Here is a 115,343-nt window from a genome sequence, read left to right as displayed (position 1 = left end):
ATTGAAATTTTAGATTGCTTTACGTCTGCTGATGACGGCAAAACAATCTGAATTTTCATTTGTTTATTCGCTTTTACATCTTCAATCGTTACAAAAGAATTAATTCTGATAACTGAATTCAGATCGTTTTCTTTACTAATCACAGCGCGATCTAATTCCTGAGAGAGCAATCCGATTTCTTTTGCATTTGTTGAATTTTTGCTTTTTAAAATCAATTCTCTTAAAAACTGATAATCTGTTTTACAAAAAGTGGGGGTTGGTTTCATACTAAAATTATTATTTAAAGGTTGATAAAAGTTATTTGTGTTGAATTTCAATTTGTGTTGAATTTCGATTGAAATTTTTAGCCGAATAGAGGAAATATTTTATTCGAAAGAAAATCTCTTTCAAATAGAAACACGATAAAATTTTGAAAATCCTCCGCCTGAAAGAACAAATGAAAGAGACGGAGGCCTAATTAATAAAGGCCTTACTATGTGATATAACTACAGCAGCAAGCGGTTTTCTCTGGTAAGAAAACAGCAGCAGAAAAACTGTAAATAATGTTATAATATCCATAGCGGGTTAAATAATCGAATTGGCAAAGGATAGTTAAACTTTTCTGTTTAGGCAGGCTGCTTCCATTTTATATTGCAGCCTATGCTTGGCTTTTGAATTTCATTCAGTGAACGATTGTAGATTAAGGCATCAATAGCGCTTCGCAAATCACTTCCGCTCAATGGGATTCCATTGCCGGGTCTTGAATCGTCTAACTGACCACGATAAAATAAACGGTTCTGATTGTCGAACAAATAAAAATCGGGTGTACAGGCTGCATCATAAGCTTTGGCAGCTTCCTGAGTTTCATCAAATAAATAAGGAAAATCAATTTTGTTTTTCAAAGCAAACTCGGTCATCTTTTCAGGAGAATCTTCTGGATATTTTTCGATATCATTACTTGAAATGGCAACAATACCAAGTCCCTGAACCCGATAATCGTTTGCAATCATTACAATTTCATTAATCACATGAAGTACAAACGGGCAGTGGTTACACATAAAAATAACAAGAGTTCCTTTTGATCCTTTTAAATCTTCAAAAGAGTAAATATGGTTTGAATTAGTGTCTTTTAAAGAAAATTCGGGAGCAATGGTTCCAAGCGGAATCATATTTGAAGGAGTTCTTGCCATTTTTACTTGAATTAGTTATTCAAAAATAACTTTTAAATTCAGTAAAAGAAAGAGAACAGGAATAAAAATATCCAAAGAAATTATATGTAGTGAATAAAGTCTTTGGATATAGATTGAAATTTTATGCGCTTAGAAATTCAAGTAAATCTTCGTTCAAACGATCTCTTTCAGTGTAGAATAGTCCGTGTGGAGCTCCTTCATAGACCATAAAAGTATTGTTTACTATTGCAGCCGCCGTTTTTTGAGAGCTCGATTCCATAGGTATATTTTTATCGTCACTGCCATGAATGATTAAAGTAGGAACTTTGATAGCATTAAGTTCGTCTCTAAAATCTGTAGTCGATAAAGATTCAGCACATTTGAGTGTAGCTCTTGGTGAAGCGAGAGAACATAACATTCTGAAATGTTCTAACAAAGGTGTGCTCAGAGGTTTGTTGATTATATTTACTCCAAAAAAAGTTTTACCAAAATTCTCAAGAAAACCTATTCTGTCCTCTCTGATTGCTTCTGCGGTTGCTTCGCCTTTTTCTCTTGGACGTCCTTCCGGATTGTCATCTGTTTTTAATAAAAAAGGAATTATGGATGAAATTAAAGCTGCTTTTGTTACCCCTTTTCCGCCATGACGACTGAAATAACGAACCACTTCGCCGCCACCCATTGAAAAACCAACAAGTGTAGCATTTTCTAACTGAAGCTGTTCAATGATTTCATATAAATCATCTGTCAGAGTATCATAATCGTAACCATCCCACGGCTGAGAGGATTTTCCAAAACCGCGACGGTCGTAGGCGATAACTCTGAAGTTGTTCTGAACTAAAAACTCAATTTGATATTCCCACATTTCGTTTGAAAGTGGCCAGCCATGAATTAGAAAAACAGGTTTTCCTTTTCCGTAATCCCTAACATAAAGCATTACGTTTTTGGCTGTTTCTATGTATTTATCGGTGTTTTGAAGTTGTATGTCAAAATCAGAATCTCGTAGAGAAGGGCTGGCATTCAGTATACTATTTTCCATTTTATATTTTTTACAATTAAGTTCAAAGAATGATTAGTAAAATTAAACGCAGTCTAAAAAAAGTGGTTATAGAATTAGGAGCAATAGTTACAAAATTTATAGGTTTGTAAATAAACAGCATTATTATGGATTTAACCTGGAATGAATTTGAAAGAACCGATATGCGTGTTGGGACTATTATTGAGGCAAATGATTTTCCTGAGGCAAGAAAGCCGGCTTATCAGTTGACGATTGATTTTGGTGCTGAAATAGGCATCCGAAAATCATCGGCTCAAATTACCAAACGTTATCAAAAAGAGGATTTAATTAATAGGCAAATTGTTGCGGTTGTAAATTTTCCTAAAAAACAGATAGGTAAATTTATGAGCGAATGTCTTGTTCTTGGAGCTGTAGGCGAGGAGGGAGATGTAATTTTACTGGCTCCTGATTTTAAAATAGAAAATGGATTACGAATTGGATAGTTTTAATTAACACATAGAAGCATAGTTTTTATACCCTTTTTAGTTTTAAATCTATATTTCTATGTGCCAAATAAATTTGTTAAGTATTAATTTTTTCAATCAATTTCTGTAAAATCAACTGCCCTTCTTCCCAATACTTTAAGTCAGAATCAGAGTTGATATGCCCTTGTTGACCAACGTTTACAAAATCGCTTCCCCATTTTTCAGCAAAATATTTTTTTCTTTCAAATGTTGCATAAGGATCATTTTCACTTGCTACTACAATGGATGGAAAAGGCAAAGTATATAAAGGCATCGGCGAAAAATTTCGGATAACTTCGGGCGTGTGTTCAGGCGAGTCTACATCTGCGGGAGCGACCAGTAATGCTCCAATAATATTTTTGTTCGAATTGGTTTGTGCCCAGTGCAATACCAAAGAAACTGCCAGACTGTGTGCGACTAAAATGGTAGGGTGTTGAAGTTTAGAAACTGTTTCATCAAGACGTGCAATCCAGTCTTTGCGAAGCGGTTCATCCCAGTTGTCCTGAACTATACGAATTGAGTTTTTAAATTTTTCATGCCAAAAGGTCTGCCAGTGCTTTTCTCCTGAATTTCCAAGTCCGGGTAAAATTAAAAGTTGTGTGTCCATTGCCGTGGATTTTATTTTGGTGTAATTATTATGTCGATAAAAATAATAGAATTTAAATATATAAAAAAAGTCCAAAATGCTGAACATATTGGACTCGTACTTTTGGAAAAGTTATATTATATTAAATATCGTCAAAATCGATATCTGTAAAGCTTGATCTTTGACCTTCAGATTTGTCAGATCCGTATTCTTTTTTGAAATCTTTTTGGTGTCTTTCAGATATTACCTCTTCACCTTTGTGGTTTAATACATAAGAAGTCATTTCTTCCAGTATTTCGGCAAATGCACTAAAATCTTCTTTGTATAAGTAAATTTTGTGTTTTTTAAAATGAAAAGAACCATCTTCTTCAGTAAATTTTTTACTTTCTGTAATCGTGATATAATAATCGTCAGCTTTTGTAGCTCTCACATCAAAGAAATAAGTTCTTCTTCCGGCTCGTAATACTTTAGAAAAAATTTCTTCTTTTTCTAACATTTCATTTTCTCTCATAATACGTTCTATCATTTTTTGGAATTAATAGTACTCAAAAATCATAAAAAATTATCTATTACGCAACATTTAAAGTAATTCTTTTTCCGAAAGTTGTTTTAAATATAACGATGAATAATAACCTTCCTGATTTATTAATTGATTATGAGAACCTTGTTGTATTATTCGGCCATCTTCCAGAATAATAATTTTGTCTGCATTTTTTGCAGATGATACCCTATGGCTGACAATTATAGTGGTTTTGTTTTTGCAGATTTCAAATAAATTATTTAAAATAGTTTCTTCGGTTTCTGTGTCAACGGCCGATAGGCAGTCGTCAAAAAGTAAAATAGCAGGATCTTTGATAAGTGCACGGGCAATTGAAACGCGCTGTTTTTGTCCGCCCGAAAGTGTAATGCCTCGTTCTCCCAAAACGGTATCATATTGTTTGTTGAAAGCGATAATGTTATCATGAACTACTGCATTTTTTGCAGCCTCAATTACTTCTTCATCAGTTGCATTTTGATTTCCGAATTTGATATTATTTTTAATGGTATCCGAAAATAAAAAAGCATCCTGAGGCACGATTCCGATGTTGTTTCGTAAATCATTTAAATTTAAAGTGCTTATTTCATTTTGATCAATTGTGATTCTTCCTTCGGTAACATCATATAGACGTGAAATTAAAGATAAAATAGTTGATTTTCCAGAGCCTGTTTTGCCCAAAATAGCAAGCGTTTCTCCGTTTTTTACCGAGAATGTTATGTTTTTTAAAGCTTCGATATTAGTGTCTTCATAAGTAAAGCTTACATTTTCAAAAGCAATCGAACCTTCTATTTCTGATGGTTCCGGATTGTTATTTTTGATTTCAGGTTCAATTTTTAAAAATTCATTTAAACGTTTTTGGGAAGCTTCTGCCTCCTGAACCATTGATGAAACCCATCCTAAAGAAGCAACAGGCCATGTAAGCATATTTACATATAAAATAAATTCGGCAATAGTTCCGATATTAGGGATTGTTCCGTTAATGTACATGACACCTCCAAAATAGATTACAACCAAATTACTGATTCCGATAAGGGCAATCATCAAAGGGCCGAACAATGACTGAACTTTAGCCAGGTCTAAGCTTTTCTTTTTACTTTCATCGGAGAGATCAACCATGTTCTTTTGATGCTGATTTTCTAACGAATATGCTTTTATAACCCTGATTCCGGAGAATATTTCCTGTGTAAAACTCGAAACTTTTGATAAATATTGCTGAAAAGTGGTACTGCGTTTATTGATTTCAGAACTCAGTTTAAAAATACAATAAGATAAAAGCGGAAGCGGAAGAAGGGTGTATAAAGTCAATAACGGAGAAACATTATACATGTATATAATTACGATTGCAAAACGTATAAATGTGTTGATTGTGTACATTACCGCCGGACCAACGTACATACGAACTTTTGAAATGTCCTCACTAATACGGTTCATCAAATCTCCCGTTCTGTTTTGTTTGTAGAAATTTTGAGAAAGATTCTGGTATTGACTGAAAACCTCATTTTTTAAATCAAATTCAATATGACGCGACATTACAATTAAAGTCTGACGCATTAAAAAGGTTAAAAATCCCGCCACAATCGCACTTCCTATGATTAGTAATACGTTATGAATTAAATCCTGTCTGTAATAGCCAATAATTATCGAAGATTGTTGGTCGGCATCAGATAATTTTAAGAATTTTTCAATAGTGTCAAAAGACTGGCTGACCAGTTTCGGAGTGAATAAGAAAAATATTTGTGCGATTATAGTGATTAAAATTCCAAAAGAAAAACTGTATTTGTACTTAATGAAATATTTGTTTAAATAGCTTAATTCTTTCATTTTTTTAAGAAATGTGATGCTGAATTGATTTAAAATTTTGAATTATTATGAATTAAAATTATAATAATTTGCGCTTTAATCAAAACAATTACATTGTAAAATTATTAATTTAAAGTTTAAAAATTAGCACATGTGTATTTTTTGTGTATGTTTGAGTTGTCTTTTTGACGAATTCGTAATTTTAACTAAATAACACTAGCGCTATGGATGCAACTTTCGCAACTGGAAAGGAACTTCAAAAAATGGATCCCGTTTTTGGTCAGTTATCTTTTAACGATCACGAACAAATTGTATTTTGCAATGACAAAGATACAGGTTTAAAAGCAATTATTGGTATTCATAATTCGGTTATGGGACCAGCTTTGGGAGGTACAAGAATGTGGAATTATGGTACTGAATGGGAAGCTCTGAACGATGTTTTGCGTCTTTCAAGAGGTATGACATATAAATCTGCCATTACCGGTCTTAATATTGGTGGAGGTAAAGCAGTGATTATTGGTGATGCTAAAACGCAGAAAACACCTGAGCTAATGCGTAAGTTTGGTGAATTTGTTCATTCTCTTAGCGGAAGATATATAACAGCGGAAGATGTTGGAATGGAAACCAAAGACATGGACACTGTAAGAGATGTAACGCCTTATGTTACTGGAATCTCTGAAGAAAGAGGAGGAGCAGGAAATCCTTCGCCTGTTACAGCTTACGGAGTTTATTTAGGAATGAAAGCGGCTGCGAAAAGTCAGTTTGGTTCTGATGTTTTAGACGGCAAAAAAGTTTTGGTTCAGGGAATTGGACACGTAGGTGAAACTTTGGTTGAATATTTAACGAAAGAAGGGGCCCAGGTAACGATTTCTGACATCAATGAAGAAAAATTATATCAGGTTGCTCAAAAATATAATGCTACTATTTATACTGGTGAAGATTTGTATACTGCAGATGTTGATATTTATGCGCCATGTGCAATGGGAGCTACAATTAATGATGCTACGATAGAAAAAATTAAGGCAAAAGTGATTGCGGGTGCTGCAAACAATCAATTAGCAGATGAAAATGTTCACGGTGCAAGATTACAGGAAAGAGGAATTTTATATGCTCCTGATTTCTTAATCAACGCTGGTGGAATTATCAATGTTTATGCTGAATTGGCAAACTACGGCAAAGCTGAAATCATGAGTAAAACCGAAAATATCTATAATACTACTTTAGAAATTATTGATTTTGCTGCTAAAAACGGAATCACAACTCATAAAGCAGCGCTTACAATTGCTCAAAACCGTATCGATCAAAGAAAAATCGAAAACAGTAAAAAATAATTTTAAACAATAGTTTAATTCTCTAATCTCAGTTTTTAGTTTCAGTCTGTTGTTGTTGCAGCTGTTACTGGAAACTGAGATTTTTTTTAGACTGAAACTGAATTGATTTTTCAGGACTTTTTTTATCAGATTAAATTTTAATATAATTGCTTTAATTCTTATTTTTGCAGACTAATTTTTAAAAGTTCTTACAAGGTGGTAAATAGAAGACACTTACGCGTTAAAGTTATGCAATCCATTTATGCAATGCATCAAAGCGGTTCTGATAATCTGGAAAAAGAAGAAAAATTCCTTTTCTACAGCATAGATAATATTCAGGATTTATATTTAATAATGCTCTCTTCATTGATTGAAATTTGCAAAAAAGAATCAGTTTTTTTACATCTTTCAAGCAAAAAGCACCTTGCTACTGCAGCAGAACGTAATCCGAATGAAAAATTTATAAAAAACAAAATTTTTCAGCTTTTGGCAGAAAGTAATTCTCTTAGTATCGCTTTAGAAAATCGTAAAATCAATAACTGGTCTTTAAATGATGATTATATCATTTTGCTTTTGAATGATATTAAAGCAAGTGATTTGTATAAAAATTACATGAACAATTCTGTAAATACGTTTGAAGAAGACAGACAGTTTGTAATTGATTTGTTTGAAAATGTTGTTGTTCCGAATGAAAAATTATATGAGTACCTGGAAGATGATAAATTGACATGGGTTGATGATATTCCGGTTGTAAATACACATATAGTTAAACAATTAAAAGCAATTAAAACGGAAGATCCGGATGCTTTTAGAGTTCCGAAATTGTATAAAGATGTTGAAGACAAGGATTTTGCAAAAGATTTGTTTAGAAGAACAGTTTTAAATGAAAAGGCTTTTGCAAAAGAATACGAAGATAAAACACCAAATTGGGATAGTGACCGTATTGCGGAAATCGATACCATTATTCTTAAAATGGCGATATGCGAGTTTATCAAATTCCCTTCAATTCCAGTAAAGGTAACTCTTAACGAATATTTAGAAATTGCAAAAGAGTATTCTACACCAAAAAGCAGTATTTTTATCAACGGAATTTTAGATAATCTTGTAAAAGAGCTTACCGCTAATAAAAAGATGGTTAAGGTTGGAAGAGGTCTAATGTAATTTGAAATAAATTCCAAAAATCAAATAACAAATTCCAATGTCTCTCTGAGGGGAGTCGAAGAGCAAAAAAAGAATATTTTAAATATAAATCAAAAACAGAATATAATTATGGGACAATTAGGTCAGTTTGCGCCATTCCTTTTAATGTTTGTGGTAATCTATTTCTTTATGATCAGACCACAGCAAAAAAGAGCAAAAAACGAAAAAGAATTTGAAAGCAGCCTAAAAGTAGGTGATAAAATAGTGACAAAAAGTGGTTTCCATGGTAAAATTGCTGAGTTAGCTGAAACTACTGTTGTAATCGAAACAATGTCTGGAAAATTAAAATTAGAGCGTTCTGCTATCTCAATGGAAATGAGCGCTGCTTTAAATGCTAAAAAGGCTTAAGTTTTTTTAAATTCCAAAAAAATATAAATCCCAAATTCCAAAGGAGTTTGGGATTTTTTTTGGATTCTTTTTCACAATCCTGTCATGACAAAAAAGCCTTTATCAGTTTAAAACTTTGATAAAGGCTTCGTATAAGTTTGGAATTAGGAATTTAAAAATTGAAATTTCTAAACGTTATCTGTATTTATCATTCAGTCCCACATTCGCCAAAATCATCGGAATCACTTTTTCGATTCTGGATAGTTTGGTTTTTTCCTGTTTAGCTGTTTCAATATATTCTAAAAACTCATATTGTTTGTAAGGGGAAAACTTCTGAAACGCTTCTTTTAAAGCTGGATTTTGTGTCATTTCTTTTTCTAAAAGTTCAGAAATAATTGCTTCTTTTTTGGAAGGTTTGATAACTTTTCCCTGCTTTTCGTTTTCAATTGCTTCGTGAATGTATTCTAAAACTTCCTTTTCATTGACTTCATCTTTCGAAGTAAAACGCCATTGACGCAGAGATTTTGTTAGATTCTCCTGAGCGTTTATCAGTTTCTTTTTTTCGTCTTTCAGGAAAACCCCGTTGAAAAACCAAATGGCGAAATAATCTTTAAATCCGCCAAGACCGATTACGTTTTTCTTTTCATAAACATAAACCGGACCACCCCATTTTGTAGTTTCGGTCAGTTCGGTTTTGTCAATAATCGATTTTAGGAAAAGTAATTCTTCTTCCCATTTGTCGCCGTATTTCCAAATGCCTTTATTTTCGGATTTTGATTCCAATTATTTTCTTGTTTTTGATTTTTCAGGTTTGTCAAAAATACCCGGAATTGCAGTCAATTCAGCAATTTTTACAATAACATCTGTAGCTTTCTGTATGCTTTCTGCAGGAACGTATTCGTATTTACCATGGAAATTATGCCCGCCCGCAAAAATGTTCGGACAAGGTAATCCCATAAATGACAATTGAGAGCCGTCTGTACCGCCACGAATTGGTTTGATGATTGGTTTTATATTCAGTTCCCGCATTGCTTTTTCTGCAATATCCACAATGTGTTTTACAGGAAGCACTTTTTCTTTCATATTATAATACTGATCTTTAACTTCAGTAATTACAATATCTTCTCCATATTGTTTAGCGAATTTTTTATTGAATTTTTTGGCAATCTTTTCGATTAATTCTTTTCTTTTTTCGAATTTTTTCCTGTTATGGTCGCGGATAATCAATTCTAAAACAGTTTCTTCAATGTTTCCTTTTATGTGATGTACGTGAAAGAAACCTTCATAACCTCTCGTTTCCTGTGGTGTTTCTCCTTTTGGAAGTTCGTTGATAAAATCATTTGCAATTAGCATAGAATTGATCATTTTTCCTTTAGCATAACCAGGGTGAACGCTTTTTCCTTTAAAAGTAATTTTAGCTCCGGCAGCATTAAAGTTTTCATATTCCAATTCGCCAATCTGGCTTCCGTCCATGGTGTAAGCCCATTGTGCGCCAAATTTTTCAACATCAAAATGATGTGCACCACGGCCGATTTCTTCATCTGGGGTAAATCCAATTCTGATTTTTCCGTGTTTAATTTCAGGATGCTGAATCAGATATTCCATTGCGGAAACAATTTCTGTAATTCCGGCTTTATCGTCAGCCCCTAAAAGAGTCGTTCCGTCGGTTGTAATGATTGTCTGCCCTTTATATTGTAATAAATCCTTGAAGTAATTCGGAGATAAAATGATGTTTTTCTCAGCATTTAGAACAATATCTTTTCCATCGTAATTCTCTACGATCTGAGGTTTTACATTAGCGCCGCTAAAATCCGGAGAAGTATCAAAATGTGAGACAAATCCAATAGTTGGAACTTCATGCTCAACATTGCTTGGCAGGGTTGCCATGATATATGCTTTGTCGTCTATAGTGACATCTTGGAGACCAATTGTTTTTAGTTCTTCAACTAATTTATTGGCAAGATTCCATTGTTTTTCTGTACTAGGTGTTGTTTTTGAATTTGGGTCTGATTCAGTATCAATTGTTACATAACTGATAAAACGATCGATGATATGCTGCATTTTTTCGAATTTTTAGCAAATATAGAAAAAAAATCTGCCGTAAAATTTAGTTTTCAATATCTGAATTAATAAAAAAAGGGACTCTGTAAAGAATCCCTCCTGGCGTTTTTAAGTTTATTATTTACTTTTTACGCATCTAAAACCTACGTGATTAGCAGCTGATCTGATTTCGCCTTTTCCTCTGGTTCCAACCATGTATCGGGTGCAATATTGATCGGTACATAAAAATGAACCGCCACGGTGTACACGTTTTACTTCAGAAGGATCGTTTGGGTCATAATAAGCATCTGGTCCTTGCGGATTTTTGGTTACTTTGCCACTTTCGGCTAATGATTTGTAATATTCTACACTGTACCAGTCGTGTACCCACTCCCATACATTTCCGGCGATATCATACAAACCGTATGCGTTTGGAGCATATTGTTTTGTTGGTGCAATCCCTTTAAATCCATCTTCACCGGTATCACCATCTTTGATAGGAAAATGCCCCTGATAAATATTGGCCTGAAATTTCCCGTTAGGTTTTAAATTATTTCCCCATGCATAAAGATTACCGGTTTTACCGCCTCTTGCAGCAAATTCCCATTCTGCTTCCGTTGGAAGTCTCTTTCCTGCCCATTTTGCGTAGGCTTCAGCATCTTCGTACACTACATGAACTACCGGATATTTTTCTTTTCCTTTAATAGAACTTTGAGGTCCTTCCGGATGTTTCCAGTCTGCACCCGGTTCATAACGCCACCATTGCAGGAAATTATTCAGATTGACTGCGGATGAGGTCGGAGTGAATACAACAGAACCCGTAACTAAATCTTCTTCGCTTGCCGTTGGAAATTCCTCTTTCGTGGGTTTTTGTTCAGCCACTGTTACATAACCTGTTGCTTTTACAAATTTTTCAAATTCTTCATTGGTTACTTCGGTTTCATCCATATAATAACCATCAACATACACACGATGAATTGGGGCTGCGTCTTTTGTAACCCCTTTTATACTGCATAAGCTTTCGTCTTCAACATTTGATCCCATCGAAAATTCGCCACCCGGAATCCAGACCATGCCTTTTGGAGCCTTTCCTGCAGGTTTGTTTTTGTTCTCAATAGTTGGTTTAAATGCATTTGCCTCGGTTGTGTCAGGTGTTTCATGGCATTCTTGTACCACGACTTCTTTTTTAGGTGTATGAACTAATTTTGTATATCCAAATGCGATTGAAATAATGGAGATTGTAAGTATGCCGAAAATCCAAAATGTTTTGTTTTTCATTGTAATAATTTTTAAGCGAATTGTGGTTGTCAATAGGGTGATAAAATTATAAAAATAAGATTAAATTACTCTATTTATTTTATAGAATTTATAGAGTAATTTTTTTTAACTCTCTTTTTCAACCGAAACAACTTCATATTTATCCTTTCCATCAACTTGTACTGGCTGGTAATAGGTTTCGCCAAACTTTACATATTTTGCATCACCAATTGTTACTTCTTCACCGCCTTCGGGTAAATTATCAACGATTGTTCCGGCTGTTGGAGCGACTACGGTATACTTGCCTCCATCTTTTTCATAATATGTTCCTCCGTAATAATAATTATTAACAGTTCCTGTGTTGACGGTCTCTGCACCACTTGGAATGTTATTTACTGTGCCGCCAACAGGTGCAGGAACAGCAGTGTAACCTCCGCTTGTAGAGGTATACCAAACTCCCTGATCATAATGATATTTGTTATTTTCAACACTAACAATAATAGCTGTAGTTGCCAGAGTTGCTACAAAAAAGCCCCATGGATGCCAAACCGGTCCCCAATAAAATGGTCTGTAAGGACGCGGATAATAAGGGTGATAGCAATTATATCTGTAGCCACCATGTATATAAGGAGGGCGAACATAAGGTCTGGGACCTGGTCTCACAATTGTATTGCGATTGTTACGGACATGGACACTGTTGTTAACGTTAATATTGACATTGTTTCTGTTTCTATTAACTGTATTACCGCTTATTTTGGTGTTTTTGTTACCCGAATTATTGATTCTGTTCCCTGAATTTTTATTTCTGTTATTAGCGGTGTTTTTATTATTGATTTTTGTGTTAGAAGTACTAGAGGGCCTGTTTATTTTGGTCGCACTATTGTTAGTTTTCGGTCGGGATGCAGACTGATTTACTGTCGGTCTGGTCTGTGTGGCTGGTCTTACAGGTCTTGCTTCTCGAGTTTGTCTTGCCGGAGATGCGCCACTGGTTTTGTGTACGCCTCCACCGCCTCCTGCTCCGTGAAAACCTCCACGGCCACGCTGTGCAAAGCTGTCAATCGAAATCAAAGAAAATGATACGGCTAAACACATCAATGCAGTTTTTTGTATTGTAGTTGTTATGTTTTTCATTTTTAGTGTTTTAGTTTTATAAAGTTATTAAAAAAAGATCTTTCTTGTAAAATTTAACTATATTTCGAGTTAATGTATTTATAGGTTATAACGAAATGTCCCATTGTATTCTAAAGCGCCATCCTTGTTCTAAAGGCAGGGTTTTGTCCTGAAAACTAAAATAGGATACCTCTGAGGTAAGTTTGTTTTTATGTCCTTTGAAAAACCAGTTAAATGCTATTGTTGTTTCTTCCTGAAGGTTCTCTCTTACCGAATTATCAGGACGATAGGCTGCATGTCTTCCTGCCATTTCTAAATCTTTTGGCCACCATTCAAAAGCATTGTGAAAGAAATATCCAGCCTGAACATAGTATCCTTTCATAATAGTGGTGTCATTATTGTTTATTTTGTCGATGATTTCTTTGTTATGCCATTCGCTCTGCCATGAAAAACCGCGATACATAAAAGCGGTTTCCAAATTCCATTGATTTACTCTGTACTGACCAGGCAAACCATCTTCAAATCCGTCAAGTGAACCTCCGCCCGCTTGTGAAAAACGAGTATAAGGGCTTCGATTTGTAATCGCAGAAAAGGCAATAATAGGAGTTGGTTTTTCATGAAATTCCAGATCACAACCTTCAAAATCCAGGAACCTTCCTAAGAAATTCCATTGTGCTCTTCCAAAATACATTAAATGATTATCGTCATTAGACGTGCTTCCACGTCCTGTTCCTGTCAGGGCTGCAAACCAATAATTAAAATCGGCAATTCCTTTTCCTTTTAAATGACCGTAAACTTCAGCACCTAACTCTCTGTCTACTGTAAATGGCCGGTTAATAAGAGATCGTTCAACCATTTGCTGTTCACCGCTGCTAATAAAACGTTCCCGGGTGAATTCTGTTTTCCATTGTCCAACTTTAAAACTCAGCCATTCCCATTTTTCAATCATGATTCTAAAATCAAGTAAATTGGACTGACTTAATTCATATTCCCAATAATATTTTAACCAGGGTTCAAAAGCATGACCACCAACTTTTAGCCTGGCCCGATTTATTTTAAAAGTAGTTTTAGCATCCTGACCATAATCGTCATAAGTTAACGGATCTGTATCATAAGGTGTTGAAAATCGAAACTGAAGTCTGCTTTGCAATTGAAACAGGAATTTCTTGTCTCGGGTTTCCAGTTCAATTCCTTTGCTCCCGTATCGGACATTCATTAGTTTGGTCGTATCTTTTTCTTGCTGGGCAATACTTTTTAAACCAAAAGACAAAAGGAAGATCAAGAGTAGATTTTTAAAAGCGCAATAAATTTTATTTTTGATGTACATAATGTTATCCGTTTATAAAATGTATTTTCTTGATCCAATTATTTTCCTCCAAAGTTTTTGGCAATTCCTAAACCAATTCCCCAGCTGTCATAAGCATTCCATTTAAAATCATAACTTGCAGTGCCGAAAATTTCCCAGCCTTTTGGAAGTTCGTAACCATATTCTACTCCAGCACGGGTTAGGAAAAAATCTTCTTCTTTAGCAAATTCACCACCAAAACCCAAAAGAAAGCTCCATGATTCATTTGGTTTGTAAATACCCATTAGTGCAGGAGCGATTGGATAGCTTCTTTCTACGGTTTCTTTGTCATCTCCGCCTTCCAGATTTTTTTCGACTTTAAATTTTTCAATTATAAAATCGGTATGGAGACCAATAGCCCAATTTTCATGAAACTGAAAAGTATAATCTAATCCCCAGGCTGGAAGCGTTAAAGTTTTGCGATTTCCTTCCTCATCACGACCCTCAAAAACATGAACATGATTTATAGAAATACCGATTTGATGATGTGGACTAAAAGCAGCCTCTTCTTTTTCCTGAGCGGTAATTTTGTTTTGAATGATTAGATAAAAAATGGCTATCAGAAAAAATGTTTTTTTAAGATGATGGGTACTAGACATTTTGATTTAGTTTTTTTATACAATCTTTAATAAAAAAGAGGTATTTTATTCACCTTTTCAGTTATAAATACCTCTTTAGTTTGTTTTTTTATTAAACTATTCACGTTTTAATGCTCTGGCAGCCTCTTTATTAAGGTCTTCGTAGCTTTGTTCGCTTACATCAATTCCTACGCCTAATATTTCGCCTCCTTTAAAGGTTCCCGGTGTTTTGTATTGACTACTCACAGCATCACCGCTATCAAAACCTACACAAAGTCCGTCTCCTGAAAGTGTAAATTTACCAGGCTGAGTTTTCATAGGGCCTTGAGCTACTTCTTTGCCGTCTATATATAAATGTCCTTTGCCTATTTGCTCTCCATTTTTACCGGTACTTTCTCTAACAAATTCAAAGCCTAGTGCATGTTTTCCGGGAGTTAAAGTTGAAGAAGAAACAAAAGATTGTTCGGGTTGAATACCTAAGAAATTATAAACGTAGTGTAATTTGTTGTCTTTAATGAATAAGGAGTGTCCGCCAAAGCGAGAACCGTGTGCAAAGATTACTCCTGAAGCTCCGGATTTAATATCAACATCACCCACAATTTTATAAGAACGGCCTCGAACATTTACTGCTACACCTTCAGGAACAGCAGATGTGCCAGGATAATATACATAACGCGTTTTTGGTTTTTCCTGAGATGGACGCTCGGTACTTAACAATTCCATTGCAGAACGGTCATCTAACGGTAAAACTAAATTTTTATCAGCTTCATCAAACCAGACTTGTATTAATTCTTTTAATTTTTCCGGATTTTTTTTAGCGAGGTTATTAGATTCTGAACGGTCAACATCTGTATTGTATAATTCCCATTCATCTTTATCAAAATTACCTTTTCCTGTTAATGGGGCATGTACAGCAACTGCTTTCCACCCATCTTTCCAAATAGCACGGGTTCCCAGCATAGTATAATATTGGGTGTGTTTTTGTGTTGGTGCGTTGGCCTGTGCATCAAAAGAGTAGCGCATAGATACACCTGAAAGCGGGTATTGTCCTACACCATTAAATTCTTTAGGCATCTGAACACCGCAAATATCCAAGATAGTAGGAGCAATATCGGTAGAATGGTGGTATTGATTACGAACTTCACCTCTGGCTTTTATTCCTTTCTTCCATGAAATTACCAATGGATCACAAGTTCCGCCTGAATAATTACTGTAGCGTTTGAATGTTTTATAAGGTCCGGTAAAACCTGCAGCCCAACCGGTTGGATAATGTTCGTAGGTGTCAGGTCCTCCTAATTTATCCAAGTATTTTAAATTTTCAGCAAGGTCATCAGGATATCCGTTAAAAAATTTATTTTCGTTTACAGAACCCGATGTTGAACCTTCTCCAGAAGCACCATTGTCAGCAGCATAGATGACAACAGTATTTTCTAATTGACCTGTTTTTTCTAAATATTCAATTACACGGCCTACTTGTGCATCGGTATATTCTGAGAAACCGGCATAAACTTCAGCTAGTTTAGAAAATAATTTTTTTTCGTCAGCACTTAATTTATTCCAGGGTTTTACATAATCTGCCGGATTTGAAATATTTGGAGGTAAAAAGTTTAAAGGCGTGTTTTTAGTGTCTTTCGGCAAAATTCCTTTAGCGATCATTCGGGGTAAAACCCATTCGCGATACGCATCATAACCAGTATCAAATTTCCCTTTATATTTAGCAATATATTCTTCAGGGGCATGATGCGGAGCGTGATTTGCACCAGGACAATACCACATGTACCAAGGTTTGGAAGGGTTGGTTGCTTTTTGGTCTTTAATGTATTCAATAGCTTTATCTGCTAAATCTTTAGATAAATGATAGCCTTCTTCCGGACTATAAGGTTGTTCAATAAAATGATTGTCCTCAGTTAAATCAGGATACCATTGGTTAGTTTCGCCTCCGAGAAATCCATAGAAACGGTCAAATCCCATTTGTGTCGGCCATTGTGATCTGGATCCTCCGGAAGATACGTCTTGTTCCGGTACATTATGATTTTTACCTATCCAGAAAGTACTCCACCCAGCTTCCTGCAATACTTGCCCAATGGTTGCACATTGTTTTGGTATTCTTGCATTTGCACCTGGGTATCCATCAGCAGTTTCGGTGATTGACGACATACCATTTAAGTGATGATTACGTCCTGTTAATAAAGTAGAACGGGTTGGCGAACACAAAGCGGTTGTATGCCATTGGGTATAGATAAGTCCGTTATCGGCTAATTTTTGCAATGTAGGCATATTTATTCCTCCTCCATAAGGTGACCATGCAGCCTGTCCTGTGTCATCGTACAGAATGAATAATACGTTGGGAGCGCCTTCTGGAGCAGATTTTAGAGTGTATGGCTTCCAATCGGCTTTGGATTTTCTTATATCAAGTTCTATGACTCCATGAAAGTTTTCTTTTCTGACCTCTCGTGGATCTGCCTGTGCGGCTACTTTTGAAACTGATCCAATAGACAGTAATAAAAATAAAATCAAGAAAAATTTCTTAAAATTTAATTTAGTGTTGTTTTTCATAATTATCAGGATTTGATTAAGTGCTTGAATGGGATAACTATATTGAATAAAACTCAAGTGTCTCAAAATTAGATAATAAAAAAAGTAAAAGAAGTTAAAACCAGACTCTAAGATGTTTCATTTTATAATTTGCAACCTGAAAAAACTGTTTTTTTGAAACAAATTTGTTGCATTATACTATTTGAATCATTTTTTTTGAAGCTGAAGTGTATTATTGAACAAAATTCAAATTATTTGTTTTTTATAAAAAAGATTCAATTTCAAGTTTAATATTTAAATTTGCATCCAAAAAAATAACAACACACTCTTATGTATAAATTGATAATTCGTCCGATACTTTTTTGTTTTGATCCTGAAGAAGTGCATTACTTTACTTTTTCATTTGTAAAATTCATTTCAAAAATTCCGGGAGTTACATCAATTATCAAATCAATTTACGAAGTAAAAGACACTCGATTAGAAAGAGAAGTTTTTGGAATTAAATTCAAAAACCCGGTAGGACTTGCAGCGGGATTCGATAAGGATGCCAAACTATATAAAGAACTTGGAGATTTTGGTTTTGGCTTTATCGAAATCGGAACTGTAACGCCGGTCGGGCAGGAAGGAAACCCTAAAAAACGTTTATTCAGGTTAAAAGAAGATCAGGCTATTATTAACCGAATGGGATTTAATAATGGCGGAGTTTTGGAAGCTGTCGAACGTTTGAAGAAGAATTCAGGTGTTTTGATTGGCGGAAATATCGGAAAAAATAAAGTGACAGATAATGAAGATGCAGTTAAGGATTACATCATTTGTTTTGATGCGCTATTTGATCACGTAGATTATTTCGTCGTGAATGTAAGCTCACCAAATACTCCAAATTTAAGAGCTTTACAGGATAAAGAACCTTTGACCGCTTTGCTTCAGACATTACAAAACAGAAATGTGGAAAAGCAAAAAACAAGTACTCAAAAAGTAAAACCAATTCTTTTAAAAATAGCTCCTGACTTGACAGATGAACAATTGTTGGATATTATTGATATTGTAAAAACTACCCAAATTGCAGGTGTAATTGCTACAAATACAACAATTTCAAGAGATGGTTTGTTATCTGCCAATAAAACAGAAACAGGAGGTTTGTCCGGAAAACCATTAACTAGACGTTCAACTGAAGTAATCCGTTTTCTTTCTGAAAAAAGCAACAAAGCATTCCCGATTATTGGGGTAGGAGGAATTCATTCTGCAGACGATGCTATAGAAAAATTGAATGCAGGAGCAAGTTTGGTTCAATTGTATACCGGATTTATTTATGAAGGTCCGGCATTGATAAAAGCAATTAATAAAAAAGTTTTACAACAGCTGTAAAAGAAGTGTTTGTACAATTGAGGAAAGACTTATTTTTATTTCTTTAAAAAACAAACTAACTTAGCATTTGCTAAAGAAGTAAGCTTTGAACAAAGAGATCAAAATTATAGAATGTCCACGCGATGCCATGCAGGGTATCAAAACTTTTATTCCGACTAAAAATAAAATTTCGTATCTGCAGGCTTTACTTAGAGTGGGTTTTGATACGATTGATTTTGGAAGTTTTGTGTCTCCGAGGGTTATTCCGCAAATGCAGGATACCGCTGAGGTTTTGTCACAGCTTGATTTATCTCAGACAACAAGCAAACTTTTGGCAATCATAGCCAATACACAAGGTGCAGAGGCTGCGGCAGAACAAGAAGTTATTCAGTATTTAGGATTTCCTTTTTCGATTTCTGAGAATTTTCAGATGCGAAATACTCATAAAACTATTGCTCAGTCTTTAATTACTCTTCAGGAAATTTTTGAAATTGCAGACAAAAAAAACAAAGAGGTAGTAACTTATCTTTCCATGGGATTCGGAAATCCATACGGGGATCCGTGGAATGTTGAAATCGTGAGCGAATGGACAGAAAGATTATCTGAAATGGGTGTCAGAATCTTATCGCTTTCTGATACAGTTGGGAGTTCAACGCCGGAAGTAATAACCTATCTTTTTTCTAATTTAATTCCAAAATATCCTCAAATAGAGTTTGGGGCACATCTTCATACAACACCCAACAGCTGGTTCGAAAAAATTGATGCTGCACACAAAGCAGGCTGTACACGTTTTGACGGTGCAATTCAGGGATTTGGAGGTTGTCCGATGGCAACAGATAAACTAACCGGAAATATGCCTACAGAAAAACTTCTGTCTTATTTCACATCTCAAAAAAGAACTACCGGTTTAAACTCTTTAAGCTTTGAAAGTGCTTACAACGAAGCTTCAAAATTATTCGGTCAATTTCATTAAGATTTTTTGTATATTTACTATAACTGTCACAATAAGTGGTTTTTAGGTGTTGTTGTTTTTTTGATAACTTAAAGTTTTTTAGTTATGAAACCAGCCATAAATATATATGCAAAATTCCTTGTTTTGATATTCCTGATTTTTTCCTGTTCAAGTGATTTAGATTTTGATCAGGTTAATGATTTAAAACTTGAGCCGGTTGTAGTAGCTAATCTAACCTATTTTGATATTGCGGCACATGCTTTTGTGGATGACGGAAATGAGCATAGTATTGCATTTGACAGTCAGGATTTTAATCCGTTCCGAAACTCGCTAATGCGAGAGGATCTTATAAAGACCGAGTTTAATTTTGAGATAACAAACACAATTAAAAGGGCTTATAAAATTGATTTATTGCTTATCGATGGACAAAACAACACTATAGAAACATTAAATTTTGATATTCCTGCTTATTCAGGCGGGAATAGTGTTTTTAATTTTACCGAAGTTTTCGAAAACCAGCGTTTGGCAAACCTGAAAAGATTACAAAAAATAGGTTTTGTGGTAACTATGGAAGCTGGCCCTCCATTAACAGAAAACAGTCCGGGAAATTTAAAACTCCGATCAGCAGCTACACTAAATTTTGACATAGAAATAGAGGAGTAATATGAAAAAGATATATGTATTTCTATTAGCCCTTGCCCACAATATTTGTTTTTCTCAAAACAAACAAATCCTGTATAATTTTACTTCGATTCCACAGTCACTGCTTGTAAATCCTGGCGCAGATGTTTCGTATAAATATTTTTTCGGGATTCCGGTTCTCTCAGGGATTTCAGCAAATGTAGGATCCAGCAGTTTTTCAGCCTATGATCTTTTTGCAGATAACGGAGTCGATTTTAATGATAAAGTAAGAAACGTAGTCAATAAATCATCCGGCAAAGACAAGATATATACCAATCAGCAGTTAGAATTGTTTTCCGGTGGGTTCAGGATTGGAGGAGAAGGGAGCAGGTCGTATCTTTCTTTCGGAGGATATCAGGAATTTGATTTTTTAATGTATGTTCCGAAAGATATGGCGATTTTAGCTCTTGATGGTAATCGGGATTATATCGGAAAATCTTTTGATTTGGGAGATATAAATTTACGTGCCGAAATACTTTCAGTTTTTCATATTGGATTTCATAAAAAGATGAATGAAAAATTTGTACTAGGCGGACGAATTAAATTGTATTCCAGTGGAGCCAATGCCAATTCGACTAAAAATTCCGGATTTATTTATACAACCAACGGAACAGCTGATGAAAATATCTATTATCAGTACATTTCTTCCAACTTAGAATTGCAGACATCCGGACTTGCTTCTTTTACTAAAGATGAATATGATGGAAACATAACTGATGACCTTATTCATAATACATTTTTTAATGGAAGCCTTGGACTGGGATTTGATGCCGGATTTACATATTATTACAAAAAAAATCTCCAGTTTACGGCAAGCATTATAGATGTTGGTTTTATCAGACACACAAAAGATATTGAAACACTTACTTACAAAGGTAGTTATGAATACAATGGTGTAAATCCGAGTTTTGAGTTTACAGATGAACCCGAAAATGTCTTGGATGACTTTGATAAAGCAATTCCTCGCGATACGCTTTATAGTAAATACACAACCTGGCGGCCTGTAAAATTTAATACTTCTGTTGAATATTCGTTTGGGGAATCCCGATTTGAGGATGATGAATGCAGCTGTAAAACGCCTAGCGAGAGATTATATGTAAATGCAATCGGTGCGCAGTTTTTCGCCATGACCATGCCAAAAGGTCCTTTTGTTGCCTTTACGGCTTTTTATAAACGACGACTTTTTCGAAAATTAGAACTCAAAACAACTTATACAGCCGATTCGTTTTCCTATACAAATATAGGTTTGGGAGTGGCAGGAACATTAGGAAAGGTAAACATGTACCTGCTTGTCGACAATGTATTAGAGTATAGTGACATCACCAAAGCCAATAGTATGGCATTTCAGTTAGGAGTTAATTTCGTTCTTCAGGATTCCGATTAACTTTTGGAATTTGAATTTAAAATTTTGGAATTTAATATTAACATTGATATTGCTTTTTGCTATTGTCATTGAAATTGAATTACTGAAATTGATGGAGTCAAAAAAAATCTGAATAAGTTAATGAACAAGTTTCCAATTTATTCACTATATTTGCACGCAATTCAACTACAAATTGCAACATGATAGCACACAACTCCAAGATCATCGGCGAAGGTTTAACTTACGATGATGTATTATTAGTACCTAACTACTCGAATGTGCTTCCACGTGAAGTGAGTATCAAATCAAAATTCTCAAAAAATATAACATTAAACGTTCCAATCGTATCTGCTGCTATGGATACAGTAACCGAAAGTGCAATGGCAATTGCTATGGCTCAGGAAGGTGGAATTGGAGTTTTACATAAAAATATGACCATCGAGCAGCAAGCGGCGAAGGTTAGAAAAGTGAAGCGTGCCGAAGCCGGAATGATTTTAGATCCGGTAACATTACCAATGACTTCTACAATTGCAGATGCAAAAGCAGCGATGAAAGAATTCGGAATTGGAGGTATTCCAATCGTTGACGAAAACAGAATCTTAAAAGGAATTGTTACTAACCGCGACTTGCGTTTCGAAAAAAATAGTTCAAGACCAATTGCTGAGGTTATGACAAGTACTAATCTTGTTACTGTTGCCGAAGGAACTTCATTGGAACAAGCCGAAGTAGTTTTACAAGGACATAAAATTGAAAAATTACCGGTTGTAAATGCTAAAAACGAATTAGTTGGTTTGATTACTTTTAGAGATATTACAAAACTTACTCAAAAACCAATTGCTAATAAAGATTCATTTGGACGTTTAAGAGTTGCCGCCGCTATTGGAGTTACAGGAGATGCTGTAGAAAGAGCAGGTGCATTAGTTGCTGCAGGCGTAGATGCTATTATTATCGATACAGCACACGGACATACAGAAGGTGTGGTAAATGTTTTAAAAGAAGTAAAATCAAAATTCCCTCAAATAGACGTAATTGTTGGAAACATCGCAACTCCTGAAGCTGCAAAATATTTAGTAGAAAGCGGGGCAGATGGTGTAAAAGTAGGAATAGGACCTGGTTCTATCTGTACGACACGTATCGTTGCCGGTGTTGGTTTTCCTCAATTTTCAGCAGTTTTAGAAGTTGCTGCTGCAATTAAAGGAACAGGAGTTCCGGTTATTGCTGATGGCGGAATTCGTTATACAGGAGATATTCCTAAGGCAATCGCTGCTGGTGCTGACTGTGTAATGCTTGGATCATTATTAGCAGGAACAAAAGAGTCTCCTGGAGAAACTATTATTTTTGAAGGAAGAAAATTCAAATCATACCGCGGAATGGGATCTGTTGAAGCAATGCAGACGGGTTCTAAAGACCGTTATTTTCAGGATGTTGAAGACGATGTTAAAAAATTAGTTCCGGAAGGAATTGTAGGTCGCGTACCTTACAAAGGTGAATTAAACGAAAGCATGCTTCAGTTCATCGGAGGTCTTCGTGCGGGAATGGGATACTGTGGTTCAAAAGATATTCCAACTTTACAGGAAACAGGACGTTTTGTTAGAATCACATCAAGCGGAATCACTGAAAGTCATCCACACAACGTAACAATTACAAAAGAAGCTCCAAATTATTCTAGATAATTTTAATTTTTTAGTATAACAAAAGGCGTAAGAGTTTAAATCTTACGCCTTTTTTAGTTTTGAATTAGAGTATTCTAATTTTTAAAGCGAGGTTGTCATTTTCTCTGTTTCTCTTAAAGTTTGATTTTCTAAAATCTGCGGAATATAAAGCTTTGTCTGTTTTTCAATTTCAGCTTCAGAAATATTCAAAGTCGTAGGGTTAGTTGGTAATTGAAGCCACGGTTTAGGACCATCAAAATCATAACTTCCGAAAACAATTACCGGAGTTCCTTTTACTTTTACATTTTCTTTGTCTTTCAATATCCATTCGTCAGCGAATTTATAGAGATATTTGGCGTCTTTTTCTAATAAACGTAAGCAGGAATGTGAAGCGGGATAACCAGGTAATTCATATTGGTGGAAACCAACTCCTTTTTTGTTTTCAATATTGAAATTCCATTTAAGTTCCCATTCATCATTAAAAGTACTGGTTGTTTTTTCTGCTTTCCAGTTGGTGAAAAATAATCCGGTTGGTGTTGGATCTGCCTTTCTTCCCATATTTGTTGGGCCTGTACGAACCAATTCTCCATTTTCATAAGCAGCAAAAGTCTGAGTAGGATAGGAGAAAATAATAATTTTAGATACTTCTTCTAAAGCTTTTACATGTAATGGGAATGGAAGGTAATAAACCAAATCACCGCTGAAATCTTTAGGAATCACTATCGAATCCAGTTTTTTGAAATTGGTTTTATCAGTTCGGTTTAAAGCGTAAACAATGTCAAGTTTACTACTGTCAGTTTCATTTGTTTTAAGCCAGTCTTTGGTATTCTCAATCTGATAAGAAATTGATTTTGGTTTCTTGTATTCAATTGTTTTTTTAGGTTTAGTATTTTCAGTTAGTTTTATCGTATCGTTTTTTTTGCAGGAAACTAATAAAACCAGTATCAATATAAGTAGGGCATTTGCTGAATAATATAACTTTTTCATAGCTGATAAATTTTATGAAAATAAAGTTATAAATCATCAAGCGAAAAGAGCTTACATAATTTTTTGAATAGGTTTCGGGATTTTCATTTGTTTTTTTAGGTTTAAAATGAAGATAGAAATCTTTTTATATCTTCTATCCATTGATCTTTATTTTTAATTAGATAGTTTTCATGACCAGTACTTTTGTAAATACTTATTTTTTTTAATCCTTTTAAGTTTTTATAAATCGTATCTATTTCTTTTCTACTTACACTTTTATCATTTTCTCCGTAAAGTAATAAAACCGGACAGTTGATTTTTTTTGCGTACTCTGAAGGATTATGACTAAATCCCCAGAACCCATTTTGAATCCCACCCCAAAAAAGTAAAATTCCGGCCATAGGAAATGTTGGGGCATTCATCTTTTTAAATCTGGCACAGACTGTTTGATACATTGAACCAAACGGGCATTCAATTATGATTCCTCTTGGTTCGATTTTAGAATCATTAATACATTTCATAATAGCAACAGCTCCCATTGAAGTTCCAAAGAGATAAATGTTTTCTTCACCTGATTTTTGTAAATAATCAAATGTTGTTTTTACTTCTTCAGCTTCTTTATAACCAATTGTAGTCTGATTTCCTTCTGAATTTCCACTTCCCATAAAATCAACAAGCATTGTGCTGTAACCTAATTTTATAAACTCATCTGATTTTTGAATCATAGAAGATTTCTCTGAGTTATAGCCATGAAATAGTATGACTGTGCCTTTAGAATTAGGTGTTTTGATTAACCAGCATTCAATTTCTTTATTGCTCTTTAATTTTAAAGTTATGTATTGCTGAGAAGGAAATTGGCTACCCTGTGGCTTAGGATTGTTTACTCCAAAGCATAATGTTTTTATTTTTTCAAGCGATGATAATTTCTCAGGACTTTTAGTTTTTTCAGATTTGTCTTCTGTAAAATGAGTAAACTTGTAAGCATGAAAAAAAGCAATCATATTCATCAGTATAAAAATGAATAGAATTGCTTTTATGTAATTTCTCCAGTTTTTGAATAATTTCATTTAGTTTTTAATTTCGGGTTTGGTTATAGTTACTCCAAATCTAAAATAATAAAAACAATCTTAAATCAACCCTTTTATTTTAGCATGCTGCAACAGCATAATAGTTTTTGCATCTGTAATTTCGCCTGATTCAATCATGGCGTAAGCTTCGTTAAAAGTAAATTCTAAAACTTCTATGTTTTCCTGTTCGGCATCCAGTCCACCGCCTTCACTTACTTTCATGCTTTCGTCATATTCACCGATAAAAAGATATAAAATCTCGGTTACTGATCCGGGAGACATATAGGTTTCTATAACTTTTTGCACTTTACTTAAACGATACCCCGTTTCTTCTTCGGTTTCTCGAATTATGGCCTGTTCAGCATTGTCTTTGTCTAAAAGCCCGGCACAAACTTCGATCATCATTCCATCTTTATTTCCGTTAAGGAAAGTTGGTAAACGAAACTGACGTGTTAGAATGACTGTTTTTTGGGTTGAATTGTATAATAAGATTCCGGCGCCATTACCACGGTCATAAACTTCACGTTTGTGTATTTCGGCTTCTCCACTTTCTTTTTTATAACTAAAAGAAACTCGGTTTAAAATATACCAATTGTCTGATAATAACTTAGTTTCTTTAATTTCGATTTCTGGATTTTTTCTCATGATTGTAGTATTCAAAAAAAACGCTCTGATTATCAGAGCGTTTAAGTGTATTATTTTGTTATTGTTTGTTTTCTGTCTGGTCCAACCGATACAATTTTGATTGGCACTTCGATTTCTTTTTCAATAAACTCGATATATTCTTTTAGCTCAACTGGCAATTGATCGTAAGTTGTTAATCCAGTTAAATCTTGCTTCCATCCTTTAAACTCTTTGTAAACCGGAGTAACATTTTCCGGTTCAATATTATAAGGGAAGTGAGAAATGTTTTGTCCTTTGTAGTTGTACTCTGTACATACTTTTAAAGTTTCAAAACCAGAAAGTACATCCCCTTTCATCATCATTAACTGAGTAACCCCGTTAACCTGAACAGCATATTTCAGAGCTACTAAGTCTAACCATCCGCAACGTCTTTGTCTTCCTGTTACAGAACCAAATTCGTTACCCACTCTTGCCATTGTCGCACCCACTTCGTCAAAAAGTTCAGTTGGGAAAGGACCGCTTCCTACACGTGTAACGTAAGCTTTAAAAATTCCGTAAACCTCTTTGATTTTGTTTGGAGCAATTCCTAAACCTGTACAAGCTCCGGCAGCAGTAGTGTTTGATGAAGTTACGAAAGGATAAGTTCCGAAATCAACATCTAACAAAGATCCCTGAGCTCCTTCGCAAAGAATTGATTTACCTGCTTTTTGAGCCTGGTGCATGTATTCCTCACTGTCAATGAAATCTAATTTTTTTAATTCTTCGATAGCTTCAAAGAATTCTTTTTCTAGCTCTGCTAAGTTGTATTGAATGTTAACGTCATAAAAAGCAATCATCGCTTCGTGTTTGTCTGCCAATGATCTGTAACGCTCTTTAAAATCTTCTAATTCAATATCTCCAACACGTAAACCATTTCTACCCGTTTTGTCCATATAAGTTGGTCCAATTCCTTTAAGAGTAGAACCAATTTTAGCTTTTCCTTTAGATGCTTCAGAAGCAGCGTCAAGTAAACGGTGCGTAGGTAAAATTAAGTGAGCTTTTCGGGAAATGATTAATTTACTTTTGATATCTAGGTTGAATTTTTCTAAACCTTCGATTTCTTTTTGAAAAACTACCGGGTCAATTACAACTCCATTTCCGATGATATTTACTGAGTTTTTGTGGAAAATTCCGGAAGGAATAGTTCTAAGTACGTGTTTAATTCCATCAAATTCTAATGTATGTCCTGCATTTGGTCCTCCCTGAAAACGTGCAATAATATCATAATTTGAGGTAAGAACGTCAACAATTTTTCCTTTACCTTCGTCTCCCCATTGTAATCCTAGTAATAAATCTACGGTCATTCTGTTTTAATTTGCGTTGAGGCAATCCTTGTTGCCCTACTGATTAATGTAGTTAATTTTCTTTTTTTTATTTTCTGAATATTCCTTTCCGGATTATTGTTTTTGCTTTTTATTACCGTAGAAATAAAGAGAGTGATTGGTAATCTCAATATCAAATATTTCCTCGATTGTTTTTTTGATGGTCTGAATCCTTGGGTCACAAAACTCAATAACCTCACCAGAATCTGTCATAATGATGTGATCGTGCTGTTTGTCAAAATATGATTTTTCGTAGTAGGCCTGATTTTGCCCAAATTGATGTTTTCTCACCAATGCGCAGTCTAACAATAACTCAATCGTGTTGTATAATGTAGCTCTGCTCACACGATAGTTTTTGTTTTTCATTTTGATATATAGGTTTTCTATGTCAAAATGTTCCTCGCTGTCGTAAATTTCCTGAAGTATAGCATAACGCTCAGGAGTTTTGCGATGCCCTTTTTGTTCAAGATACATTGTAAAAACATTTTTTACAATTTCTTGATTTCTAGTGTTGTCAGTTGAAATGAGTGTCATATCCGGCAAAGATAATTTTTTATTTTTAATCAATAAAAGTTTCGGGTTTAAAGTTTAGTTATAAAACCCCTATAGACTCGTTAAAAAGTTAGGTTCTGTATTCTCTTGTTACTTTATCAACTCCATCAATTTTTTTAATGGCATTGATCATTTTTTTCAAAATCGCATTATTTTTTACAATTACGGCAACCTGACCGTGAAAAATCCCGGCATCGGTACTAAGTGAAATACTTTGGATATTTACACTCATGTTGTTTGAAATTACTTTTGTAAGCTGATTGGTAAGTCCTAAAACGTCCATTCCTGTAATATTGATAATAGCTTTAAACTCTTCCTGTGAAGAATCAATCCATTTGGCACTCATGATGCGATATGCGTAGTTTGATTGCATTCCAATGGCATTTGGACAATCTTTTTTATGTACTTTTATTCCTTCGTTTATCGTTACAAAACCAAAAACATCATCCCCGGGGATTGGATTACAGCATTGCGAAAGTTTGTAATCCAGTTTGTCATGTTCAGTTCCAAAAACCAACATGTCGTAATTACTGCTAATTACAGGTTTATGAATATCTTCGGCAGCAGTGTCTTTACTTCTTTTAATTTTGTTTTTAAAGAAATTGATAAAAGTATTGCTCTTTTGTGCTGCGTAATCTTTTAATTGCTGATTTTCGATAGCACCGATTCCAACACGATAAAATAAATCTAAACTTGTTTTTAATTTAAAGAAGTTAACTAATTCGTTTGTAACTTGTTCGTTAAGATTAACTTTTAAATGTCTTAATTTTCTGGTAAGTAATTCTTTCCCTTCTTCGGCTATTTTTTTTGTATTCTCGTTAAGAACATTTTTGATTTTATTTTTAGCTCTCGAAGTCGTTACATAATCCAGCCAGTTTACTGTTGGTTTTTGACTTGCTGATGTAATTACTTCAACCTGGTCACCGCTTTTTAATTCATGATTCAAAGGAACCAGACGACCATTCACACGGGTTCCGCGAGTTTTAATTCCGATTTCAGAGTGAATACTGAAAGCAAAATCAAGAGAGGTTGCCCCTTTTGGCAGCGATTTGATTTCTCCTTTTGGGGTAAAAACGAAGATTTCTTTCGAATACAAATTCATTTTGAAATCTTCTACAAAATCAACCGCATTGGTTTCCGGATTTTCTAAAGCTTCACGAAGCAGGTTCAGCCAGGTGTCAAGACCACTTTCTTCAGATGCTCCGTTTTTGTATTTGTAATGTGCAGCATATCCTTTTTCGGCAATTTCATCCATTCGCTCACTTCGAACCTGTACTTCGACCCAACGACCTTTTGGTCCCATAACAGTTATGTGTAAGGCTTCATATCCTGTTGACTTAGGTGACGAAATCCAGTCGCGCAGACGGCTAGGGCTGGGTCTGTAATGGTCTGTAACGATGGAATAGATTTTCCATGCAATAAATTTTTCATCATGAGAATCACATTTATAGACAATTCTAAGCGCAAATTTGTCGTAAACTTCATCAAAGCTTACGTTTTGGGCACGCATTTTTCGACGAATTGAATAAATAGATTTTGGACGGCCTTTTATGATGTAATCAATATTTTCAGCATCTAAAGATTTTTTTAAAACATCCGAAATGTCTTTGATATAAGCATCCTGTTCTTCTTTTGTCTCCCTTATTTTGCTTACAATATCATCATAAATAGCCGGTTCAGTATATTTTAGCCCTAAATCTTCTAATTTGGTTTTGATGTTGTAAAGCCCCAGACGATGTGCAAGAGGAGCGTAAATATATAAAGTTTCAGAAGCGATTTTGGTTTGTTTATACTCGACCATCGATTCCATTGTCTGCATATTGTGCAAACGATCGGCTAATTTGATCAGAATAACACGAACATCGTCGTTCAAAGTCAGGATCATTTTACGGAAATTCTCTGCCTGCATGGAGGCATTCAAATCTTTTTGAACCATCGATATTTTTGTTAGTCCTTCGACTAATTGCGCTACTTTTGGGTTAAATAAGCGCTCAATATCTTCAACAGTTATCGGTGTATCTTCGACAACATCGTGCAATAAGGCCGCAGCAATAGAGGTGGCTCCCAAACCAATTTCGGAAGCTACAATTTTCGCAACTGCAATAGGATGAAAGATATAAGCTTCACCAGATTTACGTCTTTGTTCTTTATGGGCATCGACAGCCACGTCAAAGGCTTTTCGAATTAGTTTTTTATCGGCTGGTGTTAAAGTTTGGTAACTGATTCGAAGTAATTCTTTGTACTCTTGTGCAATTGCTTTGTTTTCTTTTTCAATATCTATTTCTGTCATAACGGCATGGTTCAATCCTTAAAAATATGAATTTGTTTAAATATACGCAAGGGAATGGATTGCTGATTTTGGATTTTAAAATTTAAGTTTTAGAAGGTAAATTTAGATGTAAATCGAGTGGGACAAAGAATTTCAATTTCGCTTAGTTTTATTCTGAAAGTTTATAAAAATCTTATAAAAATTGTTTGGAAACAGAAAAGCAAAGTTGCAGGCGTTTAATTTCAACTAACAACTAACAACTAACAACTAACAACTAACAACTAACAACTAACAACTAACAACTAACAACTAACAACTAACAACTAACAACTAACAACTAACAACTAACAACTAACAACTAACAACTAACAACTAACAACTAACAACTAACAACTAAAACCCTCTTTGTCTTTTAGCTTCAAAAATTAAAATAGCAGCAGCTACAGATACATTCATGCTGTCAATTTCGCCCTGCATCGGAATAATGATGTTTTGTGTTGCAGCATCACGCCATTCCTGAGTTAGCCCTGTAGCTTCAGTTCCTACAACCAACGCAGTGGGAGTAGTGAAATTTTGTGTATGATAAGAAGTTGAATTTTGTAAAGTTGCACAGTAAAAATCAATTTTTTTCTCTTTCAGAAAGGCAATGATTTCCGATGTGCTTCCGGTTGCAATCTGATTGGTAAACAAACATCCAACACTTGAGCGTACTATATTTGGGTTGTATAAATCGCTTTTTGGGTTTGCAATTAAAACAGCATCCAGATTAGCGGCATCGGCAGTACGTAAAAGCGCTCCAATATTTCCTGGTTTTTCAGGAGCTTCGGCTACCAGAATCAATGGGTTTTCGGATAACTTTAAATCTGATAATTGCAGTGATTTGGTTTTGGCTACAGCCAAAATTCCTTCTGTCGTATCGCGATAAGCCAGTTTTTGATAGACTTCTTTGTTGATTTCGATTCGCTGAATCGATGATGAAACGAGTTTGTTAATTTGATTTTCGGTAACCAGTTCAGGTAAAAATAAAACGGTTTCTATTTCGTATCCGCCTTTTTGAGCTAATGAAATTTCACGTAATCCTTCAATCAAAAATGTGCTGGTTTGTTTGCGGGCTTTTGCTTTTTCCTGTAATAAAACAAGCGATTTTATAAGCGGATTTTGCACTGAAGTGATTTGTTTCATTTTTTGAGCGACTAAGATTCTGAGGCGCTAAGGTACTGAGATTTTTTGAAAAAGGAATAGCTCAGAATTATAGAGATTTTTCTGTTGAGATTAAATTTTAGATGCTTTTGTCTTTTTAATATTTATTGCAGTTTTTACTGCTACCAGAATTAGAGTTATAACTAAGAAGATTTGTATACCTATGGCGATGCGAAAAATATTTTTCATACTGTTATCTTCATGTATTTGTATATTAGCGGAAGGAGGTGGATAAATTGTCCATCCTGCTTCTACGATAAGTAGTCTTGTTATCTTAATTATATATGCCACCACTATAATCATTAATATATTTGAAAATAGGAACATTCCGTTGATAATGTTATTCTTTAATCGTGAAGCTATTGTACGAACTAAGTAAACGATAAAAAATAGAACGGCTATAATCAAAAAAAGAATATTAAGCGATTCTATCACAAAATAGGTATCGTGAATATTTATATCTATTGTAGATTTATTATTTGAATTGAAAGACAGATCAGGATTATAAATTAAGTAGCTGATGATTAGTAAAGCTACTGGCCAAATAATTTCTTTTTTTAATATTTTCATATCAATTTACATGTCACATTTTATAACTCTCATCTTACAATCTGGCTACAAAATCCCTCTCGACTTAATCTCTAAATATTTATTAATAGCATCCAGAGTCAGATTCTCAGGCTGAGTCAGAACCGAATGTATTCCGTATTTTTTTAGTTCATTCGCAATAAGACGTTTTTCAAACATGAATTTTTCGGCGATTACTTTGTCGTAGACTTCCTGAACTGATTCGGTTTTTTTGTTGATGATTTCGTTTAGTTCAGTATTGGTGAAGAAAACGACAACCAATAAATGACTTTTCGCAATTCCTTTTAAATATGGTAACTGGCGATTCAATCCGTCCATGGTTTCAAAATTCGTATACAAAATAATCAGGCTTCGCTGGTTGATGTTTTTCTTGATATCTACATACAAACGGCTGTAATCACTTTCAAAAAAATCGGTTTTGATGTTGTATAAGGTTTCAAGGATTTTTTGCATCTGTGAGCCTCTTTTTTCGGCAAAAACTCTGTTTTCTACTTTTTTAGAGAAGGCAAAAATCCCGGCTTTGTCCTGCTTTTTCAGAATCACATTAGCCAAGACCAAAGTCGAATTTATAGCATAATCCAATAGGCTCAAACCATTAAAAGGCATTTGCATAACACGTCCTTTGTCAATGGCTAAATAAACCGACTGTGATTTTTCGTCCTGAAACTGATTGACCATCAAGGCGTTTTTCTTGGCTGTAGCTTTCCAGTTTAAAGTTCGAAGATCGTCGCCCTGAACATATTCTTTAATTTGCTCAAACTCCATCGTATGCCCAATACGTCGGATTTTTTTGATTCCATATTGGAACAAATTATTTGAAAAGGCCAGTAAATCATACTTTCTTAATTGAATATAAGACGGATACGTAGGGACCATCTTGTCTTTATCGAAAGTAAATCTTCTTGAAATCAGTTTCAAAGGAGAAGAAACGTAAATATTTAAGTTTCCAAAATAGTATTCTCCACGTTTTGTCGGGCGTAAATCGTATGTGATTTTATCCTCGCCAGAAGCTTTAACGGTTCTCACTATTTTAAAATCACGTACCTGAAACTGAAACGGAATTTCATCAATAATTTTAATTGAAATTGGGAAAGTATAATGATTTTTGACCGAAATATTTATCGGGTTTAAATCACCATTGGAGAGTTTTTCAGGCATGTCCCTCGAAGCTTCAATTCCGGTTCTGGCAATATACAAAATCAGGAGGTCAAGCGCCAGAAAAGTGATTAAAATCAGGACAAGAAACCATACTCCGTTGTATAAAACAGGAAAAATAAAAGCGCAAACAAACAGTGCTATGATACCTAAAAGCACATAGAAAAAGAAGTTGTTGAGATATAGACTTTTTATGAATTTCATTGTTTATTTGTTTAAAGTTTAAAGTTATCGGTTATCTCTTAGCCTCAAACTTATAACCCATAACTTTTTATTACCTCGGAATTTCGACAGTTTCAATAATCTGTTTGATGATTTCAGAGCTTGTAATTCCTTCCATTTCACGTTCAGGAGCTACAATTACGCGATGTTGTAAAACCGGAACAGCAGCTTCTTTAATATCTTCAGGAGTTACGAAATCACGACCTCGAATAGCTGCAAAACCTTTAGCTGCATTCAGAATAGCGATTGAGGCACGAGGTGAAGCTCCTAAATATAAAAAGGCATTCTCTCTTGTATTTACTACAATTCGGGCAATGTATTCCAGTAAATTTTGCTCAACTCTAATTTGTTTTATTAAAGTTTGATAACCTTTGATGTCTTCGGCAGAAAGAATCGTTTTGATAGCTTCTAATTTTCCGTGATCCTGTAGTAAATGCTCTCTCTGAATAATTAGGATTTCTTCATCTAATTTTGGATAATCAATCGAAATTTTGAATAAAAAACGGTCCAATTGGGCTTCTGGCAAACGATAAGTACCTTCCTGTTCTATTGGATTTTGTGTAGCGATAACCAAAAACGGAGTTTCAAGCTGATAGGCTGAACCATCAATAGTAATCTGACGTTCTTCCATTACCTCAAAAAGAGCTGCCTGAGTTTTGGCAGGAGCACGATTGATCTCATCAATTAGAATCAGATTAGAAAAAATAGGTCCTTGCTTAAATTCAAATTCTGAACTTTTTAAATTAAAAATAGAAGTTCCTAAAATATCTGATGGCATTAAATCCGGTGTAAACTGAATTCGGCTAAAGCCTATATTTAGCGTTTTTGCTAATAACTTGGCAGTAATCGTTTTAGCAACTCCGGGAACACCTTCCAGTAAAACGTGTCCGTTTGATAAAATTGCTACCAAAAGCTGATCGATCATTTTGTGCTGACCTACAATTACTGTTTCAATTTCGTTTTTGATAGTATTAACATGATCTAAAAGCGGCGCTAAATTTAGCCTTGTTTCAAAATTCACATTTTCGTTCGTGATTTCAGTTTCTGTTGTATTGATATCGTCCATGTTTGGTATGTTTTCTTTGATGTATTTCAGTTAAAAATATTAATGTAAAACTTTCTCTATTGCATTATTGATTTTGATTAAATCTTCTTCAAGGCTTCCGTGATAACTTTTTCGATATTCATTGATTAAAAATACAAGTTCCCTGATGTCATTTTCATCTTTTCCGGATTTATGATGCAGTTTTTTAATGAAATCGTCATCCAGTTTTGAAGTATCCATCAAATATTCATTTCGGATTCTTTCCAGGAAATAAATGATTTTTTTGTCAATAATATTATCATGATCACCTTCCTGGTAGTATAAATTTCCAATGGTTTTGGTAAAATCAACCGTTAGGTTCGGTAAAGGTTTTAGTATTGGTACAATCCTTTGTTTTCGTTTCGCATTAAAAAGAATAAAAATCAGTATCCCGATTAAAGATAAATACAATGCCGATTCCAACGGAGGCTGGCTTAAAATGTAGCGTAATGGAGAATCAGAAATCGATTCGCTGTTTTGTCCTTTTGTGTACCAGTAAACATCGCCTTTCGGAATATAAGAAAGAACACTTTGTGCATATTGATAGTGATCGTCTTTTAATAAGTGAAAATTAGAAAAAGCAGCAGGCTGTGTATGTAAATAAAAGTATCCGTTTGCATATGGAACTTTTATGAAATTGATGTGTTTTTGATTTTCCTTATTGGCCTGATATCCTAAAACAGTAGTGTTTAAAGTATCAATTTTTGAAAAATAATAATTACCCATCCCTTCAATAAGATGGAATTTTTTGTGGCTTACATTTTTATTAGCCAGCCATATTTTAGTACTGTCAGAATACTGGAAATCGGTTCTGAAATCAACTTTTAAGCTGTCTAACAACAATTGAGGAAAGGTTTTCATGCTCAGGAAGGCACTATTTCCATGCGAAACAAAATAAAAAAGCTCTTTCATGGACTGCTCGTCAATGGAAGCAAATTCTGTGATGTTAAGGAAAGTTCCTTTTATTTTGTAAGTTCCAACTACAGTGTCAGGGACATATTTAGAATCTAAAAATTCATAAGGTGTCAGGGCAGAAACTCTTTCAAGTTTTTGCTTTTTTAAAAGACCGTTAATTTCTTTATCGAAAACATATAACCCAAGCGGAATTTTATCGTTTACCGAATAAGTTGGAGTCCAGTCAATTCTTTTTGGAGAATTGCTGCCTGCTATTAAAATTAAGGCAAAAACCAAAACCAGTATAGCGATATAAACTTTGATCGATTTACCCATGGTTAAAGGTTTTTAGGGATTTTTTAAATTGGTTTTCGACTTTTAAGAAAGAAGTTTCATCAATTTCAAATTCGCCATACCAAATATAATTGTATAAGTAGGACAGGTAGGTGAATTCTTCTTTATGAACAGGACTTTTAATTTCGTACAAATAATCTGTATTCGTTTTTTCAATATCCCATTCGATATAATGATTTTTTGCCATAATCTTCAACAACCAAAGATAATAGTATCGTATTGCAACTCTTTTCTCTCCGGCCTCTATACTTTCTTTTATCAGTTTTTCGAAATCCAGAAGGTGGATGTTTTTTTCAGCATCAGTATAATGAACTATTTTCTGTTTTGCCTCTTTACTGAAAATCCATTGTCCTTCTTTTGCAATCAAAGCTTTTACGATTAAATAAATTACGAAAACGACAATCAGGATAGCTAATACTTTTAATAAAACTGCTACAAAATTGAGTGAAGCCTGTGGATCTTTAAAAGTGAACATTTCATCAAAAATGCCAGCCAGCCATTCTTTAAAATGATCCCACCAATTTTTTTCTGCTTTTTTTTGCTCATACACAAAATCACTGTCGGTATATTCTTTTTTGAAATTTTTCTGAAATGATTTGGCTTCAATAGTGTCCGAATCGACAGAAATATCGGCTTCTGTATATTTTATCGGGGCAACTTTAGTAGGTTCGGATTTAACCAAAGTATCCTGTGCATTCAGGATATTGCAGCACAGAATAAAAGATAAAATAAGTAATAATCTATTCATTATTGGTTATGGTTAATTCGATTTGGTTTAAGGCTGTTGTATTTTTTTGTGAACAATAAAAGGATAAACCAGATAATAAAAAGAGATAACACTCAATGTAAAAAGGATGATAAAACTGCTCAGCCAGTTAGGCATATCGATAGAGTAGCGGGTAATAAAACCTTCAAGAAATCCGGCACTAATTGTAAACGGAAAGGTGCTCAGGAATATTTTAAAACTGTTTTTAAAACCTATTTTTAAAGAATTTACCCTTGAAAAAGTTTTAGGGAACAAAATAGAAGCTCCTAAAATAAATCCGGCAGCCGTTTCGATTACAATGGCAAAAATTTCCATAGAGCCGTGAATCCAGATTCCGCGGACACTTTTCCAAAAAACATTCTGTTCGTAAAAGAAGTATTGAAAGGCTCCCAGCATGATACCGTTTTGGAGGGAAATGTACAAGGTACCTATACCTGCGAAAAGTCCCCAAATGTAGCATCTTGCGCCTACATACAGGTTATTCATAGTAATGCCAACAAAACTGCCCCAGTTGCTTCCGGAACCATAAACAGCCATTGGGTTTCCTTTTTTGATGTTTTCCAAAGTCATATTGACATAGCCATCGCCTAAAATTAAACGAACAAAGTCCTGATCAAATCTGGCAGAAATTACACCCATTGCAACAGTTACAAAAAACAAGACAAAGGCATACAATAAATATCTTTTGTATTCGTAAACCAACAGAGGTACTTCGGTTTTGAAGAATTCCAGAAACCTGTTTTTTTCTGCCCGTTTTGTTTTGTAAATCTTTTGATAAATCTGTGATGCAAGGTGATTTAAGTAAATCACGGTTTTACTTTTGGGGTAATATGTTTGCGCATACGACAGGTCATTCATCATTTGAATGTATAAATTAGCTAACTCATCAGGATTTTTTTTAGCTTTACCCAAAATAGCCAGTTCAAATTCCAGCCATTTTTCTTTATTTTGTTTTATGAATGCAACTTCTCTCATTGAGGGCTAAAATATAAAATATGTCAGAATTATCTATAAACACAACACAAAATGTTAAAATAAATTTTATAGCCGCTTCTGCAGGTGAGCGAATAGGAGCATACTTTCTGGATTTGATCATCAAAATAGCCTATGGAATAGTGATTTACCTGATTTTTTTCTATTGGCTCAATCTGGATCTTTTGTTTCAAAATTTAGATCAATGGTCAGTAATGACAATTATTCTTGTATTTTATTTTCCGGTTTTAATTTATTCCTTAACATTAGAAAGTATTTTTGAAGGACAGACAATAGGGAAAAAATTAGTGAAAATAAAAGTCGTAAAAATAGATGGTTACCAGGCAGGTTTTGGAGATTATCTCATGCGATGGTTTTTTCGGTTAATTGATATTTCTATCCTTAACGGAATTATAGCCTTAATTACTGTTGTTTCAAGTAAAAAAGGGCAGCGGTTAGGTGATATGGTAGCAGGAACTTCAGTAATTACCCTAAAAAATAAGATTGATATCAGTCATACAATTTTAGAAGAAATAGAGGAAAGTTATGTGCCAACATATCCTTTAGTCATAAAATTATCAGATAATGATATGCGAATCATAAAGGAAACATTTTTAAAAGCCGAAGCCAAAAATGATTACGAAATCATTTATAAGCTGGTTTATAAAATTGAAAGCGTCACCGGAATCAAAAATCAGTCAATTGGAGATCCTGCCGGTTTTATCCGTACTGTTTTGAAAGATTATAATTTTTATACGCAGAATATGTAGATTGGAAATTACAATGTTAATAACAATTTCAAATTCAATATTTTTTTTAATCTCAGAATCTTACAATAATGTTCCATTTTTTAGATATTATCGGTACAATGGCGTTTGCTATGTCGGGTGCTTTAACAGCCATGCATAAAAGACTGGATCCGTTTGGTGTTTTTATCATTGCTTTTGTTACAGCAGTAGGTGGCGGAACACTGCGTGATGTCCTGATTGGAAGAACCCCGGTTGTATGGATGCAGGATTTACAATATGTGTATGTAATTATTTTAGGGTTTATATTGGCAATTCTTTTCAGGAAAAAATTTGATAAACTTCGTACTTCATTGTTTTTATTTGATACAATTGGACTAGGAGTCTTTACTTTAATCGGTTTGGAAAAAGGAATCATGACAGGGCTGCATCCTGTAATTTGTGTTGCTTTAGGAACCATGACAGCCTGTTTTGGAGGTGTAATTCGTGACATTTTGTGTACAGAAATCCCAACCATTTTCAGAAAAGAAATTTATGCTACTATTTGTATTTTTGGCGGAATTGTATTTTTTGTTTTACGCGAATTAGATTTAAATAAGGATGTTTTATATTTAACAACATCTGTTGTCATTATTACAGTGAGATTAATGGCTGTAAAATTCAAATGGTATTTGCCCGCTTTTGATTATAAATAATGGAATCGAATAAATACACCGTAAAAAAATACGACAAAACTGATTTTAAAATCTGGAATGACTTTATTACTCAGGCTAAAAATGCTACGTTTTTGTTTCATCGTGATTTTATGGAATATCATCAGGATCGTTTTGAAGATTATTCTTTAATGATTTTTGAAGATAAAAAATTAGTTGCGGTTTTACCGGCAAACAGAGTTGAAGACACTGTTTATTCTCATCAGGGACTGACTTATGGAGGGTTGGTTTTTTCTTCAAAATTAAAGGGAGAAAATGTTGCGTCTGTTTTAGATGAAGTACTTTTTTTTCTAAAAGAAAATTCAGTTAGTTTTTTTTATTATAAACCTATTCCAGGTTTTTATACTTTTAATGGAAATCAGGAAATAGATTTCTTTTTATTTAAAAAAGGAGCTGTCTTGGAAAGAAAAGAAATGAATCTGGCGGTAAATCTGATGATTCCTTTGGATATTTCCAGGAGTAAATTAAAACATTTCAGAAGAATTGAAAATCTTCCTTTGGAAATAGTTGAAGAACAAAGATTTGATGTGTTTTGGGAAGAAGTTTTGATACCAAGGCTTGCAGAAAAACATAAAGCAAAACCGGTTCATACAAAAGAAGAGATTACAAGATTGAAAAACAATTTTTCTGAAAATATTAAACAATTTTCAGTTTATTATGATCATGAAATTGTTGCAGGAATAACAATTTTTGAAACAGAAACAATTGTGAAATCGCAATATGGAGCGACAACGAAAAAAGGAGAAGAGATAAGAGCTTTGGATTTTCTATTTATTAATCTGATAAGAAAATACAAGCAGGAAGGAAAGCTTTTTTTTGACATGGGAATTGTTGGCGATGCTAATGAAAAAGGATATAACCCCGGACTTTTAAAACAAAAAGAGGAGTTAGGATGTTCTGTTTATAACCAGGATTTTTTAAAAATTACTATATAAAAAAAATGATAAAATTCCTTGATCTAAAAAAAATTAACGAGCCTTACGAAACCGCTTTTCAAAATAAATTGAAATTAGTTTTAGAAAATGGCTGGTATATTTTAGGAAAAGAAACTGAGGTGTTTGAAAAGGCTTTTGCAGCCTATTGTAATTCGGATTATTGTATTGGAGTCGGAAACGGTTTTGATGCTCTGGTTTTGATTTTTAAGGGATACATTAAATTAGGAAAACTTCAGAAAGGAGACGAAGTTATTGTTCCTGCAAATACATACATTGCCAGTGTCTTGGCTATTTTACAAGCAGGTTTAGTTCCGGTTTTAGCTGAGCCAAAATTGGAAACTTACAATATCAATCCCGATTTGATTTCAGAAAAAATAACTTCTAAAACGAAAGCTGTTTTGGTAGTTCATCTTTATGGTCAATTGGCAGAAATGAATCAAATTGATGAAATAGCTTATCAAAATAATTTATTGGTTATCGAAGATGCAGCGCAATCACATGGTGCGACTCAAGACTACCAACCACAAACCACCAGCCATCAACCTAAAGTTAAAGCTTTTAGTTTTTATCCCGGTAAAAATTTAGGTGCTTTGGGTGATGGAGGGGCGATTACCACAAATGACCCTGAGTTGGCAAAAATACTTTTTTCACTTAGAAATTATGGTTCTGAAAAAAAATACCATAACGAATTTGTTGGCGTAAATTCAAGATTAGACGAATTACAGGCAGCTTTTTTGAACGTCAAATTACCAAATTTAAATAACGATAACGAAAAACGCCGTGAAGTAGCCAGACGTTATTTGACTGAAATAAAAAATCATAAAATAACATTGCCTTTTTGGGACTTCTCTGAAAATCATGTATTCCATTTATTTGTCGTTCGAACTGAAAACAGAGATTATTTACAACACTATTTGTTAGAGAATGAAATTCAGACAATGATTCATTACCCCATTCCAATACATAAGCAAAAAGCATTTTCAGAATGGAATAATTTGTCTTTTCCAATTACCGAAAAAATACATAACGAGGTTTTAAGTCTTCCTATGAGTCCAATTTTGACCAACGATGAGGTTAGCTTTATTATTGATGTTTTAAATAAATATTAAATTGAGTTTCATTAAAAAAATCATTAATACGCAATTGTTTAAAATTTCTTCTTTAAACAGTTTAAGTGTTTTGTTGAAAGTTGGAATAGGGCTTGTAACCTCCAAAATTTTAGCTGTTTTTGTTGGTCCTGGCGGTATGGCTTTGGTTGGGAACTTAAGGAATTTTATGACATCACTGGAAAGTATTTCTACCTTGGGTTTTTTGAATGGTATTGTGAAATATGTGGCAGAGACAGGCAATAATAAGACCCAGCTTCAGAAAATAATTGCGACTGTTTTTATTGGTCTTTTTTTGTTGGCTCTTGTCTTGAGCGGGATTTTATTTTTCTTTGCAGCCTACTGGAATACTAAAATTTTTGGAATTCATTTTCAATATTCTTTTGTTTTTAAAGTATTGGCAATGACATTGCCCTGGTATAGCGTTTCATTGTTTTTTGTATCTGTAATTAATGGTTTGGGACAATTCAAGAAAGTAATTTGGATTACTATTTGTGGCAATTTTATTGGATTATTGATGACCTTGGTTTTGGTAGTAAATTACAAAACCTTAGGTGCTTTAGTTACTATAGTGACTATGCCGGCTTTATTATTTTTTTTGAGTTTTTATTTCGTAAATAGAGAGATTTCTTTTTTTAAAATTATTCATTTGAGAAATTTTGATTTTAAAATTATAAAAAATCTTTCTTCTTATTCTTTAATGGCGTTAATTTCCTCAGTGTTTGGACCGCTGGTTTTATTGGCAATCCGGAAAAATGTTATTGCCGAGGTTGGGATTGAACAAGCTGGTTATTGGGAAACGATGACCCGAATTTCTTCTTATTATATGCTGTTTGTAAGTACTATTTTATCGGTGTATTTTTTGCCTAAGTTGTCTGGGGCCAAAAGCAGGGAAGAGACAAAAAAGGTTTTTTGGGATTATTACAAAAGTATTTTGCCTCTGTTTATTGTTGGTCTTTCTTTGATTTATGTACTGCGTTTTTTTATAGTGCAATTACTTTTTACTAAAGAATTTCTGCCGGTAGCATCAATGTTTTTTTGGCAGTTGACCGGGGATATTTTAAAAGTGGCCTTTTTAATTTTAGGGTATCAGTTTTTTGCGAAAAAAATGACTAAGGCCTTTATTGTCTCTGAAATAGCATCACTTGCGGTATTGTATTTTTTAAGTGTTTATTTAATTTCAATTATAGGAATTCAGGGTGTTTTAATTGCACAGGTACTGGATAATTTGATTTATTTACTGGTTTTGGTAGTTTATTTTAGGAAGAGTCTGTTTTGATTAAAGATTAAAAATCAAAAATCAATTTTTCGATTACTCATTTGAATTCGCTAAAAAAATGCCTAGTTTTGAGAAAATTAAAAAAAAATGATTTCATTATATTTTGATCCCGGAACGGGAGCCTTAATTGTTCAGTTTTTTGCGGCAGCTGTCGCAGGTATTCTACTTTTTTACAGAACGGTTCTGGCAAAAATTAGATCCATTTTTGGTATAAAAAATAAAGAAGAAGAAGATTTTATGGATGAGTCCAAGGATAGGGAAGAGCAGTAATAATATGGATTCAAACAGAAATACGTCCTCTTTTCGTGATCCTTCAGGCTATGTTTTCTTGGAGGACAATAAAATAAAAAGGGTTATTAATCCTGTTTACTTCAAGCAATATAGTGCTTTGATGTCTGGCGGTTTTTTTCAAAAGCTGTTTGATAAAAAGTATTTGGTACAACATCACGAAATTTCAAAATCAGATTCAGAAATCATTGTTGAAGCTTCAAAAATTCCTTTTGTCAATTATCCTTATGAATGGAGTTTTTTGCAATATAAGCATGCGGCTTTGCTGACTTTGAAAATCCAAAAGCTGTCTCTGGAAAATAATTTTACTTTAAAAGACGCATCTGCTTTTAATATTACTTTTCATGAAGGAAAACCTGTTTTTATAGATACGCTGTCTTTTGATTTTTATAAAGAAAATAATCCATGGCGAGCCTATAAACAGTTTATAATGCATTTTTTAGGGCCTTTAGTGTTGGCAAAATACTTTGGTCAGGAGCATTTAAAAATGTTGTCTCAGAATCTTGAAGGTCTTTCGTTACAAAAACTCTCTCAGTTATTGCCTTTAAAAAGTTATTTTAGTCCAATGTTATTAACCAATATTCATTTATTGGCGAAATATGACAAGAAATACGAATCAGATAAAAAAACAGTAAACAACAATTTATCGAAAGCTTCTCAGATAAAACTAATTGATGGATTGTATAATTATATTCTGAATTTGTCAGTTAATGAAAAAACAGAATGGGATCATTATTACAACCAAATCAATTATAATGATGTCGCTTACCAATTCAAGAAAGAATTTGTCAAAGATTGGTTTTTGTCCATAAAAGGGAAATCCTTGATTGATATAGGAGGTAATGATGGCACGTTTTCAAGAGAATTAAAAAACGAAGCCGATTTTTTAATTGTAGCAGATGTTGATCCCAATGCCGTACAGCAAAATTACAGGAAGGTATTAAAAAATAAAGAAAAAAACATATTGCCTCTTGTAGCAGATGTATTGAATCCGACAGCTAATTATGGTTTTAATAATGAAGAACGTTTCTCTTTTATCGACAGAGTAAAAGAGTTAAATCTTGATGGCTGTTTGGCTTTGGCTGTTATTCATCATATTACACTATCAGGCAATATCCCGTTTTCACTTTCGGCTCAGTTTTTCTCTAAAATGGCCTCTAACCTTTTGATTGAATTCCCGACAAGAGCTGATTCCTGGGTTCAGTTTTTACTGGACAGTAAAAGAGAATTCAAAAATCATTTTGATTTTTATAATGAAGAAAATTTTGAAAAAGAATTTGCTGTTTATTTTGAAATTGTAAAAAAGGAAAGAATTACATCTTCTGAACGAATTCTATATAGTCTGAAACGCCGTTAAAATGAAATTAGATATTAGACAAAAATTAAATGTTTTTTTGAACACCTCCAATCCTTACCCTGTTTTATCGGGGTTTAGTGTTGGTTTTTATGCTTTAGCATTTCATTTTTCTAATAATTTTGATTCAGTTAATTCCTGGGAACACTTATTTTTTTATACTTTTTATTATATTTTAATTTCCATTACCACAATTTTTGTTTTAAATAAAATACTTCAGAAGTTTAAATGGGATGGTTTTATACCGCAATTCATTACAATTTTGATGTTGCTGCTGCTGTCTTTTTATTTATTTGGAGTTTCAAATGTATTGGGCTCATATAAAAAAATAGGTTTGTTTTTATTTTTGAGTTTCATTGTTTTGGCATTTAAAATAAAAAAAAATAAACATCTGGCTTTTTTTCTTTTTTTGATGTCAGCAATTCCAGTCTATAAGTTGGTAAAAATTGTTGGATTAAATTTGACTAATTCAACAGAATGGCAAAATCAACCAGATAATATTTTAATGTGTAAATTCAGGAGAAATCCTAATATTTATTATATTCAGCCTGATGGATATGCGAATGATATAAATTTAAAGGGACCTCTTTATAGACACGATAATTCTATGTTTGATAATTGGCTTAAAGAGGAGAAATTTACTTTGTATAATGACTACAGAAGTAATTATGAATCAACATTGTTTTCGAATTCTTCCTGCTTTTATATGAAACATCATTTTTCAAATGAGTTTTCTAATTTTGAGTACGCAAGAGATTACATAGTTGGAGAAAATCCAGTTTTGAAAATTTTTAAGAGTAACAATTATAAGACATTCTTTATAACCGAAAGAGCTTATCTGTTGTCGAATAGACCAAATGTATTTTATGATTATTGTAATTTTAAATGCGATGAAATTCCCATTTATAAAGATGGATGGGAAATTTACAAACCGATTTATGAAGACATAAAAAATCAAATTGAAAGGAATAAAAAGACCAATAATTTTTTCTTTATTGAGAAGTTTAAACCGGGACACATAGGTGTTTATAAGAAAGGAAATTTAGGGGCTGAGAAAGAGCGTAAAGAATATATAAAAAAAATAAAAAAGGCCAATGATTGGTTGAAGATAATGGTTTCTTACATTAGAAAAAACGACCCAAATTCAATAATAATTATAGGAGCAGACCATGGAGGATTTGTTGGTTTTGATTATACATTGCAAGCTCAGGACCGGATTACAGACCCAAAACTTTTGTATTCTATTTTTGGAGCCAAATTGGCTATTAAATGGAATGATGGTAAACATGCTGAATTTGACAGGCAGTTAAAAACTCCGGTAAATCTCTTTAGAGTTCTATTTTCATATTTGAGTGAGAATAAACAATTGCTGAAAAATCTGCAGCCTAATACAAGTTATAACTGTTATGATTCATCGGATTTTTCTAAAGTTTATAAAGCAATTGACGAAAATGGAAGTTCGGCATTTTTGAATAGTATGAAGTGATATTTAATACTTTTTCCAAGTATTTAAATATCGTTCAGCAATTTTTATATAATTGTGTTCTTGTTCAATGAATATTCGCGCTCTTTTTCCAATAGCAATTATTTCGTCAGGATTTTCAATTAAAAAAGAAAGTTCTTTAACGATGGAATTGACGTCAGGAAGAGCATTGATGCAAACTCTTTCGTTTAAATTATAGTGTTCCATAAATTCTGTTTCGGCTCCGGTAAATACGACTTTTCCTTTTGACATGGCTTCCAGTGCATTGTAACCCTGGTCGTAGCCATAAACCTGATCTAATAGTATATGAGCTTTATTGTAGAGTTTAATGTATTGATTGTATGGGATACTTTTTGTTGTAATAACTTCAATTTTATCAGGGTATTTTTCCTGAATAATTTCCAGTGCTTTTTCAAAAAATAGAACTCCTTTTTTAATAGAACTGCTTTCATTTATTCCCAAAAAAATGATTATTTTGTTCGAAATTGTTAAAGGGGTGGATACAATTTTATCTATATTAATAGGATTAGGGATAAATTGTATGTTATATCCCATTTCTTCCATTGGTATTTTGTAATCCAGATCAGAAGTGATTATTGCAGTAGTTTTTGTTTTAATGAAATCAAAAGTTTTTTGATAGTTTTTTTGAATGTATTTTAAGGTATAGCCGTATTTTTCTTTGAGTTTTTGGTTAGTAAATAGAGGGCTGAGAATTGAATATCTCATTTCATTTTTTAAAAGATATTCGACTATTGGAGTTTCTTCACCACATACTAAAAGAAATGTTTTTTTGTTCTGCCGGAATAGTTTTTTTAATAAAAACCGAGAAAAAACAGGGTATGTTTCTATAGCATTGGAATTAATTAATTGTACAACATCGTAATCTTTTAATTTCGAAAGAAAAAAGTAAAAGCGAATCCCTTTTTCAAGGCTTTCTAAATCTGTTTTAGCGATTAAATAGATAAGATTTTTAATTTTTCTAATGAACCAAAAGTCGCAAAAAAAACTTGGGTACAATGAATAATCTACGTCATATTTTTTAAAATTATCTCCGGTAGCAATGATAACAACATCATGGCCTAATGTAATTAAGGCTTCTTTTAATGAATTATGTAACCTGCTGTATTCACCAACTAAAAGTATTTTCATTTACATAATCGTTTTATATATATTTGCGCAAATGTAGCAACAAATTGGAAGAAAAATATACAAATGAAGATTTAGAAATAATAGTTTCGACTATGAATAGAAACTCATTAGATTTTCTAATTCCAGTGTTTACTTTTGCCCATTTTTCTAATTTTTCGATTCTGATTATTAACCAAACACAAGAAAATAGAATTTTAGTGTCTGACTACCCATCTGTCCGGGTTATTAATTCATTTGAAAAAGGACTTTCAAAAAGCAGAAATTTAGGGATTAAAAATGCAAGAGGTAAGGTTGTATTGATTGCTGATGATGATGTGGTTTTTTTAGAAAATTTTCAGGAAAATATAATAAAAGCCCATAATCTGAATGAAAATGCAACCGCTATATGTTTTCAGACAATTACAAAAGGGGGATGTTTATATAGTAATTATCCAAAATATCAAAAGGAATTGAATAATACAAAAATCAGAAAGGTACTGTCTATTGAACTTAGCTGTAAAGTTGAGGATTTAAAAAAGAGGGAGTGTTTTTTTAATGAATTTTTTGGATTAGGGAGTAAATTTAAGGATTCGGAAACATTTTTTTTTCTAAAGAACATTCGGCATAAAAGATTAAGGGTGATTTTTTATCCTCTTTCGATTGTTATACATGAAGCCTTTTCTTCTAGTGATGATGCTGCTTCTGATCGTGTGATTTACGCAAGAATGGCTGGATATTATAAGAGTCATGGTGTTGTCGCATATTTATTTTTGCTTAAGTATATGTTTTTTTTGCTCAGAAAGTATAAACTGTCTATATCTGAAATAAAAAGAAAGTTTGGGGTTGGTCTATCAGGAATATATGATTATAAATTAATTTTAAATAAAAAATTAGATTCACGTTATGAATAAATTACCTTTTTTTGAACTCATAAATCTTCCAAAAATTGAAGATCCAAGGGGAAATCTTTCTGTAATAGAAAAAGATGTTGTTCCTTTTGAAATTAAAAGAGTATATTATTTATATGATGTTCCTAGTGGAGCAGAAAGAGGTGGACATGCCCATAAGAATCTTAAACAACTTTTGATTTCTTTAAGCGGTAGTTTTGATGTGATATTGAAAAAAGGCGATGAACAAGTTGTTATTACCTTAAATAGGCCTAATATAGGCCTTTTGATACCTACAGGTGTTTGGAGAGAACTGCATAATTTCTCTTCAGGTTCTGTTTGTTTAGTTCTGGCTTCAGCAGTTTTTGATGAAGATGATTATATTCGGGATTTTGATGAATTTATGTCATTTAAAGACTGAACTTCCTAATCCTGAATTGGCCAAAATTGTTTTTAAGCTAATTAGGTAGGTAAGCAAAAAAGCGGGTAGTCTGAGTAACAATCTTTTTTTTAGTGGTAATGTATTTAAGTCTATTTGATTATAAAGTTTATTAAAGTTTTCTTTATCACTAATTAATTTTGATTTTATTGCCAATGAAAAACGATTCAGATCAAGGAATTTTTTTAATTCAGGGTTTGTTTTTTCCAACAATTGATAATTAGAAAAATTAAAAGAATCAATTGTGATTTTGTGTTTTTTGGAAAGACTATTTTGATCATATACATAACGTGTAAGTATTTTCCAAGAGAAGTGAATCGGATAGGCTAATCCAATTCTAATCCATAAATCGGTATCTTCACCGCTTTTTATTTTTGTGTCAAATGAACCAGTATATTCAAAAACGGTTTTATGAAAAACGGCAGAGGAAGAACAAAGCACTGTTCTTTTTGAACTGGCTTTAAAATAGTTCACAACCTCAAAATTACCTGTTTTTTTTATGGAATAATTGGCGGGTATCACACTCTTAGAAGTTTCAATTTCGATTGCGGTCGAAAAAACTTTTAGTTCCGGACAGGCATTAATATTCTTAAACATTTCGTCTAAAAAGTCGGGATACCAATAATCATCAGCATCTATAAACGTAATATAGTCGGATTTAGCTTTTTCTATACCATAGTTTCTTGCCGAAGAAACACCACCATTTTTTTTGCGATGATATTTAATTCTTGAATCATTAAATTGGAGAACTTTTTCTTCACTTGAATCAGTTGAACCATCATTAATAATTATCACTTCAAAATCTGTAAAATTTTGATTGAGGACACTTTTTAAGGTGTTTTCAATAAAATTTTCTTTGTTATATAAAGGAATAATTATCGAAAAGTGTGACATAAAGATTATTTTAATGTGCAAATGTATCCCAATCGGTAAATATCAAAACAGAATAAGTTTGGATTTTTATTTAATATTCTTCTTTTTAAAAAAGGTTCGGAAATTTTAAAAAAAAATATTGCAATTGGTAATAAATGATATCTTTTTATTTTTTTGTAGTTTTTTATTAATGGATTAATTTTTTCGATTTGATCGCAATCAATCAAAAACTCTTTCCTCATTTCAACGGATTTGAGACTTTTTTCGAAGAATATCTGGTTCGTTTCCAATCCTAAATGATAAATAGGATTTTCAATATGAATTACTTTAATTTTGTTAAGGAAAAGCTGATATGCAAAGAAATTATCCATACCATAAAATGCATTTTCTGAGGCATAATTTGTTAGTTTAAAGGTTTCCTTCCAGATTAATATGTTGCCAGAAAAGATGTAATTGTATGGGGTTAAGTTTCTTTTTGAAGCTACTTTTTCTTCTCTGTCTTTTCCGTATTTATGCCTAAATATAATTTCTGGCTCAGATTTTATCTCCTGATAGGAATATCCTCCTACAACGACCTGAAATTTGTTATTTAGAAATGAAATGTAATTATTGATAAAATTTGAATTTACTGGAATTACATCTGCATCTAAAAATAAAAGCCATTTGTATAATGCTTTTTCGGCTAGTTTATTTCGTGTGAAAGTACGACCTGAATTTATATCATTAACCAAATAATGGCAATTTGCTAATTCTTTTATTTTTTGATTTTCAGCAGAATAATAAACAGAAGCATCATCAAGACATACAATTTCAAATTCAATTCCACTTTCCGTGCATTGCTTGTGCAATTCTAAAACAAGATTATAAACATTGTAATTATAGGTAGGAATAAGGATAGAAAGCATTAAAGGAAACTATTTAGTGATATATTTGTAAAGTAAAAAAACATTCAAAAATATGGAATTTATAAATAGGATTGAGCTTGCTGAAATTATTTATAAAAAGGTTAATGATGAAAAAGTTCATCTTTCAAAACAGTTCGCAGAATCAAAAGAAGCAATAGGTTATTTTTTTCTGGATGATTTGCTGCCTGAGGAAATAGCAACAGAGTTATATAGAATTTTTCCTAAACAGGATCAGATGGTTCTGAAAAAAAGCATTAAAGAAGATAAATTTGTTGCAGTTCAAATGAATTTATATAATCCTGTTTTAGAGGAGATTATTTATGCTTTTCAGGATCGCAGAATTGTAGACTTGATAGGTGAAATTTGTCAAATCAAAGATCCTATTCCGGATGAATTTCTTTATGCAGGAGGTCTTTCTATGATGGGAGACAAACAATTCCTGAATCCGCATCTGGATAATTCACACGATAAAGACCGTGAACGCTGGCGTGTATTGAATTTATTATATTATGTAACTCCCCGCTGGAAAGAAGAATACGGCGGTAATCTCGAATTATGGCCAAATGGATTACAAAAACAGCAGCTTACAATTCATAGTAAATTTAACAGACTGGCTGTAATGGTTACGCATAATAAATCGCTGCATTCGGTTTCACCTGTTGTATATGAAGGGTTTAGATGCTGTATTTCGAATTACTACTTTTCAAAAACACCGGTTTTAGCAACAGATACATTTCATGTGACTTCTTTTAGAGGAAGACCTGAACATAAATTTACCGATGTAATCCTTAAAATGGATACTTTTTTAAGGATGAGTATTAGAAAAATTTTCAAAAAAGGGATTAAAGAAAACCCACACGTTTACAAAAAATAAATCAGATTATACACTTCGTTGTACAACCTCAAAAATTCTTTGATCCTCGCATTTAAGTGTTTTAGAAGGGAATTTCATTAACAAAGCGTAATCGTGGGTAGCCATGATAACCGTTTTTCCGTTAGCGTTGATTTTTTTCAAAACTTCTAAAACTTCAGAACTTGTCTGAGGATCAAGGTTTCCGGTTGGTTCATCGGCCAGGATGAATTCAGGATCGTTTAATAGAGCTCTTGCAATTGCAACGCGCTGCTGCTCACCACCTGAAAGCTGATGCGGCATTTTGTTCAGGAAATCTTTCATCCCAACTTTATCCAGAACTTCATCAATTTTATGCTGCATAGCTTCTTTTTCAACCCATCCGGTTGCTTTAAGAACAAACAGCATATTGTCTTGTACAGTTCTGTCCGGAAGTAATTTAAAATCCTGAAATACAATTCCGATTTTACGTCTCAAATACGGAATCTGACTTTCTTTTAAAGCAACCAAATCAAATTCTACAATATGTCCTTCACCTTCCAAAAGAGGCAAATCACCATACAAAGTTTTCATGAAACTACTTTTTCCGGTACCGGTTTTTCCAATGATATAGATAAATTCGCCATGTTCAACGTCTAAATTGATATGTGATAAAATTTTTCTTCCTTCCTGAAATATAGTGACATCTTTAAGAGATAGTACGGTTTCTGACATAATAAAATTGATTTGAATGGTAAAAGTAATAAGTTAACGCTTGGATTCAAAATAAATTTTGATCATTTGAAGAGAAAAATTTTAGTCAGAAGTCATATTCGTAATTTGTTTATATCGTTAAACTATCTTCTTAGAAATTAATCTGTTTGGGAAAGTTAAAATCAGTATTTTGGGTTTTATAAAGCTTGAAATTTAGAAAAGTTGAAACTTTTGTTCATAATAAAAGCTTAAAACGTTTCGTTATAAACGGTATAAAATGATACATTTGAATACTAAATATAACTAAAATGCGTAAAATTTCCAGGTTCTTTTTTCTTCAGATTCTTCTTGTTTCGGCAAGCATGTCGGCACAAAAATCGGCAATTTATACTTACGATTTAAAAGATTTTGACAAAGCACTGGCTTTATATAACGACAAGCAATATGCATCGGCCAAACACATTTTCGAAGCTGTAAAAAATACCGAAACTACTGAGGAAGTTCAGTCGGATTGTGCTTATTACATTGCAAATTGTGCCATAAGGACCAATCAGTCGAATGCCGATGAATTAATGGAGAAATTTGTGTCTGATTATCCAACGAGTACGAAACAAAACCAGGCGTATATTGAGGTAGCCCATTTTTTCTTCGAACAGGCAAATTATCCAAAAGCATTGCAATGGTTTGATAAAGTCGACGAAAGTTATATGAGTAAATCTGATTTGGATAAATTTAATTTTCAAAAAGGGTACAGTTACTTTAATGCCAAAAAGAAAAAAGAAGCTACAGCGTATTTTAACAAAGTAGCAAACTCTCCTGAATATGGCTCTCAGGCTAAATATTACCTGGGTTTTATGGCTTATGAAGGAGATGATTATAAAGAAGCAACCAAGTATTTTGATGAGGTTTCTGGTGAAGAAAAATACAAAGAAAAGCTGTCGTACTTTCAGGCAGATATGAATTTTAAACTGGGGAATTTTCAAAAAGCGATTGATTTGGGACAGGCGGCCATGGCGCAGTCGAATGCAATTGAAAAGTCTGAGTTAAATAAAATTATCGGAGAAAGTTATTTCAATTTGAAACAATATGGTAAAGCGATTCCGTTTTTAGAAAAATATGAAGGCAAGAAAGGTAAATGGAATAATACCGATTTCTATCAGTTAGGCTATGCTTATTACGAGCAAAAAGACTACGAAAAAGCAATTTCTCAATTCAATAAAATTATCGAAGGAAAAGATTTCGTAGCGCAGAATGCTTATTATCATTTAGGTTTGGCCTACCTGAACACAGGTAAAAAACAAGAAGCTTTAAATGCTTTTAAAAATGCTTCCGAAATGGATTTTAATGCACAGATTCAGGAAGATGCAGCTTTGAATTATGCGAAACTGAGTTACGAAATAGGGAATGCTTACCAGACTGTTCCGGGGATTTTGCTTGATTTCTTGAAAAAATATCCAAATAATTCAAGCCGTTCAGAAGTGGAGAAATTATTAGTTGACTCTTATATTTCTTCTAAAAATTATAAAGAAGCTTTGGTTTTACTGGAGAAAAACAGAACTCCTGAAAATAAGTTAGCCTATCAAAAAGTACTTTTTTACAGAGGTTTAGAATTATATAATGAATCAAATTATTCTGAAGCGCTAAAAATGTTTAACGGAGCGATCAAAGAACAAAAAAATCCTGATTTTACAGCTCGTGCAACTTTCTGGAAAGCAGAATCTGAATATGTGACAGACGATTTCCAAAATGCATTATTGAGCTACAAACAATTTGCAGGCTTGTCATCAGCCAAAGCTACAGATGAATATAAAAACATTAATTACAATATTGGGTATACTTATTTTAAACTGAAAGAATACGATCAGGCAGGAAATTCATTTCAGGCTCAAATTGATAATGCTCCGGCTGATAAAGTACGATTAAACGATTCATATCTGCGTTTGGGGGATTGTCGTTTTGTAACTTCAAAGTATGCGCAGGCAATGGAAGCTTACGGAAAAGCAATCAGTGCCAAAGGAGTTGATGCTGATTATGCGCAATTTCAAAAAGCGATTTCATATGGGTTCATGTCCAGAAACGATAAGAAAATTGACGAGTTGAATAATTTTCTTCAGATGTATAAGAAATCAGAATATCGTGATGATGTTTTATTCGAATTGGCTAATACTTATGTCGCTGATAAAAAGAATGAACAGGCTATTAAAACATACGATCAGTTAATTTCAGAATATAAAAATGGTTCTTTTACATCAAAATCAATTCTGAGACAAGGTTTGATTTATTACAATTCAGATCGTGATGAACAGGCTTTGACGAAATTTAAAAAAGTAGCAGCCGAATTCCCAAAAACTCCCGAAGCTCTTGAAGCAGTTTCTACAGCCAGATTAATTTATGTTGACTCAGGAAAAGTGGACGAATATGCAACATGGGTAAGAACTCTGGATTTTGTTTCGGTTACAGATGCAGAATTAGACAATGATACTTATGATGCTGCTTTCAAACAATACAGCCAAAACAATAGTAAGCAGGCCATTACAGGTTTTACAGGTTATGTAAGTAAATTTTCATCGGGATTACATTCATTGGAAGCAAATTTTTATCTGGCACAATTGCTTTATGCAGAAGGTTCAGAAACTAAATCAGTATCAAATTATCAATATGTAATTGCTCAGCCAAGAAGCGAATTTACAGAGCAGGCTTTAAACAGACTGGCTCAGATTTACTTAAAAGCTAAAGATTGCGATAAAGCAATTCCGGTTTTAGTTCGCTTAGAAAACGAAGCTGATTATCCTCAAAATAAAAACTTTGCTCAGGCAAATTTGATGAAATGTTATTACGATAAAAAAGATCACACCAATTCTGTTGTATTTGCCGATAAGGTGTTACAAAATGCAAAAGCAGATGCTAATGTAAAATCTGATGCACAAATTATTGTAGCACGTGCAGCCATGCAAACCGGCGACGAAGAGAAAGCTAAAACGGCTTATGCTAAATTATCGGCAACATCAAAAGGAGAACTGGCAGCAGAAGCTTTGTATTATGATGCTTATTTTAAAACCAAAGAAGGAAAATTTGATGCTTCGAATGCTGCGGTTCAAAAACTTGCTAAAAATTATTCGGGTTATAAATATTACGGTGCGAAGGGATTGGTTCTAATGGCAAAAAATTTCTACGGCTTAAAAGACAGTTACCAGGCGACTTATATTTTGGATAACGTAATCAACAATTTTACAGATTATCCGGATGTGGTTGAAGAAGCTAAGAGAGAATTAAGCGCAATCAAATTGGAAGAGTCTAAAACCAATTCGTCAATTACAAAATAGTTTTATAAGTAAAAAGTAAGATGTTGTCTGTAAAAGGAACATAAAGAAAATTACATTTTACATCTCACAAATCACATTTTACAAGTTATGAGTTTACCTTTTTATATAGTTGATGTTTTTACAGATAAAAAATATGCCGGAAATCAGTTGGCTGTTTTTTTAGACGCCGGAAATCTGAGTTCAGAAGAAATGCAAATCATAGCAAGAGAGATAAATTTTGCAGAAAGCACTTTTATTACAAATTTCGATTTCAAAAGCAATAGTGCTGATGTCAGAATCTTTACACCGGCTCACGAAATGCAGTTTGCAGGACATCCGATAATTGGAACTTCATGGGTTTTAATGAATAAAATCTTTGACAATTCGCCCAATGAAATTAAGCTGAATGTTCCAATTGGACCAATTGCCATTCATAAGGAAGAAGATTTAATTTGGCTGAAAGCGGCGCAGCCGAGATTTTGGGATGTTTTTTCGAAAGAGGATTTTACTTCGTTCAGTAATTTAAAAGTCAGTGATTTTGAGAATCAATATCTGATTCAGGAAGTTTCTACGGGAAGTGCTTTTGTGATAGTGCCTTTAAATAGTAAAAGAGCTTTAGAAAATTTGGTTTTAGATAAAGATAAAACAGATGAATGGCTGAAAAGAAATTGTAAAACCAGTCACAGAGGTTTATATTTTTACTGTATAGAAGATTCAAAAATTATAAGCAGAATGCTGTACATTGAACACAATCAATTGTTAGAGGATGCTGCGACAGGAAGCGCAAGTACTTGTTTGCAGGCGTTTCTTTTAAAGTATCATTCGCCGGAAATTGAAATGATAAATCATCAGGGAGATTATATCGGCCGTCCTTCTCAAATTTATTTCAAAGGAAAATTAACAGAAAATGATTTTGATATAAAAATAGGAGGAAAGGCACAATTTATAGCTAAAGGGGAATGGGAAGCTTAGTTTAAGAAAATAGAATTAAGAGAATAGAATATAGATTTAAATAGAAAACAAAAGAGTTTGAAAGGGGGCGGGATTTAGGCAAAAGTCTATATTCTTTTCTCTATGCTCTCAAAAAAATAAAATATGAAGATTAATTTCCAGAATAAAACCATAATTCTAGCATTACTGTTTGTTTTTCAGCTTTCGTTTTCTCAAAAGAAAAATGAAAATATTGGAACTGAAACGGTAAACGTAGTAAAGCCATATTCGCCAACAATATCAGATGCGTTTAAAGTGAAAGAAACTCCTTCGCTTGATGATGAAGGGAATCAGCCAAAAGAAACCATTAAATACAGTATTTTATCAGTTCCCGTAGCTTCAACGTTTACACCTTCAAAAGGGAAAGCCCAGGGTGTAGAAAAATCAAAACAGGAACGTTTGTATAATAATTATGCTACTGTGGGAATTGGAAATTACAGTACCCTGAATGCTGAATTGTTTGTAAATCAGGATTTAGGAAATGATGATTTTGTATCTGCAATGTTACGCCATCATTCATCACAAGGCGGAATCAAAGATGTGCTTCTGAATGATGAATTTTATGATACGGCATTAAATGTAGGTTATGGACAAAATTTCAGAGATATGTCATGGAATGTAGAATTAGGATATCAAAATCAAATTTACAATTGGTATGGACTTCCTGAAAATTTTGGATCAGATTTACTTCCGCAGGATCGTATCGATTTAATAAATAAAATAAATCCCGGACATACTTATAATACTATTTCGTTGGGAGGAAATCTTGAATTTACTGAAAGTGTCTTTAGTAAAGTGGCAACAAAATTTACTCATTTTTCGGATAGTTTTTCTTCTTCAGAAAATCGTTTTTACCTGAAACCAACTTTCAAAGTTGATGTGATGGATCAGGCTATCAATACAAATATTATTGTAGACCATGTGAGCGGAAGTTTTGAAAATAATTATTTTCAGAATTTTGGAGAACCTTTAAAATACAGTCTTACTAATTTTGGAATCGAGCCAAGTTTTGTAATTCACGAAAATGAGTGGACGCTTGAATTAGGTGCCGGGTTATTTTATGGTTTAGATTCAGAAAATAGCGGAAATAAATTTTTTATCTATCCAAAAGTAAATGCTTCGTATAAATTAGTTGGTGATCTGATGATTTTTTACACAGGAGTTAACGGTGAATTAAAGCAAAATTCATACGCAGATTTTGTTAGCGAAAATCCATTTGTGTCGCCTACTTTGGCAATGACACCCACCAATAATCAATATACTGTTTTCGCTGGTTTAAAAGGGAAACTGGCTAACAACGTGAGTTATAATCTGACAGGTTCTTATTTAAATGAAAAAAATAAAGGACTGTTTAAGAGCAATGATTATACAGAAGATTTTTCAAACGAAAATTATGCTTACGGAAACTCATTCGGAGTTGTTTATGAAGATGTAAGAACATTTCGTTTTTATGGAGAATTAAAAGCTGATTTCTCTGAAAATGTAACTTTTGGAATCAACGGAACTTTCAATAGTTACAAAACCGACGTAGCAGTAGAGGCTTGGAATTTACCATCTATGAAATTAAGTTCTAATCTGGATGTAAATATTACCAAACAATGGTATGCAGGTTTAAATGTTTTTTATGTGGGAGAGCGTAAAGACATGCAGAATGATCTGTTAAGTTCGACTATTAATGGTCTCATTACCCTAAAAAGTTATTTCGATGCCAATGCACATTTGGGATATAAATTTAGTGAGCGTTTGACTTTCTTCCTGAAATTAAACAACATTGGAAACCAGAATTATGAAAAGTGGCTGAATTATCCGGTACAAGGATTTCAGGTGTTAGGCGGTGCGAATTACAAATTCGATTTTTAAAGAGAATTCAATTATAAAAAAATAGCTTCCAAAATCAGGAAGCTATTTTTTTTGATTTTAAAATGTCGTTATTCCGTAAAAGGAACCGCCACTCTTACTTTATCCCAGCCTAAGTTTAAAACAATTCCTTTGTCTGCTTTTGTGAAAACCATTGAAAAAGCTTCCAAAGAATCTGCTGCTTCAGTTACAGGTACTTTTAGTCTGGCAACATCGTTAGTTTCTTTATAAGTATAAGATCCCCAAACGTTCAAGTCTTTGCTAATGATAACAGTGTAAGAGTCTTTTTCAGGAATCGTGAAGAAGGTGTATGTTCCTGCTTTAATTTTGCTGTCACCTAACTTTACATCTTTGTAGAAAGTTATTTCTGCAGCTTCGTTTGCCCCGGTTCTCCATACTTTTCCAAAAGGTGCTAATTCACTTATACTGCGGCCTTTTAACTGAGGTCTGCTGTAAGTGATTTTAGCAATTTTAGCACTTACTTTATAGTCATTTGGATAAGATGCCGCATCCATTGGACTTTTGTCTAAATCTGGAAACTTTTGAGCATTCATATTCGATGATAAAAGCATTGTGAATGCAAAAGCAATCGTCGTGATAATTGTTGATTTTTTCATATTGATAGTTAAAATTAATGAGTGTTAAAATTATAGATTGTTTGTCGAAAAATAAAAAACATCGTGTTAATTTTTCTATACAGAAGAAGATTAGTATAGTCGACAGTCGAAAAATAAACGGGACATGTTTTGCGGCTGTAAAAAACCTTTGCATCTTTGTGACTTAGAACCTCAGTATCTTTAAAAAATGACTTTCAAACAAAAAATACATTCTCATTACTCACAAATGGTTCAGGACCGAATTGATGTTTTTAAAGACATGATTTCTGGATTAACAGAAGATTCTAAAAACGATGCAAAAGGTTCTGCCGGTGATAAACATGAAACAGCTTTATCAATGATGCATATTGAACAGGAAAAACTAACCAATAAACTGAAAGAAGCGATAGCTCAAAAAGCAATTTTAGATAAAATCGATGCTTCAAAAAATACTGAAAATATCATTGCAGGAAGTTTAGTAAAAGCCAACGGAATCTATTTGTATGTAAGTGTAGCACTTCCCAAAATTGCAATTGACGGAATAAATGTTATTGCGCTTTCCCCGCAATCTCCTTTGGGAAATCATTTAATGGGCAATAAGGTTGGTTTTCAGTTTGAAATTAATAAGACACATTATACAATTGAAGAAATTAATTAAGCAAAAATAATTTGTTAATAATATCTTGAATAATGAAGTAATTCCTTGGTCAAATTTTCGTTTTAATTGTTAAAATAGTCAGTAATTTAAAATGTTGAATATTTAACCAAAAACTAAAATTATGAGAAAACTTTTTGCTTTTTTGATTTTGATGAGCCTGAATTTATCTGCTCAGAATACTGAATTTAAGGTTTATGATAATGGTTTGATTTATTCTGAAAACTCAGTCAATAAACTTAAACATATTGTTGATTCATTGAATTTGAAGTTTAAAGTGTGCGAATTCAATAAAACATTTTTTGCCTTTAGTCAGGCCAAAGCGAATTATGTAGAATTAGAAAAATCAGATGCTGTAAAAGCTAAAAAAGATTTAGAAAAAGGTATTTCTTATTCTGAATTAAAAGCAAAATATCCCAAAGCCGATTTTAAGGAAGATCTGATTATTATAAAATCCACTTACACTAATCATAAAAACGATGAAAGAGTTGAATTTTCAAGTTTATCCTTAGGAAAAGGGAATAATGAAGAATCAATTACTGAAAACAAAAAGAATGTTGATGCTTATAAAAATAGTTTCAAAGGAAAGTGGCTTTTTGTGTTTCATGATAAAACCAGTTATTCAAAAGAAACAGTACAAGCATTTTATTTTACCGAAGAATTTCAATCAAAACCTATTTCAGATAAATATGCAAGATTAATTCAATATTCGGATTGTTTGGTCGATACAACTGCACAGGTATTTCATGATAACGCAAAAGATTCTGGAGTTCGTTATTTGGATACTTTGCCTACAAAAGCTAAAAAGTTTGAAGATTACATTAATAAAGCTTTAAAGAAACCAGGTTTTAGTGATGAGAAACTTTCTTTTATGTATGGTTTTGATGAAATGGCTTTTGATAAAAAGTCAAAGAAAAAAAATAAAGAGGATATTGTCAAAAAGGAACTCGCTGAAAAGGAATTTGATGATTTCCAGAAGAATTTAGACAAATGGGAATCTTTAAAGTTTAGACGATTAGACTCATTAAGAATTGCCGATAAAAACTTTGATATACTTCTTAAAAGAGGCATTAGATGAAGCAAAAGTGACAAAATCGTCTGATGATGAATTTGAAGATTATGTGGGTCGCTATATTAGCAAATCAGATGAGCTTGAATTAAAGAGAAACAGAAGGGTTATTGGAGGATGCAGTATGGATAGCAGTCCGCGAATTCATGCATTAAATATTGCAATGCTCTCTGCAGAAACTATAAAATGGGAAATTTTTCTTCGCTCTCACCTTAATATAATGAACGATCGTTTTGACAGAGTAAGTGACGGAAGTTATGCTCAAGGTGCCAGAAGTACTTATATTAAAGAAATAGAAGTTTTAGACATAAATGTCCTGGATTTGATTTTAGGAATATCATTACGTATCGACAATCCGTCAAAAAATCATTATTATTCAAGTATAAACAGAGTTGGACGCGCACTATCTGAAAGTGTAAATCCACAAGCTGTTGAGGCAAGTTTACTGGATATGATTAGCGACAATGAATTAGATGATTATAATAGAGTTTTAATGTATTATTTATTTGGAAATTATAATTATAATTTGAAAGATGAGAATGCAAAAAAACTAAATCAATCTAAATTGCAATTGGCGGTAGCAAAAATGCCTAATTATATTTCTTCTAAAATTACTTTTGAAGATTAATTTAAGATAATCAATGCTGCATGAAAATTTTTACAAAATTAAATATCAATAAGTATGTCATTTTTGTAAAGGTTATTTATTTCGGAACAGCTTTATTTTATTTTGTTTGTGAATCTTTTATAGAAACTTTAAATCCTTAAAATTTAATTCAAAAAACGGAATTAAACTTAGGATTTATAACTCATTTTCTGCGCCAAATTAAAATTTTCAAGTTTAAGGCTTTTTTTTATATTGAAATTTTACATTTAGTGTGTAAATTGATTGTTTTGATTTATTTTTGTAATTGATATTGTTGTTTGTGTTTTTAGATTGTAACTAATATTTCATCTTTGCCCTGTCAAAATAAAATTTAAAAGTAAAAATATAAAATTATGTGTGGAATTGTATGTGCCTTTGATTTAAAGCAAAAAGCCGAAGCGCTAAGACCTCAGGTTTTAGAAATGTCAAAAATTATCCGTCACCGCGGACCGGACTGGAGCGGAATTTTCAGTAATGATAAAGCGATTCTTTCTCATGAGCGTTTGGCAATTGTAGATCCGGCTTCAGGAAAACAGCCTTTATTTACAGAAGATAAAAAATTGGTTTTGGCTGCAAATGGTGAGATTTACAACCACAGAGAACTTCGTAAGCAATTTGCAGGAAAATATAATTTTCAGACTGAAAGTGACTGTGAAGTGATTTTAGCACTTTACAAAGAAAAAGGAGTAAACTTTGTTGATGAATTAAACGGAATCTTCGGATTTGCGATTTATGATGTTGATAAAGACGAATATTTCGTTGCTCGTGACCACATGGGAATTATTCCTTTATACATTGGATGGGATCAGCACGGAACTTTTTATGTAGCTTCTGAATTAAAAGCTTTAGAAGGATATTGTACAAAAATTGAATTATTTCCTCCAGGACATTATTTATCAAGCAAAGACGGAGAATTTGTACAATGGTATAAAAGAGACTGGACAGAATATGATGCTGTAAAAGACAACGAAACAAGCATTCCTGCAATTAGAGAAGCATTGGAAGCAGCAGTTCACAGACAATTAATGAGTGATGTTCCTTACGGAGTTTTACTTTCAGGAGGTTTAGATTCTTCTATTACTTCTGCAGTTGCTAAAAAATTTGCTCAAAAACGTATCGAGTCAGATGATACTACAGATGCCTGGTATCCGCAATTGCACTCTTTCTCGGTTGGTTTAGAAGGTTCTCCTGATTTAGCAGCAGCAAGAAAAGTAGCAGATCATATCGGGACTATTCACCACGAAATCAAATTTACAATCCAGGAAGGTTTAGATGCCGTTCGTGATGTAATTTACAACTTAGAAACTTATGATGTAACTACAGTTAGAGCATCAACTCCAATGTGGTTAATGGCTAGAGTTATCAAATCTATGGGTATCAAAATGGTGCTTTCAGGAGAAGGAGCGGACGAGTTGTTTGGAGGATATTTATACTTCCACAAAGCACCAAATGCAAGAGAATTCCACGAAGAAAACGTTCGTAAATTAGGTAAACTTCATATGTATGACTGTTTACGTGCTAACAAAAGTTTAGCTGCCTGGGGAATTGAAGGCCGTGTACCATTCTTAGATAAAGAATTTATGGATGTTGCGATGCGCATCAACCCGCAAGATAAAATGATCAACAAAGAACATCCGATGGAAAAATGGGTAGTTCGTAAAGCTTTTGAAGATATGCTTCCGGAAAGTGTGGCGTGGAGACAAAAAGAGCAATTCTCTGACGGAGTAGGATACAGCTGGATCGATACTTTGAAAGAAGTAGTGGCTAGAGAAGTTTCAGATGAACAATTGGCAAACGCAAGGTTTAAATTCCCATTGCAGACACCAACTTCAAAAGAAGAGTATTACTATCGTTCTATTTTTACAGAACATTTTCCAAGTGATGCTGCAGCATTATGTGTTCCTCAGGAAGCAAGTGTGGCTTGTAGTACAAAAATTGCTTTGGAGTGGGATGAGGCTTTCAAAAACATGAACGATCCATCAGGAAGAGCGGTTGCGAGTGTACACGATGATGCTTATCAAAAATAAAAGTTTAATTTTAGAACTTATATTGTAGAAAACGTTCTCTAATGAGGGCGTTTTCTCGTTTATAAAACGATTTAAAACATTTTATTTTGCGAGTTTAATTATTTGCAGGTTAAATGTTTATTTGAATTTTTTATATTTGGCTTTTGCCTGAAAAATAAATTTTGGCGAAATAAAGACAGGAAAAATAACAACAAAATAGAATAGTATGTGTGGAATATTAGCCGTTATCGGTAAGGGAAAAGACCCGCAACTCGTAAAGGAACTTTCCAAGAGAATGGCACATCGCGGGGGAGATGGAAGTGATTTGCATGTTATGGAAAATGGAAGTATTCTGGCCAATGAACGTTTGTCAATTATTGATTTAAATTTGGGTAGTCAACCGATTCAGGGTTCAAAAAATGCCTGGATGGTACATAATGGTGAAATTTATAACCATCAGGAATTAAGAGAAGGAGTTTTAAAGAATCATGCATTCAGAACAAAATCAGATTCGGAGGTAATAGTGCATTTATATGAAGAATATGGTTATGATTTTTGTAATCTGCTTGACGGTGATTTTGCCTTTGTGATTATTAATGGTGATGATTACATTGCCGGAAGAGACCCAATTGGTGTTAAACCGTTTTATTATGGATTAGACGAAAGAGGAAGGATTTATTTTTCTTCAGAAATGAAGTCTATTGCAGATCAGTGTAAATCATTTTCAACTTTTCCTCCAGGACATTATTATACGGCTAAAACGGGTTTTGTTAAATATTATGAACCTGAATATGAGGAGTACGAAAATGCAAACCAGCCTCTTGATTTAGACTTGATTAGACAGTCCTTAATTGAGGCTACCCGTAAACGTTTAATGAGCGATGTGCCGATTGGAGTGTTGTTATCAGGAGGTTTAGATTCTTCATTAACATCTGCAATTGCATCCAGATTATTAGCAGGAGGTAATGAAAAGCTCCATTCGTTTTCTATTGGATTAGATGCTGATTCTCCGGATAATATTGCGGCAAGAAAAGCAGCGGAATTTTTAGGTACTCAGCATCATGAAATTCATTTTACCGTTGAAGAGGGAGTTGAGATTTTAGAAAAACTAATTTACCACATCGAAACATATGATATTATTTCGGTGCGTTCAGGTGTTCCGATGTATTTATTGGCAAAAGCAATCCGGGAAAAAGGAATAAAAGTGATTCTTTCCGGAGAAGGAGCTGATGAGGTATTTGGTGGTCATTTGTATTTTAGAAATGCACCGTCTTCAGAAGAATTTCAAAAAGAAACTATTGAGAGGGTTCAAAAGCTTTTTACTGCTGATATATTACGTGCCGACAAATCGACAATGGCGCATGGTTTAGAGCTTAGAGTGCCATTTTTGGATAAAGATTTTCTGGATGTTGCAATCCGAATTAAAACAGAGGAAAAACAGCCTAAAACATATGAAGCAGTTGAAAAATATATTTTAAGAAAAGCTTTTGATATGTCCGAAAATCCATATTTACCTTCGGATATCTTGTGGAGACAAAAAGAACAGTTTTCAGATGGTGTAGGGTATGAATGGGTAAATGGATTAATTGAATATTGTGCAGCGCAGGTTTCAGATGAACAATTGGTAGGAGCTGCAGTAGAATTTCCGTATAATTCGCCTACTACAAAAGAGGCTTATTTGTACAGATCTATTTTTCATAAACACTTCCCTCAGGTGAGTTCAGCACAGACAGTTCGAAAATGGATTCCAAAATGGCAGGATAATCCTGACCCAAGCGGGAGAGCTAATGCAGCGCATTTAAACGCTGATGTCGAAATCGCAAAATCAGGAATTGAAGTTTAGGATTTGTTTTTTTGTGTAAATAAAAATCCATAATTTCAGTTTTAGACTAAAAAAATAATGACCGAAATGCATCCAAACTGCATTTCGGTTTTTTTGTGGAATTTAATTTTAGGAACTGTAAAATAAAGTCTGAAATTTAGAAAACACGGATTTTTATGCTATTCCTATTTTTGGATTTTGGAAATTAAGAAAATTGGAATTTAAAGTCGGCTTTTGGGATTATTTTTTGATTTTTCAGACAATTGTGTTAATAACTTAGGGCTTTAAATAGTATTTTTAAGAGGTATATAAATTGCGTTTTCATATATTTGCGTGTTAAGACAATAATTACATTTTTTAGAATAAATTATATGAGCGAAGAAATCAAGAAGAACAATTATTCAGCAGATAGTATTCAGGCATTAGAAGGAATGGAGCACGTAAGAATGCGTCCATCGATGTATATTGGAGATGTGGGAGTTCGAGGGCTGCACCATTTGGTTTATGAAGTTGTGGATAACTCTATTGATGAGGCGATGGGAGGGCATTGTGATGCAATTAGCGTTGCAATAAATGAAGATGGTTCGATAACTGTTGAAGATAACGGACGTGGTATCCCGGTTGATTTGCATAAGAAAGAAGGGGTTTCTGCACTTGAGGTTGTAATGACTAAAATTGGTGCCGGAGGTAAATTCGATAAAGATTCTTATAAAGTTTCGGGAGGTCTTCATGGTGTTGGGGTTTCTGTTGTAAATGCACTTTCTGTTCATATGAAATCTACTGTTTTCAGAGAAGGAAAAATCTACGAACAGGAATACGAAAGAGGAAAATCATTATATCCGGTAAAACAAATCGGAGAAACAGATAAAAGAGGTACGCGTCAGACTTTTTATCCGGACGATACAATCTTTACGCAGACTATAGAGTTTTCTTATGATACACTTTCAGCTCGTATGCGCGAGCTTTCTTTCTTGAATAAAGGAATCACAATTACTTTTACAGACAAAAGAGAAGTAGATGAAAAAGGTGAATTTAAAAGTGAAGTATTTCATTCTGATGAAGGATTAAAAGAATACATTCGTTATTTAGATGGTAACCGTGAGCCGATTATTTCTCATGTTATCAGTATGGATAATGATAAAGGCGAAATTCCGGTAGAAGTTGCCCTGATTTATAATACAAGTTATTCTGAAAATATTTTCTCTTACGTAAACAATATCAATACGCACGAAGGAGGGACACATTTACAAGGTTTTAGAAGTGGTTTGACAAGAACCCTTAAAAAATATGCAGATGCTTCCGGAATGTTGGATAAACTGAAATTTGAAATTTCAGGAGATGATTTCCGTGAAGGTTTGACGGCTATTATTTCTGTTAAAGTTTCAGAACCGCAATTTGAAGGTCAGACAAAAACGAAACTAGGAAACAGAGAAGTGGTTTCACCGGTTTCTCAGGCAGTTGGAGAAATGCTTGAAAATTATCTGGAAGAAAATCCAAATGATGCCCGTGTTATTATTCAAAAAGTGATTTTGGCTGCGCAGGCGCGTCACGCTGCAAAAAAAGCACGTGAAATGGTACAGCGTAAAACCGTTATGGGTGGAGGAGGATTGCCGGGAAAATTATCTGATTGTTCAGAACAGGATCCTGCAAGATGTGAGGTTTACCTTGTCGAGGGAGATTCGGCAGGTGGAACTGCAAAACAAGGTCGTGACCGTAATTTTCAGGCGATTTTGCCATTACGAGGTAAGATTTTGAATGTTGAAAAAGCAATGCATCATAAAGTTTTTGAAAACGAAGAGATTCGTAATATTTTTACAGCTTTAGGAGTTACTGTTGGAACAGAGGAGGATAGTAAAGCATTGAATCTTTCAAAATTACGTTATCATAAAGTAATTATAATGTGTGATGCCGATGTCGATGGTAGTCACATTTCTACCTTAATATTAACGTTCTTCTTCCGTTTTATGAAAGAATTGATCGAGGAAGGTCACGTTTACATTGCTGCTCCACCTTTGTATTTGGTTAAAAAAGGGAATAAAAAAGAATATGCATGGAATGATGTTCAGCGTGATCAGGCGAACGAAAGAATGGGAGGAAGTGCTGCTATTCAACGTTACAAAGGTCTTGGAGAGATGAATGCTGAGCAATTGTGGGAAACTACGATGGATCCAAATTTTAGAACTTTGCGTCAGGTAAATATTGAAAGTTTAGCAGAAGCTGATCAGGTTTTTTCAATGTTAATGGGGGATGAAGTACCGCCTCGTAGAGAATTTATCGAGAAAAATGCTGTTTACGCAAATATTGATGCATAATATTTAGTTGCTTATTTTTTGTGCACAGAATTTTGATTTAAAAGTAAAAAATAAGCAACCGTTTAGTCAATTGTCTAAACAATTTGTAAATTAAACCTAGAAATTAATTAATAACCAATAAAGTATAAAATATGAAAGTTACCATTGTAGGAGCAGGAAATGTTGGAGCCACTTGTGCGGATGTTATTTCTTATAGAGGAATAGCCAGCGAAGTAGTATTGTTGGATATTAAAGAGGGTTTTGCCGAAGGGAAAGCGTTGGATATCATGCAATGTGCTACAAACACTGGTTTTAATACTCATGTGTCAGGTGTTACAAATAATTATTCCAAAACCGCCGGAAGTGATGTTGTTGTAATCACGTCAGGAATCCCAAGAAAACCCGGAATGACTCGTGAAGAGTTGATAGGTATTAATGCAGGAATTGTAAAGACTGTTGCAGAGAATGTACTGAAATATTCGCCGAACACGATTATTGTTATGGTTTCTAATCCAATGGATACCATGACTTATCTGGCTTTAAAATCTACTGGATTACCAAAAAACAGAATTATTGGTATGGGGGGAGCATTAGACAGTTCACGATTCAGAACGTATCTTTCTTTGGCTTTGGATAAACCTGCAAATGATATTTCTGCGATGGTAATTGGAGGGCATGGTGATACTACTATGATTCCGTTAACCCGTCTGGCATCTTACAATGGAATACCGGTAACGGAATTTCTATCAGAAGAGGTGCTGCAAAAAGTAGCGGCCGATACAATGGTTGGAGGAGCCACGCTTACTAGTCTTTTAGGGACGTCAGCATGGTATGCTCCGGGAGCGTCAGTTGCTTTTTTGGTGGATAGCATTTTAAATGATCAGAAGAAAATGATTGCCTGCTCTGTTTTTATTGAAGGAGAGTATGGTCAAAATGATATATGTATAGGAGTACCATGTATAATTGGTAAAAACGGAGTTGAACAAATTTTGGAAATTCATCTGAATGAAAAGGAAAAAGATTTGTTTGCTAAAAGTGCAGATGCGGTTAGAAGCATGAATGATGCCCTAAAATCGATTCTGGCTTAAATATTTTAGATAAAAAAGAATCAAGACTGCAAAAGTGCAGTCTTTTTTTTGAGATTAATTAATAAATAAATTGTTTAATCATTTCGAGAATTATATATTTGCTCGGTTTAAAAAAAATGTTGTAATTCGTGATTACGGTTTTTTAGTTTTGAAAACTCATATCAGGGCTTATTTTATGGGAGTTTAAAACAAATAACAAACAAAAAACATAATTAATTTTTAGTAATAATGCAGAATAAAGGACTTATTAAATTTTTCGCAATTCTATTTGCATTGGTAAGTATTTACCAACTTTCTTTCACTTTTGTGGCAAATAATGTCAAAGAGGAAGCTAAAGCTTTTGCAGGAGATAATCCTGATAAGGAATTAAAATATTTAGATTCTATTGGTAAAGTAAAGGTTTTTGATCTTGGTTTTACAGATTTTACTTACAATGAAGTAAAAAACAAACAATTGAATAAAGGTCTTGACTTAGAAGGAGGAATCAATGTGATTCTTCAGATTTCTATTAAAGATGTTTTGAAAGGTTTGGCTAATAATTCTAAAAACCCGGTATTCAACAAGTCATTAGCCGATGCAAGTGCAAATTTAGAAGGAAATAAAACCTATTTAAATAAGTTTTTTGAAGCTTTTGAGGCTAACTCAAGAGGGCAAGTGAAATTAGCATCACCTGATATTTTTGCTAACAGAAGCTTGCAGGGAGACGGTGGTATCGATTTTCAAATGTCAGATGCTCAGGCTCAAAAAGTAATTAAAAGAAAAGTTGATGAGTCTGTTGAAAGTGCTTTTAAAGTACTAAGAGAGCGTATCGATAAATTTGGTGTAACTCAGCCAAACGTTCAAAAATTAGGAGAAACAGGAAGAATCTTAGTTGAGCTTCCAGGCGCTAAAGATGTTGACAGAATCAAAAAATTATTGGGAGGCAAAGCTCAATTAGAGTTTTGGGAAACTTTTAAAATTGAAGAAATCGGAAACTTCTTAGTGTCTGCTAATGAAGCTTTGAAAAAAACTGAAATCAAAAAAACAGAAACTAAAACTGTTGCTAAAGACTCATTAAATGCATTATTAACTGATGCAAAGGATTCAACTGATACTAAAAAAGGAAATAATCCTTTATTTGATAAAATGATTGGTCAGGGTGGCGGACCTGTTTTAGGTTATTTTGCCCCAAAAGATACTGCAGTAGTTAATGAGTATTTTAAAAGACCTGAAATCAGAATTTTATTAGCAGCGGATCAGCATAATGCAAAATTTGTATGGAGCAAGCCAACTGTTACAAAAGATGCTAAAGGAAAAGATATTGAAGCTGTAGAATTATATGCTTTAAAAGGAAACAGAGACAATGCTCCTGCAATGAGTGGTGGTGTTGTTACGGATGCAAAAGATACTTTTGACCAATTAGGGAAACCAGCAGTTTCTATGCAAATGAACAGCCAGGGGGCTAAAATTTGGGAAGAACTGACAGGGAGAGCTTTTTCTCAAAAAAGTTATATCGCTATTGTTCTGGATAATGTAGTTTATTCTGCACCAGGTGTAACAAGCGGACCAATTGCTGGAGGAAGATCTGAAATTACAGGTTCTTTTGATGTAGCGGAAACTAAAGATTTAGCTAACGTTTTAAATGCAGGTAAATTACCGGCTTCTGCAGATATTATCCAGTCAACTGTTGTTGGACCATCTTTAGGTCAGGCTGCAATTGATGCTGGTACTATTTCTTCTGTATTAGGGTTTTTATTAGTTTGTTTATGGATGGTATTCTATTATGGTAAAGCGGGTTGGTATGCTAACCTTGCGTTATTATTAAACTTACTTTTCTTATTCGGAATTATGGCAAGTTTTGGTTTCGTATTAACTTTACCAGGTATCGCAGGTATTGTATTAACATTAGGTACTGCGGTAGATGCAAACATTATTATATTTGAAAGGGCAAAAGAAGAATTACGTGAAGGTAAGTCGTTGTCTGAAGCGGTAGTAGCTTCTTACGGATGGCACGGTGCGATGCGTTCTATTATTGACGCAAACGTTACTCACGTATTGACTGGAGCAATCTTGTTTATTTTTGGAACAGGACCAATTAAAGGTTTTGCTTTAACATTACTTATTGGTATCGTAACTTCATTGTTTACATCAATCTTTATTGCAAGAATTTTTATTGACAGAAACATTGCAGGAAAAGCAGATTTGACTTTCTCTACAAATATTACTAAAAACTGGTTTACTAATTTTCACTTTGATTTTATCAAAATCAAAAAAGTTACTTATATTTTCTCTTCTATTGTTACGGTAGTAAGTTTAGTTTCTATTTTCTTCGTTAACGGATTAGATGAAGGTGTTGATTTTGTTGGAGGTAGAACATTCCAGGTTAAATTTGAAAAACCTGTAGATGCAACGGCTGTTTCAGATGAATTATCTGCTGCTTTTGGTACACCGGTTGAGGCTAAAATTTTAGGTGATGACGATCAGTTGAAAATCACTACAAAATATAAAATCAAAGAAGATGGAGTGGCTATCGATGAGGAAGTGAATCAAAAATTATATAATGCATTAGCGAAGTATTTCCCTAATGTTTCTTATGAGAAATTCACGAATACTTATGATGGTAAAACGATTGGAGTTTTACAGGCTTCTAAAGTTGGAGCTTCTATTTCTGAGGATATCAAAACTAACTCATACTGGGCAGTTCTTGGAGCAATGGCAGTTATTTTCTTATACTTAATGGTTTCTTTCCGTAAATGGCAGTATTCATTAGGTGCTATTGCAGCTGTTGCGCATGACGTAATCTTTGTATTAGGAATCTATTCTTTATGTTATAAATTTATGCCTTTCCACATGGAAATGGATCAGCACTTTATCGCCGCTATTCTTACGGTTATTGGTTATTCTATGAATGATACTGTAATTGTATTCGACAGGGTTAGAGAGTTTATTATTGGAAACCGTAAAGGTAGTTTTGAAGATATTGTAAATGCTTCTATTAATACAACTTTATCAAGAACATTGAATACTTCATTAATGATGATCATCGTATTATTGACCATGTTCATTTTTGGCGGAGAATCAATCAGAGGATTTATCTTTGCAATGTTAATCGGTATTATTGTAGGTACTTATTCTTCATTGTTTATTGCTACACCGGTGTTGGTTGATACAATTTCAAAAGATGAGAAGCACACAATTGAAGACAAACATAATAAGGCGTAATCAAATTTAAACCTTACATTTTGCATAATTGAAAGATCCGGTGAAAGCCGGATCTTTTTTTTGCTAAATACGGATGAAATTATATCGATTTTTGTTTCGCTTAAGATAAATTTCGTTTGGATATTTAGATAAAAAGACTTCGATTCCGCTCGGTATAACTTCTTTTTAATTTTATTAAAGGAGAGTTAATAGCTATGTGTTTTATCTGTTTTATGAAAATGAAATGTCATATTGTAGCCCTGATGGGAGCGGTATCCTTTTTACTGCTTCTTTAGCAGTGAAAAGATATAGCGGACAGCAGCACAGAGTGTGTTATGGAAATTAGAGTTTCTGCTTCTAATAAATTATAGAAGAAATATAAATTATGGTTTTGTTTAGGTTTGCGGAACTTTAGTTTCAATAAAAAAAAATGCCCAATAGCAGTTGTATTGGGCATTTTTAATTTAATTTATGTTTTTTTCTTAAGATGTAGCTAAAGGATTTCTTTGTGCTCTAATGATGAAGAAAAGACCGATTATTATAAAAGGAATACTTAACCATTGTCCGGTTGAGAAATAGCCTAATGCGTTTTCAAAACCGCCTTGACTTTCTTTTACAAATTCTACAATGAATCTTACTACAAATAAAAGAACTAAAAACAATCCAAATAAATAGCCTGATTTAAGTCTGGCATTTGTTTTCCAGTATAAGAAGTATAAAATAGCAAATACAAAAATGTAACAGAAAGCTTCGTATAATTGTGTAGGGTGTTTTGCAGGAACCTGAGCTAATAAATCTGAAAATTTTGGATCTGTTGCAATTGCAGTGTAGGCATCTGCAGGATTTGCGATTTGAGTAGCATTTACAGCCTCATTTTTACTAAACTGATCGTGTAAAAAACGAATCCCAAACGCAGAAGTAGTATCATTTCCGATAATTTCAGAATTCATGAAATTCCCAATGCGTACAAAGATAGCACCACTGGCAACCGGAATAACCACCCGGTCTAAAATCCATAATAAAGGACGTTTTAAAATCATTTTGCTGTAATAGTACATAGCAACAATAATTGCAATAGCTGCACCGTGACTTGCTAGTCCCTGGAATCCAGTAAATTCTAATTTTGGTTCAAATCTGAAAGGAAGAAAGATTTCGAGTAAATGATTTCTAAAGTATTCCCAGTCGTAAAATAAAACATGTCCCAAACGGGCGCCAATCAAAGTTGCTAAAACAGTCCAGACAAATAAAGAATCCAGTTTGTCAATTGATTCGTTTTCACGTTCGAACATCTTTTTCATCAGGAACCATCCTAATCCAAAAGCGATAACAAACATTAAACTGTAATAGCGAATCATAAAAAATCCTAAGTTGATTCCCTCAGAAGGATTCCAAACGATATTTAAGGCGTGTGTCATGTAATATTGTGTTTTTATTAGTTGTAAAAATAAATATTTAAAGCAAAGTTCCTCTTTATAAAAAGTTAATGTTTGTGTGAACATTTTTTTTCCGGAACAGGATCATAACCAGTTTTTCCCCACGGATGACAGCTTAAAATACGTTTTATTCCGAGATAGCCACCATAAAACAATCCATGTTTTTGCAAGGCTTCAATCATGTAGCTAGAACATGTTGGCTCAAATCGGCATGACGCTGGTGTAAAGGGCGAAATGGCAGTTTGATAAAAGCGCACTAATAAAACAAATGGAGTTATGACTTTCATGATTTATTAGAGAATAGATTTTTAAAGTGAAAAAGTGGTGCCTTCTTTTCCGTCTTTCAATTGAATCCCTAAAGTAATTAACTGATCCCGAATCTGGTCAGAAAGGGCGAAGTTTTTATCAGCTCTGGCCTGATTTCTCATTCCGATAAGCATGTTTACTACGCCTTCTAATTTGTCGTTGTTGCTGTCGGCAGCTTTTTCATCACTTAATCCTAAGACATCAAAAACGAAAGTGTTAATTGCAGTTGAAAACGTTTTTAAATCTTCAGCAGAAATGATCTCTTTGCCTTCTTTCAGCAAATTAATATAACGAACACCTTCAAATAGTTGAGCAATTAAAATAGGAGTGTTAAAGTCGTCATTCATGGCGTCGTAACATAATTGTTTCCACGCTTTGAAATCTATAGAACTTGAATTGCCTGCTGAAATTGTCGGTAGAGCATCGAGTGCTTCCATTAATCTTTTATACCCTTTTTCAGCAGCAGTTATAGCGTCATCAGAAAAATCCAAGATACTTCTGTAATGTGCCTGCAACATAAAAAACCTAGTTACAGATGCAGAAAATGGTTTGCTCAAAACAGTATTATCTCCGCTTAAAATTTCCCCCGGTAAGATGTTATTTCCTGTGGATTTTGCCATTTTTTTACCATTTAACGTAAGCATATTGGCATGCATCCAGTAATTTACAGGAGACTGACCAGTGCAGGCTTCGTTTTGGGCAATTTCGCATTCGTGGTGTGGAAATTTTAAATCCATTCCTCCTCCGTGAATATCAAAGTGATTTCCAAGGTATTTGGTACTCATCGCAGTACATTCAAGATGCCAGCCTGGAAATCCATCGCTCCATGGTGATGGCCATCTCATAATGTGTTCTGGTTCTGCTTTTTTCCAAAGTGCAAAATCCTGTGGATTTCTTTTGTCAGACTGACCATCAAGATCACGGGTGTTAGCAAGCATGTCTTCGATATTTCGGCCGCTTAAAATCCCATAATTATTGGTTTCGTTATATTTAACTACATCAAAATAAACAGATCCGTTGGCAACATAACCAATTCCGGTATCAATTATTTTTTTGATGATTTCGATTTGTTCAATAATATGCCCAGTTGCCGTTGGCTCAATACTTGGCGGTAAAAAATTAAAAGCTTTTAAAATGTCATGAAAGTCAACAGTGTATCGCTGAACAACTTCCATTGGTTCTAATTGCTCTAAACGCGCTTTTTTAGCAATTTTATCCTCACCTTCATCAACATCATCAACAATATGTCCCACATCTGTAATATTTCGGACATAACGTACTTTATAATCCAGATGTAAAAAATACCTGAAAATTACGTCAAACGACATAAAAGTCCTCACATTTCCTAAGTGTACATTGCTGTAAACAGTAGGTCCGCAAACATACATTCCAACATTTCCTTCATGGATTGGTTTGAAATTTTCTTTTTCACCCGAAAGCGAGTTGTATATTTTTAACGGTTGAGTGTTGTATAAAGGCATATTTTTTAAATTGTTTTTAGGGGAGCTATTTCCTGCTGTCCGCTGTATCTTTTATGGCGAACCCCGCCATAAAAGGATGTCGCTTCCATCAGGGCTAGAACATAAATATAATAGAAATATTGTAAAATTAGAACTGAGTGTCTAGTTTAATATAATCTAAAAATTCTCTTTTTGTTTGAGGCTCTTTGAATTTTCCACCAAATTCAGATGTTACCGTACTGCTTTCGATGTCTTTAATTCCTCTTGAGTTAACGCAAAGGTGTTTTGCATCAATAACGCAGGCAACATCTTCAGTTCCTAAGGCTTTTTGAAGTTCCTGAACAATCTGCATTGTTAAACGTTCCTGAACCTGAGGTCTTTTAGCATAATATTCAACAATACGGTTCATTTTTGACAAACCAATAACTCTTCCGCTTGAAATATAAGCAACATGAGCACGTCCGATAATTGGCAGTAAATGATGTTCGCAGGTAGAATAAACAGTGATGTTTTTTTCTACCAACATTTCACCATATTTGTAATTATTGTCAAAAGTAGAAGCTTTTGGTTGTTTTGCAGGGTTAAGACCTCCAAAAATTTCTTTTACGAACATTTTGGCAACTCTGTTTGGAGTCCCTTTTATACTATCATCTGTCAAATCCATTCCAAGAGTTTGCAGAATGTTTTCAACATCTTTTTTTATTTTTTCTATTTTTTCTTCATCAGTTATGTCAAAAGCATCCGCTCTAAGAGGGTTTTTTGCATTGCTGCTGAAATGACTGTCACCTATTTCGTCTAAAAAATCTTCGTTATTTATCATTAAAAACTGCTATTATAATGGGTATATCTTTTTAAGGCGGTAAAGATAATTAATAAATAGGAAACCTTTTCTATCGTTTTTACTATTTAATTGCTCCTTTTTGGATATAATTTAAATTGAAAGCATTAAAAACACAAAAGACAATAACTTAGGAAGTTATTGTCTTTTTGAAATTGTATGTAGCGTTTATTATTTTTTATTGTAAACAATAAGTGCTTCTTTTAATATGTTTACTGCGGTAATTAAATCCTTTTTGTTTAAAACATAAGCAATTCGAACCTGATTCAGCCCCATTCCGGGAGTGGAATAAAATCCTTTTGCAGGTGCAATCATAACAGTTTCACCATTTAGATCATAGCTTTCTAAAAGCCATCGTGCAAAATCATCAGAGTTATCAATTGGTAATTGTGCAATACAATAAAATGCACCTTTCGGTTTGGTTACAATTACACCTTCAATTTTGTTTAACTCTGCAATTAGAGTATCACGGCGCTCTTTGTATTCTGAAATTACTTCATCAAAATAGCTTTGTGGTGTATCAATAGCAGCTTCACAGGCAATTTGTTCAATTGTTGGCGGACTTAAACGTGCCTGGGCAAATTTCATAACAGTAGCCAGAACCTGTTTGTTTTTAGTCACTAAACAGCCAATTCTGGCACCACACATACTATAGCGTTTTGAAACCGAATCGACCATAATAACATTTTGCTGAACATCTTCTAAATTCATTACAGAAAAATGTACATCATCGCCATCGTACAAAAATTCACGATACACTTCATCAGCAATCAAATACAAATCATGCTTTTTTATTAAGCCTGCCAATTGTTTGATCTCAGTTTCAGAATATAAATATCCGGTCGGATTTCCAGGATTGCAAATCAGAATGGCTTTTGTTTTTGGTGTAATTAATTTTTCAACCTCTTCAATACTTGGTAAAGCAAAGGCAGTTTCAATTGTAGAAACAAGAGGTACTACAGTTGCACTTGTTGATGATGCAAATGCATGATAATTAGCATAAAAAGGCTCAGGGATAATGATTTCATCTCCTGGATCCGTAATTGTGGCCAGTGCAAAAAGTAAGGCTTCAGAGCCACCAGTAGTAACAATGATGTCTTCTGTGTTAACGTTTACATTTTGGCGCTGGTAAAAATGAGCTAATTTTTTTCTATAGCTTTCATATCCGGCAGACGGACTGTATTCTATAAGACTCAAATCAATATTTTTTACCGCCTCGATGGCCACTTCGGGTGTCTTGATATCCGGTTGACCAATGTTTAAGTGATACACCTTGTGTCCTTTTTTCTTTGCTAAATCTGCAAAAGGAGCCAGCTTGCGTATCGGTGATTCGGGCATGTTTTTGCCTTTGAGTGAAATTGTTGGCATGAGTATAAATTATTGAAGTGCAAATTTGCATTTTTTTTTCGAATTTAACGTAAACAATAAAGGGACTTGTGAAAATGTAACAATAATCAATATTTTTAGTAATTTTATCATAAAAAATTATCAATGAAAAGATATATCATATTGTTTTTTGGGCTTTTGGCATCTTTTAACCTAAAGGCACAGGATGATTTTTTAATTCAAAAGCAGAAAAAGAAAGTTGTAATTCCTTTTAAACTAATCAATAACTTAGTTTTTGTACCCATAAAAGTAAACGGAATTGAGCTGAATTTCTTATTGGATTCAGGTGTTGATGAAACCATTCTGTTTAGTATGGAAGAGAAAAAAGAGGTTAGTTTTAAAAACATCCAAAAAATTAAGCTCAGGGGACTGGGAAGCGAAGAGGAGATTGAAGGACTGAAGTCAACTAATAATATTCTGGAAACACATGGTATGAAATCTGTAAACCATATGGTTTATATTATTTTAGATCAGGGGTTTAATTTGTCTTCACATATAGGAATTCCGGTTAATGGAATCATTGGATATAAATTTTTTAAAAATAATATTGTAGAAGTTAATTATCAGAAGAGGAAAATTTTTGTTTACCAAAACAATGAGAAGGTTAGGAATGATTTAGATAAAAAATTTGAAACCTTGCCTATTACTATTGAAAGATCGAAGCCTTATGTTATGGCATCAGTATTGGTAAATAATGTGAACATGCCTGCCAAATTGCTTGTGGATATTGGAAACAGTGATGCATTTTGGGTTTTTGAAAATGATAAGATAAAATTACCCGAAAAGAATTTTCCTGATTTTTTAGGAAAAGGATTTAGTGGAGATATTGAAGGACACAGGGCAAAAATGATTAAATTTTCACTAGCTGATTTCGAATTTAAAAATCCCATTGTTTCTTTCCCGGATTCAAGTTCCATTAAAAACGTAAAAATGGTCGCCAATAGAATAGGTTCGGTTGGAGGTGAAGTTTTGAAACGATTTACAGTTGTCATGGATTATGCAGATAAAAAAATGTATCTGAAAAAAAACAGTAAATTCAATGAGCCTTTCACTTACAATAAAAGTGGAATTACTGTTCAGCATAATGGGTTACAGTGGGTGCAGGAAACAGTGCACTTAGAAACAGTCAAAATAAATACTACTTCTACGATTGATGAAAATAACTTAGACCAAAGAAGTAATGATTTTAGATACAAATTTCAATTAAAACCTATTTTTGAGATTGTAAATGTTCGAAAATATTCTGCTGCAGAAAAATCGGGTTTACAGAAAGGAGATATAATTATTAGTATAAATGGAAATAAACCTTATAAATATACTTTACAGCAAATTAATAATCTGCTAAAATCGGAAGAAGATGTCTGGATTAATTTAGAAATAGAACGCAATAGTGCGCTGCTAAAATTCCGTTTTCGACTGGAGGATGAATTGTAGTTAATTTCTTAGTTAAATAATTTTTGTGTTTGATAATTAGATAATTAGTCAGTTTGTTTTGACGATTTTTATTATTTTATTCAATAATTTAAGTATTTTTAGCAAAATATAATGAGAATATATGGTTAAAAAATACTTTTCTTTAATTGCTTTTAGCTTTTATTTTTTCCTTTTTTTATTATCTGCAAAAAGTTCGGCACAATGTGCAGGAACTGATTCTGTATTTGAAGTTTGTGACATTCCTGCTGCATCCAGCCAGGCTGTTTCTCTTTTTTCTTTATTGGGAGGGAGTCCGGTTGCTGGAGGTATATGGTCTGATGATGATAATTCAGGAGCTTTAAATGAAACTACGGGCATTTTAAATGCTCAGATAATTCCTTTTAAGGGAATATATCATTATACTTATACGGTCGCAGGAATAAATGGCTGTGCAGATAATTCTGCAACTATCGAAGTTATTATTGGTGGATATGCAGGTGTTGCAGAAAAAGCTTCAGCGTGTAGCGATGATACTGCATTTAATCTTTTTCAGATATTCAATGGGGATAGTCATTTAAGCCCCCAATCTGGAGGAAGTTGGTACAATGATACAAACCAGACTGCTTCACCAAGTGTTATTAATGCAACAACCTTCGTGCCTGGAACTTATAAATTTACATATTCTATTGCTGCTATTGGAAACTGTCCAGCTGTCTCTTCAACAGGATTTGTAACTGTCTTCAGGTCTCCGGAACCAGGAACCCCTGCGCCATTAATATTATGCGAAGACAGTGATTTTTCGGTGTATTCCAATCTTGACCTAAATGACAGGTTATCTGGACAAGACCCTGGAGGAACATGGACGGATAATAACGGTACAGGACAGATTACTTTTATAAAAGATCATAATATAAATGTTCAGCAAATATTTAATACTTACGGCATAGGGGAATATAACTTTACTTATACAGTTTTGCCAACAAGTCCGGTGTGCAGCATAGAAACTGCAGTTGTAAGAATCAAAATTGAAAAGAAATACGATTTTACCGGAGCAAAATTAGAAGTGAGAAATGATATTTGCGAGTCTGATATTCAAACCGCAACTTATTCAGCAATATTGACACAGGGAATTCAGAACATCCCGAATGGACAATTTTATGTGACCTACAATGTCTCAGGTCCAAACGGAGAAACAAAAAAGATATTAGCAACATTTAGTAATGGAGTTTTAACTTTTCCTTTAGATAGAAGTTATTTTCAACAGCCGGGGAGTTTTACAGTCAGAATTACAAAAATTGATGAGTTTAGCAGTGAAGGCGGTTGTGTAAATATTATTAATAATTTATCCGATGTTTTGCATGTTTATAAAACACCGGTTTTAAATGGTGCTACTTTAACACTGGCTGCAGCTTGTCAGAATAAAAGCTCTCAGGCATCAATTTCAAATGCTTCAGGATTAGAAGACGGAACTTATACTATTTTATATAATGTTTCTGGTTCAAATACAGCAACAGCCCAGGTTGCTACTATTAATGTTTTAGGAGGAAATGCAAATTTTACAATTCCATCAAACTTAAATGCAAACAGTGGAAATTCCATTATTATAATTACGAATATTACCAATGCGGCAACTCCCTACTGCACAAATACAGCTAACTTAATTGGAAATTTAATTATAAATAAATTGCCAGACACGGCAAATCTTAAAATAGAAGTTCAGGATAATTGTTTTAATAAGCCTTTTACAGCTTCGCTTTCAGGTTTAGGAACACTAACAAATATTACCATTTCTTATATATTGTCGGGAAGTAATTCAGCAACATTACAAACACTTACTTTAGTAGTCACTGATGGAAAAGCCAGTTTTATTATCCCGTCTGCTTTGTTGCCAAATACAGGTTCAACAGCTATTTCAATTACCAATCTGGTAAATAATGATACGACTTGCGATGTGAATCTCACAGCTGTTTCTGATGCGTTTGCAATAAATCCTATTCCTGTGGCTCCAGTTGCAGACAATCTGATTTTTTGTAAAGCAGATGGAGCGACTGTTGCGAATTTAATTCCAAACGGATCTCAGTATAAGTGGTATAATTCATCTGCACTTATTACACCTTTGTCGGCTTCATATGTTTTAAAATCAGAAAATTATTATGTAACACAGACTTCTGCTGCAGGTTGTATTTCTCCGGAAACAATGATCACAGTTACGATAAGTAATCTGCCGGCACCAATTTTAGATACTGCCGGGCAAAATTTTTGCGGTCTGGATAATCCGACTATTTTAGATTTGTCTAATAATACAAATGTGTCTTCGACAGTAGTTTGGTACGATGCGTTAAATAATGGTAATCTTTTAACTTCGACAATACCACTTCGGGATAATACTACTTATTATGGTTTCGATTATCTGGCATCAACAAATTGCTTTTCTGAAGATCATATAGAGGTAAAAGTTTCTTTGAGTCATTGTGATGATTCTGAATATGAAACATTTTTTGTACCTGATGGTTTTTCACCAAACGGGGATAATGTAAATGATACTTTTAAAATTCTTAAAATTGATTTCTTATATCCGGATTACAGGCTCGAAATTTACAACCGATACGGAAATATATTGTTTAAAGGGAATAAAAATAAGCCGGATTGGGATGGAAGAAATTCTGAAGGAGGCGGATTTGGAGATGGAATAGCGCCAAATGGAGTCTATTTTTATGTTATTCATTTTAATAAAGATAATAAACCGCCTCAGCAGGGTCGTCTTTATTTGAATAGATAAATCTTCATTTACATTAATATAATTTCAAATGAAAAAAATAATACTTTTTATAAGTTTCCTTTTTTGTTTCACAGCCGTATCTGCGCAACAGGATCCAGAATATACTCATTATATGTACAATATGAGTGTGGTAAATCCGGCTTATGCTACCGGTGTACCGGCAATGTTAAATCTGGGAGGACTATACAGAACACAATGGGTAGGAGCTATAGGAGCACCAAAAACATTTACTTTTTTTGGGCATACATCATTGAGTGAAAAGATTGAAGTTGGAGCCTCATTAATTTCAGACGATATTGGGGATGGTGCAAAAAAGGAAAATAATTTCTACGCAGATTTTGCTTATATTCTTCAATTAAACGGAAAAAATAAACTTTCTTTAGGATTAAAAGCCGGTTTTACTTCTTTACAGACTAATTTCAACGGATTTCGTTTTACCGATCCCGCTACAGATTTGGCTTTCGCCGAAAATATAAACGTTACTAAACCTAATATTGGAGCAGGAGCCTATTATTTTACAGATAAATATTACATAGGATTGTCTATTCCGAATTTATTAAGTTCAAAACACATTGAAGAAAGATCAGGGATAAACGCTTTCGGATCCGAAGAAATCCATACTTTTTTAACTGCAGGATATGTTTTTCAGATTAGTGATGCATTCAAATTAAAACCCGCATTTATGTCAAGGTTTGTTTCCGGAGCACCTATTTCAGTTGATATTACAGCCAATGTGTTGTATAATGAAAAATTTGAGTTGGGAGCCGCTTACAGGATAAATGACGCCGTAAGTGCTTTGATGAATATAAATGTTACACCATCTCTGAGAATTGGATATGCCTATGATTATACAGTTTCAAATTTAGGACAGTTTAATTCTGGAACTCACGAAATCATGCTGCTTTTTGATTTAGATTTATTAGGAAAAGGATATGATAAATCACCAAGATTCTTTTAAAATGAAAAATAGGAACAAACTACTCGTTATTATATTCGTATTTTCTATACAGTTTATAAGTGCTCAGAATCAGGATTTGGTTAGGGCTAAGCGTTTTTTTGACAGAACATTTTATATTGAAGCCATTGTTTTGTATGAAAAATTAGCAGAAGAAAAACCTTCGCAGGAAGTAATTAAAAATCTGGCAGATTCTTATTATTATACCAATGATTTGATAAAAGCCCAACGTTATTATCGCCTTTTGATTAAAAACTACGATAAGGATTTAGACAGAAATTATTATTTCAAATATTCCCAAACGCTGAAAGCTACAGAGAATTTGGAAGAAGCAACCGAAGCTTTAAAAGCATATTATTCAAAATCTGCCAATAATGAAGATTTGGTGAATTTTGAAAGAGACATCAAAACGTTGGAAAATGTTTCTGCAATTGGAAATCGTTTCGAAATTAAAAACTTAGCTGTAAATACACCAAATTCAGAGTTTGGAGCAGTAAAATATAATGACAGTCTGGTTTTTGCGGGAGTGAAACTAAAACCGGGATTATTTGATAAAAAATACAAATGGGATAATGCAACTTACCTAAATTTGGTTGCTGTTCCAATCAAAAGTATAAACTCTCAGGATCAGATCACGCATTATTTTTCGAATGAATTAAAAACCGGAATGCATGAGTCGAATGCTGTTTTTACCAAAGACGGCAAAACAATTTATTTTACCCGTAATAATTCTAAAAACGGTAATAAAAGAAAAAACGAGGAAAAAATTTCGAACCTTCAGATTTTTAAGGCCGAACTGGTTAGCGGAAAATGGACTAATATAGTTTCGCTTCCTTTTAACAGTGAAAATTATTCTGTAGAGCATCCGGCATTAAGTGCGGATGAAAAAGTATTATATTTTGCTTCAGATATGCCGGGAACATTGGGGTCTTTTGATATTTATTCAGTAAATATAAACCAAGGGGCATTTGATACTCCAAAAAATTTAGGCCCAATTATTAATACAGATAAAAGAGAACAGTTTCCTTTTGTTTCAAAAGACAATAAACTTTATTTCTCATCTGAAGGGCATTTAGGCTATGGATCACTGGATATTTTTGTTTCAGAAATTAAAGGGAAAGAATACGGAAAGCCTGTAAATGTTGGTTCGCCTGTTAATTCCAATTTAGATGATTTTTCTTTTTACTTTGATTCGGACACAAAAGAAGGCTTCTTTGCTTCAAATAGAAAAGGCGGAAAAGGGAGTGACGATATTTATCAGTTAAAAGAAATTAAAGATTTAATTGTTGAAGACTGCAAACAGTTTATTACCGGAATTATAACAGATGCTGATACAAAATTAACTTTAGAAAATGCCATTGTAGAACTTCAGGATGCGTATAAAAAACAGCTAAATTTAGTTAAAACAACAGCTGACGGAAAATTTAGTTTTACTGTGCCTTGTGAAGCTTCTTTTACTGTGCTGGCTTCTAAGGGAAATTATACCAACAACTCAAAATCGTTAACTTCAGGGAAGACCAGAAATATAAATAACGATGCGTCAATGACTTTAAAATCATTAGAAATCATTAAACAGGAAGAAAAATTGATTGCTGAAAATAAAAGAAAACAAGAACTTATTATAGAAGAAGAAAATAAGAAAAAAGAAGCCCTGGCAATAATCGCTTTAAAAGAAGCAGATAAAAAAGCGAAAGCTGATAAAATCGAAGCTGAAGAAGTCAGGAAAAAAGAAAAAGTTGATCAGATTTTGGCACAGGAAAAAGATGTTGTAAAAGATAAAGACAGACTTATCATTAAAACAGATCCAATTTATTTTGATTATAATATGTGGTATATCCGAAAAGAATCAAAAGTAGTCTTGGGAAGAGTGGTAGAGCTAATGAAGAAATATCCCGGAATGGTAATCGAAATTGGCTCACATACGGATTCGAGAGGAAATGCTAAATTTAATGAAGATTTATCCCAAAAAAGAGCGACTTCTACCAGAGAGTTTATCATACAATCAGGAATTGATGCTAAAAGGATAACTGCCAAAGGTTATGGTGAATCTGTTCCAATTATAAAATGCAAAACAGATGACGCCTGTTCTGAAGAAGAACACGAGCTGAACAGAAGATCTGAATTTGTTATTAAAAATTTATAGATTTTTGAATAATAAATTTAACCAAGAAGCCTTTTCATTGATTTCTTTTTTATTATTTTTATAAAGATAACCATGAAATTAAAAATACTCAATTATGAAAAAGTTAGTTTTATCCTTTCTGATATTGTCTTTAGCCGGACTGCAAAGCTGTAAAAATGAAGAAAAACAAAAAGAAATTGAAGCAGCTAAAGCCGAAGGTGAAAAAGTTGTAAGTACCCAATGTTATAAAGCAGTTTATGAGAATGATAATATTGATTTAAAATTAAATACTTTAAAAAGCGGAAAAATAAGCGGAAATATGTCAATGAAAGTTTCAGGTGCCGCAGAAAGAATTGGTGAAATAAAAGGAGAATTTCATGGAGATACCTTATTTGCAGATTACACTTTTACTGAAGGAGCAGATAAAAAAACGTTTAAAAATCCAATGGCATTTTTAAAAAAAGACAAACAGCTCATTTTAGGAAACGGAACAATGCAGACCACAATGGGTGTAACGTATCTTGTAAAAGACAAACCAATAGATTTTGAACGTGTAAAATATAAATTTGACACTATTGATTGCGCTGACAAATAAATTAAATCAGCTTTACATAAAAAAAGCCGTTTCATTAGTTGAAACGGCTTTTACTTTTTTTTAAATATTTTTTATAAAACCTCACCTTTAATTTTAAGGGCTACCCTTCCATCAGGATAATTTACGGCATTGGTTTCAACGGTAATTGTTTTACGAATAGGTCCTGCAGTCATGTTGTATTTAACATCAATTTTACCTTTTTTTCCAGGTAAAATAGGCGAGCCCGGTTTTGTAACCACTATAGAACTCAGGGTTGACTGAGCAGAAATTATCGTTAAAGGAGCATCTCCTGTATTTGTAAATTCAAAAGACCTGACAGCATTGTCACTTTTTGAAATTTTTCCGTAATCAATAGTATTGTCCGGAGCTGAAAACTCAATTTTAGGACCGTTTTGAGAATAACCCGCTACGCTAAACAGTACGATTACAATAAATTTAATAACATTTTTCATTTTGAAATTGTTTTTAAGATAGGAGTAAATATACTTTCTTTTAATTAATACACAAATTATTAATTCGTTTTTTATAGTGTACTTAATTATTTACTTTTGCTGTCAGTTATAAGTACAAAAATTAAACCAAACTTTCGTTTATTTGTTTAACTGTTAAATCGTTTAACCGATCTTCCAAGATAGATTTCAAAAACGATTAAACAAATTAACGATTAAACGAATCAACAAAAAAATAAACGATTAAACATATATAAATGACAATTCCAGCACAATTTGACGCTAAGACGATTGAGAGTAAATGGTATGATTACTGGATGAAAAACAACTATTTTCATTCAGAACCAGATCATAGAACACCGTACACCATTGTAATCCCGCCGCCAAACGTCACTGGAGTCCTTCACATGGGACATATGTTGAATAATACGATTCAGGATGTTTTAATTCGTCGTGCACGTCTTAAAGGATTCAACGCTTGTTGGGTTCCGGGAACAGATCACGCATCGATTGCTACTGAAGCTAAAGTTGTGGCAAAATTAAAAGCAGAAGGAATCAATAAAAATGATTTAACTCGCGAAGAATTCCTAAAACATGCTTGGGAATGGACAGATAAATACGGCGGAACAATTTTGGAGCAGCTTAAGAAACTAGGTGCTTCATGCGATTGGGAACGTACTAAATTTACAATGGATCCGGATATGTCTGCTTCTGTAATTAAATCGTTTGTTGATTTATACAACAAAGGATTAATTTACAGAGGATACCGAATGGTAAACTGGGATCCGGAAGCAAAAACTACTTTGTCTGACGAAGAAGTAATTTACGAAGAACAACAAGGAAAATTATTTTTCTTAAAATATAAAATCGAAGGTTCAGAAGATTTTTTAACCATTGCTACAACGCGTCCTGAAACTATTTTTGGAGATACTGCGATCTGTATCAATCCGAATGACGAGCGTTTTACACATTTAAAAGGTAAAAAAGCTATCGTTCCAATCTGTGGAAGAGTAATTCCAATTATCGAAGATGAATATGTAGACGTTGAATTTGGAACAGGATGTTTGAAAGTGACTCCTGCGCACGATATGAACGATAAAACTTTGGGTGAAAAACACAATCTTGAAATCGTTGATATTTTTAATGAAGATGCAACGTTAAATAGCTTCGGATTACACTATCAGGGAAAAGACCGTTTTGTGGTTCGTAAGGAAATTGAAAAAGAACTTCAGGAAATTGGAGCTTTAGCAAAAACAGAGATTCACTTAAATAAAGTAGGAACTTCTGAAAGAACCAAAGCCGTAATCGAGCCAAGATTATCAGACCAATGGTTCCTGAAAATGGACGATTTGGTAAAACCGGCTATAAAATCGGTTTTAGAAACGGGAGATATTAAATTACACCCAAAACGTTTCGAAAACACTTATGCGCACTGGTTAAACAATATTCGCGATTGGAATATTTCTCGCCAATTATGGTGGGGACAACAGATTCCGGCTTATTATTACGGAGACGGAAAAGAAGATTTCGTAGTTGCAGAAAACATCGAAGACGCTTTAGCTTTAGCAAAAGAAGAAACCAACAACCAACAACTAACAACTGACAACCTTAAACAAGATGTTGATGCGTTAGATACATGGTTTTCATCCTGGTTGTGGCCAATGTCAGTTTTTGGCGGAATTATGGATCCAGAAAGTCCAGATTTTAAATATTATTATCCAACAAACGACTTGGTAACAGGTCCGGATATTTTATTTTTCTGGGTTGCCAGAATGATTATTGCTGGTTACGAATATGCTGGTGAAAAACCATTTACAAATGTATATTTAACGGGATTAGTTCGTGATAAACAACGTCGTAAAATGTCTAAATCATTAGGGAATTCTCCTGATCCTTTAGACTTGATCGATAAATTTAGTGCAGACGGAGTTCGTGTAGGATTGCTTTTAAGCGCTTCTGCAGGAAACGATATTATGTTTGATGAAGAATTATGCAGCCAGGGAAAAGCGTTTTCAAACAAAATTTGGAATGCCTTTAAATTGATTAAAGGTTGGGAAGTTTCAGAAGCTATTCCACAACCAGAATCATCAAAAGTAGCAATCGAATGGTACGAAGCTAAATTACAGCAGACTTTAGTTGATATTGAAGATAATTTTGAGAAATACAGAATTTCAGATTCATTAATGGCCATTTATAAATTGGTTTGGGATGATTTCTGTTCCTGGTTCTTAGAAATGATCAAACCGGCTTATCAACAGCCAATTGACAGCGTAACTTTCGCGAAAGCGATCGAAATGCTAGAAAACAACTTGAAGTTATTGCATCCATTTATGCCTTTCCTGACAGAGGAAATTTGGCAATTAATAGCTGAAAGAACCCCAGAAGAAGCTTTAATCGTTTCAACCTGGCCGGAAGTAAAACCATTTGATGCTAAATTAATTGCTGATTTTGAAAATTCAATTGAAGTGATTTCTGGAATCAGAACGATCAGAAAAGATAAAAATATTCCGTTTAAAGATGCTATCGAATTAAAAGGAATCAACAGCGAAAATGTTTCTACTTATTTCGATTCAATTATCACGAAATTAGGAAACGTTTCGGCTTTCGAATATGTTTCTGAAAAAGTAGACGGCGCATTATCTTTCCGTGTAAAATCAAATGAATATTTCATTCCGATTACTGGAAATATCGACGTTGAGGCTGAAATCGCAAAATTAACAGAGGAATTGAATTACACGAAAGGATTCCTGAAATCTGTTGAAGCAAAACTTTCTAACGAGAAGTTTGTAAACGGAGCTCCGGAGAAAGTCCTTAATTTAGAAAAACAAAAACAAGCCGATGCTTTAGCAAAAATTACTACAATCGAGCAGAGTTTAGCTGGTTTGAAGTAAAATTCAAACTTAGTTTATAAAATTAAACCCGACAAGTTTTTAAAACCTGTCGGGTTTTATACATGTATTTAAATTCAAATTTTAAATAAGTATTATTTATTTAAATTATGTAATTTAGAAAAATCTTTAAGAGATAATCAAAAATGAAAATAAAAGGCATACATATACAAAATTTTCGTAGCGCTAAGGATTTAAAGATTGACTTTGATGATAATTTGAATGTTCTCGTTGGGGTTAATGGTGCTGGAAAAACCACAATACTTGAAGCATTGACTCTATGCATGTCTTGGTTGATTAAAAGAATTCAAAGACAAAATTCTTCTGGGTTAATGATTTCTGATTCTGATATTAGATATGATTCTGAATTTACAAGCATACGAATTGTCTGCAATGAAAATGATAAAGATTATTCTTGGGAATTAGTAAAGTTTGCAGAAGGAAAAATCATTGAAAAAAAATCAGATCTAGTTGAAGTTTCGGAATTAGCCTTATATTTTCAAAAGATATTAGATCAGGAAAATAGATTACCAATAATAGGCTATTATCCTGTTACCAGAGTCGTAGATAAAATCAGCCCCGAAGTTAAGTTTGACGATACTTTTTCTACATTAGACGCTTATGATAAAGCCTTAGATGGAAAGCAAAATTTTAGTTCTTTTTTCGAATGGTTTAGGCAACAAGATGATATTTTAAATGAGAAGGCCACAAATAGAAGTAAATGGATTCAGCAAAATAAAGTTTCGATAAAGAGAAGAGTTGATAAAATATTAAAACTATTAAAACCTTCGAATTCTGATGAAAAATTTATTGTGGAAGAATTTGATTATTTGAAACGAAGAATTAGCAAAGATGATTTTATTTATGAAGAACCTCGTTTCTTTTTTCATGAAATTTCTAGAGTAATAGATTTTAGGTATCCTAAATCCAGATCTTTGGATGGTCGCATTCTTCATGATTTGGAATATATGTTTCATAAAATAGAAGTCCAAAATAGGGAAAAATGGTATGATGCAAGATATTTTGAATTAGTTTATATAGATACTTTTCATCGAATATTAGAAAAATTTAATAAAAGCAATGAAAAAATAGAAACTAAGGATGATTTTTTCTCTGTTTTTATTGAATTGTTTTTATTTGCAAATGAATTAAGTTTATGGTGGCTCAGCGATATTTCTAGAAAAAAAATTGAAAATATATTACGTACATTTCTTTTAGAAATTTGTGGAAATAGAGCAGAAGATCAAAAAGATGATTTCTACTTAGAAATTAAACAATTAGAGAATTCAATTTTTAGAATTATTGAAGATGAAATTAAAAAGAAGAGAAATTTAAAAGGGAATGAAGGAAGGGAAATGTTGTTTGTTAAAAAGGCAATTGAACAATTTCTTCCAGATTTCACAAATTTAAGAGTTAGAAGAAGTCCTAGACCTCATATGCTTATTGATAAAGATCATATTGAATTTAACCTTAATCAATTATCTGATGGAGAAAAGAATCTAATTACTCTTATAGGAGATATTGCTCGAAGATTGGCAATTGCAAACCCTGAAAGTGATAATCCTCTGGAAGGGAATGGAGTCATAATGATTGATGAAGTTGATTTGCATTTGCACCCCAAATGGCAGCAGTTAATGATTCCTCAATTAGAAAACATATTTCCAAATTGCCAATTTATTGTATCAACACATTCACCTCAGGTTTTAAATAACATTCAACCTGAGAGTATTTTATTGCTTGATAATACAAATAATGAATTGTCTTATTCTTTGGCTAGGGTTTCATATGGAAAACAATCGGATGAAATATTAGAAAAATTATTAGGTGTTGATTCTCGACCTTCGGATGTTAAAAATAAAATTAAAAAGCTTTATAAATTTATAGAATTAGGAGAGATTATTAAAGCCAAAGAATTGTATAATGAATTGTCAGATATAATTATAGGTGGTGATCCTGAACTTGTAAAAGCAAATGTATTAATTAAAAGAAAAGAGATTATAGGTAAATGAAACATATAATCAAACAAGAAGAGCCACAAGCTTTTACTAATTGGAAAGTTGGCAGAGGCGGTAATGCAGAAAAAACTTATAAAGGATTAAATAGAAACCATAACATAAAAGATAATTTACGAGATTCTTTATTGCAAGAACAAGGATATATTTGTTGTTACTGTGAAAAAGAATTGAAAAGTAATGATCGTCATATTGAACATTTTAAGCCTAAACATAAATTTCCTCAATTGCAATTAGAATATGAAAATCTATTTTGTTCATGCCAGGTCAATTTAATAAATGGAGAACCTTTACATTGTGGTAATAGCAAAGGAAATTTTTTTGATGAAAGATTTTTGATTTCACCCTTAGAACCAAATTGTGAGAGTAGATTTAAGTATACATTTGATGGACAAATTTTTCCTGCTGATGAAAATGATATTGGAGCTAAAATCACTATAATTGAATTGAATCTTGATGAATTAGAAAATTTAAGAAAAGGTGCTATCGAGCCATTTTTAAATTTAGATGATGAGATGAGTGAAGAAGAATTGTCTTTGTTTATAAGTAGTTATTTAAAAGATAAGGCAGATAATGAAGGAAAATTTAATGAATTTTATACGACTATAAAATATTTGTTTTTAAAGTAAAAAGTAATTTATTACAAACCCCGACAGAATTTTTAAATTCTTGTCGGGGTTTTGTATTTTTTTAAAGTAATTATTTCTTATTAAGCTCTGCAGCTTTTTGCTCCCAATATGTTTCAAGCTTACCATAATCAACTGGATTTGCAGGTTTTTGATAGCCCAGCCTGCCTGATTCAAATGCCCTGACGAGAATGGTCTCTATCAGATAATCTTCGTTGACTTCAAAAGGTTTGTATTCTCGTTTTAAACTTATATCAAACATATTGGCGGTTGCATTCGATACAAAAGCCTTAAAACCGCTTTTTAAAGTTTTGACCAGTTCATAGGTTGTTATTCCGGTCTGTCGATGGATGAGTTTTACTAAAATCTGACCTTGTTTTCGAGAAAGTTTTTTTAACCTTGCTTCGAACTCATTATTGAGATAATCTTCAACGATTTTAAAATATTTTTTCTTTTCACGGCTGGTTTTCAAACGCGCCATTCCATTGTTTAAAGCAGTTAGTCGGTCTGCTGCCAGTCTTGCATACGGATAAACTTTATATACCCTGTTTTGAAGAATAAGAAACTGTTTTTTGGCTTCAAGATCCAAATTTCCTTTCGAAATAAGAATTTCAGGCAATTCAATAGTGTCACCCAAAATAGAGTCATTTTCGGTAAGTGTATAACCCATTTCACTCTCTTTTGGAGTAATCTGTGCCTTAGCAGCAAAAGAAATTAAAAGAAAACATAAAATACAAGTTGTAAATCTCATGGAATATATATTTAAGTGTAAAATTATACATTATATACACAACTGTAATACCAAATTTATAAATTAGCAAAAAAATATTTTATGAGTACACAATCTATCTTAAAAGATACCTCAATTGCTTTCCTGGAAAGCTACCTAAATAACGCTTCGCCGACAGGTTACGAAAGTGAAGGACAAAAAATCTGGATGAATTACCTGGAGCCTTATGTAGATACTTTTATTACGGATACTTACGGTACAGCTGTTGGGGTTATCAACCCAGACGCTCCTTTCAAAGTAGTAATTGAAGGGCATGCCGATGAGATTTCGTGGTATGTAAACTACATTACAGACGATGGTTTAATATATGTAATCAGAAATGGAGGATCTGATCACCAGATTGCACCTTCAAAAAGAGTAAATATCCATACCAAAAAAGGAATTGTAAAAGGAATTTTTGGGTGGCCAGCTATTCATACACGTCTGCGTGACAAAGAGGAAATTCCGAAACTGAGCAATATTTTTATTGATTTAGGATGCGAAACCAAAGAACAGGTTGAAGCGCTTGGAGTTCACGTCGGATGTGTAATTACCTATCCGGATGAATTTATGATTTTAAACGAAAACAAATTTGTATGTCGTGCCATTGACAACAGAATGGGCGGATTCATGATTGCTGAAGTTGCACGTTTGCTAAAAGAAAACAACAAAAAACTTCCGTTTGGTTTATACATTGTGAATTCTGTTCAGGAAGAAATTGGTCTTCGCGGAGCTGAAATGATTTCGCAGCGCATCAAACCTAATGTTGCTATTGTGACAGATGTTTGTCATGATACGACAACGCCAATGATAGATAAAAAAGTAGAAGGTGACCTTAAAATTGGTAAAGGACCGGTAATAGCCTATGCTCCAGCTGTACAAAATAACCTAAGAGAATTGATTGTCGATACTGCGGAAGAGAAAAACATTCCATTTCAGCGTCATGCGACTTCCAGAGCTACCGGAACAGATACGGATGCTTTCGCTTACAGTAACGGAGGAGTGGCTTCAGCATTGATTTCCCTGCCATTGCGCTACATGCATACTACTGTAGAAATGGTTCACAAAGAAGATGTAGAGAATGTGATTCAGCTGATTTATGAATCATTACTGAAAATCGAAAACAATGAGACTTTTTCTTATTTCAAATAATAGTTAAATTCAGTTGTTTTAATATTTTTAGTGGATGAAAAGAATTATAATGATTTTAATTGTGATGCTCTCAATTTTTGTTTATTCACAAGAATCAAAAGAAAGAAATTGGGGCATAAAAATTAATACAGCTCAATTAATTGATATCGCTTCATTTCCAACTTTACAACTGTCTGTTGAAAGAAAAATAAATTATTATTCAAGTTTGAATATTGAAATTGGTTATCAACTTTATGATCTTTCAAATACGGATACCATTTTTTTTAAGGAAAAAGGATTTAAAACAAATATCGAAGGACGAATTTATTTGCAAAAACTGTTTAATTCAAGGGTTAAATCTAAACGAAGTGAGTTGTACGCGGGTATCCAGATATTTTATAGAGAGAATCAGAGAAATAGTTTTATAGAATATGTTCCGATTGATCCAATAAATGAAGATGAGCACATTGAATATTTGGATGATTTTGGAGTTAAGAAAACAGCTAAAGGAATTAATTTAACTGTTGGTAATCAATTTTCATTTGCAAGATTTATTTTAGAGCCATTTGTAGTATTTGGCTATATGAATAGAAATACAATCAATACCGATCTTGATTATGATGAAAGTAAACATTCTCGGAGTATGAATCATGCTCTTTTCTTAGGTAGCGATTTAGAAAGTAATTCAGGAAGTATATTCAATTTTGGACTTGGTTGCAGGGTGGGGCTTAGATTTTAAATACATAAAATCTTAGTATGAAGATTGCTATATCAAGAGGGTTTGAGATTTGTTTTTAAGTTTTTTAAAACTTGAAATTATTGTGAAAACTGAAATATTGCTATCGCAGAGATTGACAGATTAACTAATAAAAAACAAGCATGAAAATTTTACTGCTCGAAGACGACTTTACTTTATCCAAAGAAATAGCAGTGTTCTTTGCTTCAAAAGAATTCGAGTGTGTTCCTTATTATGATGGCGCTTTTTTGCTTCGAAAATATTTTCCGTATGATTATGATTTAGTCATTCTTGATATCAATGTTCCTGGTATAAACGGAATTGAAGTTTGTAAAAAGATACGTGAAGTTGATAAGAAAACGCCAATAATTATGTTGACTGCTTTCAGCGAAATTGAAGACAAACTGGCTTCTTTTGATAGTGGTGCCGATGATTATTTGGTAAAACCTTTTCATTTTGAAGAGTTGTACGCCAGGATTTCTTCTCTTTTAAGACGAAAAGAAATTCCGCAGCAGGCAGAAGAAAAGATTGTGATTCAGGATCTGGAAATTTCAGAATCTGAAATGAAAGTGTTCCGCGCAGGCGAAGAAATCAAACTTACGCCAAAAGAATTTAAACTGATTCTGATTTTGGCTCAGGCCAAAGGAAAAGTGCTTTCTAAGCAATTTATAGCCGAAAAACTTTGGGATTATCATATCGAAACCAATCAAAACACAATTGAAGTTTACATTAATTTTCTTCGAAAAAAGATTGACAAAGACCACGAAACAAAATTAATCCGAACCAAAATCGGTTATGGATATTATTTAAGCGATCAGGAATGACATTAAAAAACAGGATATCACTTTTAGTAAGTCTGCTCTTTACAATCCTTTTTGGACTGGCTTCGACTGTGATTTTTGTTTTGTATTCTAATTTCAGAAAGGAAGAATTTCGTGACCGCTTAGAAATAAAAGCACTTTCGAATATCAAACTTCTGGTAAATGTAAAAGAAGTTGACGATCAGCTTTTAAAAATGATTGACCAGAATTCAATCAATAAATTGTATGATGAAAAAACACTGGTTTTCGATTCACATTTCAAACTCATCTACAGTAGTATCGATGATGCTAAAATTGACTGGTCTGTCAACGATTTAAAATACCTCAAAAAACATAAAACGTTTTTTAAACAGCAGGGCGATTATGAAGTGTACGGTGTTTTTTATGATACTAAAGACCGGGATTTTTATGCCTTAATATCAGCCACAGATGATTATGGCAAACGAAAACTACTTTTTTTACGATATACCTTAATTATATCTTACATCTTTTTTACCTGTATCTGCTGGGTTTTAACCTCTTTAATGGTAAAAAAAGCGATGAATCCGTTAAGTATTTTTCATCAGAAGATTAAAAATATAAACGAAAACAATTTGGATACCCGCGTAGAATCCAAAAGCAATAAAAACGAAATTGATCTGATTGCCAATGAGTTCAATTTTATGATGGACAGAATAGAGGTTTCATATCAAAAACAAAAAGAGTTTACGGCCCACGCCTCACATGAGCTCAGAACTCCCTTGTCTAGAATCACAGCTCAAATTGAAAATACAATTGCAGATCAGGAAACATCAATTAAAGGAAAAACTTTTTTAAAAACTATTTTATCTGATGTCAACCATTTATCGGAATTAATTAATTCCTTACTGGTATTATCAAAAATTGATACCAATACTTCTGGAAACAATGAAATTCACAGAATGGATGAAATTCTGTTTTCGTCCATTGAAAATTTAAATAAAACTTTTCCGGATTTTGTTATTCTTTTTGAAATAGAAGAAAGCGACAATCTGGATACGGCTTTAGAAATTAAAGGAAATAAAAACCTTTTGGAAATTGCATTGAGTAATGTCCTGAAAAATGCCTGTGTTTACTCTGATAACAAACAGGCAAAAGTAAAAATTAGTACTCAGGAAGATCATTTGGTAATTTCAGTTTTAAATACCGGAAAAACGCTGAGTGAAAAAGAACAGAAAAACCTTTTCCAGCCTTTCATGCGTGGCGAAAATTCAAAAGGCACTTCCGGTTTCGGACTGGGGTTACGCATTGTAAATCGTATTTTAGCGATTCATGATGCCAAAATCTTATATAGCATTCCTGCAGAAAACACCAATTTATTTCAGTTGATTTTTCATTAATCAATCCTCCTTAATATTTTTAAGCACTTTTTAAGGTCTTTCTTAAGGTGTCTTAAAGTCCTGCGATAGCATATTTGTATCAAATAAAAATGATACGATGAAAAAGTTATTTGCATTATTCCTGCTGATTGCCATGAATCAGATGGTTCTGGCTCAAAAAACAGTCACTTTAGAAGATTGTGAAAGTCAGTTTTTAAAAAACAACCTCTTCCTGCTGGCTTCGCATTACAATGTTGATGCCTCAAAAGCACTTACAATTCAGGCACGCATCTGGGACAATCCAACAATTACGGCAGAATTAAACGCCTACAATCCGGATAGGGATAAATTTTTTGACATTGGAAAACAAGGTCAAAAAGTATTTGGTATTGAACAGCTGATTTATTTAGGCGGAAAAAAACGTAACGAAGTAAAATTAGCGAAAACCAATGAACAGCTGGCAGAACTGCAGTTCAATGATTTGTTGAGAACCCTGAAGCTTCAACTGCGCAAAAGTTTTTACACGGTTTATTACAACACCAAAAGTCTGGAAACAACAGACAAACAATTGGCTCATATTGAAGATTTAATCAATTCGTATTCAGTTCAGGCGCAAAAAGGGAATATTCCTCTAAGGGATGTTGTGCGTCTGCAGTCGCTTTATCTGAATTTTAAAAATGAGCGAATGGAGGTAGTAAATAACAACATCGAAGAGCAGGCGAATCTGAAATTGCTTTTGAATTCAACTGAAGAAATTGTTCCGAATGTTTCAAAAGACGAATTCAGCAAATATTTAAAAACAATTGATTTCGACTTAAAATCTTTCGAAAACGAAGCTATTGCAAACAGACCGGATTATCTGGCAAAACAAAAGGAAATCGATGCCAACGAACTAAACGTAAAATGGCAAAAATCGCTTTCGGTTCCGGATATCACTTTAGGAGCAAAATATGATCAGCGAAGCGGGGCTTTTAATAATGAAGCGAATGTTACTGTTGGAATTCCGCTACCGCTTTGGAATCAAAACAAAGGAAATATCAAGTACGCCAAAACCATTCTGGAACAATCTAAAATTGAAAAGCAAAATTTTGAACTACAGCTTCAGACAGAAATTACATCCGCCTGGAATAAATGGGACGAATCCCGTAAAAACTATGTAGTAATAAAACCAACCGTAAACTCAGATTTTGAAGCTGTTTACAATGGAATCTTAACGAATTTCCAGAAAAGAAACATCAGTTTGTTAGAATTTACTGATTTTATGGAAAGTTACAATCAGGCAAATATTCAGGTAAACGAGTTAAAGAAAAAACTGGCGCTGTCTGCCGAAGAATTAAACAGTACAATCAACAAAGATTTATTTTAAAAACAAATGAAATGAAACATAAACTAATTATCGGAATTGCAATTGTGAGTTTATCCATCACAGGCTGTAAAAAAGAAGTAGAAAATCCGCAGATTAATACCTCCTTCGCTTTAAGCGATAACATGCTGAAATCGACAACAACGGCAGTTGCACAAATACAACCGGTAACCAACGAATTGAGCTTTTATGGTAAAATTACAGCCGACAACAATAAAATGATAGATGTTTATCCGCTAGTAGGAGGAAACGTAATCAAAGTAAATGTGGAGCTTGGCGATTATGTAAAGAAAGGTCAGGTGCTGGCTACTATAAAAAGTACTGATATCGCCGATTTTGAAAAACAATCCCTTGATGCAAAAAGTGATTTGCTGGTAGCCAAAAATAATCTGAAAGTAGCTCAGGAATTATTTGACGGAAAATTAAATTCTGAAAGTGATGTGCTTCAGGCAAAATCGGAAGTAAATAAGGCACAGTCACAATTAAGCAAAATTCAGGAAACGTATAAAATTTACAATATCAAAGCAGGTTCTATTTACGAAGTTACAGCGCCAATCAGTGGTTTTGTGATTCAAAAGAGCATCAATCAGGATATGCTTTTGAGAAGTGACCGCTCAGAAAATATTTTTGACATTGCCGAAATAAGCGAAGTCTGGGCAATGGCAAACATTAATGAAATTGATATTAATAAAGTAAAATTAGGAATCGATGCAGATGTTACCACTTTAAGTTATCCTGACAAAGTTTTTAAAGGAAAAGTAGATAAAATTTTCAACGTTATCGATCCTGAAACCAAAGCAATGCAGGCGAGAGTCAAACTACAAAACCCGGGATTTTTACTAAAACCGGATATGAATGCAAACATAAAACTATCTTTTAAAGAAGATAAATCGATGATTGCAATTCCGAGTGACGCTATTGTTTTCGATAAAAGTAAAAACTTCGTCATGATTTTTAAAGATCGTCACAACATCGAAACCAGACAAGTTGAGGTTTATCGAGTGGTTGGAAAAACTACCTATATCTCAAGCGGTTTAAAAGAGAACGAAAAAGTCATTACCAACAATCAGTTATTTATTTACCGTGCTTTAAACGAATAAGACATGAACAAATTCATACGAAATATTATTGCTTTTTCGCTTAAGAACAAAGCATTCACCTTTTTTTGGGTGGGATTACTGGCTGTTGCAGGATTTATTTCCTTCAAAAACATGCCCATTGACGCTTTTCCGGATGTAACGAATACCCAGATTATCATTATTACACAATGGAACGGAAAAAGTGCTGAAGAAGTAGAACGTTTTGTTACTTCTCCTATTGAAATTTCCATGAATTCGGTTCAGAAAAAGACAAGTGTACGTAGTATTACCATGTTTGGATTATCGGTTATCAAAATCATTTTTGATGATGGGGTAGATGATACATTCGCACGTTTTCAGGTCAATAATTTATTGAAAAACGTTACGCTTCCAGACGATGTTGAACCTGATGTACAGCCGCCTTACGGTCCAACAGGAGAAATATTCCGATATATTGTAAAAAGTGACAGCCGTGACAGCCGTGAATTATTAACCTATCAAAATTGGGTTATCGACAAACAGCTTCGTTCAGTTCCGGGTGTGGCAGATTTGAATGTTTTCGGAGGTCAGACAAAAACCTATGAAGTGGGAGTTGATCCCGTTAAATTAGCAAAATACAATATTACACCGCTTCAGGTTTACAATGCTGTGGATGCAGGAAACTTAAATGTTGGGGGTGATATTATCGAAAAAAACGGACAGGCATTTGTAGTTCGTGGAGTCGGACTTTTAAAATCCAGAAAAGATATTGAAAACATTATCGTGGATCAGGCGGGTGGAAATCCGATTTTAGTTAAAAACGTAGCTTCTGTCTACGAAAGTTCAATGCCAAGAGTTGGTCAGACAGGTATTGGTAAAAATGATGATGCTGTTGAAGGGATTGTCGTAATGCGAAAAGGCGAAAATGCTCAGGAAACTTTGGCTTTAATTAAAGATAAAATCAAAGATTTAAATGAAAATGTACTGCCGAAAGATATCAAAATTGAAACCTTTTACGATCGTGATAATCTGATGAATTTCACGACAGAAACTGTAATGCACAATTTATTTGAAGGAATTATTCTGGTTACCTGCGTTGTGTTTCTTTTCATGGCTGACTGGAGGACTACTTTTACAGTTTCGATTGTGATTCCGCTTTCTTTATTGTTTGCATTTTTATGTCTAAAAATGATGGGAATGAGCGCCAATCTGCTGAGTCTGGGGGCAGTCGATTTCGGAATTATTATTGACGGTGCGGTGGTAATGGTTGAAGGATTGTTTGTGGTTTTGGATCACCGTGCCCATCAATTAGGAATGACGGCTTACAACAAGATTGCCAAAGGAAGCCTGATTAAGAAAACCGGAACAGAAATGGGTAAAGCTATCTTCTTTTCTAAATTAATCATTATTACTGCTTTATTGCCGATATTTTCTTTTCAGAAAGTAGAAGGAAAAATGTTTTCGCCTTTGGCTTTTACATTAGGTTTTGCCTTAATGGGAGCTTTGCTTTTCACTTTGACACTTGTACCGGTTTTATCACATATTCTTTTAAATAAAAATGTAAAAGAAAAAAACAATCCTTTCGTGAATTTTTGGGACAGAATTGTAGGGAAAGGTTTTGCCTGGACATTCAAACACAAAGTAAAATCTTTGGTCATTTCGATTTCGATTATTGCAGCAACATTCTTTTCAGCTTCGTTTTTAGGAACCGAATTTTTACCTCAGTTGAACGAGGGCGCTTTATGGGTAACAGCCGAATTGCCTATGAGTACGTCACTTCCTGAGAGTGTGCAGACAGCCGCATTAATCAGAAAAGATCTGGAAACTTTTCCGGAAGTTAAAAAGGTGCTTTCGCAAACCGGCCGCAGCAATGACGGAACAGATCCAAACGGTTTTGGATTCATTCAGCTTCAGGTTGATTTAAAACCTAAATCAGAATGGACGCGAAAAATCAATATGGATGAACTGATTAACGAAATGGATCAGAAATTAAAAGTGCATCAGGGAATTACCTATAATTATTCACAGCCTGTTATTGACAACGTAGCCGAATCTGTAGCAGGTTTTAAAGCGTCTAATGCAGTGAAAATTTATGGTGATGATTTGGATAAACTGGATGAATTATCAAATGAGGTTTTAGCTAAAATCAAAAATATTCCGGGTATCAAAGACGTCGGAATTCTCAGAAACGTTGGCCAACCTGAAATCAGTGTGATTTTGGACAGAGAAAAAATGGCTGCTTATGGTGTTACATTAAGTGATGCCCAGGCTGTTTTAGAATTGGCTTTTGGAGGAAAAACAGCAACTCAAAAGTATGAAGATGAAAAGAAATTTGATGTTAGGGTTCGTTTCTCCAAAGAATACCGAAAAGACGAAGAAGATTTAGCAGAGTTAAAAGTGCCAACAATCAGCGGTGCCAAAATTCCGTTGAAAGAAATCTGCGATATTAAAACCGTTACAGGACCGGCTTTTATTTACAGAGACAATACCAAACGATTTATTGGGGTTAAATTCTCTGTTCGTGATCGTGATTTAGGAAGTACAATTGCCGAAGCACAGGAAAAAGTAGCCGAAGTAAAAATGCCGGCAGGTTACACTACGGGCTGGACAGGAGAATTTGAAAATCAGGTCCGTGCCAGTGCCCGTCTGGCTCAGGTAGTACCAATTAGTTTGATAGGGATTTTTGTGCTGCTGTTTATTTTATTCGGAAATATAAAAGATTCATTGCTTGTTTTGGCGAATGTTCCATTTGCAGTAATTGGTGGTATCATAGCATTGCACTTAACCGGAATGAATTTCGGAATCTCAGCTGGAGTTGGTTTTATCGCTTTACTCGGAATTTGTATTCAAAATGGAGTTATCCTGATATCCGAATTCCATCATAATCTGAAGGCTAAATTTTCTCTCGAAGAATCTATTTTGATGGGGGTAAAAGCCAGAACCAGAGCCGTAGTAATGACAGCTTTGATGGCTTCAATAGGTTTATTACCGGCAGCAATTTCAACCGGTATTGGTTCTGAGTCACAAAAACCATTAGCGATAGTAATCATTGGAGGATTAATCACAGCAACAGTTTTAACGTTATTGGTTTTTCCAATTTTGTTCTGGATATTCAATCGTAAAAAACATGCCCCAATAGAATAGAATAGAATAGAAGTTGATATCATTGTTGGTTATATTAATTTCAAATAAAAGCATCATTAATTTTTAATGGTGCTTTTTTGCATTATATCAAATAAAGGATATTAATTTTCAGGAGCTGATCCCGCTGTCCCTTATATCTTTTATGTCGAACACCGCCATAATAGGATGCCAGTCCCATCGGGGCTAAAAAGGCACCAAAAATAAAAACGACCTTCTGCTCAGGAAGGTCGTTTCAACTAACTTAAAAACTCTTAAAACTTTTAGCGATTTTTTATTTCAAATCTTTTAAAATGGAAACTGCTTCTGCTGCATTAGATAATTGTGCATATTTCAAAGCAGTAAATCCTTTTTCATTTTTAATACCCGGTTTTGCCCCCTGTGCCAATAAAATTTTAAGGATTTCAACTTTATTGTAGCGTGCAGCTGTCATTAAAGGAGTCATTTCCTCACTTTTTTCATTAACGTCAGCCCCGTATTCAATAAATTTTAAAACGCTTTGAATGTCACCTTTTAAAATTGCGACATTTAGTGGTGATGCATCATAAGGTGCAACTATAACTTTTTTGTCTTCATTTAAAGACTTGAAATTTGAAGCTAAAGAAACATTTGTAAAAGCTACTAAAGCTACTCCTAGGTAAACGATTGATTTTTTCATAACGATTGTTGTTTGTTGATTGATTAATGATGATGATTTTTTAATTCTGATGTAAAGGTAATCTAATTTTTGTATTATGTATTACAAGGTACTATGTTTTAACTAATTCTTAACATTCATTTAATAAATTCCCTCGCAAGCTTTTCAAAAATGTTAAATTACTTGTTTCTATATAGACGCCGAATAAGTCGATATGTTACAGATTAAATCAAAAAAATGTAAAAAATCTTATAAAAAAATGAAATCGTGTAAATCCTAATTGTTCTTTTTTTAACTTTAACTAACAAAAATCTTTACTAACTACTTAAATCACAGCTTATGTTATTCATCAAAAGAGTTTTAGTTATCCTGATTTTAATTATTTCTGTAGTATTAATTGCAGCTTATTTTATGCCAAGAGAATATGCTGTAACAAGAGAAATAACCATTAATAAACCAGCTGATTCGATTTTTAATTATGTCAGATATTTAAAAAATCAGAACGAATTTAGCGTTTGGGCTAATATTGACCCTAAAATGAAGACTACTTATAAAGGAACTGACGGAACTGTTGGATCCATCTCTGCATGGGAAAGCGATGTTCGAGATGTAGGCGAAGGAGAACAGGAAATAACAAAAATTACTGAAGGGAAACGTCTGGATTTTGCATTGCGTTTTAAGAAACCAATGGAAGATACTGCTGTTGGTTTTATGACTACAGAAACTGTTTCCGAAAATCAGACGAAGGTAAAATGGGGGATAAGTGGCGTTATGCCATACCCAATGAATATGATGCTGCCTGTCATGAAAATGGATCAGATTATTGGCAACGATTTACAAAAAGGACTGGAAAATTTGAAGGTAAAAATGGAAAACTAAATTTTTAGCCACAGATTAGATTCAAAAATTATTGTTTAATTGATTTAATCTGTGGCTAAAATTCATCTTAATTTGAAATTCTTCTGATAGACATTTTTTAAATCCTTCTCAAATAAAGTATAAGGATTTTCATAGAACTTTATAAAATCCGGGACACTTACTTGTCCGGGAAACGGAGCATAAAAATGTGTCGGACTTGTAGTGTCGTTTCGCCAGACCAAAACATAAGCCAGTTCTAATTTCTCTGATTGTAATGTTTTTAATAAAGTTTCGGTCCACCATGTTGCATTCGGAACCGATTCTAGGCCTGTTTCGGTAAAAGCGGCTAATTTATTCTTTTTGATTGCGATGTCTGAAATTATTTTTAATTTCCTTTTCGCTGCTTCCAGATCATATTTACCATCACGCCCAAAATCACCATAATCATCCATTCCAAACAAATCTACAAAATCGTCTCCCGGATATCGTTCCAAATATTCTTCTTCAGAATTAAATCGGTTATCCGGTGAAAAAGCATAAATAAAATTATGAACTCCCAAAGTATCTCTTAAATACGAAATTGTAAATTGCCAGACAGCTATAAAATCTTCACGGGAAGTATATTTTTTCCCCCACCAGAACCAATCTCCGTCAAATTCATGGTAAGGTCTAAAAATCATGGGAGCAAGTTTACCGTCTTTTGCTTTTACAGAATGGGCAAAATCAGCAATTGTTTTTAAAATTTCTTTATATTCTTCGTGATGAGAACCTCCCGGCTTAATTAAAGACATTGAAGCAGTCGAGATTCCGTCTTTCCAGTAAAAACCTCCTTCAGATGCTGGGTTATTAAAGTGCCAGGCAACAGTTGTAATTCCGCCACGTTCATAAGTGTCAATAACGTTTTTTCTTAAAACCTCTTTCGTTTTTTCAATTCTCTCTTTTGACTGTCCTGAAAAATCACTGAAATCAATTCCAACAACAGCAGGATGCGAACCTGTGACCGATTCAACATCAGATCTATTGGATTCATTACTCCAGCCATGCCCATATTCGAGCGCATGCTGATGACCAAAAAGGATATGTTCTTTTGAAATGGTTTTGAGATTTTGATATAGGTTTTTGGTTTCTTTTGTCGCCTTTTTGTCAATCTGCGCAAAAAGAAAATGCCCTGCTGTCATAAATAAGAACAATAGGGCACATTTTTTATTAGTTATAAAATTCATGGTTTAAATAGTTAGTTTAAACCCGAAAAGTACTATTTAGAAGAAAGGTATTCTAATACGTTTTTATCAATACGTTGATCAATATTGTCAATATCCGCTTTAACGAATTTTTCTCCTAAAATATTCTCGTATAATTCGATATATCTTTCAGAAACTGATTCGATATAAGCATCCGTCATTTCAGGAATCTGCTGTCCTTCCTGACCCTGAAAGCCGTTTTCGATTAACCAGCGACGTACAAACTCTTTTGATAATTGTTTTTGTTCTTCTCCTTTATCTTGTCTTTCCTGATATCCATCAGCATAAAAATAACGGGAAGAATCTGGAGTATGAATTTCGTCAATTAAAACAATAACACCGTCTTTCGTTTTACCGAATTCGTATTTTGTATCTACTAAAATCAATCCGCGTTTTGCAGCGATTTCAGTTCCTCTTTCAAATAAAGCTTTGGTATATTTTTCTAAAACTAAATAATCTTCTTCAGAAACGATTCCTTTCGCAAGAATGTCTTCACGAGAAATATCTTCATCATGAGAACCATTATCTGCTTTTGTAGTTGGGGTGATAATTGGTTCCGGAAATTTATCATTTTCTTTTAAACCCTCAGCCATAGTTACTCCGCAGATTTGTTTTCTTCCGGCAGCATATTCACGGGCAGCGTGTCCTGAAAGATAGCCACGGATTACCATTTCGACTTTAAAAGGTTCACATAAATGTCCAACAGCAACGTTAGGATCCGGAGTTGCAATCAGCCAGTTTGGAACGATATCTTCTGTCAGTTCCATAAATTTTGTTGCAATCTGGTTCAGGATTTGTCCTTTGTACGGAATTCCTTTTGGCAAAACCACATCAAAAGCCGAAAGTCTGTCGGTTGCTACCATTACTAAAAGCTCATCATTGATGTTGTAAACTTCTCTAACTTTTCCGCGGTAAACTGATTTCTGATTCGGGAAATTAAAATTTGTGGTTGTGATTGTATTGCTCATTGTCCTTTATAGTTGTGTTGTTTTTTTATGAATGCAAATTTAAAACTATTTAAAAGAGCAAACAAATGTTTATTTGTTGATAGTTTATAGTTAATGTTTTTGGTGTAAAAGCTAATACTCATCAACTAAAAAATTATTGTTTTAGAAGTGTCGAATTGAATAGATTTAAGATTCGGCTGTATTCATCAATCCAGGAATAGGTTTCTTTAAAGCCATGGGATTCAACAGGGAAAGAAGCCAGACTCCAATTCTTTTTCTCTAATTCAATAAAACGCTGAGACAAACGTACAATATCTTTATATTCTACATTGTCATCAACCATTCCGTGTAGTATTACCAAATTACCTTTTAAGTTATCTGCAAAATAAATTGGTGAGCTCTTTTTGTAAGCTTCCGGATCTGTTTCAGGAAAATTTAAAATATTCCCTGTATAGCCATGATTGTAATGTGCCCAGTCTGTAACAGATCGTAATGCAGCTCCCGAAGTAAATTCGCCCGGAGTAGTCAGCATTCCCATCAAAGTAATAAAACCGCCATAAGAACCTCCATAAATTCCAACTCTGTTGGTATCGATACCATATTTCTCAACTAATACTTTTTTTCCGTCTAAATGATCAGATAAATCTTTTCCGCCCATAAAACGGTAAATTCCGGTTCTGAAATCACGGCCGTAACCATCACTCCCTCTATAATCAATATCTAAAACAGTGTAACCCAAATCGGTTAACAGATTATGGAACATGTATTCTCTGTAATAATTGCTCCAGAAATTATGTGCATTTTGAAGATAACCTGCACCGTGAACAAAAATTATTGCGGCTTTGTTTTTAACTTCTGCAGCAGGTGTATATAATCTTGCGTTTACCGGAGTTCCGTCCTGTGCTTTAAATGTAATTACTTCAGGTTCTCTCCACTGGTATTTTTTAAAATCTTCTGAAACTGACGATGAGATTTGCTGTAAAGATGTGTTCTTTTTATTTTCGGCCACATAAAAATCCCAGGGAATATTTTTATATGAGTAGCGGACTAAAAGTGATTTTTCGTCTGGAGAAAGTACTACTTCATACGCACCGTCTTTGGTTAAAATAGGCTGTAAAACACCATCTGCAGCGACTAATTTATAGAAGTTTCTGTTTCCCGGATGCGTTGTATTTGTACTCAAATAAAATACTTTTTTATCCTTAGATAAAGTCAAATCACGAACTTCCCAGTTTCCTTTGGTTAACTGAGTTTTCTTTTTTGTCTTTATGTTATAGGTATACAAGTGCGAGTATCCGGTAGCCTCAGACTGAAAATAAATAGTTTCATTATCTGCTAAAAAGCCTAAATTACCGGAATCAAATGAATACGATGGAATTCCAGGACCTCCAATCCACGCTTCGTCATGCTGGTATTCAATTTCCTCAAAAGTCCCTTTGTCAAGATTTAAATTTACCAGCCATCTGTCTTTATTGTCCTGACTTCTGATTTCAACAATAGCCAATGAACCATTTACATTATAAACAGGTGCAAGCGCTACAATTAGTTTATCTTCTTTAGTTTTGTTTTTCAGATTATCATATTGCTCATAATATTTCGGAGTGTCCTGAATATGGCTTAACGTTGAAAAGTTTACATAATAAACCGAATCTTTTGCAACAGAATAAATTCCGAATTTCGTTTTTACAAAATTATTAACAGAGACTTTTTCCTTAGTGTCAGGACTTTGATTATAACCATCTGCCGTAATAAAAACCTCCATTTTTTCTTTTTTGGCTTCAGTATTTTCTACTAACATAAAAGTGGTAAAATTTCCGTTTGGATTCACTTTTAAATTATAAAAATCATCTTTTCCGTAAAAATATTCTTTGGCAAAATCAGACTTTAATGCCTTAGTTTTGGCAAGATTCCATTGTTTCTTAGCTTCTTTGTCTCTGATAAACTGGAATAACTCTTTTTGCTGTGTATTCAAAAAAGTTTCTTTTTCCGGTTTTGTTTCCTTTTTAGTTCCTTTAGTAAAATTGGTGATTTGTAAAACCGTTCCTTCTTTAGTGTTATACTTGAAAATATTATCGTTTTGTTCAAAAAACAAAATTCCGGATTGACTGCCTAGTTCTAAATTACTTAATGCAACAGATTGCTGAATCAGTTTTTTTACTGTTTTTGACTGAATCGAATACGAATACAAACTTCCTTTTTCTAAATAATAAACTATATCTGATCCTGGTTTTGTTTTAAAATCCAGTTGAGAAAATGCAGCTTCTTTTGGAGCAACAACTTCCGGTTTAGTCATCCCTTTTTGCCAAAAATAAGTACTGGTACCTAATTCATCTTTTGGATTCCATTCAAAATAAACTTTTTTTCCGTCCAAAGACCAGCGTCCGTTAGTCGGTTGATTTCCAATAAAAGACTCGCCTTTCATTATTTCTTCTAACTTCAGTTTTTGGCAATTTCCAATAAATGCAAAAAATGAAAAAGCAAGGATAAAAATGTTTTTTGTCATTGTCATATTTTTTGAGAAAACAAAAGTACATTATGAAAGTATTAAAAAATGATTTCTTTGTGAAATTCTTTGTAAAACATCTATTTAATAAAAAAATCCCTGAATAAATATTTCAGGGATTCTCTATTTTGATGAAAATATATTTTTAGGTTAGCCTTCTATAAATTCTTTATCTAAAATTTTAGAAGCAATATATTTTGCCACGCCATCTTCGGCATTGGTTTTTATAACTTCTAAATTAGGCAGAGTTTCTTTTAACAGAGCAGGAGCATTTCCCATAATTAAACCTTTTCCTGTAGAAGAAAGCATTTGTAAGTCATTAAAACCATCTCCAAACGAAACAGTTTCTGCCATAGTAAATCCTTCTTTTTCTAAAACTTTTGTAATAGCAACCGCTTTATCTACAGATTTATCCATGAATTCAAGACAGGTTGGTAAACTAAAAGCATGATGTAAATGCTCTGAAGAATTAGCTAAAACAGCATCTCTCACTTTTACTAATTTTTCGTGATTATCACATGAAAAAAAGATTTTTATAGCTTTGAAATCTTCTATCGTTTTATAATCGACCAATTCCGGACGGTATTTTAATTCAGCCTGAAAAGAATTCAGTCTTTCATTCCATTTGTTAGTCTGCCAGACTTTTTCTTTGAATAATACTACCGTAATATCAGGATCGATTTCAATATTTAAGGCTGATTTAACCACATCGCTGTCCAAATTGAAAGCAAAAAGTTCTTCCTGATTTGGCGAATGAATTCTTCCTCCGTTAGAACTTACCAGATAAACCGGAACTTCAAGTGTTTCGATAATGGCCATCGCATCGAGATGATGACGGCCTGTAGCAACAATAATTAAATATCCTTGATTGTGAAGTTCCTGAAAAATGGATTTGGTGTATTCTGAAATTCTGTGTTGTGGGTTGAGTAAAGTTCCGTCAAGGTCACTTACTACAACTTTTATATTTTTAAGCTTTGTCATATTAATATTCAAATATTTATGAAATGCAAAATTAAGCTTTTAAGCCCGGAAGACCAAAGTTTGAAACGTTTGAAAGCCCGAAATAAGACAAGTTTATTATTTATTTAACGATTTACTTAAAAATTTATGAAGATAGATAAAACTCTAATCTTTAATCTTATCTTTTAATTTTTTGAGTTCTTGCATAAGCTATTTTTAAAGTATCAGGACAATTAGAACTAGCTTTTAATTTATAAACTAAAGAATCATTTTTAATATAAAATATTTCTTTATTGAAAATCGCAAAAGAAGCATCGTCCTTAGGGGTACAGTTTGGAATAGTCAATAAATCTTTCCCTTTGTATTTTTCAAAAGAAATACATTCAACAAATGGGAACATTCTATAGCATGTATCACTAGTTGTACTGTTTAACTCTATTGAATCTCCAATTATTTTCCAATGACCTTTAGATTTTACTCTCCAATCACAGCCCGCACTTCTATAATAAAAAGAACTATCTTTCTTTATTATAATACTTGATTTTCCCGGAACAATATATTCTGTATCATACCAAGTTCTAATAAATTTGTTAACAGGAATTTCTGATTTTTTACATGAAATCAAACAGATAATTGATATGTAAGCTAATATTTTAATTTTCATTTTATTGCTGTTTTGAAATTTTTCCAAAAAAAATATTCGTTTTGCACCTTTCGTTGAAAAATGTACAAAACGAATATTAATAAATGTTAAAACACAAATTCACGATTTACATTTAACATTTCACTAAAAAAATAAAAATTAATCGTGATTTTCTATTTGCTTATAAGCATCAATAACCTTTTTAACTAATCTGTGACGTACGATATCTTTATCGTCTAGATAAATAATTCCGATGCCTTCAATATCTTTCAGTACCAAAAGAGCTTCTTTAAGTCCGGAAATTGTGCGACGAGGTAAATCAACCTGACCCGGATCGCCAGTAATCATAAATTTCGCATTTTTCCCCATACGCGTCAAAAACATCTTCATTTGTGAGTGTGTGGTGTTTTGTGCTTCATCAAGTATTACAAACGCATTGTCTAAAGTTCGTCCACGCATGAAGGCTAAAGGAGCAATCTGAATAATTCCTTTCAGGATATAGTCTTCCAGTTTTTCATTCGGAATCATATCACGCAACGCATCATAAAGCGGCTGCATATAAGGATCCAGTTTTTCTTTCATATCTCCGGGAAGGAATCCCAGATTTTCTCCTGCTTCAACTGCCGGACGGGTCAATATGATTCTTTTAACTTCCTTGTCTTTCAGCATTTTTACGGCCATTGCGACACCCGTGTACGTTTTTCCGGTTCCAGCAGGTCCAACAGCAAAAACCATATCGTTCTTTTTGATGGTATCAACCAACAGCTGCTGGTTAGGGGTCATTGCTTTTACAATTTTACCGCCAACTCCGTGAACCAATATTTTGTCGTGGTCATAAGCTTTTTTTTCGTCCTGACCATCACTCATTATTACACGTTCAATTACATTATCATCAATGTTGTTGTATCGGGTAAAATGAAGCATAAGCCTCTGAAATCTCTTTTCGAATTCATCTAAAACTTCTTTTTCGCCAAAAGCCTTTAAAGTGGTCCCTCGTGCTACGATTTTAAGCTTTGGGTAATACTTTTTGATTATTTCTAAATGGCTGTCCTGAGCGCCCCAAAATTCTTTAGGAGCGATGTCTATTAGCTCGATTATTCTTTCGTTCAAATGAGGTAGTTTTAAATTAAAAATAAATTTGTTTGTAAATCTATTGTTGTCGGGTATGTTTATATCTTTAAGGGCAAATTGTATTTCTTTCTTTCAATTTGCGTTAAGTATTATTAGATTTGCATTTCTCAAATTTAATGAAATTTAGGTTTAAATACTACCAATAGTTATAAACAAAATGATGTCAATAATTACCCTCACTACTGATTACGGCTTGAAAGACCACTTTGTTGGTTCGCTGAAGGGTAAAATACTTTCGGAAATTCCGGAAGCAAAAATTATTGATATTTCGCACGATATAGATCCATTTAACACTGCTGAAGCAAGTTATGTTATTGGTGCTTCGTATTTAAGTTTTCCAAAAGGAACTGTACATCTGATTGGGGTCGATATTGAGCGTAATAAAGAGAACCAGCACATCGCCATACAATGGAATGATCATTTTTTTATTTGTGCTGATAACGGAATTTTGAGTATGCTCACGCAGAAAATCGTTCCGCAAAAAATGGTAGAAATCAATATTCACGACCGTTTCCCTATTGAATTTACTGATCTGGATATTTTTATACAAGTAGCCTGCCATCTTGCAAAAGGCGGTTTATTGAATGTTATTGGAAAAGAAGTTTCTGAAATTAAAGAAGTAACCGAACTTCAGGCGGTTGTTGGAGCTGACGGAAATTCGCTAAAAGGATATGTAATTTATATTGACCATTTTGGCAACGTTGTAACCAATATTTCTAAAAAACAGTTTTTAGAAGTTTCAAAAGGGCGTCAGTATGAAATAGAGATGAAACCCAAAAGTATCAAAACTATTTTGCCTAATTATTCGGCTATCGCAACCTCTGATAAATATCCAATCAAAACTTATGAAGGAGAAAAACTGGCTATTTTTAACGAAGCCGGTTTTCTTGAAATTGCCATTTTTAGAAGTAATCCTTCAAAAGTGGGTTCTGCAAATAGTTTGTTAGGATTAAATTATCGTGATGTGATTATGATTAAGTTTTCTTAAAACTTAGATTTAAGGTTCAGTTTTAAATGAAATATAATTTGGCTCTTTACGTTGGAAAACAAGTAAAGTAATTCATTACTGAATTTTTATTTTTTTTCTAAAAAGACAATCAATTTTGGTACTTTTGCGCGCTTGTAATGCTTTTGGATGTTAATACTAAAGCAAGTAAGCAAATCAACGATTAAACGAATAAATGTTTTTACATGAAATCAATCATTTTACAGGAAATAAAATCCTTTTTTGGATCTCCTGTTGGCTATTTGGTCATTGCGATTTTCTTAATTTCCAATGGACTTTTTTTATGGGTTTTTGAAGGAGATTATAATATCCTGAACACAGGTTATGCCGATTTAACTCCGTTTTTCACATTAGCGCCATGGATTCTGATTTTTCTGATTCCGGCTGTTACCATGAGAAGTTTTTCTGATGAAAAAAAACAAGGAACACTGGAATTGCTTTTAACTAAGCCTTTGTCAATTTGGGAAATCGTAAACGGCAAGTTTTTCGGAGCTTTATTTTTGATTATTCTGGCGATTATACCAACCTTAATTTATATAAAAGTAATTTCGGATCTTGGATTACCGGAAGGGAATATAGATATGGGAAGCACAATCGGTTCTTATTTCGGATTGTTATTCCTGATTGCTTCTTATTCGGCTATTGGAATTTTTACTTCTACGCTTTCAGAAAATCAAATTGTAGCTTTTATTATTTCGGTCTTTTTATGCTTCTTCTTTTATTTCGGTTTTGAAAGCATTGCTTCTCTGATTCCGGGATTTTCAGGTTTTATTCCGGCATTGGGTATGCAGGATCATTTTAAAAGTATGAGCAGAGGAGTAATTGATACCCGTGATGTAATTTACTTTTTAAGTATTACCGTTTTGTTTTTATCGTTTACAGTTTATCAATTAAAATCTTTTAAAGCCTAATGAAAGCATCAGCTAAAATAAATATCAAAACTTTGTGGGCGACTATTTTGGTTTTGGTTGTCCTGAATGTATTGGGAACTTTCTTTTTTTACCGTTTCGATTTGACTAAAGATAAACGTTATACTTTATCCGAAACCTCTCTGCAAATCTTAAGACAAGTCAAAAATCCGTTGTCGATTAAGATTTATATGGAAGGGGATCTGCCTGCCGATTTCAGACGTTTGCAACAGGAGACAAAACAATTGCTGGAAGAATTTCAGGCTTATAATTCCAATATTGTTTTCGAATTTGTGAATCCTATGGAAAACGCAGACGAAAGCATGGATTTGATGAAATCATTGTATCAAAAAGGGCTTACGCCAATAAATATTACTGTTGATGACAAAGGGAAGCAATCACAGGAAATGGTTTTTCCATGGGCGATTGCAGTTTATAATAATAAAGAAGTTAATATTCCTTTGCTGAAAAACAGAATGGGAGCTTCGACTACCCAAAAAGTGATTGGTTCTATTCAACATTTGGAGTATTCTATTGCAGATGCTGTTAATAAAATTACTAAAGACAAACAGAAGAAGGTTGCAATTATCAAAGGGAACGGTGAAATAAAAGAGCAATATATAGCCAAAATGTTGTTGCAAATACGTGAAAATTATTTCATCGGGCCTTTTACATTAGATTCGGTAGCCAAAGATCCAAACGGAACTTTAAATGCACTTAAAAAATATGATTTAGCAATCATTTCAAAACCTACTGAAACTTTTACTGATGAAGAAAAGGAAGTTTTGGATCAGTTTATCATGAATGGAGGTAAAACCTTGTGGATGATTGATCAGGTTGCAGCAGATATGGATAGTTTGTACAATCAGGCAGGAGCGACTTTAGCTTATCCAAGAGATTTGAATCTTAATGATATGTTTTTTAAATATGGCGTCAGAATTAATCCGGATTTGGTAAAAGACGAGCAGGGAAGTCCATTAAAACTGGCTACAGGAGAACAGGGAAGTGCAACACAATACCAGGATTTTGTCTGGAAGTTTGCTCCGCTTGTTTCGCCTGAAAGTAAGCATCCAATTGTAAAAAACCTAGGTGGAGTAAAATTTGACTTCGCAAGTCCAATTGATACCTTGAAAAACGGAATTAAAAAAACGGTTTTATTGCAGTCATCGCCTTATTCAAAAAAAATAGGAACGCCAGCTGAGGTTAATTTAGAAATTGTCTCAGAGCAGACTTCTCCAAAAGATTATCTTAACAAAGGAAATTTGCCTCTTGCAGTTTTATTAGAAGGTTCTTTTCATTCAGCCTTTGAAAATAGGGTGTTGCCTTTTAAAGACAATTCTTTTGCATCACAAGGAAAACCAAACAAAATGATTGTTGTTGCTGATGGTGACATTGCTCGAAATCAATTAGATAAAAACATGATGCCGGTTGAATTGGGGTATGACCAGCGCTCAGGAAATTTATATGACAACAAAGATTTTATAATGAATTGTATCAATTATCTTCTGGATGATACGGGACTTATTAACATTAGAAGTAAAGATTTGGATTTACCTTTGTTGGATAAAGAGAAAGTTTATGAAAACTATACGACGTCACAATTCATAACTGTCGGACTTCCAATCTTAATTTTATTGATTTTCGGGCTTGTATTTACCTATATCCGAAAAAGAAAATATAGCAAGCAGATGTTAATAAAAAAATTGCAAAACTAAGATTGTTTACGATATATTTGTAATCGGTTTATTTAGGGTTAAATTGCTAAATAAGCACAAAAAATAAAAAAAGAGAGATGAAATTTATAGTATCGAGTTCGTACTTATTAAAACAATTACAGGTTTTAGGTAGTGTAATTAATAGCAACAATACGTTGCCTATTTTAGATAACTTCTTATTTGAACTAAATAATAATGAGTTAACTGTTTCGGCTTCGGATCTTGAAACAACAATGTCTGCTACATTATCAATCGATTCTACAAGTAAAGGAAGTGTGGCGGTACCTGCAAAATTATTACTTGAAATTTTAAAGACTTTCCCGGAACAGCCTTTAGCTTTTACTGTTGAAGATAATAATACTGTTGAAATTAGTTCTAATTCAGGAAAATATGCTGTAGCATACGCTGCGGGAGAAGAGTTTCCAAAAGCAGTTAATCTTGAAGATCCTTCTGTGACTTTGGTACCTGCGGATGTTTTGGCAACCGCTGTAAGCAAAACTATTTTCGCAGCCGGAAACGATGATTTGCGTCCGGTTATGTCAGGTGTTTTCTTTCAGTTTTCACCAGAAGGATTAACGTTTGTTGCGACAGATGCTCATAAATTAGTAAAATATGCCCGCACAGATGTAAAAGCATCTCAGGTAGCTGATTTTATCATGCCAAAGAAGCCCTTGAATATTTTGAAAAGTATTTTAAGTACTTCTGATGCTGAGGTAAAAATTGAATACAATGATTCAAATGCGACTTTTTCATTTGATAACTATATTTTAATGTGTCGTTTGATTGATGGTAAATACCCCAATTATGAAGCGGTAATTCCTAAAGAAAATCCAAACAAGTTAATGATCGATCGTTCTTTATTTTTAAGTTCTGTTCGTCGTGTTGCTATTTTCTCAAATAAAACCACACATCAAATCCGTTTGAAAATTGCAGGAGCCGAATTGAATGTTTCTGCTGAAGATATCGATTACTCAAATAAAGCTGAGGAAAGATTAACTTGCGATTATCAGGGAGATGATATGCAAATTGGTTTCAATTCACGTTTTTTAACAGAAATGCTTACTAATTTACAGTCAGACATGATTATGTTGGAGATGTCATTGCCTAACAGGGCAGGAATTCTTACGCCAGTTGATGGTTTAGAAGAAGGAGAAACTGTTACAATGTTGGTAATGCCCGTGATGTTAAATAGTTAACATCAAAACTTCTTTTTGTTACAGGGATTTTTTTTAGTTTCAAATTAAAGACATATCATTGTAAAAAAAAATATCGCTATTAACCAACCATTTTTTATACCTGAAAACCGCAATTCTTAAACAGAGTTGCGGTTTTTTATTTTGATCTATGTTGGATTGACTTGCAAAAAAAAGTACGTACTTTGTATTAAGTCAAAAACTGAGGTTTTAAGATAAATAAACATAGTAAAAAATGAAAATAGAAATTTGGTCGGATATTATGTGCCCGTTTTGTTATATCGGAAAAAGACTGTTGGAATCGGCTTTGGCTGAATTTCCAAATGATGAATTTGAAATTGAATGGAAAAGTTTTCAGCTTGACCCATTAATAACTTCGCAACCGGGAAAAGATGTTTATGCTTTTTTGGCAGAACACAAAGCTATTACACTTGAACAGTCCAAAGAAATGCATAAAGGAGTTGCGGAAAGAGCAAAAAGTGTGGGATTGGATTATAATTTTGACAAAGCGATTATTTCAAATTCGCTGACAGCTCACCGAATTATCCAATTAGCCAAATCAAAAGGTTTAGGAGGTGAAATGGAAGAAATTTTCTTCAGGGCCTATTTTACTGAAGGAAGAGATTTGGGTAATGTTTCAACTTTGATAGAATTAGGGGTTCAATGCGGGTTAGAGAACAATGAAGTGCAGGATGTGGTTGAAAATGAATCTTTATATTTGAGTAATGTTAAAGCTGATATTGACGAAGCTCAGGAAATAGGTGTAAGAGGTGTTCCGTTTTTTGTTTTTGATAGGAAATATGCGGTTTCAGGAGCACAGCCTGTAGAAACTTTTGTGCAAACAATTAATGAGATCAAGAAATAACCTTTAGAAAATAGGAAAAGAAAAGCCGATAAGTTTTAATCTTGTCGGTTTTTTAGTTTGAAGTATATATAAGTATGTTTTTGTTAGGGTCTTCACTTTTATAGCTTTCGAAAATCTGTCGGGTTTGTTTTTTATACATATATAAGTAGGGAATATTATACTATCATATATTAAGAGTAAAGTTTTGTTTGGTTGAGGGAGGTAGAAGTTCTTTTAAAGTTTAGAGTTTTGAATTTTGAAAAATCAGGAGCTATTTCCCACTATCCGCTACAATCTTTTGGGGCGGTACCCTTATCTAAAAAGGATTTTCGCTTCTATGGGGGCTATGGATTTGAGTTTTCAAAAGAAGTTTTGAGTAGGAAAGAGTTTTAAAATCCTGAAAAATCCTCTAAAAAGCTTGGTAAAGGATAAAAACTCTTCAAAAAGGATAAAGAGAAAAGGGTAAAAACTGCCAAAAATCCGGTGCTATTCAGAAAACCCGTACAATATTGGGAGAAATTTTAAAATGTAAATAAGCTGTTATGAGTTAGTTAAGAAAAAGATTTAAAAAAAAGGAAAAAAACTCATTAAAAAAGCTTG

The 115,343-nt window shown here is 33.4% G+C and carries 97 protein-coding genes (1 of these 97 running past the window's edge); 52 read left to right on the top strand and 45 right to left on the bottom strand.

Annotated features, from left to right (window positions below; all coding sequences use genetic code 11):
- From GWR14_RS13965 to GWR14_RS13955, 3 genes are all read right to left on the bottom strand, one after another.
- Positions 1-266: the 5' portion of a GreA/GreB family elongation factor gene (locus tag GWR14_RS13965; RefSeq protein WP_163409696.1), read on the bottom strand. Its footprint begins 127 nt before the window's first position; only the first 266 of its 393 coding nucleotides appear in the window; the start codon lies at positions 264-266; the stop codon falls past the left edge of the window.
- A 339-nt stretch (positions 267-605) separates the two neighbouring features.
- Complete coding sequence (locus tag GWR14_RS13960) at positions 606-1,169, bottom strand: thioredoxin family protein (protein WP_163409695.1); 564 nt, start codon at positions 1,167-1,169, stop codon at positions 606-608.
- Between the two features lie 121 nt (positions 1,170-1,290).
- Entirely contained in the window at positions 1,291-2,184 is an 894-nt protein-coding gene (locus GWR14_RS13955; RefSeq protein WP_163409694.1) for an alpha/beta fold hydrolase, read from the bottom strand.
- Between the two features lie 125 nt (positions 2,185-2,309).
- Between GWR14_RS13955 and GWR14_RS13950 the strand changes: the two genes are divergently transcribed.
- Positions 2,310-2,645: a tRNA-binding protein gene (locus GWR14_RS13950; RefSeq protein ID WP_163409693.1), complete on the top strand. Its 336-nt coding sequence runs from the start codon at positions 2,310-2,312 to the stop codon at positions 2,643-2,645.
- A gap of 79 nt (positions 2,646-2,724) precedes the next feature.
- Here GWR14_RS13950 and GWR14_RS13945 read toward each other — a convergent pair whose 3' ends face one another.
- The 3 genes from GWR14_RS13945 to GWR14_RS13935 all read right to left on the bottom strand — a co-directional run bounded on the left by GWR14_RS13945 (position 2,725) and on the right by GWR14_RS13935 (position 5,611).
- Positions 2,725-3,273, bottom strand: coding sequence for an RBBP9/YdeN family alpha/beta hydrolase (locus tag GWR14_RS13945; RefSeq protein ID WP_163409692.1), 549 nt, complete (start codon positions 3,271-3,273; stop codon positions 2,725-2,727).
- 121 nt (positions 3,274-3,394) lie between these two features.
- Positions 3,395-3,763, bottom strand: a complete 369-nt coding sequence (locus GWR14_RS13940) for a PUR family DNA/RNA-binding protein (protein WP_163409876.1) — start codon at positions 3,761-3,763, stop codon at positions 3,395-3,397.
- 69 nt (positions 3,764-3,832) lie between these two features.
- On the bottom strand, positions 3,833-5,611 hold the full coding sequence (locus GWR14_RS13935; RefSeq protein WP_163409691.1) for an ABC transporter ATP-binding protein: 1,779 nt from the start codon (positions 5,609-5,611) through the stop codon (positions 3,833-3,835).
- A gap of 203 nt (positions 5,612-5,814) precedes the next feature.
- Between GWR14_RS13935 and GWR14_RS13930 the strand changes: the two genes are divergently transcribed.
- The 3 genes from GWR14_RS13930 (at position 5,815) to yajC (ending at position 8,448) form a co-directional block, all read left to right on the top strand.
- On the top strand, positions 5,815-6,921 hold the full coding sequence (locus GWR14_RS13930; RefSeq protein WP_163409690.1) for a Glu/Leu/Phe/Val family dehydrogenase: 1,107 nt from the start codon (positions 5,815-5,817) through the stop codon (positions 6,919-6,921).
- Positions 6,922-7,149: 228 nt separating this feature from the next.
- Positions 7,150-8,061, top strand: a complete 912-nt coding sequence (gene nusB, locus GWR14_RS13925; protein WP_163409689.1) for a transcription antitermination factor NusB — start codon at positions 7,150-7,152, stop codon at positions 8,059-8,061.
- Between the two features lie 108 nt (positions 8,062-8,169).
- The gene (yajC, locus tag GWR14_RS13920; protein WP_163409688.1) at positions 8,170-8,448 is read left to right on the top strand and encodes a preprotein translocase subunit YajC; all 279 of its coding nucleotides are present in this window, start codon (positions 8,170-8,172) and stop codon (positions 8,446-8,448) included.
- Between the two features lie 174 nt (positions 8,449-8,622).
- Here the strand turns inward: yajC and GWR14_RS13915 are convergent, their stop codons facing one another.
- The 7 genes from GWR14_RS13915 to GWR14_RS13885 all read right to left on the bottom strand — a co-directional run bounded on the left by GWR14_RS13915 (position 8,623) and on the right by GWR14_RS13885 (position 17,313).
- Positions 8,623-9,210 carry a YdeI/OmpD-associated family protein gene (locus GWR14_RS13915; RefSeq protein ID WP_163409687.1) on the bottom strand — a complete coding sequence of 196 codons (588 nt, stop codon included), beginning with the start codon at positions 9,208-9,210 and terminating at the stop codon, positions 8,623-8,625.
- A complete protein-coding gene (gene pepT / locus GWR14_RS13910) occupies positions 9,211-10,488 on the bottom strand; it encodes a peptidase T (RefSeq protein WP_163409686.1) in 1,278 nt (425 codons plus the stop codon).
- Positions 10,489-10,605: 117 nt separating this feature from the next.
- A complete protein-coding gene (locus tag GWR14_RS13905; protein WP_163409685.1) occupies positions 10,606-11,745 on the bottom strand; it encodes a formylglycine-generating enzyme family protein in 1,140 nt (379 codons plus the stop codon).
- Positions 11,746-11,850: 105 nt separating this feature from the next.
- Positions 11,851-12,855 carry a DUF6515 family protein gene (locus GWR14_RS13900; protein ID WP_163409684.1) on the bottom strand — a complete coding sequence of 335 codons (1,005 nt, stop codon included), beginning with the start codon at positions 12,853-12,855 and terminating at the stop codon, positions 11,851-11,853.
- An 85-nt stretch (positions 12,856-12,940) separates the two neighbouring features.
- On the bottom strand, positions 12,941-14,161 hold the full coding sequence (locus GWR14_RS13895) for an OprO/OprP family phosphate-selective porin (protein ID WP_163409683.1): 1,221 nt from the start codon (positions 14,159-14,161) through the stop codon (positions 12,941-12,943).
- Positions 14,162-14,199: 38 nt separating this feature from the next.
- Positions 14,200-14,778, bottom strand: coding sequence for a hypothetical protein (locus tag GWR14_RS13890; RefSeq protein ID WP_163409682.1), 579 nt, complete (start codon positions 14,776-14,778; stop codon positions 14,200-14,202).
- Between the two features lie 96 nt (positions 14,779-14,874).
- On the bottom strand, positions 14,875-17,313 hold the full coding sequence (locus tag GWR14_RS13885) for an arylsulfatase (RefSeq protein ID WP_163409681.1): 2,439 nt from the start codon (positions 17,311-17,313) through the stop codon (positions 14,875-14,877).
- 309 nt (positions 17,314-17,622) lie between these two features.
- On the opposite strand from GWR14_RS13885, the gene GWR14_RS13880 reads away from it, so the two are divergent.
- The 5 genes from GWR14_RS13880 (at position 17,623) to guaB (ending at position 23,305) form a co-directional block, all read left to right on the top strand.
- A complete protein-coding gene (locus GWR14_RS13880; RefSeq protein ID WP_163409680.1) occupies positions 17,623-18,657 on the top strand; it encodes a quinone-dependent dihydroorotate dehydrogenase in 1,035 nt (344 codons plus the stop codon).
- 85 nt (positions 18,658-18,742) lie between these two features.
- Positions 18,743-19,609 (top strand): hydroxymethylglutaryl-CoA lyase, encoded by an 867-nt coding sequence (locus tag GWR14_RS13875; protein ID WP_163409679.1) that lies wholly within the window; start codon positions 18,743-18,745, stop codon positions 19,607-19,609.
- Positions 19,610-19,693: 84 nt separating this feature from the next.
- On the top strand, positions 19,694-20,251 hold the full coding sequence (locus GWR14_RS13870; RefSeq protein WP_163409678.1) for an AccI family restriction endonuclease: 558 nt from the start codon (positions 19,694-19,696) through the stop codon (positions 20,249-20,251).
- 1 nt (position 20,252) lies between these two features.
- Positions 20,253-21,653 carry a DUF5723 family protein gene (locus tag GWR14_RS13865; protein ID WP_163409677.1) on the top strand — a complete coding sequence of 467 codons (1,401 nt, stop codon included), beginning with the start codon at positions 20,253-20,255 and terminating at the stop codon, positions 21,651-21,653.
- Between the two features lie 179 nt (positions 21,654-21,832).
- The gene (gene guaB / locus GWR14_RS13860) at positions 21,833-23,305 is read left to right on the top strand and encodes an IMP dehydrogenase (protein ID WP_163409676.1); all 1,473 of its coding nucleotides are present in this window, start codon (positions 21,833-21,835) and stop codon (positions 23,303-23,305) included.
- A gap of 81 nt (positions 23,306-23,386) precedes the next feature.
- On the opposite strand, the gene GWR14_RS13855 is transcribed toward guaB, so the two are convergent.
- From GWR14_RS13855 to GWR14_RS13795, 13 genes are all read right to left on the bottom strand, one after another.
- On the bottom strand, positions 23,387-24,271 hold the full coding sequence (locus GWR14_RS13855) for a L,D-transpeptidase (protein WP_163409675.1): 885 nt from the start codon (positions 24,269-24,271) through the stop codon (positions 23,387-23,389).
- 101 nt (positions 24,272-24,372) lie between these two features.
- The gene (locus tag GWR14_RS13850) at positions 24,373-25,317 is read right to left on the bottom strand and encodes an alpha/beta hydrolase (protein ID WP_163409674.1); all 945 of its coding nucleotides are present in this window, start codon (positions 25,315-25,317) and stop codon (positions 24,373-24,375) included.
- Between the two features lie 60 nt (positions 25,318-25,377).
- The gene (locus tag GWR14_RS13845; RefSeq protein WP_163409673.1) at positions 25,378-25,962 is read right to left on the bottom strand and encodes an NUDIX domain-containing protein; all 585 of its coding nucleotides are present in this window, start codon (positions 25,960-25,962) and stop codon (positions 25,378-25,380) included.
- A 50-nt stretch (positions 25,963-26,012) separates the two neighbouring features.
- Entirely contained in the window at positions 26,013-27,284 is a 1,272-nt protein-coding gene (locus tag GWR14_RS13840) for an adenylosuccinate synthase (protein WP_163409672.1), read from the bottom strand.
- 93 nt (positions 27,285-27,377) lie between these two features.
- On the bottom strand, positions 27,378-27,836 hold the full coding sequence (locus GWR14_RS13835) for a Fur family transcriptional regulator (protein WP_029268726.1): 459 nt from the start codon (positions 27,834-27,836) through the stop codon (positions 27,378-27,380).
- Between the two features lie 88 nt (positions 27,837-27,924).
- Positions 27,925-30,144, bottom strand: a complete 2,220-nt coding sequence (locus GWR14_RS13830) for a RelA/SpoT family protein (RefSeq protein WP_163409671.1) — start codon at positions 30,142-30,144, stop codon at positions 27,925-27,927.
- 372 nt (positions 30,145-30,516) lie between these two features.
- On the bottom strand, positions 30,517-31,305 hold the full coding sequence (locus GWR14_RS13825) for a TrmH family RNA methyltransferase (protein ID WP_163409670.1): 789 nt from the start codon (positions 31,303-31,305) through the stop codon (positions 30,517-30,519).
- A 90-nt stretch (positions 31,306-31,395) separates the two neighbouring features.
- Positions 31,396-31,893: a hypothetical protein gene (locus GWR14_RS13820; RefSeq protein ID WP_163409669.1), complete on the bottom strand. Its 498-nt coding sequence runs from the start codon at positions 31,891-31,893 to the stop codon at positions 31,396-31,398.
- A gap of 45 nt (positions 31,894-31,938) precedes the next feature.
- On the bottom strand, positions 31,939-33,270 hold the full coding sequence (locus tag GWR14_RS13815) for a DUF58 domain-containing protein (protein ID WP_163409668.1): 1,332 nt from the start codon (positions 33,268-33,270) through the stop codon (positions 31,939-31,941).
- A 70-nt stretch (positions 33,271-33,340) separates the two neighbouring features.
- Positions 33,341-34,354 carry an AAA family ATPase gene (locus GWR14_RS13810; protein WP_163409667.1) on the bottom strand — a complete coding sequence of 338 codons (1,014 nt, stop codon included), beginning with the start codon at positions 34,352-34,354 and terminating at the stop codon, positions 33,341-33,343.
- A 39-nt stretch (positions 34,355-34,393) separates the two neighbouring features.
- On the bottom strand, positions 34,394-35,602 hold the full coding sequence (locus tag GWR14_RS13805) for a DUF4350 domain-containing protein (protein ID WP_163409666.1): 1,209 nt from the start codon (positions 35,600-35,602) through the stop codon (positions 34,394-34,396).
- On the bottom strand, positions 35,595-36,368 hold the full coding sequence (locus GWR14_RS13800; RefSeq protein ID WP_163409665.1) for a DUF4129 domain-containing protein: 774 nt from the start codon (positions 36,366-36,368) through the stop codon (positions 35,595-35,597). Before GWR14_RS13800 ends, GWR14_RS13805 begins: the two co-directional genes overlap by 8 nt.
- A gap of 27 nt (positions 36,369-36,395) precedes the next feature.
- The gene (locus GWR14_RS13795; protein ID WP_163409664.1) at positions 36,396-37,361 is read right to left on the bottom strand and encodes a stage II sporulation protein M; all 966 of its coding nucleotides are present in this window, start codon (positions 37,359-37,361) and stop codon (positions 36,396-36,398) included.
- A 20-nt stretch (positions 37,362-37,381) separates the two neighbouring features.
- Between GWR14_RS13795 and GWR14_RS13790 the strand changes: the two genes are divergently transcribed.
- From GWR14_RS13790 to GWR14_RS13755, 8 genes are all read left to right on the top strand, one after another.
- Entirely contained in the window at positions 37,382-38,128 is a 747-nt protein-coding gene (locus tag GWR14_RS13790) for an RDD family protein (protein WP_163409663.1), read from the top strand.
- A gap of 68 nt (positions 38,129-38,196) precedes the next feature.
- On the top strand, positions 38,197-38,799 hold the full coding sequence (locus tag GWR14_RS13785; protein ID WP_163409662.1) for a trimeric intracellular cation channel family protein: 603 nt from the start codon (positions 38,197-38,199) through the stop codon (positions 38,797-38,799).
- Positions 38,799-39,752 (top strand): FemAB family protein, encoded by a 954-nt coding sequence (locus GWR14_RS13780; RefSeq protein WP_163409661.1) that lies wholly within the window; start codon positions 38,799-38,801, stop codon positions 39,750-39,752. The genes GWR14_RS13785 and GWR14_RS13780 overlap by 1 nt, the downstream gene beginning before the upstream one ends.
- A 5-nt stretch (positions 39,753-39,757) precedes the next feature.
- Positions 39,758-40,861, top strand: coding sequence for a DegT/DnrJ/EryC1/StrS family aminotransferase (locus GWR14_RS13775; protein WP_163409660.1), 1,104 nt, complete (start codon positions 39,758-39,760; stop codon positions 40,859-40,861).
- 1 nt (position 40,862) lies between these two features.
- Positions 40,863-42,137, top strand: coding sequence for an O-antigen translocase (locus GWR14_RS13770; RefSeq protein ID WP_246236323.1), 1,275 nt, complete (start codon positions 40,863-40,865; stop codon positions 42,135-42,137).
- A gap of 87 nt (positions 42,138-42,224) precedes the next feature.
- Complete coding sequence (locus GWR14_RS13765; RefSeq protein WP_163409659.1) at positions 42,225-42,407, top strand: hypothetical protein; 183 nt, start codon at positions 42,225-42,227, stop codon at positions 42,405-42,407.
- A complete protein-coding gene (locus tag GWR14_RS13760) occupies positions 42,379-43,782 on the top strand; it encodes a class I SAM-dependent methyltransferase (RefSeq protein WP_246236322.1) in 1,404 nt (467 codons plus the stop codon). The genes GWR14_RS13765 and GWR14_RS13760 overlap by 29 nt, the downstream gene beginning before the upstream one ends.
- 1 nt (position 43,783) lies before the next feature.
- On the top strand, positions 43,784-45,265 hold the full coding sequence (locus GWR14_RS13755) for an alkaline phosphatase family protein (RefSeq protein ID WP_163409658.1): 1,482 nt from the start codon (positions 43,784-43,786) through the stop codon (positions 45,263-45,265).
- Positions 45,266-45,268: 3 nt separating this feature from the next.
- On the opposite strand, the gene GWR14_RS13750 is transcribed toward GWR14_RS13755, so the two are convergent.
- On the bottom strand, positions 45,269-46,411 hold the full coding sequence (locus GWR14_RS13750) for a glycosyltransferase (RefSeq protein WP_163409657.1): 1,143 nt from the start codon (positions 46,409-46,411) through the stop codon (positions 45,269-45,271).
- Between the two features lie 44 nt (positions 46,412-46,455).
- Here GWR14_RS13750 and GWR14_RS13745 point away from each other — a divergent pair, with 44 nt between their 5' ends.
- Together GWR14_RS13745 and GWR14_RS13740 are read left to right on the top strand one after the other, a co-directional pair.
- Entirely contained in the window at positions 46,456-47,301 is an 846-nt protein-coding gene (locus tag GWR14_RS13745) for a glycosyltransferase family 2 protein (RefSeq protein WP_163409656.1), read from the top strand.
- On the top strand, positions 47,294-47,698 hold the full coding sequence (locus GWR14_RS13740; RefSeq protein WP_163409655.1) for a sugar 3,4-ketoisomerase: 405 nt from the start codon (positions 47,294-47,296) through the stop codon (positions 47,696-47,698). The genes GWR14_RS13745 and GWR14_RS13740 overlap by 8 nt, the downstream gene beginning before the upstream one ends.
- On the opposite strand, the gene GWR14_RS13735 is transcribed toward GWR14_RS13740, so the two are convergent.
- Complete coding sequence (locus GWR14_RS13735; RefSeq protein WP_163409654.1) at positions 47,684-48,610, bottom strand: glycosyltransferase family 2 protein; 927 nt, start codon at positions 48,608-48,610, stop codon at positions 47,684-47,686. The two genes, GWR14_RS13740 and GWR14_RS13735, sit on opposite strands and share 15 nt — an antisense overlap.
- 5 nt (positions 48,611-48,615) lie before the next feature.
- On the bottom strand, positions 48,616-49,494 hold the full coding sequence (locus GWR14_RS13730) for a glycosyltransferase family 2 protein (protein WP_163409653.1): 879 nt from the start codon (positions 49,492-49,494) through the stop codon (positions 48,616-48,618).
- Positions 49,495-49,546: 52 nt separating this feature from the next.
- Here GWR14_RS13730 and GWR14_RS13725 point away from each other — a divergent pair, with 52 nt between their 5' ends.
- Positions 49,547-50,368, top strand: a complete 822-nt coding sequence (locus GWR14_RS13725; RefSeq protein ID WP_187356533.1) for a 2OG-Fe(II) oxygenase — start codon at positions 49,547-49,549, stop codon at positions 50,366-50,368.
- Positions 50,369-50,374: 6 nt separating this feature from the next.
- On the opposite strand, the gene GWR14_RS13720 is transcribed toward GWR14_RS13725, so the two are convergent.
- Entirely contained in the window at positions 50,375-51,058 is a 684-nt protein-coding gene (locus GWR14_RS13720) for a cell division ATP-binding protein FtsE (protein WP_163409652.1), read from the bottom strand.
- A 287-nt stretch (positions 51,059-51,345) separates the two neighbouring features.
- Between GWR14_RS13720 and GWR14_RS13715 the strand changes: the two genes are divergently transcribed.
- The 3 genes from GWR14_RS13715 to GWR14_RS13705 all read left to right on the top strand — a co-directional run bounded on the left by GWR14_RS13715 (position 51,346) and on the right by GWR14_RS13705 (position 57,189).
- Positions 51,346-54,360 carry a tetratricopeptide repeat protein gene (locus GWR14_RS13715; RefSeq protein ID WP_163409651.1) on the top strand — a complete coding sequence of 1,005 codons (3,015 nt, stop codon included), beginning with the start codon at positions 51,346-51,348 and terminating at the stop codon, positions 54,358-54,360.
- 87 nt (positions 54,361-54,447) lie between these two features.
- Positions 54,448-55,311, top strand: coding sequence for a PhzF family phenazine biosynthesis protein (locus GWR14_RS13710; protein WP_163409650.1), 864 nt, complete (start codon positions 54,448-54,450; stop codon positions 55,309-55,311).
- Positions 55,312-55,434: 123 nt separating this feature from the next.
- Positions 55,435-57,189 carry a TonB-dependent receptor gene (locus GWR14_RS13705; RefSeq protein WP_163409649.1) on the top strand — a complete coding sequence of 585 codons (1,755 nt, stop codon included), beginning with the start codon at positions 55,435-55,437 and terminating at the stop codon, positions 57,187-57,189.
- Between the two features lie 68 nt (positions 57,190-57,257).
- Here the strand turns inward: GWR14_RS13705 and GWR14_RS13700 are convergent, their stop codons facing one another.
- Positions 57,258-57,803, bottom strand: a complete 546-nt coding sequence (locus tag GWR14_RS13700) for a DUF2911 domain-containing protein (protein WP_163409648.1) — start codon at positions 57,801-57,803, stop codon at positions 57,258-57,260.
- 187 nt (positions 57,804-57,990) lie between these two features.
- Between GWR14_RS13700 and GWR14_RS13695 the strand changes: the two genes are divergently transcribed.
- The 8 genes from GWR14_RS13695 (at position 57,991) to secDF (ending at position 70,560) form a co-directional block, all read left to right on the top strand.
- Positions 57,991-58,440: a hypothetical protein gene (locus tag GWR14_RS13695; RefSeq protein ID WP_163409647.1), complete on the top strand. Its 450-nt coding sequence runs from the start codon at positions 57,991-57,993 to the stop codon at positions 58,438-58,440.
- A gap of 121 nt (positions 58,441-58,561) precedes the next feature.
- A complete protein-coding gene (locus GWR14_RS13690; RefSeq protein ID WP_163409646.1) occupies positions 58,562-59,515 on the top strand; it encodes a hypothetical protein in 954 nt (317 codons plus the stop codon).
- Positions 59,484-60,134, top strand: a complete 651-nt coding sequence (locus tag GWR14_RS13685) for a hypothetical protein (protein WP_163409645.1) — start codon at positions 59,484-59,486, stop codon at positions 60,132-60,134. Before GWR14_RS13690 ends, GWR14_RS13685 begins: the two co-directional genes overlap by 32 nt.
- Positions 60,135-60,505: 371 nt before the next feature.
- Positions 60,506-62,179, top strand: coding sequence for an asparagine synthase B (gene asnB, locus GWR14_RS13680; RefSeq protein ID WP_163409644.1), 1,674 nt, complete (start codon positions 60,506-60,508; stop codon positions 62,177-62,179).
- Between the two features lie 205 nt (positions 62,180-62,384).
- A complete protein-coding gene (asnB, locus tag GWR14_RS13675) occupies positions 62,385-64,001 on the top strand; it encodes an asparagine synthase B (protein ID WP_163409643.1) in 1,617 nt (538 codons plus the stop codon).
- Between the two features lie 350 nt (positions 64,002-64,351).
- A complete protein-coding gene (gene gyrB / locus GWR14_RS13670; protein WP_163409642.1) occupies positions 64,352-66,292 on the top strand; it encodes a DNA topoisomerase (ATP-hydrolyzing) subunit B in 1,941 nt (646 codons plus the stop codon).
- Between the two features lie 131 nt (positions 66,293-66,423).
- Positions 66,424-67,359: a malate dehydrogenase gene (gene mdh, locus GWR14_RS13665; protein WP_163409641.1), complete on the top strand. Its 936-nt coding sequence runs from the start codon at positions 66,424-66,426 to the stop codon at positions 67,357-67,359.
- A 228-nt stretch (positions 67,360-67,587) separates the two neighbouring features.
- The gene (gene secDF / locus GWR14_RS13660) at positions 67,588-70,560 is read left to right on the top strand and encodes a protein translocase subunit SecDF (protein WP_163409640.1); all 2,973 of its coding nucleotides are present in this window, start codon (positions 67,588-67,590) and stop codon (positions 70,558-70,560) included.
- 461 nt (positions 70,561-71,021) lie between these two features.
- Here the strand turns inward: secDF and lgt are convergent, their stop codons facing one another.
- From lgt to GWR14_RS13635, 5 genes are all read right to left on the bottom strand, one after another.
- Positions 71,022-71,954 carry a prolipoprotein diacylglyceryl transferase gene (lgt, locus tag GWR14_RS13655; protein ID WP_163409639.1) on the bottom strand — a complete coding sequence of 311 codons (933 nt, stop codon included), beginning with the start codon at positions 71,952-71,954 and terminating at the stop codon, positions 71,022-71,024.
- Between the two features lie 65 nt (positions 71,955-72,019).
- On the bottom strand, positions 72,020-72,259 hold the full coding sequence (yidD, locus tag GWR14_RS13650) for a membrane protein insertion efficiency factor YidD (protein WP_163409638.1): 240 nt from the start codon (positions 72,257-72,259) through the stop codon (positions 72,020-72,022).
- Positions 72,260-72,280: 21 nt separating this feature from the next.
- Positions 72,281-73,759, bottom strand: a complete 1,479-nt coding sequence (cysS, locus tag GWR14_RS13645; protein ID WP_163409637.1) for a cysteine--tRNA ligase — start codon at positions 73,757-73,759, stop codon at positions 72,281-72,283.
- Between the two features lie 127 nt (positions 73,760-73,886).
- Complete coding sequence (gene folE / locus GWR14_RS13640; protein WP_066032379.1) at positions 73,887-74,558, bottom strand: GTP cyclohydrolase I FolE; 672 nt, start codon at positions 74,556-74,558, stop codon at positions 73,887-73,889.
- A 189-nt stretch (positions 74,559-74,747) separates the two neighbouring features.
- Complete coding sequence (locus tag GWR14_RS13635; protein ID WP_163409636.1) at positions 74,748-75,944, bottom strand: pyridoxal phosphate-dependent aminotransferase; 1,197 nt, start codon at positions 75,942-75,944, stop codon at positions 74,748-74,750.
- A 123-nt stretch (positions 75,945-76,067) separates the two neighbouring features.
- Between GWR14_RS13635 and GWR14_RS13630 the strand changes: the two genes are divergently transcribed.
- From GWR14_RS13630 to GWR14_RS13610, 5 genes are all read left to right on the top strand, one after another.
- Positions 76,068-77,396, top strand: coding sequence for a PDZ domain-containing protein (locus GWR14_RS13630; RefSeq protein WP_163409635.1), 1,329 nt, complete (start codon positions 76,068-76,070; stop codon positions 77,394-77,396).
- Between the two features lie 121 nt (positions 77,397-77,517).
- Positions 77,518-80,154, top strand: a complete 2,637-nt coding sequence (locus GWR14_RS13625) for a gliding motility-associated C-terminal domain-containing protein (protein WP_163409634.1) — start codon at positions 77,518-77,520, stop codon at positions 80,152-80,154.
- 28 nt (positions 80,155-80,182) lie between these two features.
- Positions 80,183-81,112, top strand: a complete 930-nt coding sequence (locus GWR14_RS13620; RefSeq protein ID WP_163409633.1) for a PorP/SprF family type IX secretion system membrane protein — start codon at positions 80,183-80,185, stop codon at positions 81,110-81,112.
- A gap of 1 nt (position 81,113) precedes the next feature.
- Positions 81,114-83,252 (top strand): OmpA family protein, encoded by a 2,139-nt coding sequence (locus GWR14_RS13615; RefSeq protein WP_163409632.1) that lies wholly within the window; start codon positions 81,114-81,116, stop codon positions 83,250-83,252.
- Positions 83,253-83,346: 94 nt separating this feature from the next.
- The gene (locus tag GWR14_RS13610) at positions 83,347-83,826 is read left to right on the top strand and encodes a hypothetical protein (RefSeq protein ID WP_163409631.1); all 480 of its coding nucleotides are present in this window, start codon (positions 83,347-83,349) and stop codon (positions 83,824-83,826) included.
- Between the two features lie 71 nt (positions 83,827-83,897).
- Here the strand turns inward: GWR14_RS13610 and GWR14_RS13605 are convergent, their stop codons facing one another.
- Positions 83,898-84,278, bottom strand: a complete 381-nt coding sequence (locus GWR14_RS13605; protein ID WP_163409630.1) for a DUF1573 domain-containing protein — start codon at positions 84,276-84,278, stop codon at positions 83,898-83,900.
- Between the two features lie 254 nt (positions 84,279-84,532).
- Here GWR14_RS13605 and GWR14_RS13600 point away from each other — a divergent pair, with 254 nt between their 5' ends.
- The 3 genes from GWR14_RS13600 (at position 84,533) to GWR14_RS13590 (ending at position 89,804) form a co-directional block, all read left to right on the top strand.
- Positions 84,533-87,166 (top strand): valine--tRNA ligase, encoded by a 2,634-nt coding sequence (locus tag GWR14_RS13600; protein WP_163409629.1) that lies wholly within the window; start codon positions 84,533-84,535, stop codon positions 87,164-87,166.
- Between the two features lie 143 nt (positions 87,167-87,309).
- Entirely contained in the window at positions 87,310-89,172 is a 1,863-nt protein-coding gene (locus GWR14_RS13595; protein WP_163409628.1) for an AAA family ATPase, read from the top strand.
- Positions 89,169-89,804: a retron system putative HNH endonuclease gene (locus tag GWR14_RS13590; protein WP_163409627.1), complete on the top strand. Its 636-nt coding sequence runs from the start codon at positions 89,169-89,171 to the stop codon at positions 89,802-89,804. Before GWR14_RS13595 ends, GWR14_RS13590 begins: the two co-directional genes overlap by 4 nt.
- Positions 89,805-89,874: 70 nt before the next feature.
- On the opposite strand, the gene GWR14_RS13585 is transcribed toward GWR14_RS13590, so the two are convergent.
- Positions 89,875-90,552, bottom strand: coding sequence for a DUF4294 domain-containing protein (locus tag GWR14_RS13585; protein ID WP_163409626.1), 678 nt, complete (start codon positions 90,550-90,552; stop codon positions 89,875-89,877).
- Positions 90,553-90,633: 81 nt separating this feature from the next.
- Between GWR14_RS13585 and GWR14_RS13580 the strand changes: the two genes are divergently transcribed.
- The 7 genes from GWR14_RS13580 (at position 90,634) to GWR14_RS13550 (ending at position 100,160) form a co-directional block, all read left to right on the top strand.
- A complete protein-coding gene (locus GWR14_RS13580) occupies positions 90,634-91,722 on the top strand; it encodes a M42 family metallopeptidase (protein WP_163409625.1) in 1,089 nt (362 codons plus the stop codon).
- Between the two features lie 34 nt (positions 91,723-91,756).
- Positions 91,757-92,440 carry a DUF3575 domain-containing protein gene (locus GWR14_RS13575; protein WP_163409624.1) on the top strand — a complete coding sequence of 228 codons (684 nt, stop codon included), beginning with the start codon at positions 91,757-91,759 and terminating at the stop codon, positions 92,438-92,440.
- 140 nt (positions 92,441-92,580) lie between these two features.
- Complete coding sequence (locus GWR14_RS13570; protein ID WP_163409623.1) at positions 92,581-93,261, top strand: response regulator transcription factor; 681 nt, start codon at positions 92,581-92,583, stop codon at positions 93,259-93,261.
- Complete coding sequence (locus tag GWR14_RS13565) at positions 93,258-94,616, top strand: HAMP domain-containing sensor histidine kinase (RefSeq protein ID WP_163409622.1); 1,359 nt, start codon at positions 93,258-93,260, stop codon at positions 94,614-94,616. Before GWR14_RS13570 ends, GWR14_RS13565 begins: the two co-directional genes overlap by 4 nt.
- Before the next feature lie 97 nt (positions 94,617-94,713).
- Complete coding sequence (locus GWR14_RS13560; protein ID WP_163409621.1) at positions 94,714-95,961, top strand: TolC family protein; 1,248 nt, start codon at positions 94,714-94,716, stop codon at positions 95,959-95,961.
- Between the two features lie 11 nt (positions 95,962-95,972).
- The gene (locus GWR14_RS13555; protein WP_163409620.1) at positions 95,973-97,058 is read left to right on the top strand and encodes an efflux RND transporter periplasmic adaptor subunit; all 1,086 of its coding nucleotides are present in this window, start codon (positions 95,973-95,975) and stop codon (positions 97,056-97,058) included.
- Positions 97,059-97,061: 3 nt separating this feature from the next.
- The gene (locus GWR14_RS13550; RefSeq protein ID WP_163409619.1) at positions 97,062-100,160 is read left to right on the top strand and encodes an efflux RND transporter permease subunit; all 3,099 of its coding nucleotides are present in this window, start codon (positions 97,062-97,064) and stop codon (positions 100,158-100,160) included.
- Positions 100,161-100,431: 271 nt separating this feature from the next.
- On the opposite strand, the gene GWR14_RS13545 is transcribed toward GWR14_RS13550, so the two are convergent.
- Complete coding sequence (locus GWR14_RS13545; RefSeq protein WP_163409618.1) at positions 100,432-100,815, bottom strand: ankyrin repeat domain-containing protein; 384 nt, start codon at positions 100,813-100,815, stop codon at positions 100,432-100,434.
- Positions 100,816-101,133: 318 nt separating this feature from the next.
- On the opposite strand from GWR14_RS13545, the gene GWR14_RS13540 reads away from it, so the two are divergent.
- Positions 101,134-101,673: an SRPBCC family protein gene (locus GWR14_RS13540; protein WP_163409617.1), complete on the top strand. Its 540-nt coding sequence runs from the start codon at positions 101,134-101,136 to the stop codon at positions 101,671-101,673.
- Positions 101,674-101,735: 62 nt separating this feature from the next.
- Here the strand turns inward: GWR14_RS13540 and GWR14_RS13535 are convergent, their stop codons facing one another.
- The 6 genes from GWR14_RS13535 to GWR14_RS13510 form a co-directional block, all read right to left on the bottom strand.
- Entirely contained in the window at positions 101,736-102,875 is a 1,140-nt protein-coding gene (locus GWR14_RS13535) for a glycoside hydrolase family 26 protein (protein WP_163409616.1), read from the bottom strand.
- A 32-nt stretch (positions 102,876-102,907) separates the two neighbouring features.
- A complete protein-coding gene (locus GWR14_RS13530) occupies positions 102,908-103,861 on the bottom strand; it encodes a phosphoribosylaminoimidazolesuccinocarboxamide synthase (protein ID WP_163409615.1) in 954 nt (317 codons plus the stop codon).
- Positions 103,862-103,994: 133 nt separating this feature from the next.
- Positions 103,995-106,343, bottom strand: a complete 2,349-nt coding sequence (locus GWR14_RS13525; protein ID WP_163409614.1) for a S9 family peptidase — start codon at positions 106,341-106,343, stop codon at positions 103,995-103,997.
- A 150-nt stretch (positions 106,344-106,493) separates the two neighbouring features.
- Positions 106,494-107,324 (bottom strand): Cof-type HAD-IIB family hydrolase, encoded by an 831-nt coding sequence (locus tag GWR14_RS13520; protein WP_163409613.1) that lies wholly within the window; start codon positions 107,322-107,324, stop codon positions 106,494-106,496.
- A 157-nt stretch (positions 107,325-107,481) separates the two neighbouring features.
- Positions 107,482-107,967, bottom strand: coding sequence for a hypothetical protein (locus GWR14_RS13515; RefSeq protein ID WP_163409612.1), 486 nt, complete (start codon positions 107,965-107,967; stop codon positions 107,482-107,484).
- A 138-nt stretch (positions 107,968-108,105) separates the two neighbouring features.
- The gene (locus GWR14_RS13510) at positions 108,106-109,056 is read right to left on the bottom strand and encodes a PhoH family protein (RefSeq protein WP_163409611.1); all 951 of its coding nucleotides are present in this window, start codon (positions 109,054-109,056) and stop codon (positions 108,106-108,108) included.
- A gap of 181 nt (positions 109,057-109,237) precedes the next feature.
- Here GWR14_RS13510 and GWR14_RS13505 point away from each other — a divergent pair, with 181 nt between their 5' ends.
- The 5 genes from GWR14_RS13505 (at position 109,238) to GWR14_RS13485 (ending at position 114,764) form a co-directional block, all read left to right on the top strand.
- Positions 109,238-110,065, top strand: coding sequence for an SAM hydrolase/SAM-dependent halogenase family protein (locus GWR14_RS13505; protein WP_163409610.1), 828 nt, complete (start codon positions 109,238-109,240; stop codon positions 110,063-110,065).
- Between the two features lie 203 nt (positions 110,066-110,268).
- Positions 110,269-110,994, top strand: coding sequence for a gliding motility-associated ABC transporter permease subunit GldF (gene gldF / locus GWR14_RS13500; protein ID WP_163409609.1), 726 nt, complete (start codon positions 110,269-110,271; stop codon positions 110,992-110,994).
- The gene (gene gldG, locus GWR14_RS13495; RefSeq protein ID WP_163409608.1) at positions 110,994-112,706 is read left to right on the top strand and encodes a gliding motility-associated ABC transporter substrate-binding protein GldG; all 1,713 of its coding nucleotides are present in this window, start codon (positions 110,994-110,996) and stop codon (positions 112,704-112,706) included. Before gldF ends, gldG begins: the two co-directional genes overlap by 1 nt.
- A gap of 77 nt (positions 112,707-112,783) precedes the next feature.
- A complete protein-coding gene (gene dnaN, locus GWR14_RS13490) occupies positions 112,784-113,902 on the top strand; it encodes a DNA polymerase III subunit beta (protein WP_163409607.1) in 1,119 nt (372 codons plus the stop codon).
- Between the two features lie 232 nt (positions 113,903-114,134).
- Positions 114,135-114,764, top strand: coding sequence for a DsbA family oxidoreductase (locus tag GWR14_RS13485; RefSeq protein ID WP_163409606.1), 630 nt, complete (start codon positions 114,135-114,137; stop codon positions 114,762-114,764).
- Positions 114,765-115,343 lie beyond the last annotated feature (579 nt).

Source organism: Flavobacterium ajazii, assembly GCF_010614725.1.
GTDB lineage: Bacteria > Bacteroidota > Bacteroidia > Flavobacteriales > Flavobacteriaceae > Flavobacterium > Flavobacterium ajazii.
The sequence above is the reverse complement of the archived record's forward strand: the minus strand, read 5'-3'. Positions and strand labels throughout refer to the sequence as shown.

Bases quoted from the DNA above. Each gene is read 5' to 3' on its own strand.
- GWR14_RS13960 (WP_163409695.1), bottom strand. From the start codon at position 1,169: ATGGCAAGAACTCCTTCAAATATGATTCCGCTTGGAACCATTGCTCCC.
- GWR14_RS13955 (WP_163409694.1), bottom strand. From the start codon at position 2,184: ATGGAAAATAGTATACTGAATGCCAGCCCTTCTCTACGAGATTCTGAT.
- GWR14_RS13950 (WP_163409693.1), top strand. From the start codon at position 2,310: ATGGATTTAACCTGGAATGAATTTGAAAGAACCGATATGCGTGTTGGG.
- GWR14_RS13945 (WP_163409692.1), bottom strand. From the start codon at position 3,273: ATGGACACACAACTTTTAATTTTACCCGGACTTGGAAATTCAGGAGAA.
- GWR14_RS13940 (WP_163409876.1), bottom strand. From the start codon at position 3,763: ATGAGAGAAAATGAAATGTTAGAAAAAGAAGAAATTTTTTCTAAAGTA.
- GWR14_RS13935 (WP_163409691.1), bottom strand. From the start codon at position 5,611: ATGAAAGAATTAAGCTATTTAAACAAATATTTCATTAAGTACAAATAC.
- GWR14_RS13930 (WP_163409690.1), top strand. From the start codon at position 5,815: ATGGATGCAACTTTCGCAACTGGAAAGGAACTTCAAAAAATGGATCCC.
- nusB (WP_163409689.1), top strand. From the start codon at position 7,150: ATGCAATCCATTTATGCAATGCATCAAAGCGGTTCTGATAATCTGGAA.
- yajC (WP_163409688.1), top strand. From the start codon at position 8,170: ATGGGACAATTAGGTCAGTTTGCGCCATTCCTTTTAATGTTTGTGGTA.
- pepT (WP_163409686.1), bottom strand. From the start codon at position 10,488: ATGCAGCATATCATCGATCGTTTTATCAGTTATGTAACAATTGATACT.
- GWR14_RS13905 (WP_163409685.1), bottom strand. From the start codon at position 11,745: ATGAAAAACAAAACATTTTGGATTTTCGGCATACTTACAATCTCCATT.
- GWR14_RS13900 (WP_163409684.1), bottom strand. From the start codon at position 12,855: ATGAAAAACATAACAACTACAATACAAAAAACTGCATTGATGTGTTTA.
- GWR14_RS13895 (WP_163409683.1), bottom strand. From the start codon at position 14,161: ATGTACATCAAAAATAAAATTTATTGCGCTTTTAAAAATCTACTCTTG.
- GWR14_RS13890 (WP_163409682.1), bottom strand. From the start codon at position 14,778: ATGTCTAGTACCCATCATCTTAAAAAAACATTTTTTCTGATAGCCATT.
- GWR14_RS13885 (WP_163409681.1), bottom strand. From the start codon at position 17,313: ATGAAAAACAACACTAAATTAAATTTTAAGAAATTTTTCTTGATTTTA.
- GWR14_RS13880 (WP_163409680.1), top strand. From the start codon at position 17,623: ATGTATAAATTGATAATTCGTCCGATACTTTTTTGTTTTGATCCTGAA.
- GWR14_RS13870 (WP_163409678.1), top strand. From the start codon at position 19,694: ATGAAACCAGCCATAAATATATATGCAAAATTCCTTGTTTTGATATTC.
- GWR14_RS13865 (WP_163409677.1), top strand. From the start codon at position 20,253: ATGAAAAAGATATATGTATTTCTATTAGCCCTTGCCCACAATATTTGT.
- guaB (WP_163409676.1), top strand. From the start codon at position 21,833: ATGATAGCACACAACTCCAAGATCATCGGCGAAGGTTTAACTTACGAT.
- GWR14_RS13855 (WP_163409675.1), bottom strand. From the start codon at position 24,271: ATGAAAAAGTTATATTATTCAGCAAATGCCCTACTTATATTGATACTG.
- GWR14_RS13850 (WP_163409674.1), bottom strand. From the start codon at position 25,317: ATGAAATTATTCAAAAACTGGAGAAATTACATAAAAGCAATTCTATTC.
- GWR14_RS13845 (WP_163409673.1), bottom strand. From the start codon at position 25,962: ATGAGAAAAAATCCAGAAATCGAAATTAAAGAAACTAAGTTATTATCA.
- GWR14_RS13840 (WP_163409672.1), bottom strand. From the start codon at position 27,284: ATGACCGTAGATTTATTACTAGGATTACAATGGGGAGACGAAGGTAAA.
- GWR14_RS13835 (WP_029268726.1), bottom strand. From the start codon at position 27,836: ATGACACTCATTTCAACTGACAACACTAGAAATCAAGAAATTGTAAAA.
- GWR14_RS13830 (WP_163409671.1), bottom strand. From the start codon at position 30,144: ATGACAGAAATAGATATTGAAAAAGAAAACAAAGCAATTGCACAAGAG.
- GWR14_RS13825 (WP_163409670.1), bottom strand. From the start codon at position 31,305: ATGAAACAAATCACTTCAGTGCAAAATCCGCTTATAAAATCGCTTGTT.
- GWR14_RS13820 (WP_163409669.1), bottom strand. From the start codon at position 31,893: ATGAAAATATTAAAAAAAGAAATTATTTGGCCAGTAGCTTTACTAATC.
- GWR14_RS13815 (WP_163409668.1), bottom strand. From the start codon at position 33,270: ATGAAATTCATAAAAAGTCTATATCTCAACAACTTCTTTTTCTATGTG.
- GWR14_RS13810 (WP_163409667.1), bottom strand. From the start codon at position 34,354: ATGGACGATATCAATACAACAGAAACTGAAATCACGAACGAAAATGTG.
- GWR14_RS13805 (WP_163409666.1), bottom strand. From the start codon at position 35,602: ATGGGTAAATCGATCAAAGTTTATATCGCTATACTGGTTTTGGTTTTT.
- GWR14_RS13800 (WP_163409665.1), bottom strand. From the start codon at position 36,368: ATGAATAGATTATTACTTATTTTATCTTTTATTCTGTGCTGCAATATC.
- GWR14_RS13795 (WP_163409664.1), bottom strand. From the start codon at position 37,361: ATGAGAGAAGTTGCATTCATAAAACAAAATAAAGAAAAATGGCTGGAA.
- GWR14_RS13790 (WP_163409663.1), top strand. From the start codon at position 37,382: ATGTCAGAATTATCTATAAACACAACACAAAATGTTAAAATAAATTTT.
- GWR14_RS13785 (WP_163409662.1), top strand. From the start codon at position 38,197: ATGTTCCATTTTTTAGATATTATCGGTACAATGGCGTTTGCTATGTCG.
- GWR14_RS13780 (WP_163409661.1), top strand. From the start codon at position 38,799: ATGGAATCGAATAAATACACCGTAAAAAAATACGACAAAACTGATTTT.
- GWR14_RS13775 (WP_163409660.1), top strand. From the start codon at position 39,758: ATGATAAAATTCCTTGATCTAAAAAAAATTAACGAGCCTTACGAAACC.
- GWR14_RS13765 (WP_163409659.1), top strand. From the start codon at position 42,225: ATGATTTCATTATATTTTGATCCCGGAACGGGAGCCTTAATTGTTCAG.
- GWR14_RS13760 (WP_246236322.1), top strand. From the start codon at position 42,379: ATGAGTCCAAGGATAGGGAAGAGCAGTAATAATATGGATTCAAACAGA.
- GWR14_RS13755 (WP_163409658.1), top strand. From the start codon at position 43,784: ATGAAATTAGATATTAGACAAAAATTAAATGTTTTTTTGAACACCTCC.
- GWR14_RS13750 (WP_163409657.1), bottom strand. From the start codon at position 46,411: ATGAAAATACTTTTAGTTGGTGAATACAGCAGGTTACATAATTCATTA.
- GWR14_RS13740 (WP_163409655.1), top strand. From the start codon at position 47,294: ATGAATAAATTACCTTTTTTTGAACTCATAAATCTTCCAAAAATTGAA.
- GWR14_RS13735 (WP_163409654.1), bottom strand. From the start codon at position 48,610: ATGTCACACTTTTCGATAATTATTCCTTTATATAACAAAGAAAATTTT.
- GWR14_RS13730 (WP_163409653.1), bottom strand. From the start codon at position 49,494: ATGCTTTCTATCCTTATTCCTACCTATAATTACAATGTTTATAATCTT.
- GWR14_RS13725 (WP_187356533.1), top strand. From the start codon at position 49,547: ATGGAATTTATAAATAGGATTGAGCTTGCTGAAATTATTTATAAAAAG.
- GWR14_RS13720 (WP_163409652.1), bottom strand. From the start codon at position 51,058: ATGTCAGAAACCGTACTATCTCTTAAAGATGTCACTATATTTCAGGAA.
- GWR14_RS13715 (WP_163409651.1), top strand. From the start codon at position 51,346: ATGCGTAAAATTTCCAGGTTCTTTTTTCTTCAGATTCTTCTTGTTTCG.
- GWR14_RS13710 (WP_163409650.1), top strand. From the start codon at position 54,448: ATGAGTTTACCTTTTTATATAGTTGATGTTTTTACAGATAAAAAATAT.
- GWR14_RS13705 (WP_163409649.1), top strand. From the start codon at position 55,435: ATGAAGATTAATTTCCAGAATAAAACCATAATTCTAGCATTACTGTTT.
- GWR14_RS13700 (WP_163409648.1), bottom strand. From the start codon at position 57,803: ATGAAAAAATCAACAATTATCACGACGATTGCTTTTGCATTCACAATG.
- GWR14_RS13695 (WP_163409647.1), top strand. From the start codon at position 57,991: ATGACTTTCAAACAAAAAATACATTCTCATTACTCACAAATGGTTCAG.
- GWR14_RS13690 (WP_163409646.1), top strand. From the start codon at position 58,562: ATGAGAAAACTTTTTGCTTTTTTGATTTTGATGAGCCTGAATTTATCT.
- asnB (WP_163409644.1), top strand. From the start codon at position 60,506: ATGTGTGGAATTGTATGTGCCTTTGATTTAAAGCAAAAAGCCGAAGCG.
- asnB (WP_163409643.1), top strand. From the start codon at position 62,385: ATGTGTGGAATATTAGCCGTTATCGGTAAGGGAAAAGACCCGCAACTC.
- gyrB (WP_163409642.1), top strand. From the start codon at position 64,352: ATGAGCGAAGAAATCAAGAAGAACAATTATTCAGCAGATAGTATTCAG.
- mdh (WP_163409641.1), top strand. From the start codon at position 66,424: ATGAAAGTTACCATTGTAGGAGCAGGAAATGTTGGAGCCACTTGTGCG.
- secDF (WP_163409640.1), top strand. From the start codon at position 67,588: ATGCAGAATAAAGGACTTATTAAATTTTTCGCAATTCTATTTGCATTG.
- lgt (WP_163409639.1), bottom strand. From the start codon at position 71,954: ATGACACACGCCTTAAATATCGTTTGGAATCCTTCTGAGGGAATCAAC.
- yidD (WP_163409638.1), bottom strand. From the start codon at position 72,259: ATGAAAGTCATAACTCCATTTGTTTTATTAGTGCGCTTTTATCAAACT.
- cysS (WP_163409637.1), bottom strand. From the start codon at position 73,759: ATGCCTTTATACAACACTCAACCGTTAAAAATATACAACTCGCTTTCG.
- folE (WP_066032379.1), bottom strand. From the start codon at position 74,558: ATGATAAATAACGAAGATTTTTTAGACGAAATAGGTGACAGTCATTTC.
- GWR14_RS13635 (WP_163409636.1), bottom strand. From the start codon at position 75,944: ATGCCAACAATTTCACTCAAAGGCAAAAACATGCCCGAATCACCGATA.
- GWR14_RS13630 (WP_163409635.1), top strand. From the start codon at position 76,068: ATGAAAAGATATATCATATTGTTTTTTGGGCTTTTGGCATCTTTTAAC.
- GWR14_RS13625 (WP_163409634.1), top strand. From the start codon at position 77,518: ATGGTTAAAAAATACTTTTCTTTAATTGCTTTTAGCTTTTATTTTTTC.
- GWR14_RS13620 (WP_163409633.1), top strand. From the start codon at position 80,183: ATGAAAAAAATAATACTTTTTATAAGTTTCCTTTTTTGTTTCACAGCC.
- GWR14_RS13615 (WP_163409632.1), top strand. From the start codon at position 81,114: ATGAAAAATAGGAACAAACTACTCGTTATTATATTCGTATTTTCTATA.
- GWR14_RS13610 (WP_163409631.1), top strand. From the start codon at position 83,347: ATGAAAAAGTTAGTTTTATCCTTTCTGATATTGTCTTTAGCCGGACTG.
- GWR14_RS13605 (WP_163409630.1), bottom strand. From the start codon at position 84,278: ATGAAAAATGTTATTAAATTTATTGTAATCGTACTGTTTAGCGTAGCG.
- GWR14_RS13600 (WP_163409629.1), top strand. From the start codon at position 84,533: ATGACAATTCCAGCACAATTTGACGCTAAGACGATTGAGAGTAAATGG.
- GWR14_RS13595 (WP_163409628.1), top strand. From the start codon at position 87,310: ATGAAAATAAAAGGCATACATATACAAAATTTTCGTAGCGCTAAGGAT.
- GWR14_RS13590 (WP_163409627.1), top strand. From the start codon at position 89,169: ATGAAACATATAATCAAACAAGAAGAGCCACAAGCTTTTACTAATTGG.
- GWR14_RS13585 (WP_163409626.1), bottom strand. From the start codon at position 90,552: ATGAGATTTACAACTTGTATTTTATGTTTTCTTTTAATTTCTTTTGCT.
- GWR14_RS13580 (WP_163409625.1), top strand. From the start codon at position 90,634: ATGAGTACACAATCTATCTTAAAAGATACCTCAATTGCTTTCCTGGAA.
- GWR14_RS13575 (WP_163409624.1), top strand. From the start codon at position 91,757: ATGAAAAGAATTATAATGATTTTAATTGTGATGCTCTCAATTTTTGTT.
- GWR14_RS13570 (WP_163409623.1), top strand. From the start codon at position 92,581: ATGAAAATTTTACTGCTCGAAGACGACTTTACTTTATCCAAAGAAATA.
- GWR14_RS13565 (WP_163409622.1), top strand. From the start codon at position 93,258: ATGACATTAAAAAACAGGATATCACTTTTAGTAAGTCTGCTCTTTACA.
- GWR14_RS13560 (WP_163409621.1), top strand. From the start codon at position 94,714: ATGAAAAAGTTATTTGCATTATTCCTGCTGATTGCCATGAATCAGATG.
- GWR14_RS13555 (WP_163409620.1), top strand. From the start codon at position 95,973: ATGAAACATAAACTAATTATCGGAATTGCAATTGTGAGTTTATCCATC.
- GWR14_RS13550 (WP_163409619.1), top strand. From the start codon at position 97,062: ATGAACAAATTCATACGAAATATTATTGCTTTTTCGCTTAAGAACAAA.
- GWR14_RS13545 (WP_163409618.1), bottom strand. From the start codon at position 100,815: ATGAAAAAATCAATCGTTTACCTAGGAGTAGCTTTAGTAGCTTTTACA.
- GWR14_RS13540 (WP_163409617.1), top strand. From the start codon at position 101,134: ATGTTATTCATCAAAAGAGTTTTAGTTATCCTGATTTTAATTATTTCT.
- GWR14_RS13535 (WP_163409616.1), bottom strand. From the start codon at position 102,875: ATGAATTTTATAACTAATAAAAAATGTGCCCTATTGTTCTTATTTATG.
- GWR14_RS13530 (WP_163409615.1), bottom strand. From the start codon at position 103,861: ATGAGCAATACAATCACAACCACAAATTTTAATTTCCCGAATCAGAAA.
- GWR14_RS13525 (WP_163409614.1), bottom strand. From the start codon at position 106,343: ATGACAAAAAACATTTTTATCCTTGCTTTTTCATTTTTTGCATTTATT.
- GWR14_RS13520 (WP_163409613.1), bottom strand. From the start codon at position 107,324: ATGACAAAGCTTAAAAATATAAAAGTTGTAGTAAGTGACCTTGACGGA.
- GWR14_RS13515 (WP_163409612.1), bottom strand. From the start codon at position 107,967: ATGAAAATTAAAATATTAGCTTACATATCAATTATCTGTTTGATTTCA.
- GWR14_RS13505 (WP_163409610.1), top strand. From the start codon at position 109,238: ATGTCAATAATTACCCTCACTACTGATTACGGCTTGAAAGACCACTTT.
- gldF (WP_163409609.1), top strand. From the start codon at position 110,269: ATGAAATCAATCATTTTACAGGAAATAAAATCCTTTTTTGGATCTCCT.
- gldG (WP_163409608.1), top strand. From the start codon at position 110,994: ATGAAAGCATCAGCTAAAATAAATATCAAAACTTTGTGGGCGACTATT.
- dnaN (WP_163409607.1), top strand. From the start codon at position 112,784: ATGAAATTTATAGTATCGAGTTCGTACTTATTAAAACAATTACAGGTT.
- GWR14_RS13485 (WP_163409606.1), top strand. From the start codon at position 114,135: ATGAAAATAGAAATTTGGTCGGATATTATGTGCCCGTTTTGTTATATC.